Below are 113476 nucleotides of genomic sequence, written 5' to 3' on the forward strand. Positions count from 1 at the left end.
TGGTCGTTGAGGCTGTCCATGTTTTGACGCACATGGCTGAGGATTTGACTGACCCTATCCTGGAACTGTAACGAAACGATGACATCGGAGATCTCGCGATGGATCCCGCTGCTCTCGCTCTGCAACAGGGCTGCGGATTCTGCCAGGCTAGTGGTGGCCATCCGAAAGCGTTCCAGTACCTGCTCGATGGCGTGCTCGGCATCGCTGACGGCAACCTGGTCGCGCCCGGCCGCGCTCTCGGCAATCTGGAAGGCGCGCCCGATGCCGGCATTGATGGTGTCAACCTTGTCGGTCATCTTCTGGGCGGTCTCGCTGGAGAGGCGCGACAGGGTGCGCACCTCGTCAGCCACCACGGCGAAACCACGACCAGCCTCACCGGCCCGGGCCGCTTCGATGGCGGCGTTGAGGGCCAGCAGGTTGGTCTGGGAGGCTATCTTGGCCACGTCGAGCGCCATGGTGTTGAGCTCTATGGTGTAGGCGGTGAGCGTCTTGATCTCAGCCAGCATGGCATCGCGGTTGGCCTGGGTGGAGTGCATGATGGTAATGACCTGATTGAGCTGGGCCTGACTCTGGGCCAGCACAGCGGCCATGCCGGCCGATTTTTCACCACCCAGATCACCGGCGGCATGGTGGGAGGCGGCGACCGCCTCTTCCAGTTTGGTGGTCAGGCCGGCGAAGCGCTGGGTGAGGTCGATCATGGCTCCTTCGGTTTGCTGGCGAGAGTTTTCAATTTGTTGCGACCAGATAGGCACCGCTTTTTCACATACCTGCTCGAGCCCGATGATGGAGTGGTTGAGTCCGTTATCGGCAAATGGATGGGTCTGCTTCGCCTCACTCTCTTTGTCGGCGGGTTTGGCGTGGTAGTGGCGGGCGCTCCAGAGGGTGGCGGCCAGTGCAGCCGCCAGGTTGGTCAGCAGATAAGGGAGGGGGCTGCCCGCGAGCAGCAACAGCAGGGTGCTGAACAGGCCCAGGCCAAGGCCGCAAGCCCAGCTGACCGGCTCCCAGAAGGCTAAGGTGTGTGCCCGTGTGTTGTCTGTCATACGCAAACTCGCCCCTGCTCTTGAATGTGAAGAGGGTGAGCCGTCATTTCAGTCAGACCGAATGAGCCAAGCGCAACCCGCTAATTATCAATAACTCAGTAAGGTTAGCGCAAAAAAATCGCCTGGTTACAAATTGCTCTTTCTTGCTTGGTGTTACTGAGAAAAATGGAATATGGAGGGGGCATTTGGCGGCTTGCTGTCCCTTGTTGGCGGGGAATGGCGTATCTGCACAATAAGGAAGGAGGATAGAACGAAAAAGAGCCTGCATATGGCAGGCTCTTGGCGTTGTGTAGGCGGCTTTATGCCTCGTTGGCGTGGGCCTTTTGGCACCCTTCCACGGCATGGGCGATGAGTTCGAGGGCGCTCTTGTCGCACGGCGGCAGCTCGGCCTCGCACGCCTTGATGGGTGTCACGCGATCGCCCCACTTGATGATGGCGGCGCCCCAGGTCAGACCGGCACCGAAGGCGGCGGTCAGCAGATAGCTGTTCGGCTGGACGCGGCCCTGCTCCAGTGCCTCGCACAGGGCGATGGGCACGGTGGCGGCGGAGGTGTTGCCGTAGTGCTCGATGTTGACCATCACCTTCTCCATCGGCGCGTTCATGCGTTTGGCGAGGGTCTCGATGATGCGGATGTTGGCCTGGTGCGGCACGATCAGGTCGATCTGTTCCGGTGCGATGCCGGCCTGCGCCAGTACCGTGTTGGTGGCTTCGCCCATGCCGCGTACGGCCCGCTTGAAGATCTCCTGGCCTTCGAAGTTGAAGGTGAAGAGGCCGTCGATGTCGGCAAAACGCACCCGGTCGGTACCGAAGTTCGGCACGTGCAGGATCTCGCGCGCCTCGCTGTCACAGCCCAGCTTGTTGGCGATGAGACCGCTCTCCTGCTCGCTCGCCTCGATCACCACGGCGCCGGCGCCGTCGCCAAACAGCACGGCGGTATCGCGACGGGCCCAGTCCAGCAGATAGGTGAGTCGCTCGGCGCCGATCACCAGCACCTTCTTCATCATGCCGGTCTGTACCAGCGAGGTGGCGACCGAGAGGGAGTAGACGAAACCGGTGCAGGCGGCGTTGAGGTCGAACACGGCGGCATTGGTGGCGCCCAGCTTCTTCTGCACTGCGGAGGCGGCGCTCGGCAGCAGGTTGTCCGGCGTGGCGGTGGCCAGGATGATGCCGTCGAGGTCGCTGGCTTCCAGCCCGGCGCAGGCCAGCGCGCGACGGCCGGCCAGGGTGGCCAGATCGGAGGTGCTGACGTGGGAGATGCGGCGAGCCTTGATGCCGGTGCGCGGGTAGATCCACTCATCCGACGTATCCATGATGGTGCTGAGGTCGTCGTTGGTCAGTACGGAGGGAGGCAGGCATTTGCCCCAGCCTGTGATATTGGCGTATTTCATCTTGTTACCGCTTCTCAAGTGGATCGCCCGCGGGCGGAAAATCGCGCAATTATGCCGCACGGGGCAACCACTGTCATCTTGTGGTCATGGTTATCTGGCTGCAGGGTTACGCCAGGTTGCGGGGGCCGGCGGGAAATTTCGCTTAAACTACAGAGCTTGGCTGACCTAAGATAGGGCTTTCGCCACTGGATGGAACCACCCCTTTGCACAAAGCCAATCTCAACCTGCTGCCGACCCTCAAGGTGCTGCTGGAGACCCGCAACATCAGCCGGGCGGCGGAGCTGCTGCATCTGAGCCAGCCTTCCATCAGCAAGCAGCTGGGCCAGCTGCGCAGCGAGTTTGGCGACGAGCTGTTGGTGCGGGAAGGGCCGCGCTGGCTGCTGACGCCACGGGCCGAGGCGTTGGCCGCCCAGCTGGCGGATTCCCTCGGTGCGCTGGAGCGACTCTACGAGGCTCCCGGTTTTGACTCGAGCCGCTGCGAGCGAGTGTTCCGGCTCGCCTCCTCCGATTACGTGGCCCAACATATCCTGCCGGACATCTGCGCGGCGCTGGCCAGGGAGGCGCCGCTGGCGGCGCTGGAGTACAGCCTGTGGGACAAGCGCCTGCTGCCGCAGCTGTGGCAATCCGAGCTGGACATGGTCTCCACCATCACCGAACTGGTGCCGGATCAGATCCGCGGTCTGCATCAGGGGGAAGATCGGCTGGTGGTGTTGATGGGTAGCCACCATCCGTTGGCAGGGCACTCGCTGAGTCTGGATGACTACCTCGCCTGGCCCCACCTGCAGGTGAGTGGCGGGGGCGACAAGGACAGCCCGGTGGAGCAGGTGCTGGCACCGCAGGGGCTGTCCCGGCGCTGGTTTGCCAGGGTGCCCTTCTTTCAGGCGGCGGTGGAGGTGTTGCTGCGCACCGACTGCCTGCTGACCACTCCGGCCCACATCGCCTGGCAGCTTTCCTGTGAGCACGCCCTACATTTTTGCGATCTGCCGTTTGCCAGCCGCACCCAGCAGTATCATCTGCTGTGGCACCAGCGCCACCATCAGGATCCGGCCCACAAGTGGTTTCGCGAACTGGCCTATCCCTTCCTGCGCGAGCACCTGCAGTGCACGGTGGCGGCGAGCCGCAAGGTGCTGAACCCGCCCCGCTAGCAACAGACGCTTGTGTTGGCCTATAGCCATTGGCTATGGGTTCTATTCCCAACTTTCACTTCTGGCATAACCAGGGGCCCTTTACCCTGAGCGCAGACATTCATACTCCGCTTGAGACAAGGAACACCATGGAACTGACGAGTTGGCTGGCACTGGCCGCAATCTGCGTGATGGGCGCCATCAGCCCGGGGCCGAGCCTGGCACTGATCATCCGCAACACGGTGCAGGGTGGGCAGGGGCACGGCGTGGCCACCGCCCTTGGCCACGGCTTCGGAGTCGGCATCTATGCGCTGATCACGGCTTTGGGCCTCGCCATCCTGATCACCCAGACTCCGCTGCTGTTTGACGTTATTCGCTACGGCGGTGCGGCGTTTCTCGCCTGGCTCGGGGTCAAGGCGCTGCTGGCCAAATCCGCCAAGGGGGAGGCGAGCGAAGAGGTGCACCAGCTGCGCGGTCGGCAAGGCGCCTTTGAAGGCTTTATGGTGGCCTTTCTCAATCCCCAGCTCGCGGTCTTTTTCATCGCCCTGTTCAGCCAGTTTGTGCATGCCGATACCGGCTGGCGCGAAGGTGGCATCATGATGCTGACCGCCGGCGGGATCGACGCCGTCTGGTACGTGCTGGTGGCGCTGGTGCTCTCTCGTGGCCCCGTGCTTGCCTGGCTCAAGGCCAAGTCCTTCGTCATCGACAAGGTGAGCGGTCTGGTGCTGCTGGGGCTGGCCCTGAAGGTGGTGCTCTGATCCAATCCTGTATTTTGCGGTGATCTTAAGCGGGATCAAGGCGGGGAGGGGGGCAATGCCCTAGAGTGGCGCCCATTTGCTGTCCGCCCTGATCCCGAGACCATGCACCAGAACAAGCACCCGTTAAGCCACCACAACCGGTTGGAGCTGCTGGCTCCGGCCAAGAACCTCGCCTACGGCATCGAAGCCATCAACCACGGCGCCGATGCCGTCTACATGGGCGGCCCCGCCTTTGGCGCCCGCAGCGCGGCGGGCAACTCCATTGAGGATATCGAAGCGCTGGCGCGCCATGCCCATCGCTTCGGTGCCCAGGTCTTTGTCGCCTTCAACACCCTGCTGCACGATCACGAACTGGAACAGGCGCGGCGGCTGACTCACCAGATCTACGAAGCCGGTGCCGATGCGCTGATCGTGCAGGATATGGGGCTGTTGGCGCTCGACTTGCCCCCCATCGCGCTGCACGCCAGTACCCAGACCGACAACCGCACCTCGGAGAAGGTGAAATTTCTGCAGGATGTGGGCTTCTCCCAGGTGGTGCTGGCGCGTGAGCTGTCCCTTGCGCAGATCCGCGAGATCAGTGCGGCCACCAATGTGCAGCTGGAGTTTTTTATTCACGGCGCGCTCTGCGTCTCCTACAGCGGTCAGTGCAACATCAGCCATGCCCGGACCGGCCGCAGCGCCAACCGTGGCGAATGTGCCCAGCTCTGTCGCCTGCCCTGCTCGCTGCAAAAGCCGGATGGCGAGGTGCTGGTGGCTGACAGCCACCTGCTCTCCCTCAAGGACATGGATCAGACCGACAACCTGGAGGCGCTGATCGAGGCGGGGATCCGCTCCTTCAAGATTGAAGGGCGCCTCAAGGGGCTCGATTACGTCAAGAACGTCACCGCCTGGTATCGGCAGAAGCTCGACGCCATTCTGGATAGCCGCAGCGATCTGGTGGCCTCCTCGGCCGGCCGTTGCAGCTACAGCTTCGCGCCTGATCCCAAAAAGAGCTTCAACCGCGGCAGCACCGACTACTTCCTCCATGGCCGCCAGCCCGGGATCGACTCCACCAAGAGCCCGAAATACGTGGGCGAGCCGCTGGGCCGGGTCACCAGAGTCACCAAGGATGGCATCGAGATCGACGGCAAGCCCATGAGCCTCAACAACGGCGATGGCCTCGGCTTCTTCAAGCCGAACAACGAGCTGGTGGGGATGCGCCTCAATAAAGTTGAAGGTGAGCAGTTACTCCTGTCAGAACGTATGCCGGGCTTGAAGGTAGGCACCGAAATTTACCGCAACCACGATCAGGCATTCAGCAAGGTGCTGGAGAAGGCGAGCGCCGATCGCCGCATCCGGGTCGATATGGTGCTTGCAGAGTGCGATGAGGGCTTGCGCCTCACGCTTACCGACGAGCAGGGCATCAGCGCCGCCGTCACGCTCCCCTGTGACAAACAGCCTGCCGACAACCCGGAGCGGGCGCTGCAACAGGCGCGGGATCAACTTGGCAAGCTCGGCAATACCCTGTTCGTGGCGTGCAAGATTGAGTTGGTATTCACTCACCCGCTATTCGTTGCCGCATCCATGCTCAACGGTTTGCGCCGGGATGGCATCGCCGCGCTGGAGGCGGCGCGTATAGCCGGCTACCAGCGCCCCGAGCGGCGCATCGCCCTGCGGGATATCCACTATCCCCAGCACCGTCTCTCCTACCTTGGCAACGTGCTGAACAGCGCGGCCGAGCAGTTCTTCCGCGAGCACGGGGTGGAGCGCATCGCGCCCGCCTATGAGGCGAACAAGGAGGAGCGGGAAGTGGTGCTGATGATCACCAAACACTGCATCCGTTACAGCCAGAACCTCTGCCCGAACGAGGTGCCCGGCCTCAAGGCCGAGCCGCTGGAACTCAAGATGGGCAAGGAGACCTTCCGCCTGCGCTTTGACTGCAACCGCTGTGAAATGCATGTGATGGGGAGTTTGAAACGCTGAGGAGCACGATGCCGCCAGGTTCCATGGCTCGGGCAGTGTGGCCCATTTGGGATTGAGTTATCATCCTGTGCCAGGGATCCCCAGCAAGCTGCAAGGAAGGACCTATGCTCGCACTCTCCATCGTGGCGCCCCATGGCGCCAATATTGCTTCGGGCAAGAAGACGCTCGAGGTTCGCTCGTGGTTGCCTCCCTCACTGCCCATTCGCGACCTGCTGATCGTTGAAAATGGCCGATACCTCAGCGCCGATCATCCTGTGGATCCGGCCGGTCGAGCGGTCGCCCTGGTTGACGTCGAGGAGGCCCATGAGTGGCAACCCGATGAGGTGTTGGCCGCCTGCTCGGGGGGCTGGGAGCCGGGTTACTTTGCGTGGCGGCTGTCCAACGTGCGTCCTGTGGTCGATGGGCCCGTGGTGCCGGCGCAGAGGAAGCTGTATGAGGTAGACGGCTCGGGCGTTCTGGGCGCACATTGCGGCTAAAACAGGGCTGGGCAGAGGAACAGGCATCGGCTTGTGGGTTGATCCCCATGGAGAGTGTTATCGGAGGTGGTGAGGTGGCCGCACAGCCCCTTCGATACTGGGCAGTGCGAGCGGCATCTACAGGGATGGCGCCCCTGCTGGATTGCCGGTGCGGGGAGGTGCCTTCAAGATTTTCAGTTATTGGAATTTATTCAGAAACGCCTCTAATGCCTCTCCTGGGTTCTCTTTTTCAGATGAGATCATGCTGATCCCCCATTGCTCAAGGACGGCCTCTTGTACCGGATTCGACTTGGCCGAGAAAATATACGATTTCGGCTGGGCATCACCCGCCCGGTTGGCTTTCCATAATTTGGAAAGCTTGTAAAATAAAAGCCGCAGGTTGATATCGGCCAAGCTATATCCGATAAACAACACTGATTTACCCAGCACATCCGAACGCAGTTTTATATCCAGTGGTGTTTCGAATTCAAGCCGCTCAAAATAGCTGGTCTCATCAATGACAATGGATTTGTCATCATCAAAATCACCATGGAATTTTACAACTTGTACCTTGTCACTTTTGATTCTGGTAAAGTCTGATACCGATGCGATTTTGGTAAATGGCTTGCCATAATATGCGAGGGCATGCTCTATCCAGCGGTCATAGTTGGTGGTGTATATTATCGGAAAGTTAGCTTTGGCAATGTATTCATGGACTTTGGACGTTGAAATATCGATGTCAGGTGAATGCCAAACTCTGTCCATCCAGCTTCTTAAAGGGCCTATGCTGCCTTTCTGCAAACGATAATACTCTGCCAGCGCATAGTGATCGCCAAAAGATTTGTATATTTCAGGCTCATAGCCCAGATCCTTGGCTATTTTGTCGAGCAGGGTTGACCATGATGGAAGACCAAGGTTCATCGATACCCCGGCCCCTACAAAAAGAATCACGTTGCCTTGTCTAAAGGCAGATAGTAGCTGCTCCATATTTAATCTCTCCTTAATAAATATGGTTCTGCCACTATACCCGGGTTAGAAAAGTCGCTGAAATCGTAAATCTGCAGTGGATATTATTTTATGATAGATAGTGTCTATGGTTTACAGGTATTACATTATCTTTCACTGATATTCTCCAGTTGCAGCAACGCCTTTTTAATCTCCAGTCCCCCTGCATAGCCGGTCAGGCTGCCGTTCTGGCCGATCACCCGATGGCACGGAATGATGATCGAGAGCGGGTTGCGGCCGTTGGCGGCCCCCACCGCCCGCACCGCATTGGGCTTGCCGATGGCGCGGGCGATGTCGCTGTAGCTGCGGGTCTCGCCGTAGGGGATGTCGCACAGTGCCTGCCAGACCGCTTGCTGAAACGCCGTGCCTCTTGGTGCTAGCGGCAGGGTGAAGCGTTGCAGGCTGCCGGCAAAATAGGCCTCAAATTGTGCGAGAAAAGGGGCCAGCGCCACCTTGTCCTGTTGCCAGTCGCGCATCTCGGGAAGTGCGCGCAGCCCCGCTACAAAGTCCACGTGCAACAGGCCGCGCTCGTCGATGGCCACCAGCAGATCGCCGCAGCGGCTGGGCAAGATGTCATAGCGGATCATGGGGTTGTCTCCTTTGCTTGGTTGTCGCTTGCTGCGCCGCCTGGTGCCGATTCGGTGAGCAGTGCCAGCTGCTCGCTCATGGCATGCCACAGCCAACTCGCCGCGTAGCCACGCCAGGGCCGCCACCCTTTGCTCTGGGCCAATACTTCCTTCACTGGCAACTTGGTGCCGCCCCCCAGCGCTTTTTGCAATACCAGATCCGAGGCGGGAAAGGCATCCGGATCCAGCCCGCAGCGCAGCCGCCAGTAGGCGACCGTCCAGGGGCCGATGCCGGGTAGCGCCAGCAGTTGTTCATCGCTGGCGCAGGTCAAGTTCAACTCGCCGCTGGCCAGCGCCTGTGCCAGCCCCTGCAGCGTTCTGATCCGGCTGCCGGGCATGCCGATACCGTCCAGGTTCAGCTCGCACAGCTGGGTGGGGGTGGGCAACTGCGCCACCCCGAATTGCGCCTCGGTGCGTGCCACCAGCCGCCCGAGTATGGTGATGGCCCCCTTGACCGACACCTGCTGGCCGACGATGGCGCGCAGCATCACCTCGTACTCGTCCCAGCCGGCGGGCAGCCGAACCCCCGGCCAGCGTGCCTGCAGGCGTGCCAGCAGCGGATCCTGCCCGAGCCGCGCACCGATGCGCTGCATGTCGGCATCGAGATCCCACATCCGGCGCACCCGATACAGCAGATCAGGCAGCGCGGCGGGCGGCAGATCATGGACGCTGAGCTGCAGGCTGTGCCCCTTGCCCTGGCTGATGCGCACCCGTGCGAGCCGATCGCCGACCCGGTGCAGGCGTTCATACACCTCGCCATCTACCCGCTCCAGCCCCGGAATGGCGCGCAGCCGGTAGAACGCCAGCATGGCCGCCACGTCGTACGGGGGGCGGTAGGGCAGTTGCAGCGTGAGCATCGCCCCCTCCTCGGTCTGTGGCGCAGCCTGCGTCAGGGCGGCGGCGTCGCCGGTTGGCTCGCTCTGACGACGCAGCGCCCGCGGCGCCAGCCCGTATGCCTGCTGCCAGGCGTCGTTGAAGCGGCGAATGCTGGCAAAACCTGCCGCAAACGCGATGTCGGTGATGGGCAGCCGGGTTTCGGTCAGCAGCCGTTTGGCGAGCAGCAACCGGCGCGTCTGCTCCACCTGTTTTGGCGAAGCGCCGAGGTGCTGCTCGAACTGGCGGCGCAGCGTGCGCTCACTGATGCCGACCTGTTCAGCCAACGCGGTGAGCGAGCGTTCCGCCAGCTCGCCGCGATCGATCCGGGCCAGCAGGCGTGCCAGTGTCGGCGGCAGATCGCCGGGGGCGGCGGGCGCGAGCTCAGGCCGGCAGCGCAGGCAGGGGCGCAGGCCATGCTGCTCCGCTGCGGCGGCGCTTTGGAAGTAGCGCACGTTGTGCTCGTGCGGTGGCCGCGCCGGACAGACAGGGCGGCAGTAGATGCCGGTAGAGAGCACGCCGGTAAAGAAGCGGCCGTCGAAGCGCGCATCGCGGGCCAGGCGGGCGGCATGGCACTGCTCGGCGCTGAGCGGCAGGCCTGACTCATCCTCTGGGGCCGGCGGCATCGTCATGACGTGATCTGTTGGCATCGGTGGCTCCTTGCGCCGAAAACGGGGTGGGCACGGCGGCCCGGATGAGTGAGAGACTAAGCAGGAACGAAGGCGATGACTAGCCAGAAACGGACAGCAATTGAAATAAAGCCGATGCCGTGTGCACGGTATGAAAAACAGATCGGTTTGAGGGGGCAAGTGTGCGAATCTGGGCTGACAACATCCAAGGAGGAGAGAGCCATGCCAGGACCCGCACGTGCCGGCGCCCTGATCTACGCCAGGGATCCCGGCCTGCTGAGCCACTTTTATCGCACCCTGCTGCAGATGGAGATCCGCAGCCAGAGTGACGAGCTGATCGTGCAGGAAAACGCCGACATCCAGCTGTTGCTGCACGCGATCCCAGCTCCTTATGCCGAGCAGGTGGTCATCACCACGCCGCCGCAGCTGCGCGAGCAGGGCGCCATCAAGCTGTTTTTCACCGTGCCTAGCCTCGCCTGGGCGGAAGCGAAAGCGGCCGATCTCGGTGGAGGCCTGCTGCCACAGCAGTGGTCAGGCCCAGGCTTCGTGGTGCGCAATGCGTTCGACCCCGAGGGCAACATCCTGCAGCTGCGCGAGTTTATTGGCGTGCCGGACGGGCGCTGACGCGCAGTGTCGCGATGAAAAACGGGGCTGCGAGGCCCCGTTTGTTATCTGCTGGCGGGCACGTTGGCCCCTTATTTCAGATAGCGCTGCTCGAGGTGTTTGCGCAGCCAGTGCGGATTCAGCGCCTCGCCGGTGGCGCGGCTGACCAGCTCGTCGGTGCCGTAGCGGCTGCCCTGGGACCAGATGTGACGACCCAGCCAGGCGAAGATCTCCGGCAGGCGGCCCGCCGCGATCAGCTCGCCCATGTTGCCGAGCTCTCGCTCGAGCGCGAAGCGCAGCTGCGCCGCGTACATGGCGCCGAGCGTGTAGCTCGGGAAGTAGCCGAACGAGCCGTCGGTCCAGTGAATGTCCTGCATGCAGCCATTCTGGTAGTTGCCCTTTGTGGAGAGCCCCAGCCACTGCTGCATCTTGGTGTCCCACAGCGCGGGAATGTCCGCCACCTCGATGCGACCTTCCATCAGATCGCGCTCCAGCTCGTAGCGCAGGATGACGTGGGCCGGGTAGGTCACCTCGTCCGCATCGACCCGGATAAAGCCGGGCTCGACCCGATTGTAGAGCTTGACCAGGTTTGCCGGCGCCAACGCCGCCTGCTCGCCGAAGTGGGCGCGAATGTGCGGCGCCAGCAGCGTGAGGAAGGCGGGATCATGGCCGAGCTGCATCTCGCAGAACAGGCTTTGGCTTTCGTGAATGCCCATGGAGCGCGCCTCGGCCACCGGCTGGCCCAGCAACTGGCGCGGCAAGCCCTGCTCGTAACGGGCGTGACCGGTTTCGTGGACTATGCCCATCAGGCTGGAGACGAACTCCTGCTCGTTGTAGCGGGTGGTGATGCGCACGTCGGTCGGCACCCCGCCGCAGAACGGGTGGCTGCTCACATCGAGCCGGCCGTGGGCAAAATCGAAGCCGAGCAGCCCCATCACCTGTTGGCCGAGCGCCTGCTGGGCGGCGATGGGGAAGGGGCCTTGCGGGATCAGGATGGTTTCGCTCTTTTGCTGTTCGCTCACGGTTTGGATCAGGTTCGGCAGCCAGCCGGTCAGATCGCCGAAGATCTCGTCGAGCCGGGCGCTGGTCATGCCCGGCTCATAGAGCGCCAGCATGGCGTCGTAGGGGCGCACCCCGAGCGCCTCGGCACGTAAGGAGGCGACCTCCCGCGACAGTTTCACCACTTCTGCGAGGTTCGGGGCAAAGCCGGCCCAGTCGTTCTCCTTGCGCTGGCGGCGCCAGGCGTGCTCGCACTTGCTACCGGCGAGCGACAGCGCCTCCACGAGATCCCCGGGCAGCAGGCTTGCATCCTGCCAGTGGCGCTTGATTTCGCGCAGGTTGGCACGCTGGGTTTCGTCCAGCGGCTCGCTCTCGGCCTTGGCAATCCAGTCGCCTAGCTCGGGGGCGGTGCGTTTGTGGTGGATCAGCAGTCCCAGTTCGGCCATGGCCTCGGCGCGGGCTTCGTTGCCCCCCTCTGGCATCATGGCGGCCTGATCCCAGCCACAGATGGCGGAGAGGTGGGAGAGCCGGTGCAGCTGTTGCTGATGTTGTTCAAGTTTCTGATATGACATGGGATGATCCTTGTTATCGTCCCTGATGGCGTACACCCCGTACCTGGCATGCTCGGGGCCGTTCGATGCTACCACCGCTCACCGCCCGGTGCGAGCCGCCGCTTAGCCGAGCCGCTTCTGGTGGCGTTCGCGGTTCTCCGCCTTCTTGCGCTCGCTCTTGCGCAGCAGCACGTAGAGGGCACCACCGCCGCCGTGGCGACGCTCGGCGCTGTGCATGGCCATCACCGCCGGCAGTTGCGGCAACCAGGCGCTGACATAGCTTTTCAGCAGGGCGCGCGGCGTGCTGCGCTCTCCCTTGCCGTGCAGGATCAGCAGGCAGCGGATGTCGCGCAGTTCGCAATCCGCGATGAACTGCACCAGGCTCTGGCGCGCTTCGTTCAGGGTCTTCTGGTGCAGGTCCAGACTCGCCTGCAGCTCGTACTTGCCGAGCCGCAGCTTCTTGTAGACCCCCTCCTGCACCCCGTCGCGCTTGAAGCCGACGATGGCGTGGGGGTCGAGCATCTCGACCGCTTCCATGCTGAGGTGATCCAGGGCGAGTTGTTCGGCGGTGGCGGCCTGGCGCCGCGCCAGCTGGGCGTCGGTCGGGCTGCTGGCCGTCTGGAGGCGGATATGGTCGTTGCGAATGGGGCGCACATCGGCCACTTCATTGCGAAACAGTGAGAGTTCGTCGTTTTGAGACACGGCAGGCTCCCCGCAGGTGGAATGAGCGGCCATTATAGCGGGCGGGGGCGGATCTGAAAGTGGCGGGCGCGGCAGTGGCGCGGGTCTGCTCAGACCCTGAGCAAAGGGGAGGCGAGGGCGGGATCAGGCGATCGGGGATCGCCTGACGCAGGCTTATTGGCCCTCTTTCGGCGGCTTGGCGTTCATCACCTTGTAGATGAAATAGGCCGCGTAGGAACTGATCAGCAGGAAGGTACCGATAATCACCAACATGGACATCAGTCCCACGCTGTTGCCGAACATCAGGTTCATCCAAAAATCCATCTCGTGCACTCCTGTCATCCCATTGATGACAGGCATGATAGATACCTCTTTGGGAGCAAAGAGATGATCTCGATCAAGTCCCCTTGTGGTTATTTAATCGGCAGGCGGATCTGTGAGCCTCCTCCCAGTTCAAGACCCTGACGGGGCCGGTGTGGCCCCGTCGGCGCCTATTGGCGGGCAGGCTTGCGCGGGCCCGGCTCGGTGAGCGGGGTGATGCGCCAGCCCTGCTGTTCCAGCAGGGCGAGCAGCCCTTGGTCGCCGTAAAGATGCAGCGCCCCTACCACGATGAAACTCTCGTTCGGCAGGGTGGACCACTTCTTCAGCCAGTTGTGGTTGCGCTCCGCCAGCAGGGTCTGTTCCAGCCAGGCCTGCAGTTTGGGCGGCGCCATCTCCGATTTGAGCAGGTTGATGAGGGTCGCCTCGTCCCCCTCTTCCCACGCCTTCATCACCTCGCCAAAGCCGCGCTCGAGCTCGGGCAGCTCGTCCAGGGTGCTCTCCAGCATCAGGGTCTGGTTGTCACCGACGCTGGCGAGGTAGCCGAGCTGCTCGAGCAGGGTCTCGAAGCCGATGATGGGCTTGCCGCCGTCGGTGGCCTGTTTGGCGAAGTGCTGATCCACCCCGAGCGCGCTGCGAAAGTCGGTGCGCTCCAGCGCCGCCTGGGTGAGGGTGATGGCGGCGAACCAGGGGCGCAGCGGGGCCAGCATGTTCTCGGTCAGGCCGTTCTGGCCGGCGGCAATGATGGTGCGCCGGTAGAGGTCGAGCGGTATGTGCTCCTTGAGGGTCTTGCCGTCCACCAGCCGGGTGATGGCCCCCATCTCCTGCCACTGCTGCTGGCTGATGTGGGTCAGATCGACCTCCAGCACCAGGGCGCGGCTCTGCAGCCAGGTCCGCTCGATGGGGTCGGGCAGCGGATAGAGCGAGGGCTTGCCCGCGTGGATGGAGCCCAGCAGCCAGTGCTGTTGATCGCCCTTGCTGACCCGATAGAAGGCGGGGTCGGCTAAGGCGCTCAGCGGTAGCAGCAGGCAGAGCAGGAAGGGGAGCAGCAGGCGATGGAGTCTCATGGGGCACCTTATGTCAGCGGATGGCTTCTCTTCGTCACAATAACCCCTATGATAAGTCCTCATTTGTCACAGCCAAGAGGTTTTCCCATGCCCCACCTTCGTTTTCGGGCCGTCTCCGTCGACACCCTCAAGCAGATAAGCCCCCCTCTGCTGGCGGATCTCTGTGCCCTCACCGGGGGCAAACCTGAGTTCGTCACCCTGGAGTGCATCGACAGCCACTGGGTGCGCGAAGGGGAGCGCGAGGCCGGCTTTCCGTTTGTCGAGCTGGTCTGGTTCGAACGCCCGCAGGAGCTGCAGGACGCGGCCGCGGCGCTGATCACCCGCCACCTGAAAGCGGTGCTGGGGGAGCAGACCTATGTGGTGGTGCAGGTGCTGCCCATCGTCAAGAGCTGCTATTACAGCAACGGCCAGCACTACTGAGCGGGTACTGCCAGGGATGGCGGTTTGGCTGATTCAAGCCATTCTGGTGCGGGTTGGTGGAGATGAGACGAGAGGCGACGATGCGCGTCGTCGCCTCTGGTTGCCAGTAGTGTGCGGGCGTGTCGGGTGGCGAAGCGGTTGTCGTCAGGCCGACTTGGCGAGGATCCGGTCGAGCAGGCGGCTTGGCAACAGTCGGCGCAGTACTCCGAACAGCCGGGTCGGGAAGGTGACCGGGTAGCGGTGTTTTGGGCGCGGGCTGCCGAGTGCGTGCAGCAGCGGTGCGATGCAGGCTTCGCTTGGCAGGGTAAAACCGCGGGCACCCCCTTCACGCTCCAGCCGGCTCAGGGTCTGCTGGTAGGCGGCCTGATGGCGGCTGGCGGCGGGATCTATGTGGTGCAGGAAGGCGGCGCGGGCATTGGCCCGAAAGCGGGTATCGATAGGGCCCGGCTCGATCAGGCTGATCTGCACGCCGCTGCCGGCCAGCTCCAGGCGCAGGGTATCGGTATACCCTTCCAGCGCGAACTTGCTGGCGTTGTAGGCGCCGCGATACTTCATGGCCACCAGCCCCAGCACCGAGCTGTTCTGCACGATGCGCCCCTCGCCGGCCGCCAGCATGGCGGGTAGCAGCTGGCAAATGAGGTGGTGCCAGCCAAACAGGTTGGTGTCGAACTGCTCGCGCAGCGCCTGGGTGGGCAGATCCTCCAGCGCGCCGGGCTGGCCGTAGGCGCCGTTGTTGAACAGGCCATACAGGCGGCCACCGGCCAGTGCCTGTGCCTCGGCCGCGCCCCGCTCTATGCTGGCCTCGTTGGCCAGATCCAGCTCGACGGCCAGCAAACCCAGCTGGCGCAGCTGCGCCACGTCCTCGGCCTTGCGGGCGGAGGCGATGACGGTGTAGCCGTGCTGGCCGAGCGCCTTGGCGGCGGCCAGGCCGATGCCGCTGGAGCAGCCGGTGATCAGAACGAAGCGGGACATGGGCGCATCCTTGTGGTAGCAGGGCAGGCAGAAGTGCCTGCGGTTTTTCATGTTAACCCGCTGATCAGAAAAAAGAAAACCGGGCCAATCGGCCCGGTTTGCTAACTTCAACCACCTGCTTACAGGATGGTGAACGGCATGATGATGTGGAACTTGACGTCTTTCTCGGAGGCGAAGATGTTGGGGTATTCGGTCCAACCGCCGCCCTGGCTGATGTCGTTGTTGTAATCGGTGTAGTGCAGCTTGAACAGGGTGCCCTTCAGCTTGCCATCCTGCACTGTGTACATGACGTCGAAGTTGGCTGCCCATTCGGTATCTTCACCGTTGGTGGCCTTGGTGCCGTCGCCTTTCTGGATATCCCAGCCGTAGGCACCGGAGACACCGACGGACCAGCCAGGTGCACCCACCAGGTCATCCAGGGAGCGGGTCACGCCGAAGAACAGCGCTTTTTCGTTGTTGGCGTTCCAGTCGGAGCGGGAATCCCACCAGATTTCGTTCGCGCCCTGGGAGTTGCCGTAGCCACGGGTCAGACGGGGCAGGTAGTTGCCTTCGTTACCCTCGGCCTTGGTCCACAGACCTTCCAGACGGAAGCCGTACGGGCCCATGCCCCAGGCGGCGGTCAGCGCTTGCTGCCATGCCAGGCCGTCGTAAGTCTCGATGTCGGCACCGCCCTTCTGATAGGTCTCGGTGTCGGAGCCGTAGAACTGGTAGCTGGTGGAGAGGCCGCCCAGCACGTCAAACTTGTGGGCCAGCTTGAAGTGGTAGCTGTCCATGTAGTTTTCGGAGTTACCGTAAGAACCGGTAATGGAGGTGCCGTTTTCGAAGGTGTAACGCGCCGCTACGCCCTGGATGTAGTCGATGACGTTTTCATCGGCGAACGGATCCATCCATGCCTTGGCGCGGGAGAACTTCTGGGTCTCTTTGTACCAGGGGGATTTGTACTCGTCGGCGATGGCGTAGGTCAGGTAGAGGCCGCCGAAGTTGCCTTCAATCTGGCCACCACGGTAGGTACCCGGCTGATAGGACCAGTTCACGCCGATCACGCCTGGTACGTAGAGTTGGGTCAGACCGCCCTTGGCGGTGAGGGCACCGTCCAGCGCCTTGAATTTCAGCGAGGCGTTGGCCAGGCTGAAGCCGCCTTCCGGGGAACCGTCCTTGTAGTTTTCGCCCCATTTGTTGCCGGCGAAGGAGAATTCGTTCTCCTGGTTGACCGGGTGGTTCTCGGTCACGGCCAGATCATAGGCACCGAAACCGCCCACATCGATACCCACCACGTCCCAGGCGTAGCCGGAGTTGAAGTTCAGGGAGGCCTGGGTGGTGGCGTGGCTCAGGTTGGACTGGTACTTGCCTTCTTTGTTCTTGGCAGTGGGGTCGCCGTCGATACGCTGACGATCACGCTGGAAGTAGAAGAGGCCACCGTTGAGTTTGCCTTCTTCATAGAATTTGCTGGCGGCGGCTGCATAGGCGGGACCTGCTTCGTCGGCAGCCAACACCATACCGGGGGCGAGCATGGCAGCAACGACGGCTGCGCTCAATGCGGCACGTTTGAAGATCACTTTTTCCATTTTGTATTGCTCCTGATTTTATGGACTTAGCTTTTTTTGTCCGGCAGTCAGGCAGGTGCCCGCCGCTCGGTATTGGCATTGCAATCAAGACCCCGAAGGGCAAAAAGTTCGAGTATGTCGGCTGCGGCCGCGACGTCTTGGCACATCTGCGGTGGGTGCAGTTCTGTTCATCACATAGTTTGTTTTTTTGTGTTCCGATACTTGGCTATCGGACAGCTCAAGAGTACGTTCGCGGTGCGAAATATCAATGGAAAGTTCCCACCAAGTTTCAAAAATATGACCGAGTGCAAATAATCATGACGCTCGTTGTGGACACTCCCAGCCCGCTCATAACGGCGATGACAACGTTTTCAGATGAAATTGCCGGCCGATCCGGACGGATCGCACTGTGCAGAGGGATCTTTCCTCGTTAACCTGCGGATAACAGATAATTTTGTGCCACAAAAAAAGATAAGCCCCTGCGCGATGGCAGGGGCCGGGTTGGGGGCGCCGGCTGAACCGGCGCGGATCAGGCCTGGTGGCCGAGGATGCGCGGGATCTGGCTGGCTTGGTGGTGGATGTGCTCCGACACCTGCACCGAGAGGCGGCTGCCCTGGCGGGCGTGCTGGCTGATGCGGCCGATGAGATCGGCAAAACTGGCCAGCTTGTGCTCCTGGCTCTTGGCGTTGTCGGCCCCCTGCAGGGCGATGACCGCCGTGCTGCGCGCCATCTCCCGCACCGCCTGGGTGGTCTGGCGCAGCTGCTCCGCCTGTTGACGCTGGGCGGCGGCCTCTGCGGTGATCCGCGCCAGCACGGTGCCGAGCTGATCCCCCGCCTGGGTCAGTCTGGTCAGGATCTCGGTGATCTGGCCAAGGGAGCGCTGGGTATCGGCGGAGAGGTGGCGCACCTCGTCGGCCACCACCGCAAAACCGCGCCCCTGTTCCCCGGCCCGGGCCGCCTCGATGGCGGCGTTGAGCGCCAGCAGGTTGGTCTGCTGGGAGATGTGGCCGATCACGTCGACGATGGCGGTCACATCTTCCACCGAGCGCTTGAGCTGGGCCAGGGCGCCACCACTCTCGTCGATGGCAAGCCCGGTCTGGGCGGTGGCCTGCAACATGCCGCCCACCAGCTGCTCGCTCTGGCTCATGGAGTGCTCGTTGTGCTGGGCGTGCTGCGCTATCTCGGCGGCCACCTGGTGTACCTCGCCGGCCAGCTGGTTCAGCTCGCTCATCATCAGATCGCTCTCGTCCACCGCCTGCTCCGTGGTGCGGGTGCTGTGATGGATCTCCTGCACCTGGTTGACCATCCCCTGCAGGCTTTGCGACACCGCCGACAGCTGACCCTCTTTCTGCTGCTGATCCTGTTGCAGCCGCAGGATGAGGCGGTTGTAGCTGGCGACGATGTCGGCCAGCTCGTTGCGCTCGCGCCCCTCTGGCAGGGTCTCGGCCTGCCCGGTCTCGTCGAGCTGCAGGAAGGCCTCGCGCAGGCGCAGCAGCGGCCTGACCAGCCAGCGGCGCTGCACCAGCGCAAACAGCAGGGCCACCAGCACCAGACAGAGCGCCAGGCTGCCGAGGATGGCGGCCAGGCGCTGGTTCACCGCCTGGCGGGCGGCGGCCAGTTCGCTGCCCATCTGGCCGGTGGCCTGCAGCATCTGGTCAATGTCCTGCTGCACCGCCTGGCGCGCCTGCTGCTGTTGTTGCAGCGCCTTGCGGCTGTTTTCCAGCTCCTGCGGGTAGCGCTTGAGCAGGGAGATCAGCTCGGCCTTGGGGAGATCCCCCAGTTCCTTGCGCTCCGGCTCCCCCAGGGTGAACTCGTCGGCGGGAGGCGCCTCGAAAAGCGCCAGACTCGGCAGGGCCGCCAGCTGCTCGGCCTGTTTTTGCAGGGCCGCCAGCTCGAATTGCAACCCTTCCAGCAGCTTGGGGCTGGCCTGCTCCATGTAGTTCTGGCGCAGGTGAGCGAGCGCCGGCAGGGCTGCCAGCAGGTCGCCTGCCAGCTGGCGATAGCGCTCGGCGCTGGCCGGGTCGCTCCCCGTCGCCCCTTGCTGACCGTATCGCAGCAGCGCCCTGGCCTGATCGGTCAGCTCGTTCTCGGCATTTTGCAGCAGCCACTGGCTGTTGCCAGAGAGCTTGCCCGCCGCCAGATAGTCGCTGTCGATGCGCGCTCCCATCTGCTCGAGCAGGGTGCGCAGCGGGGCAGTGAGCGCCCCATTCTGTTGGGAGAGCTGGGCGAGCGCCTGCTTGCGCACCCCTTCGGCCTCGGTCAGCCGCAGCGGATCGCCGCTGGCGAGGTAGTCGCGCAGGGTGCCCTGCAGGGTACCGGTGAGCCGCTGCTGCAGCCGTTCGTGCTGGTGCTGGGCCTGCTCGGCCTGGTTCAGCTGTTGCCAGCCGTGCCAGAGGGCAGCGACCTGCACGGCGGCGACCAGCAGCAGAGCGAGAGAAGAGAGGGAGGCGTAATGGGCAATTTTCACGGCAGCATTCCTGCTTGTTGAACCACGGCGATGGGCGTCGGCGTGAGCTTAAGCAGCAGAGATGGCGCTTTTATGACAGTCAACCCGGCGGCCCGGACTGACTGTCGAGAGGGCTGGCTTACGGCCGCAGGGCAGGGGCCTCCTGCTGCTGGCGGGCAGGGGGCTTGCCCAGCATGCCGAGCAGGGCGCCACCCATGATAAGGGCGCCGGCCAGCAGGTGGCGGGGGGTCAGCTGCTCGCCGTTGAGCAGCACCAGCAGCAGGGTGCTCAGCAGCGGCGTCAGATAGGCCAGCGCTCCGATCCGGCGCGGATCCCCGTCTCGCAGCGCCAGATACCAGGTGACGAACGCCGCCCCCATGGGACCGAGTGCCAACCCTATGATGAGGCCCCAGTCACCGGCCGGAATTTGAGCCACCGGCAGCGGTCCCTCCAGCAGCCGGGCCAGCAACAGCGCCAGCAACCCGGCTGGCAGGCAGGCCGCCGCCGTCATCACCGCCGGGGCCGGCGGGAGCCGGCGCGACAGCACCGAGTAGGCACCCCAGACGATGGCGGCCCCCAGTGCCAGCAGATAGCCCGGCAGATAGGCCTGTTGCAGCTGCAGCTCGCCGTTCACCATCACCAGTACCGAGCCGGCCAGACCCAGGGCGCCGGCCAGCAGGTGACGGCCGTGCAGCGGGTGACCCGGCAGCAGCAAGGGGGTGAACAGAATGATGAACAGCGGCCAGAGGTAGTTGATGAGGTTCGCCTCCAGCACGGGGGCGTGGCGAAAGCTCATGAACAGCAGCAGGTGGTAGAGCAGCAGGGCGCTGATGGTCACCAGCCAGTTGACCGGACGAGCCCGCCACTGACGCCAGAACGGCAGGGCTCCCACCCCGCAGAAAAACAGCACCAGCCCCACCAGCACCAGCGGCGACACGCTGGTGACCCGGGAGGTGAGCGCCGCCAGCGAGGCCCACAGCACTATGGTCAGCAGCGCCAGCCCGGTGGACTTGTCGCACCACGAAGCAGCAGACATCCGACACTCCTTTGCAGATGAATGAACAAAAAGAGGGCCAGTCTAGCAGACCGGCCCTCCCTGGTGGCCATACCCCGGTGGTGTGGCAGTGCGATTATTTGCTGTCGGTCACCGCGCTGCTGATGGCGGGCAACTGCTGGCGACGCACGCCCCAGATGATGAGCGCCAGCACCAGCAGGGGCAGTAAGGGATCCAGCCAGGTGCCGCCGGAGCCGAACAGCAGGTTGAGCAGGTTCAGCAGGACCATTCTACTGGGCTGGCGGATTAGTTTGGCAGGTAGGTTCGGTGGCGACGGGATGAGGGGGCGGCTGACGCACCCGCCATCGGCGAACGGCGGCCTTGACCAAAAACGAGCAAGGGGTTGGCATCATGACGATGCCAACCCCTTGTTTTGTATGGCGTTCCCGACTGGAGTCGAACCAGTGGCCTGTCCCTTAGGAGGGGACCGCTCTATCCTGCTGAGCTACGGGAACCTTGTGGCCGGCATTATACAAGAAGCGGCTCCCTTTTAAACCCTTGATTCTTATTCCAATACTGCCAGATCGCCGATCTGGATGTTAAACGGCGAATATTTGTTCTGGCTGCTGATGATGGCGCCATCCTCGAATACCTGTACTACTTCGAACAGGCCGTCGGCCGGGTTGCGCAGCATGCGTGCCTTGCCGTAGGGGTCGATGAAATCGGCATCGTGCTGGATGCGGAACTGATCCCCGAGCCGGACGCCGTTGCGGCGGCCCAGATTGATGTAGGGGCCGCGCTCGTTCTGGCTGACCACCCGGGCGGTGACCGGGGCGCAACTGAGCTGGGCCACCAGATCCTGCACCGCCTCCTGCAACTGGTAGTTGACCTCCTGACCGTAGCTCGACTGCCAGAACTGGCCGCTGCTGCTGCCTACCTGATCCCGCTTGGCGAAGGTCCAGTTGGCCCGGCCCTGGTACTCCTTGCGACCGAGCAGGCTGCCGTTGATGCCGTCGAACAGATAGAGCTGCATGCGAAAGTTTCGGATGGGATCTTCATACCAGCTGGTCAGCTGGTTGCCCTGCGGCTCGATGGAGAGATCGTCGATGCTGCCGAGCACCAGGTACTGGCTATCGGTGCGCAGGCTGAGCGCCTTGATCTCCTCGAGGGCGCTGCGATCCCCCTGCTGCAGGTGGAGCGGGTCGATGCGCAGGTTTTCGTCCAGCCACTGGCGCACGGCTACCCCTTGCGGTGCGCTGGCTAGGGCCTCGAACATGCGTCGTGACAGGTTGGCGGGCATGTCGTCGAGGGCGCCGTAGCTCGCCTGCTCGGGGTAGCGTAGCCGCAGCCGCACCAGCGTCAAATCCTTGGCGTAGTGCTGGGTCTGGCAGATCTGGCGCTCGGCCTGGATGTCGGCCATCACTGTGATGTACATGCGGCCGTTGCGCACCTCTTCCCGCTTGAGCCGGTACTGGCGAATGTCGCCGCCGGAGCGGATCTGGATCTGCTCGGAGCGCAGGCTGCCGTTTTCCAGGCGCTGGATGCTGGAGACGGCGGCGCCGCTCGCCAGCAGCGCCTGCCGCAGGGCATCGCGGGTCGCCTGCTCGCGGGCGTAGACCTCGTCCCCGCCCAGGATGGCGGCACTGCCCTGCGCCTCGATGATCTCGGCCCGGGCCGACAGACTGGCCAGCAGCAGGGTTAACAGCAGCGGTAATTTCATGACAAACACCTTGAATATGCGGGTCGGCGCGATTCACCCCTGTCGAAGTGAGGTCGCCGGCCGATACAGATTACAGAGCCGTGCCGGTTACACAGCACACCGTGAATATTTAGCAAGATCCATGCCTCATTCCCGGCTCAAGCTTTGGCCGGTCGAACCGATAACAAATCAGGTGCAGATACAGGAAAGGTATCCATGAACAAACTCATCACGGCGTTGGCGCTCGCTCTGGCATTGGCCGGTTGCGGCACCGACCCCATCAACCGGGATCTGGGTGATCCGCGCCAGGCGGCGCAGGGGATGGAACTCAACTGGCTGGTGGCTCGCATGACCGATCAGCTGATGGAGCGCAAGTCGCTCACCACCCTGACCGAGCCCATCGCGGTCGCCTCCTTTGTCGATCTCGACACCCTGCAGGACACCAACTGGATGGGTCAGCAGATCGAGGAGAGTTTCATCTACGAGCTCAACCGGCGTGGGGAAGTGGTGGTGGATTTCAAGCTGACCGGCAGCATCAAGGTGACGCCGCAGGGGGATTTCGTGCTGAGCCGCAACTACAAGGATCTCTCTCCCCGGTTGCCCATCTCCCGCATCCTGGTCGGCACCTTCAGCCGCAACAGCAAGGGGATCCTGGTCAACGCCCGCATCATCGACCTGCGTACCAAGATGGTGGAGACCACGGCCCAGAGCATGATCCCGCAGAAATACCTGTTCGGTGCCAACAATTCGTTTGGCCGGGCCTCGATCAACCGCGGTTACCTGATGCGTGACAGCCAGGCGCGTCCCGGCGGCCATCTGGTCAACCTGACGCCCTGACAAGGAGTAGACGCAATGAGAATCCTGTTCGGATGCCTGCTGGTCCTGCTGCTGACGGCGTGCAGCGGCGGCAATCGGGTGGTCAACTACGGCGGCAACAACAAGCCGGATGACTTCCCGGTACTCAAGGCGGTCGGCTATGCGGTGATCGACATCCAGCCCGGCCCCTCCCAGTCCGAGAAGATGCTGCAGGCCATCCGCGCCTCCAAGATGGACGCCTACCGTGAACTGGCCGAGCAGCTCAACGGCCAGCAGGTGCGCGGCCAGAGCAGCTACAAGGACCTGACCCAGACCTCCAACTCGCTGGACGTGTCGGTGGCGGGCATGGTGCGCGGCGCCAGGGTGGTGGCCTCCTATCCCCGCGGCAACACCTATGCCACCGAGATGGAGCTCGATACTCGCGCCCTCTACAACATCAACCAGCTGATGGCAGGTCAGTTCTGACGGCGTGCCCGCAGCGAATGGACCACAAAAAGGCGACCCCGCAGGGTCGCCTTTTTCATGGGCGGTGTCGGCCGGCAGATACCCGGGCCGACCCAACCTTGGTGGATCAGCCGCCCATCAGCACCGGCGGCACTGTGGTCGGCTTGACGTCTTCGCTCGGGTAGCAGCCCAGCACCTTGATGTAGCGGGTGATCTTGGTCAGCTCCATCAGCGCGGCCTGCATGGACGGGGTGTTGAGGTTGGCGGAGACATCCAGGTAGAACATCTCCTCCCACGGGTTGCCCTGCACCGGCCGGGATTCCAGCTTGGTCATGTTGATCTCGTTGTTGCGCAGCACCAGCAGCGCTTCCACCAGCGAGCCCGGCTTCTGGGAGGTGGACATGATGAGGGTGGTCTTGGCCGGGATCTGCGGCGCCACGTCGATGGGCTTGCGCGCCACCACGATGAAGCGGCTGTAGTTCTCCTTCTGGTTGGCCAGCTGCTCGGCCAGCACGTCCAGACCATACAGCTCGCCGCCAGCTGCGCTGCCGATGGCGGCCGCCTCCGGGCTTGCCAGCTCTTTGACCTTCATCATGGCGCTGGAGGAGGAGTCGCAGATCTCGTGGCGCGCCCCTTCCAGCTTGCTCAGATAGTGGGAGCACTGCTGGAACACCTGCGGGTGGGCGTAGAAGGTCTTGATGCGGGACAGCTCGGTGGGCACGGCGGTGAGGATGCAGTGCTCGATGGGGTAGGTGAGCTCACCGACGATGGAGAGGCTGGTGTGCTGCATCACGTCGTACACCTCGTTGATGGAGCCCGAGCTGGTGTTCTCGATGGGCAGCACGCCGAAGGCGGCACGGCCCGACTCCACCGCATCCAGCACCTCGCGGAAATTCTGGCAGTTCACCTCGATCACCTGATCCTTGTAGCGGGCCAGGTACTTGCGGGCGGCGAGGCTGGAATAGGAACCGCGCGGCCCCAGATAGGCGACGCTGGTCATCGGCTCCTGCTGCTCCGGGTTGAGCAGGCTCTGCAGATAGGCCTGCTGGGAGAGCACCGAGTCTTCGATGATGGTGTGATAGATGCGGGTGATGTACTGGGCATCCAGCCCCAGTCCGCGCCCTTTCTGGATCAGGGCGACCAGCAGATCCTGCTCGCGCTGGGGATCGCGGATCGGGCGCGGGTTGGCCTGCTTGGCGCGGGCGACCTCGATGCTGAGGGTCTTGCGTTTGGCCAGCAGGGCGAGCAGCTCCTGATCCAACTGGGTGATGTCTTGTCTGATCTCGTCGAGCGTTGCCATGATGGTTCCCTATCCAAGTAATCGATTGTGGTGGCTGCAAAAAAAAACCTCCGCTAGGGGAGGCTCGATTCGTCTTTGCTTTCTGTTTACGCGAGTGCTTCACGTGACGACTGGCCTTCCCTCATGAGGGCCGGATAAACGAGAAAGCAAAAAAGAATGGTGCGTGCATGAGTGTGTCCTTGAGGTAACGGCATAAGCATTAAGGGATTTGACCGTGCGATGCAAGTAAAACTTGCCCGTGGGTGGCGAACGGGGCAGGGTAGGGGCGTGAGCCTGTGGAGGCAGGCGTGTGTCGAATGGGCCCGCTTGCCGTCGTAATGAAGCAGAGAGCTGGAGGTGAGAATGGCGATTATTTTCGATCTGGGACGAGTGGTGGTGAGCTGGGATCCGGTCGGTATCGTGCGCTCGGTACGGGGGCCGCACGGGGCGGAGCAGCTGGCGGAGCAACTGTTCAACCATGGCGACTGGCTGGAAGTGGACCGGGGGACCCTGTCGCTGCACACCATGGCCCGTCAGGCGCAGGCGCGAACCGGCCTGTCGACGGCGGAGAATCTGGCCATTTTGCAGGCGGTGCCGCCATCCCTTGTGCCGGATCCCGCTATGCTGAGCCTGATAGAGGCACTGCACGGGGAGGGGCACACCCTCTACGCACTCTCCAACATGGGCCACGCCAGCATCGACTGGCTGGAGCAACATCAGGATTTCTGGCGCTTCTTCAGCGGCAAGGTGGTGTCGGCAAGGGTACGGATGATGAAGCCGGAGCCGGATATCTACCGCTATCTGCTGGTGTCGTTCGATCTGCGGGCCGAGCAGTGCCTGTTCATCGATGACAGCCCGGCCAACGTGGCCGCTGCACAGACGCAGGGGATCGGCGGCCTGGTGTTTACCGATGCATACAGTTGTCGCCAGCAGCTGGTGACACAGGGTTACCTGCCGGCCTGAGCGGGCGGGAACGCGGGGTAAGTTATGGAACACGGCAGGTTTCGCAATTGGCTCAGTCACTATCCGGATGCGGGGCTGCTGATCGCCTGTCTGGATGGCAGCGGTTATCAGCTCTGTGTCGAGGTGGATGGGGAGATGCAGTGCCTTACCGACAGCGAGGGGGGCAGGCTGACGTTCGCCTCCCTCGAGCAGGCCGAGGGTTTTCTGCGCATGCACCAGGTTCATCAGGCGAAACTGCGGATTTATGACACGCAACTGGATGAATATGATGATAATTGGTATGAAATAATCATTAAATTCTAATTTATCCGCATTCTTTAAGGGTTTATTCAGGATTATTGCTGCACAATGGCGCCCAATTCATCATCCGGTGCCGTTGTTATGGATGCCAATATCGTTGTGCTGAATCGAGGATACGATCAGACCTTTCAGACCAGGGAGCAGTCGCTTATCGAGACCCTGGCTGGCTACGGCGAACTGGCGGTCTCCTTCTCCGGTCGACTGGAGTCCTGCTACAGCATGGATCTGTGCCGCGCCAGCGGTATCCGGATCCGCGCCATCACTCTGGACAGCCCGACCCGCAGCCGCAAGGAAGTGGCCCGTGCCAAACGTTACTGCCAGCGTTACGGCATCGAGCAGCGGGTCATCAAGACCGATGAGATGATCTTCTGCGATCACCTGCGCCACCTCAACGAGGTGATCGATCCGGTGCGTTACATCTGTCACCTCACCGCACTGGAAACCGACTGGAGTCACCTGCCCATGCTGCTGCCGGCGCCGGTCGAGGAGCTGCGGGAGTATCTGCGTCGCTTCGGCAGCCTGCCGGACAACACCCTCTGGCTGTTCGCCAAACAGGGCATGACCCACAGGGACTTTCGCTACGGCTTCAACAAGCGTCAGCTGGGACGCTGGGGCAAGAGTGCCCATGGCTGCCTGAGCCACCGCTTCTCCGATCCCGAGCTGGTGGATCGCCGTCATCTGCGGATGGTGGACATGGCGGAGCAGATGCTGGCCGACATGGGGTTGGAGGAGGCGCAGGTGTTTTTCCATACCCTGGGCGATCGGGCCACCACCCTGGCCCGGGTACGGCTGCCGGCCCGGTTGCGAGCCCGGGCGTTCGATCTGCAGCCGGATATCCTCACCGCCCTCAAGAGCACGGCGTTCGATCTGGTGACCCTGGACATGATGCCGGCGGAGGAGCGTCAGGAGCTGGTGGTCTAGGCAGCCGAGGGCAGGAACGTGAGTGCGGTCATAGGCAAGGTGCGGTGGACTCTTTATACTGACGCCCTTTTCCATCGACGCGAGTCATCACCCTATGAAACCCTTGTCCCGTCTGCTGGTTGCCCTCTGCTTGTCGCCCCTGCTGGCACAGGCCGCCCCGCTCACCCAGGTGACCCTGCCGGATGGTCGCCAGGTGCAGCTCAACGATGACTTCACCTGGGAATACCTGCTGCTCAAGCCCGCCGCCGACGGCAGCGCGGTGCAGGGCACGGTGGCCGTGCCGGTGCTGACCGAGCAGGCGATGAACAACCCGGATCTGCTGGCCCAGGCCGTCAAGGACGGGATCGGCGTCAAGCTCGCCAAGCTGGAGGGCTCGGATCCTCTGCAACTGCAATTCATGGTGAGCAACACCGGCACCCGCAACGTGGTGCGGGTGCGCGGCAGCATCACCCTGTTCAGCGAACAGGGGGCCCAGCTGGTCAAGCAGGAGGCCCGCTTCTGGGTTGGCGAGAACCGTCTGCCGGAGTCCTATCTGCGCAAGGGCCAGCAGCGCCCCTCCATGGTACTCGAGGTGCCGCGCCCGGCCGGTCTCACCGGCAAACCCCTGGTGCGGGTCGAGATTGAGGAAGTGGAGTTCCGCTGATCCCTCATGCAACAGGCTCCTTCGTGGAGCCTGTCTTGATTGTTAACCCGGTAACCGCCAGCAACAGTTGCTTACATCTGACATGGTTTGGCAACAGCTTGCCGCTCGGCATTTCTCCCCGTCCTCTGCACAATGACCCCATTCCAGCTAGGTCTCAACTAGCTCAACGATGGAGTCATCAAAATGAAAAAAGTTGCACTTTCTGTTCTGGTTCTGGCCGGTTTCGCTTCTACTTCCGCTCTGGCTGAGGATGCCTTCAGCTACGCCAAAGGCGGTCTGACTTGGGCGCACACCAAGTCAGACTACATTGGCGGCAAAGATAGCAACAACCGCGACTTCGGCGGTCTGAACCTGGATCTCTCCAAGAGCTTCGGCTCCAACTTCTACGGTCGTCTGGGCAGCGAGTACACCTCCCGCAACAGCGGCAACGACAGCATGGGCATCTCCAGCTTGGGTCTGGGTGTCTACACCCCACTCAGCACAGGTCTGAACCTGTATGGGGAAGCGGGCCTGATGGGCTACACCATGGAACGTCAGGTGGCTGCCAACGTCAAAGACAGCGGCTGGGACGTCATCACCCGCAAGAACAGCGGCAGCATGTACGGTGAGGCCGGCCTGCGCTACGACATCGGCGCCGTCGAGCTCTCCACCGCCTACCGCTACGCCAACATGACCGACGACATGCACGATTTCAAAGTGGGCGCTGCCTACAAGGTGAGCCAGAACCTGGCCCTCACCGCCGACTACACCTATCGTAAGTGGGATCTGCAACAGGGTTCCATCACCAGCCTGGGTGTGAAGTACAGCTTCTAATCATCCTTCCTGTAGTGTCTTCATTTTTACCCATGACTTCGGTCATGGGTTTTTTCATTTCCGGTTGATCCACCCTTCACCCTTGCGCCGTATCAGTCTGCAATAGTTATACAACTTCCGTTTTTTTGTATAACTGCTATAACTGATTCAGACTTATACAAGGAGTGATGACATGTACAAGATCAAGGTTGGTATCAGCGCCTGCCTGCTGGGGCAGGAGGTTCGGTTCGACGGGGGTCACAAGCGTTCCAGCTTCTGCGAGCGGGATCTCGGTGCCCACTTTGACTATCACCCCGTCTGTCCCGAGATGGCCATTGGTCTCGGCGCGCCCCGCGCCGCCATCCGGCTGGTGAAGCGCCACGGCGAGATCCGTGCCGAGGCGAGCAACGGCAGCTTCGATGTCACCGACCAGCTCATCGCCTTCAGCGAGCAGAAGGCGCGCCAGCTCGACTTCATCTCCGGCTACATCCTCTGCGCCAAATCCCCCAGCTGCGGCATGGAGCGGGTGCGGATCTATGGCGCCAACAACGAGGGGAGTGCCAAGGAGGGGATCGGTCTGTTTGCCAAGGCGTTGATGGAGGCCAATCCCCTGCTGCCGGTGGAGGAAGATGGCCGCCTGTGCGATCCCATCCTGCGGGAGAACTTCGTGTTGCGGGTCTTTGCCTACCACGACTGGCAGCAGCTCTGTGCGCGCGGCATCACCGCCTCTGCGCTGATCCGTTTCCACTCCCGCTACAAGTATCTGGTGCTCTCCCACGCCACCACCCACTATCGGGCGCTCGGCAAGCTGCTCGGCAACCTGGCCAGGGCCGACCTGCAGCAGGTGGCCGACAGCTACATCAAGGGGTTGATGGCGGCGCTGACCCTGCGGGCCAACCGACGCAGCCACACCAATGTGCTGATGCACCTGCAAGGCTACTTCAAGCGGGTGCTGACCCCGGCCCAGAAGCAGGAACTGTGCGACACCATCGACAAATACCGTACCGGTGTCTTCCCCTTGCTGGTGCCGCTCACCCTGATCCGCCACTACCTGCGCGAATACCCCAACCCCTATCTCGCCGAGCAGGTGTACCTCAATCCCCATCCCGACACGCTGAAACTGCGCTACGGGCTCTGAATATGCTGTGCAGGCCCCGGCGGATGGCCGGGGCCTCTCCCTCAACCTTTGTTGGATGCCGTTATGTCTGATTTACCGCACGCCGCTTCTCCTTCGCCGGAGGAGGGGATCTACCCCATTCGCGAGGTCTCCCGCCTCACCGGCGTCAACGCCGTGACCCTGCGCGCCTGGCAGCGCCGCTACGGGCTGGTGCAACCGGCCCGCACCGAGAAGGGCCACCGCCTCTACAGCGAGCAGGATATTTGCCAGATAGGCGAGATCCTGAGCTGGCTGGAGCGGGGGGTGAGCATCGGGCAGGTGAAGGGGCTCCTGAGCGAACCCCAAGCCCAGCCGGTGAGCGATCACTGGCAGCAGACCCTGGAGCAGTTCAGTCAGGCGCTGCTCGCCTTCAACCAGCGCAAGGCGGAAGCTGAGCTCAACGACCTGCTGGCGAGCTACCCGTTCGAACTGGTGCGCAGCCGGGTGCTGCAGCCGCTACTGGAGCGGCTGCTGGGGTTGTGGCGCGAGCGTCCCGATGGCGAACTGCTGCAACAGGTGTGGCTGGGCTGGCTGCACACCCGCTTCGCCCGCCACCTGATCGAGCAGGAGAAGGGCGTGCCGGTCACCCTGGCGAGCTGGGGACAGGTCGGCCCGCTCGACCTGGTCTGGGCCGCCTACGAGCTGATCGGTCAGGGCCATGAGGTGCAACTGCTGGGGGCGGTGGAGCCGCGCCATGCCAGCCTGCTGGAGGGGCGTGCCGTGACCCCCTGGCTGGTGCTGCTGGGGGCCGGCCTTGGCAAGCCGGATCTGGCTGCCGGCTGGCCCGCCGCTACCCGTTTCTTTGGCGAGCTGGGACGCCTCTACGATGGTGAGTGGCTGCAAGTCCACGGCTGGCAGGCGAGCCTTGCCGAGGCGATGGCAGACATGCCTGTGGCGGCAGGTGCCAGCGGACGCGGGAGGAAAAAATCATGAAGCTGGTCTGGTTTCGCAATGATCTGCGCCTGGCCGACAACCCGGCCTTGCGTCACGGTTGCGCCAATGATGAACCGGTCGCCGCGCTCTTTATCCTCTCCCCCACCCAGTGGCGGCAGCACAAGCTGGCCCCCGTCCGTCAGCGTTTTCTGCTGGCCCAGGTCGATGCGCTGGGCCGCGAGCTGGCGGCGCTCGGCATCCCGCTGCATCTGCTGCGAGTGGAGACTTTTGCCGAGGTGCCGGCGGAGCTGGCAGATCTTGGCCGCGAGCTGGGGGTAACCCAGCTCTACGCCAATCAGGCCATCGAGATCGACGAGCTGCGCCGGGATCAGGTCGTCACTACCGCGCTGGCGGAACAGCAGATTGGTTGTCACTGGTTCAACGGCTGCTGCGTATTGCCGCCCGGGCGGGTGCTGACCGGCTCTGGCGAGATGTTCAAGGTCTTCACTCCCTTCAGTCGCGCCTGGCTCAAGGCCCTCGACGAGGATGGTTTCGTCATTCATCGGGTGCCTGCACCCCGTGGGGAGCCGTTGCCGTGGCAGCCGCTGGCCGAGCGGGACTTCGTGGATGCCGCCCTTGGCGAACTGACGACGGACCCCCGCTGGCCGGTGGGGGAGGCCGAGGCCAGCCGCCGTCTGAATGACTTTCTGGAGCAGGCGGTGCTCGACTATGGCGAGACCCGGGATTTCCCTGCCATCGCGGGCACCTCGGTGCTCTCCCCTTACCTGGCGGCCGGCATCATCAGCCCGCGCCAGTGCGTGGCGGCGCTCCAGCAGCGGCTTGGCTACCGGCCCCAGTCCAAGGCACAGCCCGGTTTTGTCTGGCTCAATGAGCTCATCTGGCGCGAGTTCTATCGCCACCTGCTGGTGCTGATCCCGACCCTTTCCATGAATCGGCCCTTCAAGCCGGAAACATCGGCCCTGCCGTGGAGCTGGGATCCGGATGCCTTCGCCGCCTGGTGCGAGGGGCGTACCGGCTACCCCATCGTCGATGCGGCGATGCGCTGCCTCAACGCCACCGGCTGGATGCACAACCGGCTGCGGATGATAGTGGCGAGCTTTCTCACCAAGGATCTCCATATCCACTGGCGGCTCGGGGAGGATTACTTCATGAGCCGGCTCATCGACGGCGACCTGGCGGCCAACAACGGCGGCTGGCAGTGGGCGGCGGGGACCGGGGCCGATGCGGCGCCCTATTTTCGGGTGTTCAACCCCACCACCCAGGGGCAACGATTTGATCCGCAAGGGGAGTTCATTCGTACCTGGGTCTCTGAGCTGGCTGATCTGCCTGCCGCCTATCTGCACCAGCCCCACGACTGGTTGCGGCTCAAGGGGCGGCACGATTATCCGGCCCCCATGGTGGATCACGCCGTTGCCCGAGTGAGAGCCATCGAGATGTTTCGCGCCCTGGAGAAATAGCATGGATGAGTCGCTGGCCCGCTTTGTGGCCCTCTATCAGCAGCTAAACCTAGATGAGTTGCACCGTTTGCCGGAGGTCTACGCAAACGAGGTGGTCTTTACCGATCCTGCTCATCGCATCGAGGGGCTGGCGGCGCTTACCGACTATTTTGCCGTCCTCTACCAGCGTCTGGCCTACTGCCGCTTCGTCATCACCAGCCAGCTGCTGCAGGGGCGCCAGGCCTGGCTCGGCTGGACCATGACTTTCTCCCATCCCAGATTGCGTGGCGGTGCGCCGGTGACGGTGGAGGGGGCAACCCGCCTCGAGTTCGACGAGACGGGCAAGGTGTGCCTGCATCGGGATTATTTTGACCTTGGCGCCATGCTCTACGAGCAGTTGCCGCTGCTTGGGTCCGTGGTGCGCACCATCAAGGGGAGGCTGGGCGCATGAGCGGCCGGGTGCTGATCACCGGCGCCACCTCCGGTATCGGCTATCAGCTGGCGCTCGATTATCGGCGCGCCGGCTGGCAGGTGTGGGGTTGCGGGCGCGATGGCGAGCGGCTGCTGGCTCTGGGGCGCCACGGTATCACGCCGCTGCAGTTTGACGGGCGCGATGCAAACGCCGTGAGCGAGGCGGCCGCCGGCTTGCCATGGATCGATCTGCTGATCCTCAATGCCGGCAACTGCGAGTACATGACGGTGGACGAGGGGTTTGACGGCGCCCTGTTTGCTAGGGTCATCGAGACCAACCTCGTTGCCACCGGCCATGCCCTGGCTGCCTTCTTGCCGCTGCTGGGGGCGGGCGGGCGCCTTGCCATCGTCAGCTCGTCGGTGAGCTGGCTGCCGCTGCCCAGAGCCGAGGCCTATGGCGCCTCCAAGGCGGCCCTCGACTATCTGGCGGATACCTTGCGTCTGGATTTGGCCGGCAAAGGGATTGGGGTGACCCTGATCCGCCCCGGCTTTGTCCAGACCCCGCTCACCGCCAAAAATGATTTTCCCATGCCCTGCCTGGTGACGGTGGAAGAGGCTTCCCGCGCCATCATGGCGGGGCTCGCCGCCGGTCGCCACCAGATCCACTTTCCCCGCCGTTTCATCTGGTTGCTGCGCCTGCTCGGTGCGCTGCCGACGGGGCTCTGGCTGCGCCTTGGCCGCGCACTCGTATCGAAAGGACGCCCTTCATGAAGAAAAAGATCGCCATCGTCGGCTCCGGTATTTCAGGTCTGACCGCCGGTTTCCTGCTCCACAAGCTGCACGACATCACCCTGTTCGAGGCGGCGCCGACCCTGGGTGGCCACACCGCCACGGTCGATGTGGAGCAGGCGGGGCGCCACTATGCCATCGACACCGGCTTCATCGTCTTCAACGACCGCACCTACCCCAACTTCCTCAAGTTGCTGGAACGGATCGGGGTGGCGCGCCAGCCGGCCGAGATGAGCTTCTCGGTGAAAAGCCCGCAGGGGCTGGAGTACAACGGCCACAACCTGGATACCCTGTTCGCCCAGCGCAGCAACCTGCTGAGCTCACGCTTCTACGGCTTCGTCGCCGAGATCCTGCGCTTCAATCGGGAGGCGCGGGCCTGGTTGGCCGATGGGCAACATCAGGGGGCCGGCCTCGAGCTGACCCTGGGGGATTTTCTGCAGGTGGGGGAGTTCAGCGACTACTTTGCCCGCCACTACATCTTGCCGATGGGGGCTGCCATCTGGTCGTCGACGCTGGCCGATATGCGTGCCTTTCCGCTGGGCTTCTTCCTGCGCTTTTTTGCCAACCACGGCTTGCTCGAGGTGGCCAACCGGCCCCAGTGGTATGTGATCCCGGGTGGCTCGCGGGAATACATAGGCCCGCTGACGGCGGGTTGGCAGGCACACATACGCCTGGCCTGCCCGGTGCAGGGGATCCGGCGTCAGGCGGACGGGGTACTGATCCAGAGCCGCCATGGCGAGGAGCGGTTTGACGAGGTGATCCTCGCTTGTCACAGTGATCAGGCGCTGGTCCTGCTGACGGACCCGGGCGAGCGGGAGCAGGCCATTCTCGGCGCCATGCCCTATCAGGCCAACGATGTCTGGCTGCACACCGATGCGCGCTGCTTGCCTACCCGTCGCAAGGCATGGGCCAGCTGGAACTATCTGCTCGATGGCAACGACGGGGCGCGGCCGCTGGTGAGTTACAACATGAATATCCTGCAGGGGGTGAGCTCGCCAGAGCCCTTCTGCGTCAGCCTCAATCCGCAAGGCAAGGTGGACGAGTGCAAGGTGCTGCGCCGCTTCGTCTATCATCATCCGGTGTTCAATCAGGCCTCCATCGCCGCCCAGCAGCGGCGGGCCGAGATCTGCGGCCAGCAGCACACCCACTTCTGCGGCGCCTACTGGTACAACGGCTTTCACGAAGACGGGGTGCGCAGCGCCCTGGACGTGGCCAAGCGCTTTGGAGCCGAGCTATGAACGATGCAGCCCTGATACAGGAGGCGAGTGTCGAGGCCATGACCGGCACCCTCAGCGCCATCTGGCAGGGGTCGGTGCGCCATCGTCGCTTCACACCGCGCGCCCATGCCTTCTCCTACAACCTCTTCATGCTGGGGCTGGATCTCGACGAGCTGCCACAACTCGATCGCGGGCGCTGGTTCGGGGTGGAGCGAGCAGGGCTGCTCTCGTTTCGCCGTGACGACTACCTGCGCGGCAGCGATGGGCCTCTCAAGCAGGCGGTGTGGCAGAAGGTGAGTGAACTGGGTGGCGATGCCGAACCCGAGGGGCGGGTGCTGCTGCTTGGCAACGTGCGTTGCCTCGGTTTCTACTTCAGCCCGGTCAACTTCTACTTCTGCTACCGGCAGGGGGATGCACGCTATCTGCTGGCGGAGGTGTCGAATACCCCCTGGAACGAGCGTCACTACTACCTGCTGGATCTGGCGGCGCTGGCCCCCCACGACAAGGATTTTCACGTTTCCCCCTTCATGGGGCTGGCGATGCGCTACCACTGGCGCATTCGCCCGCCCGCGCAGGAGACACTGATCCACATCGAGAGCCACCCCGTATCCGGTGAAGCCAAGCTGTTTGACGCCACCCTGGCGCTGCGCCGGGCGCCGCTGTCGTGCAAGGGGTTGGCGGCCCTGCTGGTCCGCTGGCCCTGGATGACCATGAAGGTGCTGCTCGGGATCTACTGGCAGGCCCTGCGTCTTTTTATCAAACGAACTCCCATTTTCACCCATCCGGAGAGCCGCTAATGGAACTTGTGCAATCAACCCTCTCTGCCTCTTTCATCGACAAGGGGGCCAGGCAACTGCTGCTCAATCTGCTGGGGCGCCTCGAACACGGCCAGCTGCTGCTGTGGGATGGCGGCGAGCGTCACAGTTTTGGCGTGGCGGGCACCGACCTGCACGCCGAGCTGGTGGTGCAGGATCCGGCCTTCTATCGCCGCCTGCTGCTGGGGGGCAGCATCGCCGCCGGGGAAACCTGGGTGGAGGGGCTCTGGACCAGCCCGGATCCGGTGGCGCTGGTGCGGCTGCTGGCCCGCAACTTGGCGCTGCTCGACTCCCTTGAGCGGCGCCTCGGCTGGCTCAGCTTCCCGTTCAACAAGGTGCGTCACTGGCTTAACCGCAATACCCTGACCGGGTCGCGCTCCAACATCGCCGCCCACTATGATCTTGGCAACAGCCTCTATCAGGGCTTTCTCGATAGCCATATGCAGTACTCGAGCGCCATCTATCCCCATGCCGATGCCAGCCTGGAGGAGGGGCAGCAGGCCAAGCTGCGCACTATCTGCGAGCGACTGGCACTGGGGCCAGACGATCATCTGCTGGAGATCGGCACCGGCTGGGGCGGCCTCGCCGTCTATGCGGCCCGCCACTACGGCTGCCGGGTGACCACCACTACCATCTCCCGGGCCCAGCACGACTATGCCAAGGAGTGGATCGCGCGGGAGAGGCTGGGGGATCGCATCACCTTGCTGCTGGAGGATTACCGCAAGCTGGAGGGCCGCTATGACAAGCTGGTCTCCATCGAGATGATCGAAGCGGTGGGCCACGCCTTCCTGCCCGATTATTTCCGCCAGCTGTCGCGGCTGCTCAAACCCGGTGGCCGCCTGCTCATTCAGGCCATCACCATTGCCGATCAACGCCATGCCCAGTACCTGCGCGGGGTTGATTTCATCCAGCGTTACATCTTCCCCGGCGGCTGCCTGCCGAGCGTCTCCCAGATGGCGGGGCTGCTGGCGCGCGAGACCGACATGCAGTTGGTGCGGCTGCACGATCACGGCCACCACTACGCCCGCACGCTGGCTGATTGGTGCGAGCGCTTCCTGGCGCTGGCGCCCGAGCTGCCAGCTCTTGGCTACAGCCAGGACTTCATTCGGTTATGGCACTTCTATTTCGCCTACTGCGAGGGGGGCTTCTGGGAGCGCACCATCAGCCTGGTGCAGCTGGAAGCGGCCAAACCGGGCCCACTCGGCTGGAGTGGGGATCTGCCCGTCGGCGGTCGCTGATCATGTGGCAGTGGGCCCATCTGCTGGGGTTCAACCTCTACTGGTTGCTGGCGGTGAAGTGGCAGCAGCCGGGCCCGCTGCTGGTAATGCTGCTGCTCCACTTTCTCTGCTCTCCCCGCCGCTGGCACGACTGGCGGCTCATCCCGGTTGCCCTGGCCGGCAGCCTGCTCGATGCCCTGCTCTGGCAGCTCGGGCTGTTTGATTTCAACGCCGGTTTTCCGCTCTGGCTGGTGCTGCTCTGGTGCGGCTTTGCCCTGACGCTCTGCCACGGCCTGCGTTGGCTGCGGCCCTTGCCGCGCTGGCAGCAGGGGCTGTTTGGCATGGTCGGCGGCAGCTCCTCCTATGTGGCGGGTGCCGCCATGGGGGCAGTACACTTACCTTGGGGCATCGGGATCAGTGCGGCACTGCTGGCGGTGATCTGGATGTGGTGGTTACCCGTACTCCTGTGGGTAACGGTCAAGCTGGAGGGTGAAGCGAGATGAACACCTTTTCGACCGACACCTTGTTGTTTTCCAAGTGGACCAAAGAGAGCCAGCACGAGCTGACCGAGCGTTTCTATCTGGTGGTGGCCTGTCAGCGCGATGCGCAGGGGCAGCTGCAGCAGGTGGTGATGCAGGACATCAACACGCTGCTGGAACAGGAGATGGACTGGCATGAACTCGAAGATCCCGCCCATTGGCACATGGGGTGGAATTAGCCTGCTGCTGGCAGGCTTGAGCCTACCGCTGACCCCTTTCGCCCAGACCGGGCAAGCCCTGATCACCCCCTGGCAGCAGCTGCACCCGGTCGGGCGCGGCGAGATGAGCTGGCTCTGGTTCAAGCTCTATGACGCCACCCTCTACAGCGAGAACGGCCGCTATCGGCCGGGCCACTATCCTCAGGCGCTCAGCCTCACCTACGCCAGAGCCATCGAACGGGAAGATCTGTTGAGCGCCACCGCCGCCGAGTGGCAGCGACTGGGGCTTGGCAGCGAGCAGCAGCGCCAGGAGTGGCTTGGCCGGCTCGCCGCACTCTGGCCCGATGTTCGGGCGGGCGATCGGCTCACCTTCTATGTCGACAAGGGCGGCGCGGGCCATTTCTGGTGGCGGGACAAGCCGCTCGGCACCCTCGCCGATCCGCAATTTTCGGCGGCCTTTCTTGCCATCTGGCTGGCAGAAGGGAGCCGCGATCCGGCGCTTACCCGCAGCCTGCGAGGAGAGTTCTGATGCAAAAGGGATTCATGAAATACATCCGCACCTGGCGCTACCTGCTGTTGTTGCCGCTACTGCTGTTGGCTGGTTGCGGCAGCAGTCTGGAGGAGTATCGCGGTCAGGGCCCCGAGTGGGATCTCGCTCGCTTCTTCAATGGCAAGCTGACGGCGCACGGTCTGGTGACCGATCGCAGCGGCGAGGTGACCAGCCGTTTTCGGGTAGAGATGCGCGGGCACTGGCAGGGGGACAAGGGGGAGCTGTTCGAGCAGTTCTATTTTGACGACGGGCGCCAGCAGACCCGCACCTGGTTTTTGAGCAAGGGGGCGGATGGTCACTGGCGCGGCACGGCTGCCGACGTGGTGGGGGAGGCGGTAGGCAAGACGGCAGGCTTTGCCCTCAACTGGCGCTATCAGCTCGATCTGGCGCTGCCTGACGGCAGCGTGGTGCGGGTGAGTTTCGATGACTGGATGTATCTGCTGGATGAAAATCGCCTGCTCAACCGGGCCGCCATCAGCAAGTTCGGCATCCAGCTGGGGGAGGTGCTCCTCTACATCGAGCGGCAGCCTGAATGAGCCGCCTAGCCCGGCGACTGCTGGGATGATAGCCGCACGCTATCAATCAGTTAGATCTTAACTATTACCTTTTGAGTCTGATGAGTTCTAAGATGACCAGGTCGTCAAATCTGGAGGTGAAACATGAAGAGTCCGATTGGTCTTGATACCGTTCAATCACAAGCGTTGGCCGCCGAGCTGAACAAGTTGCTGGCCAGCTACCAGATCCTTTACATGAACGTTCGCGGCTTCCACTGGAACATCCGCGGCAACCAGTTTTTCGAGCTGCACCTGAAGTTCGAAGAGATTTACAACGACCTGCTGCTGAAGGTCGATGCGCTGGCCGAGCGCATCCTGACCCTGGATGGCGTGCCGCTGCACAGTTTCAGCGACTACCTGAACGTTTCCGCCATTGCCGAGCAGAAGGGGTTGCACGACGGTCGTGCCTGCGTCGAATCCCTGCTGGAGAGTTTCCGCGAGTTGCTGGTGGTCCAGCGCCGCATCCTGGGGCAGGCCGCCGATGCCGGTGATGAAGGGACTGCGTCCATTCTCTCCGACTATGTGCAGCAGCAGGAGAAACTGGTCTGGATGCTGCGCGCTTACCTGGCCTGATAGCCAACCAGGCCGGATACTGCGAAGTATGCCGGCTTGATGAAGTGAAGGGCTGGATCTGCCAGACCAGACGCCAGCCCAACCCGTTCCCTTACCGTGTTCTGTTGCAAACCTGAGTTGTCTCTCCTTTTATCCACCCGCTTGCCGCCCTGTTTGGGCGGCTTTTTTTGTTTTTGATCTGCATCAATGAAAATTGAATTGGCAAATTGAATGCCTATTAAGTTTTCCACGAGGGGAATAGAATCGCCACAAAACAAACAACTGAAATGTCCAATTAGGAGAGGCATGATGTTTTGTGTGCAATGTGAACAGACAATTCGTACCCCGGCAGGCAACGGCTGCGCCTATGCACAAGGTATGTGTGGCAAGACGGCAGAAACCTCGGATCTGCAGGATGTGCTGATCTATACCCTGCAAGGGCTCAGCGCCTGGGCGCTGGCCGCCCGCGAGCACGGCATCGTCGACAGCGAGATCGATGCCTTCGTGCCCAAGGCCTTCTTCGCCACCCTCACCAACGTCAACTTCGATTCCGCCCGCATCGTGGCCTATGTCAATCAGGCGCTGGCCTATCGCCAGCAGCTGGCTGCCAAGCTGGCACCGCTGGCGGTGCAGGCCGACACACTGCCTGCTGCCGCCCGTTTCGAGCCGGGTAGCGAGCTGCTGGAACAGCTGGCCCAGGCACCGCAGACAGCGGTCAACCGCGGCAAGAACGAGGTCAACGAAGACATCATGGGGCTGCGCCTGCTCTGCCTCTACGGCCTCAAGGGCGCCGCCGCCTACATGGAGCACGCCCGGGTGCTGGATCAGCAAGACAGCGAGGTAGCCGCCGAATTCCACCGCATCATGAGCTGGCTCGGTACGGATCCGAGCGATCTGGATCCGCTGTTCAAGTGCGCCATGGACATTGGCCTGCTCAACTTCAAGATCATGGAGATGCTGGATCTCGGTGAAACCACCGCCTTCGGCCACCCCGAGCCGACTCAGGTACGCGTCACTCCGGTACCGGGCAAGTGCATCCTGGTCTCCGGTCACGACATGGTGGATCTCAAGCTCATCCTGGAGCAGACCAAGGGGACCGACATCAAGGTCTACACCCATGGCGAGATGCTGCCGGCGCTGGCCTACCCCTTCTTCAAGCAGTACCCGCACCTGGTGGGCAACTACGGCTCCGCCTGGCAGAACCAGCAGAAGGAGTTTGCCAACTTCCCGGGCGCGGTGGTGATGACTTCCAACTGCATCATCGACCCGAACGTGGGCAACTACTCGGATCGCATCTTCACCCGCTCCATCGTCGGCTGGCCGGGCGTGACCCATCTGGAAGGGGAGGATTTCTCCGCCGTGATCGCCAAGGCGCAAGCGCTGGAAGGCTTCAAGCACGTTGAGCTGGAGCACTTCATCACCATCGGCTTTGCCCGCAACGCCCTGATGCAGGCTGCCCCGGCGGTGATCGACAAGGTCAAGGCCGGCGAAATCAGCCACTTCTTCTTGGTCGGTGGCTGTGACGGTGACCGTGCCGAGCGCGCCTACTACACCGAGTTTGCCAAGGCGATCCCGCAGGACAGCCTGCTGCTCACCCTGGGCTGCGGCAAGTACAAGTTCAACAAGCTCGATTTCGGCGACATCGGCGGCATTCCCCGTCTGCTGGATGTGGGTCAGTGCAATGATGCCTACTCTGCCATCCAGCTGGCGCTGGCGCTCTCCGAAGCGTTCGAGTGCGGCGTCAACGATCTGCCGCTGACCCTGGTGCTCTCCTGGTTCGAGCAAAAGGCCATCGTCATTCTGCTCACCCTGCTGGCGCTGGGTGTGAAGGACATCCGCACCGGCCCGACTGCCCCAGCCTTCCTCACCCCGGCCCTGCTCAAGGTGCTGGAGGAGCAGTTTGGTCTGAAAGGTACCACCACCGCAGAAGCCGATCTGGCCGAGATCCTGGCGGCCTGAGCAAAGAGACAGCCTTACACGCTCAGCATGTTGTAAGCCTTTGGCGAGCCTGATGGCTCGCCTTTTTTTAGCGACCCCTTTCCTACATTTTTCAACAAGAGGAGCCTTGCGATGACCTCCCTCACCCTCACCCTCAGGTGCATCGGCCGCCGGGCGGATACCCACGACGTGGCGAGCTGGCAGTTCGTGCCTCAGACGGGCAGCCTGCCTGCCGTGCTGGCCGGCCAATGTGTGACCCTGCACACCGAGATTGACGGCAAGCCCCACTGCCGTGCCTATACCCTCTCCTCCAGCCCGCGGGATCCTTTCTGGCAGGTCACCATCAAGGATGTAGGACTGGTCTCCCACCATCTGCACCAGACCCTGCAGGTGGGGGATGAGATCCGGGTTGATGGCCCGTTCGGCGACTTCAATCTGATGGCCTTGCCCTGCGAGCGGCCGCTGCTCTTGAGCGCCGGTTCCGGCATCACCCCCATGTGGGCCATGCTGCGGGACGAGCTGACCAAACGGCCGGATGCCGATATTCGCTTCATTCACAGTGCCCGCTCGCCAGAGGATGTGATCTTCGCAGACGACTTGGCTGCGCTGGCCGCGGCCCATGCCGGCGTGCGCCACGCGTTAGTGCTGGAGAAAGTAGGGGACGAGGCGCCGGCGGTTTATCCCTGGGTTGGCCGGCTCAGCCCAGAGATGCTCAAGGAATTGGCACCGGATCTATTGAGTCGCCACGTCTATCTGTGCGGCCCAACCCCTTACATGGAGGCAGTGAGCGAAATGCTGGCCGGGCTCGGCCTGCCGGCAGCGCAGTTGCACCAGGAGTCGTTCGGCCTGCCTGCTGGAACATCGAGTGCGGCGCCAGTTGCGGCCGGCAGCGACCACTTCTGGCTGACCCTCAAAAAGAGCGGCAAGAAGGTGAAGATACTGCCGGGGCAGACCCTGCTGGCGGCGCTGGAGGGGGCGGGGGAGACCATGATGGCAGCCTGCCGCGCCGGGGTGTGCGGCGCCTGTCGCTGCACCACGGAGGGCGAGATCGAGCGCCAGAGCGTGATGACTCTCAGCCCGCAGGATCTGGAGAGTGGGGTGGTATTGGCCTGCTCCTGCACCGTCAGGGGGGATGTTTGCGTCGACTATTGAGGGAAGGTAATGGGCACCCTGCTCTTTTCGCTAAGAAGCAAGGCGGGTAGACTCAACCTCAGTTTCAGTCGAACGCGGGATAAAAAATGACAATTCTGGTCACAGGGGGCGCCGGCTATATCGGCTCCCACACCCTGGTTGAGTTATTGAACGCCGGGCAACAGGTTGTGGTGCTGGACAACCTCTCCAACTCCTCCCCCGAGTCGCTCAAGCGGGTCGAGCGTATCACCGGCAAGCCGGTTATCTTCGTCGAAGGGGATGTGCTGGATCGGACTTGCCTGCAACAGCTGTTTGCCGCCCATAAGATCGAGTCGGTGATCCATTTCGCCGGGCTCAAGGCGGTTGGCGAGTCGAGCCAGATCCCGCTCACCTATTACCAGAACAACATCACCGGCACCCTGGTGTTGTGCGAAGAGATGGCAAAAGCCGGCGTGTTCCGGCTGGTATTCAGCTCCTCGGCCACCGTCTACGGCGATCCGGCCTCGGTACCGCTGCGAGAAGATTTTCCCACCAGCGCGACCAACCCTTATGGCCGCTCCAAGCTGATGGTGGAGGAGATCCTGCGGGATCTCTCCAAATCCGATCCCCGCTGGGCCATCGTGCTGTTGCGCTACTTCAACCCGGTCGGCGCCCACGAGAGCGGCCTTATCGGGGAAGATCCCAACGGTATTCCCAACAACCTGCTGCCCTATATCAGTCAGGTGGGGGTGGGCAAGCTCAAGGAGCTGGGGGTGTTTGGCAACGATTACCCGACGCCGGACGGTACCGGGGTGCGCGATTACATCCATGTGGTGGATCTCGCCATTGGTCACCTCAAAGCGCTGGCGCGCATCGCGTCGGATACCGGCGTCTTTACCTACAACCTGGGGACCGGTCAGGGCTATTCGGTGCTGGAGATGATCAAGGCATTTGAAGCGGCCAGCGGCCGTACCATTCCCTACCAGATCAAGCCCCGTCGCCCCGGCGACATCGCCGAGTGCTGGGCCGAGCCGCACAAGGCTCGTGCCGAGCTGGGCTGGCAGGCCGAGCGCGGTCTGGAGCGGATGATGGTGGATACCTGGCGCTGGCAAAGCCAGAACCCGAACGGTTATGGCCCTGCTGCGAAGCCGTGATCAAGGGTCATGCGTTGCTCGGGAACCTCATTTATTCATATAAACTCGGGTCCCTGCGCTGCTCTTCGCCTTGCTGACAGCTTCTCGCGACGGCCCATCAGGCCTGATGGTTTGCAGCATGAATAGCAAAACGCCCCGGCATGCCGGGGCGTTTTTTATATGCCTGAGCGGGATTACTGAATGCTCTTGCCGGCGCGCACATCCTTGATGAGGCCTTTCAGGCTGGCCAGATCACGCGGTGCGCCGCGTAGGATCTGATCGCCGATGATGAAGGCCGGGGTGCCCGAGATGCTCATTGCTTCGGCCAGCGCCCGGTTGGTACCGAGATTCTGATCGATGCTGCCATCCTTGATCTTGGCTTCAACCTTGCTCCAGTTGACGCCAGCTGCTTCCGCCAGCTGCTTCACCTGTGCCTCGTCGGCCAGCGGGCCCTGATGGGCGTACAGCTTCTCGTGGAAGGCCTGGTACTTGTCGGGCTGACCCAGCTGTACCGCCAGGGCGGCACGAGCGGCGAAGTAGGAGGTCTCGCTCAGGATCGGGAACTGTTTGTAGATGTAGCGAATGTCCTTGTCTTCCGCCAGCAGCTGCTTGATCAGCGGGTGGGCGCGTTTGCAGTAGCCGCAGTTGTAGTCGAAGAATTCGACCACGGTCAGACTGCCCTTGGGATTACCGGTTTCCGGGTCCTGGTTGCTATAGAGCTGCTTGGCGTGTGCCTTGATCAAGGTCTTGTCGCTCTCGGCCTGCTGGCTCTCCTGCTTGGCGCGCAGGGTGTTGGACATCTCGACCAGGATCTCCGGGTTCTTGACCAGATAGTCGCGCACTATCTGTTCCACGTCGCTCTTGGTCAGTTCGCTCGCCTGAACCGGCGCCGCAAGCAGGGTGGCACCCGTCAGGGCACAAAGCAGGGCATGTTTGATTTTCATAAGTCCATCTTGCTGGGGATTTCGTGATGCTGACTATAGTGGGTGAGTCTGTTTTCAAGTCAAGTTATCTGGTTGAAAAAGCGCTGGTTATGCCCAAATTGTCGACTTTGTGCGTCATTTAGCCCAATAAATCGGCAAACGAGCGGCGAGGGGATTTACAAGGGCGATCGCCATGGGTAATATTCGCCGCACTGTCGCGGAGGGGTGGCAGAGCGGCTGAATGCACCGGTCTTGAAAACCGGCGATGGGCGACCATCCGTGGGTTCAAATCCCACCTCCTCCGCCATTTATTCAGCCAAAAAGGCCATCCGAAAGGATGGCCTTTTTGCTATCTACACTCCAATCTCTTACTTTTCTCTGTATTGCTCGCTGCTTTTATCTTTCATTTAGCCCTCTTGCTAACCGTCATCAAGCGCTTCTGGCCTTTCACGAGCTAATTAATGACATCTTGAAAGTCTGATAAGGCGCTTCATCGAAGAGCTAACCTCATCATTAATATGGAGATACTCCTATTCTCTACGGCACAACGCACATTTTTGTGACAGATTGTGTCGCATGCGAGGCCTTTACTGTATAATCCGCGACCGTTCAGGTCCTGTCACCGCTGTTTAGCTGCCTTGTAGGATGCAGTTCTTGGTCGGCAAGGTAGTAGTAAAAATAACTAAAAGATTCAATAACAATGGGTTGTTGCCTTCGTCTGCGTTGGTGCTTGCGCACTGCCGTCTCTTTTTTGCTATGCATCCAGTGCGCTAATGCCGCTGGAGCACAGTCCTCACCGCTGGATCAGAATGATGTCGAGCAGCGTCAGCGTAGCTTGCTGGAAGAGGCTGCGCGCCAGCGCGACGACGTCGCCCGGCAAACCCAGCTACCCGCCGCGCCAGCAACCCCCACTCCCGAAGCCGCAGGCCCCTGCTTTGTGGTGACTGACATCCGCTTCGAGGGCGCAGGCCAGCTTGATGCGGATGCACGCACCACGCTGACCCATCCGTTTTTACACACCTGTATGGGGTTGCCCCATATCAATGCCTTGATCCGCGATGTCAGCCAGTGGTACCTGGCACAGGGATTTATCACCAGCCGCGCGTTCCTGCCCGAGCAAGATCTGGCCAGCGGTACGCTGATGATTGCCGTGCTGGAAGGGCGAGTGGAGCGCATCGTTGTCGACGGTCAGCCTGACCGGATCACCCGTACCCTTTTTCCGGGTCTGGTGGGGGAGGTGCTCAATCTGCGGGATCTGGAGCAAGGGGTGGATCAGCTCTCCCGCCTGCGCACCCTCTCTTATCAACTGGACATTCAGCCGGGCACGGCGGCGGGCCAATCCATCGTCAACCTGAAAGGGTCGCGCAGACTTCCCTTGCAGGGCAGCCTCGAGTTTGACAACAGCGGACAGCAGAGCACGGGAGAAGAGCAGGGACGGATGTCGCTGAGTGCTGACAACCTGTGGTCACTGGCCGAGCAGTGGAACCTGGGAGGTTCACGCAGCACGGATGGGCGGGCTGCCCATGATGCGACCAGCTGGCAGGCCGGTTTGAGCCTGCCGTATGGCTATTGGCTGTTTGATGCCGGCTATCAGTACAGCGACTATCGCAACGATCTGCTGTCGCGTGGCTATGTGTATGACAGTCGCGGCAACACACGCACCAGCACCGGTACGCTGTCACGCACCCTCTATCGCGATGGTCAGAGCAAGGTGTCCGCCGTGCTGGGGATCACCCACCGGCAAAGCCGCAACTTCATCATGGAGCAGTTGCTGGAGAGCAGCAGCTACCGCCTCTCTTCACTGCGCAGCGGGCTCAACCTGGCGACCCGGGTCGATCATCATTTCTTCACGCTCAATCCGACGCTCACTCTGGGAACGGACTGGTTTGGTGCCGACAGTGACCGCGGCCGGCCGGTTGCTGCTCCCCGGGCCCAGTTTGAGAAGTGGGGGCTGTTTGGCAGTTACAGCACGGCCTGGCAGCAACTGGGCTGGCTCTCGACCTTCTATGGCCAATGGAGCCCTGACACGCTTTACAGCGTGGAGCGGGTCTCGTTGGGGGGGGATGCCTCGGTGCGGGGCTTTAAAGAGCAGAGCCTCAGTGGCGATGTCGGCGGCTACCTGCGCAACGAACTGAGCTGGCAGGCCCAGGTGCCAGCCTGGCTCGGCCAGTGGCGAGGGTGGCTGGCCCTCGACATGGGGCAAGCTGACCTTGGCAACCAAGGTGACCGCTGGCGCGGGATGGTGGGCACGGCCTTTGGCTGGGAGCAGCGCTATCGCCATGTGGCCGGCAACCTCAGCGTGGGGTTCCCGATCAGCGCCCCGGCCTGGCTCAATGCCGATCCCTATGTTGTGAACTACCGCCTGAGCATCAATTTTTAACGGAAACACAGTGATGTCGACACCCAAGTTGCCCCTGACCCTTCGCCTGCTTGCTTACCACCTGAGTGCATTGCTGGCCTTGCAGCCTGCACACCCTGCCTTCGCCGAGGGGATTGCGGTGGCAACGGGCAATACCACGCTCAATCAGGCGGGCAATGGCGTACCGGTTGTCGACATCGCAACGCCCAACGGGGCTGGGGTATCACACAACCTCTACCAGGATTTCAATGTGGCGCAACCTGGCGTCATCCTCAACAACGCCACAGGTCAGCTGACCCAGACCCAGCTCGGCGGGCTTATCCAGAACAACCCTCATCTCACCGGTACGCCGGCCAACGTCATCATCAACGAAGTGATCGGTGCCAATCCCTCTCATTTACAAGGCTATCTGGAGGTGGCGGGTCAACAGGCTGGCGTGGTAGTGGCCAACCCCAACGGCCTGACCTGTGATGGTTGTGGCTTTATCAATACCCCCAATGTCACGTTGTCCACTGGCAAGCCGGTGCTGGATGCCCATGGCCAGCTGCAACTGCTGGATGTGAAACAAGGGGCGTTGACGGTGGGGGGCAAGGGGTTGGATGGCAGCCGTCAGGCGTCGGTCGACCTGATTGCCCGCGCGGTGCAGCTCAACGGTGCCTTGCATGGCAAGGAAGTCAACGTGATCGCCGGGGCCAACACGGTCAACCGGCAGACGGGGGAGATCCGTGCTCAGCAAGGTGAGGGTGTGGTGCCGGAAGTAGCCATCGACACGGCTGCCATGGGGGGCATGTATGCCGGCAAGATCCGGCTGGTGTCGACCGAGCAAGGGGTAGGGGTCAACCTGGCCAATGCGGTGGCAACGCAGGGGGAGCTGACCCTGGATGCCAACGGCAAGATCCGGCTGCGTGACAGCAGCAGTGCCGGCAACCTGCAAGTCAGCAGCCAGGGTGAGTTGGCGGTGGCGGGGGCTATCCACAGCGGTGGTACAGCGAAGCTGGCCGCTGGCGGTGAGTTGACGGCGCAAGATGCCGATATCGCGGCAAAAGGCGATGCCACGTTGCAGGCACGCACACAGCAATTGCAGCGGAGCAAGGTCAGCAGCGGTGGCACCTTGGCGCTGCAGGCGAGCGATGCGTTGGTGGTGCGAGAAGGCGAGTTGCAGGGTGAGAGGCTCCATGCCACGGCGCAACAGTTGGACACCCAGTCGGCACTGACGGCAAAGGACGTGACACTGCAGGCCGAACAGTTGCGTCAGGCGGGCCATGTGCAGGGCACCTCGGTGCGATTGGCGGCGGGTGCGCTACGCCATGAGGGCACGACTCAGGCAGCACAGAACCTGGCTATCGATGCGACGACGCTGGATAACCAGGGAACGTTGAAGAGCGGGCAAGTGATGAGCATCGCGCTCGGAGAGCGAGGCCATAACGCCGGTGAGCTAAGTGCAGGCGACAACCTGGCGATACGGGCTGGTACACGCTGGGAGCAGGGAGAGCAGGGCAAGAGCAACGCAGGTCAGCGCCTGCAACTGCAGGCGCAGCAGGTGAGCCTGGCGGGTGACGTAGGTGCCCCGACGCTAGATATCAACGGCAATGAGCTGACCGTAGCGGGCAAGGTGAAAGGTAACACGGTGCAGTTGCAGGCGGGTGTGCTGACCAACCGGGGCGAGGTGCAGGCGGGGCAGACCCTGAACTGGCAGGGTAGCCGACTGGCCAACAGCGGCACCCTGCAAGGGGACAAACAACTGGTGCTCAAGGGGGATGCCTTGCAGAACCAAGGCACCCTGGCGGGAGGCGACAGCCTGACGTTGCAGGCCGACACCCTCGACAACGAGGGGCGTATCGCCAGTCAGCTGGCGACGCTGACCGGTCGTCAGCTGCGCAGCAGCGGCACCTTGCTTGGGGTCTCCCGGCTGACTCTCAAAGGGGATGAGCTGGCCCTGACGGGGCAGCAGCTGACCGACGGTGAACTGGAGCTGGGCAGCCGATTGCTGCAGTTGAGCGGCCAAAGTCTGGTCGGTGGCCAGGCCAGGGTGACGGCCGAGACAGGCAACTTCGATGGCGCGCTGAAGGCACAGTCGCTGGTGCTGGCGGTCAAGGAGGCAACGAGCGAGGGCAAGCTGCACAGTCGGGAAGGTATTGCGTGGGAAGGGCAACGGCTTGCGACGGGGAGTGCGAGCGAGCTGCTGGCCAACCAGGGCGTGAGCCTGAGCGGCGACCAGCTGGCACTGGGTGGTACGGTTGGTGCGGGCCAGGATATGGCTATCAAGGGCAAGCAGGTGACGCAACATGGCCGGCTGATCAGCGGGCAGATCTTGAATATCGATACCGATGAGTTTCTGCTGGAGGGAGAGACAGAAGCTGCCGCGTTGAATGTTCACAGTAATGAGCTGACCGTAGCGGGCAAGGTGAAAGGCAACGCGGTGCAGTTGCAGGCGGGTGTGCTGACCAACCGGGGCGAGGTGCAGGCGGGGCAGACCCTGAACTGGCAGGGTAGCCGATTGGCCAACAGCGGTACCCTGCAAGGGGACAAACAACTGGTGCTCAAGGGGGATGCCTTGCAGAACCAGGGCACCCTGGCGGGGGGCGACAGCCTGACGTTGCAGGCCGACACCCTCGACAACGAGGGGCGCATCGCCAGTCAGTCGGCGACGCTGGTCGGTCGTCAGCTGCGCAGCAGCGGCACCTTGCTTGGGGTCTCCCGGCTGACTCTCAAAGGGGATGAGCTGGCCCTGACGGGGCAGCAGCTGACCGACGGTGAACTGGAGCTGGGCAGCCGATTGCTGCAGTTGAGCGGCAAAAGTCTGGTCGGTGGCCAGGCCAGGGTGACGGCCGAGACAGGTAACTTCGATGGCGCGCTGAAGGCGCAGTCGTTGGTGCTGGCAGTCAAGGAGGCGACGAGCGAGGGCAAGCTGCACAGCCGGGAAGGTATTGCATGGGAAGGGCAACGGCTTGCGATGGGGAGTGCGAGCGAGCTGCTGGCCAACCAGGGCGTGAGCCTGAGCGGTGACCAGCTGGTACTGGGTGGTACGGTTGGTGCGGGCCAGGATATGGTCATCAAGGGCAAGCGGGTGACACAACATGGTCAGCTTGCCAGTGGCCAGGTGATGAAGGTCGATGCCGATGAACTGGCGTTGGCCGGGCAGGTACAAGGGCGTGCAATTACCCTGACCAGTGAGCGTGCGACCCAGCAGGGGCGCATCCTGGCCAGCGATACGCTGAACTGGCACAGCAAGCAGCTGGATGGCAATGGCTGGCTGCAGGCCGGCCAGGCCCTGAATTTGAACGGAGAGCGGCTGACCCACAGCGGTACGGCTGTGACGGCAGGTAAGCTGGCGCTCACTTTTGCAGAGCTGAACAGCACGGGGGGCCTGTTTGCCAATGAGATGGCGGTGACGGGGTCCCGCCTGCTGTTGAAGGGGGCGCTGGAAAGCAAGTCATCCGCGCAGATAACGGCCGACGAGTTGCAACTGGGGGGGGAGCTGCGCACCGGGGCTGACCTGGCACTTGGAGCGACCTTGTTGACGCTGTCCGGAACTCAGCATGTTGGCGGCGACCTGCAACTGCAGGCCGAGCAGGCCGATGTGAGCGGAGAGCTGGAAGTCGGCAAGCTGCTCAAGCTGGATGCCAAGATGCTTGCCAGCAGTGGCAAGCTGCTGGCAAACCAGGCTGATATTGCGGCGGCCAACTGGCAACAGCGTGGCGAATTGACCACCGATAATGCGCTGGTCTGGCGTGGTGACAAGCTGACTCAAGAGGCTGGCGGCGCCCTGCGCGCCGGTGGCGTGCTGAACCTGAGCGGTGATGACATCACCCTGGCCGGGGATGTGGCAGCCAAAGGGGATGTGGCAGTGGTGGCCAATGCGTACCAGCAACAGGGGACCATGAATGCGGCCCAGGGGCTGCGTATCGATGCGACTAGGCTACAACTGGATGGCACTACCCAGGCGAAGACGGCGCAGCTGCATAGTCAAGTGGGAAGTAGCCGTGGCCAACATTTGATAGGCCAGCAGCTCAACTGGCAGAGCGACACCCTGACCAACCTGGGGTGGCTGCAAGCGGGAGAGAGTCTCGCGCTGACAGGGCGTGCGCTTGATAACGAAGGCACGGTCATCGCCGGTGGCGACCACCAGCTCAACGCCACGGAGCGCCTCACCAATCAGGGCAACCTGGCAGGCAAGACACTTTCTCTGACAACCAAAGCGTTGCAAAACGGCGGGCTGTTGCAGGGTAAGCAGGGTATTACGCTGCAGGCGGAAGAGGCCACCTTGACCGGGCGCTTGGTCAGTCAGGGGGCGGTCCAGCTGGGCGCAAAACTGCTGGCGCTGGGCGGCAATGCAAACATCGGTGGCGCCCTCACCCTGCAGGGGGATACGCAGCAGCTGGCCGGCGTCTGGCGGGTTGGCGGGTTGCTGCAAAGCACCGGTAAACAACTGACGTTGGCTGGTGACTGGCAGGCGGGTCAGTGGCAATTGCAGGCTGATGCGCTCACCAACAAGGGGCGACTGGCCAGCGAACAGGCGGCCAATTTTGAGGTGACGGAGTGGCACAACGAGCAGGGCGCGACCCTGGTTGCCGCGGGACCGTTGAACCTGACCGGCCAGCGCCTGCTGCAACAAGGGAGCTGGCTGGGTAATGGCAGCCAAACCCTGACGGTCGACGAGATAACCCAGCAAGGTCAGTGGCTGGGTGACGGTGCCTTGCAGGTGAAAGGGAGCAAGTTGGTCAACAGCGGCACCTTGCGGGCTGCCGGTCTTGACCTGACCGTGAATGAGCTTGAAAACCGAAGCCGGATGGAGAGCGGTGGTGAGCTTAACTGGCAGGGTGGACAGTGGCGCAATCTGGGCGCGCTGTTGGCAGGGCATGCCACGTTGACGGGCGATACCTTGCTCAACAGCGGGGATGTGGGTACCCGTCAACTGACCATGAAGGCGGCCACCCGTCTGGACAACCGCGGTGTATTGGTTGGCAAGGAGGGGATAAACCTGACGGCGGCGACCCTGGACTCGCAGGGTGACATGCTGAGCAATGGTTCCATGCAGTTGGGGGCCTCACTACTAAACCTGAATGGGTTGACCCAGGCCGACGGTGAGCTGGTTGTGACGGCGGAGCAGGCAACGTTGGCTGGCAACCTGGTAGCCGACCAACTGCAGTGGCGCGGCAAGACGCTGGTGATGTCTGGCACGGCGGCCGCGCGCGATACCACCTTGAATGGTGAACAAGTGATGTTGGATGGCACCCTCAAAGGGGACCATCAGCAGGTGACTGCGACCACTCTCACTACCGGTCAGCAGAGTCAATTGTTGGCCAAAGCAGGGCAACAGCTGACGGCTGGCCAGATGACGCTACAGGGCAGTGCGGTAGCGGGAGGGGCTCAGCGCATCGAAGCTACCCAGTTGTCACAACAGGGGGTATTGGCCAGCGGTGGCTCACTGTCACTGCAGGTCGCCGATACCCTGCGCAATGATGGCAAGGTGTCGGCGCAAGCGATAACGCTGACGGCGGCACACATCGACAACGGTGGTGCGCTGGTCAGCAAGGACGCACTGAACCTGAAGACTGGTACCCTGACTAACCGGGGCCACTGGCAATCGGACCAGGGCATCACTTTGACGGCCAACCGGCTGCTCAACAGCGGTCAGTGGGTTAGCGGCCTGGGTCAGACATTGACACTGGATGCACTGGATAACAGCGGAACGTTGCTTGCCGGCGCGGACCTCACCATCAACGTGCCCCAGCTGAGCAGCAGCGGCAAGCTGCTGGCCAATAAAGACCTTGTTCTGAACACCAACGAAGCCACGCTGGGCAGTGGCAGCACCACGGCCAGCAATGGCCAGTTGCAACTCCATGCGGGCACATTGACCAGCCAAGGGACGCTGTCATCGGCGGGGGATCTGAGCTGGCAAGGCGCGAATTTGGTACACAGCGGCAGTGCCGTGACCAATGGCGCGCTGACGCTTCGGGGTGAGTCCGTCACCCTGGACGGTGACCTGCAAGGGGAGCGGGTGTTGCTGGATACCGGCACACTCACCAGTCGCGGCAAGCTGACCAGCCGTGGCGACCTGGTGGTCAATGCCCGTGGTGCGGTGCAGCACCATGGCCAATTGCAAGGCAATCAGGTTGTGCTGCGCAGTGCCAGCTGGCAGGGAAGCGGTGGCGTCGGCAGTGGCGGCGCGCTTGAGCTGCGTACCGGCCAACTGCAACTGGCCGGCCCGTGGCGTATTCGTGGCGAGACAGACATTCAGGCCGACAGCATGACGCTGGGGGGCTCGCTGGTGAGTGGCGGCAACCTGACGCTTACCAGTCGGGGGGCATTGACCAGTCAGGCGGGCAGCCAACTGGTGTCGGGAGGAGCACTGTCGCTTGATGGCGCTACCCTGACGCAACAAGGGCTGTGGCAGTCGGCGCGTGGCATGAGCCTCAAGGGCTCGCGGTTCGAGCAGCAGGGTGACTTGCTGGCTGGCGGTGACCTGCTCTTGCGCAGCGGCTATTGGCAACAAGGTGGCAAGGCCCGGGCAAACGGGGGACTGAACGCCGAGCTGACCGAGGGGGCGACCCTGGCAGGGACTGTGCAGTCCGATGGCAATGCAACCCTCTCGGCGCCCGCGCTCACCCTCAAGGGGACCCTGGTCGCCAAAGGCAGCGTCGCGCTTAGTGCCAATACCCTGATAAGCCAGCTCGGCAACTTGCTGAGCGGCGGCGAACTGGCCATGAATGCCGCTCGCATTGAGCAGCAGGGCCGCGTTGAAACGACTCGCCTGCAAAGCGGCGGTGCGCTGCAAAATGATGGGGTGATGTTGGTTACGGGCCAGGGCAGCATCAGTGGTGCGCGGCTGGATAACCGGGGTACCCTGCAGGGGGATGGCCTCACCATCAGCAGTCGCCAGCTCGACAATCGTGGTGCCTTGCTGGGCAATACCCTGACACTGACCCATGACACCCTGGTCAACCGGGGGCGGGTACAGGGGGGGACGCTGAACCTGACGACCCAGCAGCTGGACAACGGCCAGGGGGCCGTTCTGCGCGGCCAGCATGTGGGGGACATCACTGCCACAACGCTGACCAACGCCGGTGAACTCTCCTCTGCCGGTCAACTTTTACTCAAGGGCAACCAGCTCGACAACCGTGGTCTCATCAGTGCCAATTTACTGGAGGCCTCGCCACTGGCGCGGCTGGCCAACAGCGGCACCCTGTTTGGGCAACAGCTGACCCTGCGCAGCAGCGAGCTGTATGCACCGGGCAAGATACTGGCGGGGCAGAAGGCGACGCTGGATGCGGGCCGGGTAACGGGTATCGGTGAATGGCTGTCGGGTGGTGACCTGGCACTCAAGACGGGGTCATCGCTGACCAGCCAGGGCACCCTCAGCGCCAAGGGTACGTTGGACCTGCAGGTGCAGGGGGACTGGCAACATCAGGGACAGTGGGGAGCAGGCCAGCGTTTCAATGCGGGCGTCACCGGTCAGCTTAATAACCGCGGTGCGTTGGTGAGCAATGGTGTCATGCAGTTGGGTGCTCAGCGGCTGGAGAACAGCGGTAGTGTGCAGAGTGGGCAAGGGCTGACGCTCAATACGCAGGGTGAGCTGCGCAACACCGGTACGCTAGCGAGCCAGGGTGACCTGGGGTGGCAAGGTGAGTCGCTGTTTAATGGCGGGACAGTATATAGCGGTGGCAGCCAAATGCTCACCGCAAATAGCAACCTGACCAACGAATATGGCACGCTGCTGGCGGAGCGGGGCGCGACTATCAAGGTGAATAATGGTCAGCTGGTGAATGCGTCTGGGACGATTGATGGAGGGAGTGGAGATATAAAAATATCTGCATTGGAACTAACTAATAAAAAAGCAGTATTTGAATATATCTCTGGAGAGAATGAGCGGATAGTTTTTAAACCGCATCCATACACTCAGGATGGTGTGCCTGGAGCGTTGGTACTTGTTCCTGACACTCCTCCTGATGGATATTTTGGTCGTACTGTTATGGCCAGTGAGGCCGAATACTATCAACTTAAAACGACATTAAGAAATAAAGATAAAATTGCAATATCCTTTGGCGATATTAATGAGCTTTATGTAGTCAATGAGGATGAAAATACAGGTGCGCTAAGGCTTTATATTACGAGGTCTCAATCTACTATAGTAAAAGACAGTTTAGCATCATCAATTAATTCTTCAGGGAAAATTGCGATTTATGCTGATATAGTAAACAATTTAAGTAGCTCCATATCTGCAGGTGGTGATTTAAACGTGTCCTCCAGTGCGTTAAATAATCATGGGTTTAGCTCTGGGGGACGATATGAATATGCTGAGTATGACAAGGAATCCCTTTCTGGGGGGGTGCTTGGTTCAATGGATTTATATATGTATATTCGGCATGGGAATGTCATAAACTCAGCTGAAATTAAAGGGGAAGATCGCAGTTCATATATTTCGGCCGGCGGCAACCTAACTGGTTCCGTTGTCGGTATGATCGATAATGTCACCATTAAAGCTCATGCCGGGCCGGTCAGTAGTACTACCCAACGCCCTTCCCTCTCTCTGCCGCAGGCTCAGGGTACGGGGGCTGCTCCCGGTTTACAGGGGGATGCCCAATACCTGGCCCAGCAGTTAAAACCGGTCGGTCCCGACAACGGGGTGCCCTTGCCGGACTTCCAGTTGCCCAGCGGCAATAAGGGGCTCTTTACCGTCAACGGCAATAGCGACAGTCCCTATCTGATCGAAGTAAACCCCTTGCTGGCCAATCTGGGTCAGGCCGGCAGCGGCATGCTGGATCGTATCGATGCTGCGCTCCAGCAGCAGTTGCAGGGCGCGGGACAACTCTCCTTTGATGCGGTCTCGGGCAATGGGGGCGTTGCCCAGGTGGCAGGTCAATATGCTGACTGGGCACTGCCGGGACGAGCAAGCAGCGGGGGCAACACCCCTGAGTTGCGGTCGTTAAGCGGTATGGCACTGTCAAACAGTAGCCATGTCGCCACATCAGGTCAGTGGCAACAGAGCCTGCAGCCTGATTTTCATGCAAATGGCTCCGGTCCGCACATAGTTGGCGGTACAACCAGTGCGGCAGGTCAGTGGCAACAGAGCCTGCAGCCGGGTTGGCAAGCCTCCGTGGTCACGGCCGTGGCGGTAACGGCGCCGGGCTCGGTGCAGACCGGCTTGCAAGCCGTGCCGGCGCTGGCGACCCAGCCGCAACTTGAAACCAGTCCGACCCTGACCCAGGTCAACCAGTTCCTCGGCTCTAGCTACTTCTTCTCGCAGATGAACTATGCGCCGGAGAAAGACATCAAGCTGCTGGGTGATGCCGCCTTCGATACCCGGGTCATCCGGGATGCGGTGTTGGCCCAGACCGGCCGCCGCTTTATCAATAACGAGATGGGATCGGATCTGGCGCAGATGCGCACGCTCATCGACAGCGCGGTGCAAAACCAGCGCGAGCTGGGACTGACCGCCGGGGTGGCGCTGAGCGCCGATCAGGTAGCGCAGCTGGGCCGCAGCATGGTGTGGTGGGAGCCGGTCTGGTATCAGGGCAAGATCGTGCTAGCGCCCAAGCTCTACCTGACCGAGGCCGACAAGCGCCACCTCTCTGGCAGCGTGATCACCGCCACCAACATCGATCTCACGGCCGGCGGCATCAATAACAGCGGCACCTTGCTGGCCGACGGCACCCTGTCGCTCAAGAGCGGCAGTACGTTGGTCAACCAGGGGCAGATCCAGGCGGGTGGGCGTCTTGAGCTGCTTGCCAAGGGGGATATTCTCAACCAGAACCTCATCAAAGGGGGTGACGTTGTCATTGCCTCGCGGGATGGCTCGGTACGCAATGAAACCCAGACGGCGCAGCGTCACGTAGATGTCAACGGCGTGCTGTCAAATGAGCTGACCGAGCAGACCCGTTTCAGCCGTACCGACGTGGGTGAGATTGCCCGTATCGAGTCGGCGGGCAACCTGCTGCTGCAGGCAGGGCAGGATATCTCGTTGTCGGCCAGCAATCTGCTGGCGGGGCTCGACATGTCGTTGTCGGCGGGGCGGGACATCAACATCGGCAGTGTCGAAGATCGCCGTAAATGGGAGGAAGGCAACAGCCGCTTCGCCCGGGTTGAGCAACTGATGAGCGGTCTTGAGGCGGGTCACTCCCTGAGTCTGTCAGCCGAGCGTGATATCACCATCTCAGCGTCTTCCCTGGCTGCCAAAGGGGACGCTTCCTTGACTGCCGGCAATGAGCTCATGCTCAAGACTGCCACTAATGATGCCAACCAATACACCACTCGTCGCAATGGGTATGACATCGTTCAGCAGCGTGAAGAGGTGGGGGCAAATCTGAGCGCCGATAACATTGCATTGCGTGCTGGCAGTGATCTGGCGATGCGTGCAGCCCATGTGCAGGCAGAAGGCGAGCTTGCCGTCACTGCCGGTCGAGACCTGCTGCTGGAAGCGGGTGATGCAATGGACTATCGCGAATCCTACACCAAGGAGAGCAAGAAGAAGGCACTCAGCAAGAAGACCACCACAAGCCACGACATTAGCGAACAGCACATGGCTCAGGCTACCGAGCTGGGTGGTCAGTATGTATTGCTCAAGGCTCAGCAGGATATGGCGGTCAAAGGCAGCAATGTGGTTGGGGATCTTGGCGCGACCCTGCTGGCTGGGCGCGACCTGAACATTGATACCGTCGATCTGCTCAATCGTGAGCTCCATTTCCGTGAAACCAAGCGCTCCGGCCTGATGGGCAGTGGTGGGATCGGCTTTACCATCGGCAAGCAGCAGCAAAGCAGTGACATGGCGGGCACTACGCAGATCAGAGAAGGATCCAGTGTTGGCAGTGTTCAGGGGGATGTCACTCTGCAGGCCGGCAACCGGCTGCAGATAAGCGCCAGCGATGTCATTGCAGGTAAGGATCTGCTGCTGGTAGGCAAAGATGTCGCCATCACCTCGGCTGAGCAGCAGATCACCCGTAAGGAGGAGTTCAAGAGCAAGAGTGGTGGGCTTACGGTAGCGTTGACCGGTGGCGCCGTCACTGCCTTGCAGAGCGCCTATGACACCGTCAAGACCAGCAAGGAGAGCAGCAACGATCGTCTGGTGGCGTTGCAGGGGGCCAAGGCGGCCATGAATGGTTATCAGGCCTGGCAGGGGATGCAGGCGATGGCGAATTCTGGTGGTGTGCCCGATCCCTCCTTTGTCGGGATCGCCATCTCGGTGGGCAATCAGCGCAGCCAATCCAACAGCCAGAGCAGCGAAACCAATGCACTGACCTCGGAGCTCAATGCCGGTGGTGATATCACCGTGCTGGCCAAGGGGGATGAGGCCAATGGCAGCGGCGACCTGATCGTCAGTGGCAGCAGCATCAAGGGGCAGAATGTGACGCTGGGCGCTGCACGTGACCTGGTGCTGCAATCGGCAGTCAACAGCAGTGACAGTAGCGGCAGCAATCACAGCAGTGGCTGGAATGCTGGTGTGAGCTTTGGATTTAGTCAGGGGAGTGCGGGGATCAGCATCTTCGCCAACATGAACGCCGCCAAAGGTAAAGAGAACGGGGATTCGGATCGCTATACCGAAACCAATATCACGGCCGGCGATATCCTGACCCTCAAGTCGGGACGGGATGCGACTTTGCTTGGTGCACAGGTGAGTGGAGACAAGGTAACGGCGGATATTGGCCGCAACCTGACCCTGACCAGCCAGCAAGATAACGATCACTACCAGAGCCAGCAGAGCAGCATTTCGGCGGGCGGCAGCTTTACCTTTGGTACCATGACTGCCTCTGGTTACGTCAATGCCAGCCGTCAGAAGATCAACAGTGACTTTGAGAGCGTGGTAGAGCAGACCGGCGTCTTTGCCGGCAAACAGGGTTTTGATATCCGGGTGGGCGAGCATACCCAGCTCAATGGCGCCGTGCTGGCGGGTAGCGAGGATGCCGGCAAGAACCATCTATCCACCGGTACGCTGGGGTGGAACGATCTGGTCAACCGTGCCGAGTACAAGGTTGAAAGCCAGAGTGTGGGGATCAGTGGCAGTGGTGATAGCACCAAGGGCTTCTCCAGCATTGCGGGTATGACTTCACTTGGTGGCAGCAACAGCAGCGGCAGCGCCAGCTCGACTACCTTCGCCTCAATCGGGGCAGGTGATATCGAGATCCGTAATACAGCCGGCCAGCAACAGGATCTGGTGAGTTTGCATCGTGATCCCACCCTGGCGGTCAACGGGCTTTCTCCCATTTTTGACAAGCAAAAAGAGCTGGAAAGGATGCAGGAGGCCCAGCTGATTGGTGAGGTCGGGCAGCAGGCGACCCAGATGGTGGTCAGCCACCATCTGGCTGAAGCCAATGAAAAGGCCAAGAATGATCCCGAGTACGCCAACAGCAAGGCGTATAAGGAGCTGCAGGAAAAATGGGGCGTGGGCAGCGACTTCCAGCGCGGGATGCAGGCAGCGACGGCGGCACTGCAAGGCTTGGCGGGGGGCGACCTGACCCAGGCTGCAGCCGGGGCCGCGGCCCCCTACCTGGCCCAGATGGTCAAGCAACAAACCGATGATGGTCCGTCCCGCGTGATGGCACACGCGTTGGTACAGGGGGCGCTGGCCGCTGCTCAGAACAAGAATGCCATGATCAGTGCCACCGGCGCCGCGACTGGTGAGTTGGCCGGCATGATGGCGACCGAGCTTTACCACAAAGACGCCAGCCAGCTGACAGAGGGGGAAAAGGAGACCGTCTCCACCTTGGCGACTTTGGCAGCTGGGTTGGCGGGTGGCCTGACCGGGGATAGCTCCACCGAGGTACTGGCTGGTGCCCAGACGGGCAAGACGGTGGTGGAGAACAATCTGTTGGCAATTCCGGCTCCTGTGCCCGCACCAGGCGTCCCCGTAGGTCCTGGCAATGAGGTAAAAGAGGATGCGGATAAGAAGATAGCCTCTGGGCTTCAAGGACTGCTGGATGATGCGTTAGATACTTTGGACAAAGCCACTCAATGCGCCTTTGGGCGTGCCTGTTCTTCTGATAGTAAATATATCCTTTCATCACAAGATGAATATGGGCCATCACACACCGGTAGCGATCACAACATTGAATCAGAGCCAACACACACTGGTGGAGATCTGCTGCCTGATCAAAAACCTATCCATACAGGTAATAATGATGGGAATGTTAAGCTCGGGGAAGGACACACGGGTAATACCAGTGATAGACCTGATGTAGGTAGTGGCACGACAATTACACCTGTACCTGATGAACCAAATAAAAATGATATTATTTATTTGGCTCTTAAAGGAAAAGAGGCCCAGGAGGCAGCTAAAGATCTAGGCTTTGATCGTAGAATCCCACCACAGAAAGCGCCATTTAACTCGCATGGCCAGCCTGTTTTTTTTGATGGGAAAAAGTATATTACACCTGATGTAGATAGCCACAACGTATCTAATGGCTGGAAGGTTTTCAATAGCAAAGGTAAGCGGATTGGAACCTACGATAGTGAACTTAATTGGGTTAAGGACTAAGTTATGTTTGGTATTTTCATAGAGAGTAAAGCAATAATTAATAATGGTGAGCAAGTTTTGCCCGCATCAATAATAATTGATGACTTCAAAGAATCCATGCACATTCCATTATCTTATTGGAATGTATCGGATTATAAAAAAAATTGGATTCTATCTCTTGAACAGGGGATATGTGATGGGAAACATGCTGCTTTGGTTGTATCAATGTACAGGCCAGAAGTAACAAACTTTGTTTTTGCATGGGTGTTGTATTTCGAGGGCAGTCAGGTTTTTGTACAGAATAACGTGATTTTCTTAGATAAATGCAATGAATTCTCGCCAGATAAAATTAATGATTTTATTGATGCTCGCACTACCTATGATGAAGATGGTATTAAAATATCTGAATGGAACACAGATATAGAGAATGTTATTTCATTTTTTGAGTGTCTGAAAGATGAAATGGACCAGTAGACTTGACTAGCAAAGGGTAATCGGGAATTTGTGAAAAAGGGGTTGGTTTGAGCATGCTTGCCAATCCCAATGTCGCCAAGGGTAAGAATCTGGGCAACATGGGGCGTTATACCAAATCACTATTACTACCGGGAATCCCCTGACCAGCCAGCAGGATAACGATCACTACCACTACCACTACCACTACCACTACCAGAGCCAGTAGAGCAATATCTCTGCTAGCATTGCTGCCTCTGGTTACGTCAATGCCAGCCGTCAGAAGATCAACAGTGACTGTGAACGTGTAGTTCAACAGACCGGCGTCTTGCCAGCCAGCAGAGTCTTGATATCTGGGGTAGCACACCCAACTGGCCGGTAGCGAGGGGGCAAGAACGGCCTTTCCACCGGTGCCTTAGGCTGGGACGCCACGATACTTCTGACTTTCTTGTAGTGTTTTATTACAAATTTTTCTCTTCGGTAGCATAAAGTGTGGGACAGTTCTGATTTTCCTATGTGCCGGGGTGTGTCATCTATTGACGCTTGTTAACATTCAGTATGTTTCCATGTTTGGCTAGCCTACCTTGTGCACAATCCCCATACCCCAGAAATGAATACCCTACACGCGCTGGAACTTATCGCCCAGTTCGAGACGGCGGCTGACGAGCGCACCATCGTGACCCTGCTGCGCGAACTGAGCGGCCGCATGGGATTCGACTATTTTCGCCTTGCCCTGATCTTCCCCAGCACCATCCAGCGTCCGGATGTCATCATCTTCAACGGCTGTCCGCAGGCCTGGGTGGATACCTACACCAGCAGCGGCTTCTTTGCCATCGATCCCATCGTCAAATGCGCCATGACCAGGAGCACCCCCATTCTGTGGGCCGATGTGGTGAACGATGAGGAGCATTGTGATGAGCAGGGCCGGGAGGTGATGCAGCTGGCCAGCGAGTACGGCATTGGCGACGGCATCACCCTGCCCTGGCACGGTGCCAACGGTCATGTCGGCCTGCTCTCTTTTATCACCAGTACGCCTCGTACCAGCCAGCAATGGCTCTCTGCGGTGCCCTTTATCAGCTGGCTCTCCATGCATATTTTCGAGGCGGTGGCCCGGGTCTGTCTGGCGGGGCAGTCACCGCACGATGCGTTGAGTTTGCGGGAGCTGGAGGTGTGTCGCTGGGCGGCGGAGGGCAAGCAGGTGAGCGATATTGCCCAGATCCTCGGGATCACGCCCCGTACCGTGACGTTTCATCTGAACAATGTGGTCAACAAGCTGGGGGCCAGCAGCAAGAGCCAGGCCATCTCATGGGCATTGAAACAGGGGATGGTCAGGTTGAACGTGGAGATGGCGCTGGTGGCCAATGTGGATGAGGAGCAGTGATTCTGTTTGTGGCAAGCAACTCGTTGCGTAGATGGCAAGATGTTCCACTGCATGTGCAAGAATTTATGGTGCAATAACCTGCTGGTTGCAACTTTTTGCGCCACGCATCAGGCCGGCTTGCTTGATTGTTAGTTAATGCTTTGAAAAATATGGATAAAAAAGAGTGGCATGGTCGCTGCTAACTGGTTAGGTCGAGTGTCATTACCGTTCAACCAATCAGGAGCAAACTCATGCCAACTCCATGTTATATCAGCATCGAAGGTAAAACCCAGGGCAATATCACCGCAGGTGCCTTCACTTCCGATTCCGTCGGCAACATCTTCGTGCAGGGCCACGAAGACGAGATGCTGGTACAAGAGTTCCAGCACGTCGTCACCGTACCGACCGATCCGCAATCCGGTCAGCCTGCTGGCCAGCGCGTCCACAAGCCGTTCAAGTTCACCGTTGCCCTGAACAAGGCCGTGCCGTTGATGTACAACTCCCTGGCCTCCGGCGAAATGCTGCCGAAAGTGACCCTGAAGTGGTACCGCACCTCCGTCGAGGGCAAGCAGGAGCACTTCTTCTCTACTGTGCTGACCGATGCCACCATCGTTGACATCGACTGCCAGATGCCGCACTGCCAGGATCCGGCGAAGTCTGACTTCACCCAGCTGATCCAGGTCTCTCTGGCCTATCGCAAGATTGACTGGGAGCACACCGTTGCCGGTACTTCCGGTGCTGATGACTGGCGCGCACCGATCGAGGCCTAATTCTCGATCTCTGATTGCCGTTATTCCTTGTAGTGCACCCCATGGCCTGGTGATGGCAGTGTCAGCCGTCATCAGGCCAGTGCAAGCTTTCTCCGACCCGTTCAGCTGGATGCGGTCGGAGCTTTTGTGTTTTGCCATATGGCTGCGAGCCGACCTTATTGCAAAGCACAACAGAGGCCAGTCGTCATGTGTTCCACCATTGCATCGTCCGGTGACATGCTCACCGATCAGGATGGGATTCCCCCATCGACAGTTGCCAGAATCGATGGCAAGCCGCTGGCCCCGTACGATAAATCGGACAATGCCCTCCATCCGCGCAGCAGCTCTGGTCGCCTGCGTACTTTACGGTGTGGCGGCCAACCCATCGCAGTGACCGGCACCGCCGTCGGCTGCGGCGGCGTGGTGATTGGCTCGGGCAGTGGACAGGCAGGTTAAGGAGCGCTTCATGGCAGACAGCACAGGATTACAATTTACCGTCAAGGTGGGGGCCCTGCCCGAGAGCACCTTCGTGGTGGCCGAGTTTGCGCTGGATGAAGCGCTGAACCAGCCGTTCAACCTGCGCCTTGAGCTGGCAAGCAGCCAGCCCGACATCGACTTTGGCACCGTGCTGGACCAGCCGTGCGAGCTGCTGGTGTGGTACCACGGCGAGCTGCAGCGGCGGGTGTGCGGGGTGGTCAGTGACTTTGCGCAAGGGGACAGCGGCTTTCGCCGCACCCGCTATCAGCTGCTGGTGCAGCCGGCGCTGTGGCGACTCTCTTTGCGCCAGAACTCCCGCATTTTTCAGGCGCAGAAGCCCGATGAAATCCTCTCTATCCTGTTGCAAGAGCACGGCATCACCGACTATGCCTTTGCGCTGAAAAACGAGCACGCCAAGCGCGAATATTGCGTGCAGTATCGGGAAACCGACCTCGACTTCGTGAACCGGCTCGCAGCCGAAGAGGGGATGTTCTACTTCCACGAGTTTGAAGCGGGCAAACACAGCATTGTGTTTGCCGATGACGCGGCGGCCCTGACCGCCGGCCCCGAGCTCTTCTTCAACCTCGGTAACCGTTCCCTCGAGCAAGGCCCCTATGTGCGACAGTTCCACTACCGTGAGGCGGTGCGCCCGTCGGATGTGGAGCTCAAAGACTACAGCTTCAAGACCCCGGCCTACGGTCTCTCCCACAAGAAGCAGGGCGCAGAGCTCGAACACCAGCGCGACACCTACCAGCACTTCGATTTCCCGGGCCGCTACAAAGCGGACCCGAGCGGCAAGGCCTTTGCCCAGCACCGGCTCGATGCGCTGCGCAACGATGCGGTAGCGGGCCAGGCTAAGTCCAACTGCGCGGCCTTGCAGCCGGGGCAGACGTTTTCACTCACCGAACACCCCAACGGCAGCCTTAACACCGATTGGCAAATCGTGCGCATCCAGCACACCGGCTTGCAACCGCAGGCACTGGAAGAGGAGGGGGGCAGCGGCCCCACCGTCTACCACAACGAGTTCGGGGTGGTGAAGGCGAGCACCACCTGGCGGGCGCGCATCGGCAGCCCAGAGGCCCCCCACAAGCCCATGGTGGATGGCCCGCAAATCGCCATGGTGGTGGGCCCCGACGGGGAAGAGATTTACTGCGACGAGCACGGCCGGGTCAAGCTGCAATTCCCGTGGGACCGCTACGGTTCGAGTAACGATCAGAGTTCCTGCTGGGTGCGAGTCTCCCAGGGCTGGGCCGGTGGTCAGTACGGCATGATGGCCATCCCGCGCATCGGCCACGAGGTCATTGTCTCGTTCCTGGAAGGGGACCCAGACCAGCCCATCGTGACCGGCCGAACCTTCCATGCCACCAACCGGCCGCCCTACGAGTTGCCGGCCAACAAGACCCGCACCGTGCTGCGCACCGAGACCCATCAGGGTGAGGGCTTCAACGAGCTACGTTTTGAAGACCAGGCTGGGCAGGAAGAGATTTACATCCACGGCCAGAAAGACCTGAACGTGTTGATAGAGAACGATGCGGCCTGGCATATCAAACACGACCAGCACACCGATATCGACAATGAACGGGTGACCCGCATCAAGGCCAATGACCACCTGACGGTGGAGGGCGAGAAGCGTGACCAGATAAAAGCCGACTACTCGCTGACGGTGGATGCCAGTTTGCACCAGAAGTTGGGGCAGTCCCTGCTGGTGGAGGCGGGGTCCGAGGTACATCACAAGGCGGGTATGAAGATCGTGATGGAAGCGGGGGCTGAGCTTACCCTCAAGGTGGGGGGGAGTTTTGTCAAAATCGATCCGAGTGGCGTCACTCTCTCAGGCGGCTCCATCAAGATGAACTCTGGCGGCAGCCCGGGCTCTGGCTCCGGTTGGGCCGGGCAGATGCCGATCCAGCCCGGTGCGGTTGAAGTGGTGGCGCCACCGCCTCCCATGGACCCCGCACGTCAGATTGCGACGCTCAAGTCTGCCGAACCTGTGTGCGAGATCTGTGAGCAACTGGCCAGACAGGAGGGTGGTGGCTGATGGCCATGGCTTTAGTCGCAGAGCGTCCCGACATCGAACTGAACAGAGGTGAGCAACTCTATCTGTTGCTAGATGGGGCGCGCATTCCCGCGCTTGAGCGAGTGTTGTTCGAGCAGGACGCATCTCCTTCCTATCAACCCGTTTACCTTCACGCCCCCTGGGACAGCTTGCGAGAAGTGAGCCCCTGTCTGATATGTGTAACGCCCAATCTGCTGGATTGGTTTATGCAAAACCGCGATGCATCATGGGGTTACCTGTTATCGTCCCCTCTTGCTCTGTTGCCGTTGGCCGAGCGACTGCGTGAGCTAATCGAGGTGGAGAGTCCCTATGGCAGCAGGATTCTGCTCAAGCTGGCCATGCCGGAGACCATGTGGCGGCTGTTTATGGATGATGAACCCTGGCTCTGGCAGGGGGTGGCTCAAGTCTGGATCCCGACCCGGCAGGGGGAGGGGCAGGTGTGGCAGCACAAGGTTGCCGAGCCTGGAATGGGGTCCCCCATGGGGGAGCGCCTGCGACTTTCCGACGTGCAGTGGCGCCGTCTGGGAGAGGTGAGCTGGTTGAACACCCTCGATGGGATAAGAGCACACATGCACACCTGGTTTGGGGCTCGCATGCTGAAGCTGCCAGAACCCATGGCGTGGATTGCCCATTGGGCTGATTACGCCTATGCCCAGGGATTCGAGAGCGAGCGGGATCTGCTGCTGTTTTTCAATGTGATGGGGTATCTCGGCAGTGACTGGTTTGATGAAGATGAGCATCCCCGGATCAAGGCGTTGATTACCCAGCGTTCGCCCCAGACCCCTTCGCAACGTATCGAGCAGGCCGCCGAGCTTGCTGCCGCATTGAGCAACAAGGATCAAGACGCATGAGTACGCCCAATCAAGCCGCCCAGTGTGCAAACACGACCGACAGCAAGAGCCCGGCAGGAGTCTGTCCGCTCAAGAACAAGAAGATTGCCATCATCCCGGTGCGTTATGCCCTGGATGAGCCGTTCTCCCTGCCACAAAAGCAGCCTCACCCAGTCCCCGCCGGAGCAGGCTTTGTGGTGCCTCTCAAGTTGAAAGAGAGCGGTTATGCCTTGCGCCAACTGCGTGATGGCTGGCTCTATGTGTATGACGAAAAGACCAAGACATTTGATGAGTACGAGATAAAAGGATCGACCTTCATCAGCCAGAGCAAGGGAAGCAAGGGGCATCTGCTCTACCCGGCGAGCCATACCCTCTCCCTCGCTTATTCTCCCCTGCGCTGGACGGGGCGCATCAAGCATGAGATGGAAAAGAGCGGCGGTTTGCGCACCACCTGGATGCGGCAGGTGAAACTGGGCAGTTTTGCCAGCACCATGAAGGCCCCTCATTGCGGTCTGCCCGATGTGCTCGACAAGGTTGCGGACCTGGGGATGTCCAACAAGGGATTTGTGCTCTCTTCTACCCCCCTTGCCAAGCCTGCCGAAGAGGACAAGCAGGGGATCAAGTTGCTGGCTCACAAACCGGCGAGTTCACCGACTGCCTACAAGGCGGGCATACCGGATCCCAAGAGCGCCATGGTGGTCGCTCTGGAGGACCCGCTGGCCGACCTTGCCGACCTTTCCATGAAGGTCAATCAACTGCTCGCCAAGCGCGAAGCACTGCTGGGGAAAGATGATGCCACCATCAAGGTCAACAGCCACAAGCTGATGATGGCGGAGGTCACGCGCAACCTGGCCAGGGTGCGGCTCGACGAGAAGGAGTTGCCCGCCTCCGTCAGGGGCAATGTCGCCAGGACCCAGGCCTTTGAAGAGGCGCTGGATGATTATCTTGGGGATCGCTACCTCGCCGACATGGAGAGCATGACGGCAGAGCCCGGGATGGTGCGGTTCAACTCCCCCATGGAGAAACGGGCTGATGAGAAGCTGAAAATCTTGCGGGAACAATATGGTTTCAATCCATCTCAAAAACAGGTTTCCCAATGGAAAGAGCGCGCAGCCTTCCAGGATGAGGTCAACTGGAGCGGGCTCAATGCCTTTATCAAGCAGTATCAGGTGCCACTCAATGAGCTGGATCTGGCCCTGACGCGGGCTCATGAAGACCTGTTCAACGGTGTGACCCGCCTCAAGGCCGATCCGCTGCCCTTTGGTCTGGACAACAGAACACCCAAGGGACAAGCCTATCTGCAGACCCTGTTTGCCGAGGCCGGGCCGGTTCTCTCTCTTAGCTGCCGCACGGAGGAGAGGAAGAAAGCGCTGGAGAAACTGCTGGGCGAAAAGAGCCGCGACAACTTGCTGGCGCTGGCCCCTTATGGCTTTGATGCCGCGTTGCACAAGGGACTGAGCGAGCTGACGGTAGACAATGCCTGGCTCAGCACCTCCTCTGGGGATATGACAGCCCTCTATGGCAGAACGGCTGATCTGGAGACGCTATTGGGGGACGAGAGATTCAAGCAAAAGTCCTGGTTCCAGACGATCGAAGCCGTCATTGAAGCCATGAAAATGGCTGGAAAGTCCATGGCCAAGGGGGCTCACGCCCAGATCATGGCGGCCATCTTGCCCCATGCCTGGAAGAACAGCCTGGCGGGCAACCTCAGACTGGTACTGCTGGAATCCCTGCTCGGCGACCAGCCGCTGCAGGTCAACCGAGACTATCGGATGCTCCACAACCGCTTCCAGCAGAAGGTCTGGATCATAGTCAAGGAGATGTCGGCCATCAGCTCCCCCCCTCCCGGGCGCAGCACCACGGTGAAGGCCATCAACGGTCAGCTAAAAACCTTGCAGCAACAGCTTGATACCCTGATTGCCAGCGAAATGCCCCTGCTGGTGAAACTGAAAGGCGATCTCTACCAGCAACAAGCCAGACAATATGTTGGTGACTATCTGGCGAGCGTACGTAGCGGCGTGAATCAACGCATCACGGCCATGAACGAGAGAATTCCCAATCTGGCGACCTTTGGCGGGCTGGTTGCCCTGCTCAACCTCTGGAATCTGACAGTGGTCATCTCAGGGACGGCGCAAAACGCCCAGTCCATCGGCCGGGAACGGGCCAATTTGCAGCTGGGCTCTGCCTTTGCCTGGACGGGTAATGCCATCGCCGCGCTCTATCAGGGGGCGGCGTGGGAGAAGTTAAAGCCGCTCACTACTGATGGAGGTAAACGAGCCCTGACAGCAATCTCGATAAAAGCAGCAATAAAAGAAGGTGAGCATGCGGTCTGGGTTAGAAGCTTTGCCTGGCGTATGGTGGCTTTTTCTAGCCTAGGGATGGCGGCGGCCGGGGCAGAAATGTGGGATACCTTTCAGGCCAGCAAGGATCCCTTGATAAGCAGCATGGAAAAAACACTCTTGCAGATGAAAGCAGGGGTATTGCTGGGGCAAGGAATCATCTTTGGCGCACAACTCTTCTATCTGTTGGGGAATGGATTGGGTTTCTCATCAGTCGCTGCGATTTTTGCGCCTTGGATGCTGGTTGGGCTCTTTGTGCTAGGTGCCGCCTATCTGGTGCTGACAGTGCTGCTCAATATCTTTAAACGCTCGGATCTGGAGAAATGGTTGCTGCAATCAACCTGGGGCAAGCAGCCTGCCAACTGGTCTACTGAAGATGAGCTGGCTCGCTTTGAAATGTTGGTCAATAAGCCTGGGGCCAGTTTGACTGTGGTACGCACCGCACCTCAGGGGTGGATGGATACCGGTCGTTCCCAGTGGCAGTTGCAACTTTCACTCCCTGCCCATTTGCGAGGACAAACCATAGGGTTAAATGTCACTTCTCAACCACTTGCCAGTGCTGGTCAGATGATCCCCGCGCGCTCCAAACAGGAGCTGGACCGTTATCTGGCGGCAATGAAACCCAAGATGATAGAGACACTACGAGGGCGTTGGGATGACATGGTCTATTCCTTGCCGCTGGGTGTAGATACCAATTCGGCTATCAAACTGGAACTAGGCTATCTCGGGGGCATGATTCAGCGGGAGTTTATTTTCAAGGGCAGCAGTAATAGTAGCGGTCCTGTTACATTGAATGGCAGTAGCGGTGATCTGGGTACCATGCCCGCGTTGGTGGTCGGCAAGCAAGGGAATAAATAATGGAAAAGACAGACGAAGTTATTGAGGGCAATGAGCAGGAGACTCCTTTCCATCTGCTACCTCAAGAAGAGCAACAGTGTATTCTCGATGCCAATCAGAAAAAGGTGCGAGAGGCACCAACTCTTCATGAATGGGACATCCGAGTTCCAGCTGCATTTGCCTGGCTGGGGATACTCTTTTTAATCGGAATACCTACCTTGATTGGTAGTGCCATGATATGGAATGAGTCATCCAATGGTTGGGTATTTATTATAGTGGGGGCAATTATGCTCCCCTATCTTCGATATTTAGTGATGGCGGATAAAGATTACCATTATCGGTTAACTACGGAGGGTGTAGTCGTCACTTATCAAGATGCTATTCCCGAGGTGGCCTACACCATAGTGCGTGGTTTGGCTTGGCTTGGTGTGGTGGTATGTGTCGTAGCGGTTGCCATATTGGGGCCACTAGCCTTGGTTGGCGCTGGTGGCATGGCACTCTTTGCTGTATTTTTCACTGACTTTAAAAGTGAAGTTTCAGAGCATGAAACAATGTTTAGAAAAGACTGGCCCTACACGCTTTCTATTTCTAATAGAAAAAAGGCACTGAGATTTGAATCCACCCCCTTTAAAGTCGCATATAGCGACAATTTATATTGTAAGTCTGAGGATTTTGAACGTGTTATTGAAATGATTAAAAACCAAATCAGGTGTGTCGATATAAAAAATATAAAAGGTCATCCAATGATTTGATTCTAATGTCTCGACTGTCATTGAGAAATAACTGTTATTGCTATTCACTAGGAGGCCAGTTTGTTCGGTGGACAAGCTGGCTTACTATCCGGTGATCTTCTTGAGCCTCAATACGGAAGTTTAGGTGGCATGGTCTATACCCTGCCGCTGGGGATTGATACCAATTCGGCTATCAAACTGGAGTTAGTTTATTTCGAGGGGATGATTCAGCGGGAGTGCATTTTCAAGGGCAGCAGTAGCAGTGGCGGCCCTGTCACATTGAATAGCAGCAGCGGCGATCTGGGGACCATGCCCGCGTTGGTGGTCGGCAAGTTGGGGAATAATTGATGGACAAGGTGAACGAGGCAATCGAGGTTAGCGAGCAGGAAACCCCATTTTATCTGTTACCGCAGGAAGAGCAACAACGCATAATAGATGCCAATCAGAAAAGGGTGCGTGAGGCACAAACTCTTCATGAATGGGATATCCGGGTGTCTACAGCATTTGCATGGCCAATGATATTAATAGTCGTTGGTTCAATGATGCTATTTGGAGGTGCGGCGGTATGGTTTGCTGGAGATAATGATTGGACTTTTGTTTATATGATGATCGGAATGTCGATAGTAATGATGCTCTATTTACGTTACTTGGTGATGGCGGATAAACACTACCATTATCGGCTAACGACAGAAGGTTTAATCACCACTTATCAAGATACCATTCCCGAAATGGCCTATACCATAGTCCGTGGGTTGGCTTGGCTTGGGGTGGTGGTTTGCGTGATGGCTGTGGCTGTATTGGGTCCGTTAGCACTGGTTGGTGCAGGTGGCATGGCTCTCTTTGCTGTATTTTTCACTGACTTTAAGAGTGAAGTCTGTGAGGAATTCACTCTATTTAACAAAAAATGGCCACACGTCTTTACCATCTCGAAGAGACATAGAGCATTGCGGTTTGAATCTGTACCGTTTAAGTCTGCGTTCAGTCGTACACTTTATTGTAGAGTCGAGGATATAGACGTTATTCTCAACTTAATAAAGTCTCATATCTTTATTGAAAGTGTAAAATATATCAAAGGTCACCCTGGGATTTAACGAAACAAATTAAATTCTTTATTCGACCAGCTATGTTAAATAGAGCTGGTCGTCAATTTTTACGTAGTGAAATTTCTACCGTTGTAATCCATCAGGGGCAAGCCATCTTCCTGGTTGATCAAATTTCAACACTTGGTGGCTAACGTCTTACGGGGGTTGACCATTGGGCTAAGCGTTATCGGCCAACCTCTGGCTCTGGTCGGTCAAATGGTGCCGGTACACACGAAAGAGGACTTGGCCAGCTATCAGACCGCCATGCAACCCAGAACGCTGGAGACATATCGCGGGAGCTGGGAGGACATGGACTATTCCCTGCCGCTGGGTGTGGATGCCAATTCGGCCATCAAGCTGGAACTGGGATATATGGGCGGTATGGTCCAGCGGAAAATTATCTTCAAGGGGAGCGGAAATAGCAACGGCCCAATCACATTGGATACAAGTAGTGGTGAACTGGTAAAAATACCGGATTTGGTAGTTGGCAACCAAGGAAATAAATAATGAATAAGGTGAATGCAATGGCTGAGGTAAGTGAGCAGGAAACCCCTCTTCATCAACTATCGCAGGAAGAGCAGCATGAAATCAACACTAACAATCAGAAAAGAGTACGCGAGGCACCGACGATACATGAATGGGAAATAAGGGTTAGAGAGTCTTTTGTTCCTGTTTTTATATTTTTGTTGATCGGTACACCTATACTTATCGGTGCGGGAATGTTATGGAATAGTTCATCCAATGGCTGGGTTTTTATTATAGTGGGGGTGATTATGTTCCCCTATTTGCGCTATTTGGTTATGGCTGATAAGCATTACCATTATCGGCTAACGACAGAAGGTTTAATCACCACTTATCAAGATGCCATTCCCGAAATGGCCTACACCATAGTGCGTGGCTTGGCTTGGCTTGGGGTGGTGGTTTGCGTGATGGCTATGGCTGTATTGGGACCGTTAGCACTGGTTGGTGCAGGTGGAATGGCACTTTTTGCTGTTTTTTTTACTAACTTCGAAAAGAAAGTCTCAGTTGAATACACGGTTTTTAATAAAGATAAAAAATATGTTGTGAAAGTTGTAAAAAATAGAAGCCTTATTCGCTTTGATATCATTCCATTCAGTTGGTTTGAGTTCTCTTATTTATATTGCAATAAAGGTGAGCTATATAGGATTTTATCAAGTTTAATGAAGGAGCTTGGGTGCGATGAATATAGAGAGTTTAAAAGTGAATTATCTCTTCGCAGAGCTCCCGTTGGTGTATTGGATGTTGGCACGCCAAGAAGGCTGGATGAGATCAATAAGTAAATCCTTCGAGTAATACTTTTGTCAGATATGACAGTTATAGAGAAATTATTGGTGTCAAAAAAGTGGTGATTTCAATCAACTCTGGTGCAATCAGTCTATCGTAGATGATCTGGTTTCTTTTGAAATGCTGGTCAATAAGTCAGGGGGCAGTTTGACTGTGGTACGCACCGCACCTTAGGGCTGGATGGACACAGGTCGTTCCCAGTGACAGTTGGAACTCTCACTCCCTGCCCATTTACGAGGACAACCCATAGGGTTAAATGTCACTTTGCAATCACTTGCCAGTGCTGGCCAAATGATCCCCGCGCGCTCCAAACAGGAGCTGGACCGTTATCTGGCTGCAATGAAACCCAAGGTGATAGAGACGCTACGTGGGCGCTGGGATGACATGGTCTATTCCCTGCCGCTGGGGGTTGATACCAATTCGGCCATCAAACTGGATCTGGGTTATCTCGGGGGCATGATTCAGCGGAAGTTTCTTTTCAAGGGCAGCAGTAGCAGTGGTGGCCCAGTCACATTGAATAGCAGCAGCGGCGATCTGGGTACCATGCTCGAGTTGGTGGTCGGTAAGCAAGGGGATAAATAATGGACAAGGTAAGCGAGGTAGTTGAAGCGTGCGAGCAGGAGACCCCTTTTCATCTATTATCGCAGGAAGACCAACAGCGCATTCTCGATGCTAATCAGAAGAAAGTGCGTGAAGCCCCTACGCTACATGAGTGGAATATTAGGGTAGAAACACCTTTTGTTTGGCTAGTTATTTCAATCCCAGTTGGTATTATGATGTCTATTGGTATATGGCTAGTGTATAGCGATGATGATGCTGGTTGGGCCCCTATTATCATGGGGGCAATAGTTGCGGCCTTTACTCGTTACTTATGGTTGGCAGATAAAAACTATCATTACCGGCTCACAACAGAAGGTGTTATCGTCACCTATCAGGATGCTATTCCAGAGGCTGCCTACACTATAGTGCGTGGTTTGGCTTGGCTTGGTGTGGTGGTTTGCGTGATGGCCGTGGCCGTATTGGGGCCGTTAGCCCTGGTTGGTGCAGGTGGCATGGCGCTCTTTGCGGTGTTTTTCACTGACTTTAAGAGTGAAGTGACAGAGCATGAAACCATGTTTAAAAAAGACTGGCCCTACACGCTTTCTATTTCTAATAGAAAAAAGGCACTGAGATTTGAATCCACCCCCTTTAAAGTCGCATATAGCGACAATTTATATTGCAAGCCTGAGGATTTTGAACGTGTTATTGAAATAATTAAAAATCAAATCAGGTGTGTCGATATGAAAAATATAAAAGGTCATCCAATGATTTGATTCTATTGTCTCGACTGCCATTGAGAAATAACTGTTATTGCTATTCACTAGGAGGCCAGTTTGTTCGGTGGACAAGCTGGCTTACTATCCGGCGATCTTCTTGAGCACCAATACGGAAGTTTGGGTGGTATGGTCTATACCCTGCCGCTGGGGATTGATACCAATTCGGCTATCAAATTGGAGTTAGTTTATTTCGAGGGTATGATTCTGCGGGAGCGTCATATTGAATAGTAGCAGCGGCGATCTGGGTAAAATGCCCGCGTTGGTGGTCGGCAAGTTGGGGAATAACTGATGGACAAGGTGAATGAGGTAATCGAGGTGAGCGAGCAGGAAACCCCTTTTCATGTGCTACCGCATGGGGAGCAACAACGCATTATCGATACCAATCAAAAAAGAGTGCGTGAGGCTCCTACGTTACATGAGTGGAACATTAGAGTGAGAAGCCCTCACACTTGGCTGATCATATCAATACCAATAGGGATTTTGATCTTGATTGGGGCTTGGTTAGCGTCAGGCGATAATATGATATCTCTAGGTTGGGGATTTATTGTGATGGGCGGTGGGGTAGCCCTTTATTTTCGTTATTTGGTAATGGCGGATAAAGATTATCATTACCGACTTACCTCTGAAGGGCTTATTGCTATTTATCAGGATGCTATTCCTGATGTCGCTTATAAAATGGTTCGAGGATTGGCTTGGTTAGGTGTACTTGTATGTGTTATGGCCGTAGCCGTATTAGGCCCGTTATCCTTGGTCGGTGCTGGTGGCATGGCTATTTTTGCAATTTTCTTCACTGATTTCAAAAAGGAGGAAAGTGTAGAATATACATTGTTCAACAAAAATAAAGTTAATGTAATTAAAGTGGTCAGTAATATGGCCTTCGTTCAATTCGAAACTATTCCATTTGGTTACTCAGGGTTTGCAAGTTTTTACTGCTATAAAAATGAATTAAATAAAATATTGGTGTCTTTGCTTTCAATATTAAATTGCCAAGAATATAGAGAATTCAAGACTATTCTTTCATTAAATAGAGCACCTCACAGTTCTCTGGATGTAGGCGTACCAAGAAGGCTAGATGAGCTTATCAAGTAATTTTAAAGAGGCTCTCGCTTGTTGATGTTTACTTAGGTTTGCTGTGCTGTTCAATATTTTAAAATACTCGTGGCTAGATAAATGGTTGCTGCAATCGACTTTGGGCAAGAAAAGGGAAAATTGACCAGTCAATGAAGGACTCTCGCGTTTGAGCAACTGGTGAATAAGCCTGGAGCAAGTCAAGCCTGACAGTTATATACCCAGTACCTCAGGGCTGGATGGACGCTAGGCCATGCCTAGTGGCTATCACTGCTATATTTTCCTACTCACTTTAAAGGGCACACAATAGGTTTGATTGCCATAGAGCAACCTTTGGTGCGAGTTGGTCAGGTGGAGCCGTATCGTTATCCTACCAAAAATATATGCTGACAGAGACTCTGCACAGCCTTGTAACCAGCCCCTGTCTCTAAAGTCCCCCTCTTTATCATCAAGCTCTGCATGATGTTGATTCAAGATTGGCGCGGGATCAGCCCAATCAGATGCTGCAGGCTTTTTTGACGGGGATGGCGGCGGGTGGCGAGGCTGATGCGGGTGGTGAGCTGTTCGGCGGCGATGGGGTGATAGCTGACGCCGTGGGGGTGCAGCTCGCTGACCGAGCGCGGGATGATGGCGACCCCGAAACCGGCCTGCACCATGCCGACGGTAGAGATCACCTGCGGACTCTGGCTGCCGAGGCGGGGGCTGAAGCCGGCCCGCTGACAGCGCTGGGTGATGGCGTCGTGCAGCCCGGGTCCGAGCTCGCGAGGGAACAGGATGAAGGGATCCTGCGCCAGCGCCTCAATGGGAATGGCACCACTGCCGGCCAGCGGATGGTGCGGGGGCAGGGCGATCAGCATCTCCTCCTCGTCGATCAGGTGGTGGGCCAGCGCCGAGCTGCTGCTGCAGGGCAGACGCAAGATGGCGGCATCCAGCTCCTCGCTCACCAGATCGCGCACCAGATTGGGCATGCTGTTCTCGATGGGGTGCAGGCTGACCTCCGGCCAGGCCTGGCGAAAGTCGTGGATGAGTTGCAGCACGCTCGGGTGCAGCACGGTAGAGCCGGCAAAGCCGAGGCGCAGCGAACCCAGCTGGCCGCGGGCGATGCGCCTGGCCTTCTGCATGGCCTGCTCGGTCTGCGCCAATATCCCCTTGGCATCCTGATAGAGGCTCAGCCCCGCCTCGGTCAGCTCCACACTGCGGGTCAGCCGGTGAAACAGCGGCGTGCCCACCTCCTGTTCGAATTTGCGGATCTGCTGGCTGAGCGGCGGCTGGGCCATGCCCAGCGCCTCGGCGGCGCGGGTAAAGCTCTGTTTGTCTGCCACGGCCACCAGGTAGCGCAGGTAACGGAATTCCATATCTGGTACGTCTCGAAGCTGATGGGTTTGGATATTGGTATCAAACTGTGATCTTGGTCACTATTGAATCCTGATTTGCCAACCTAACAGGATTGGAGGTGAAATCCAAATGGAAACCAATTCATCATGTGACTGCGCCATCGAGATCAGCCAGCAGTTTGCTCGCTGGCAGGCTCGCCAGGGGGGCGGCGAGGTCTACCAGAGCTCCCTGATGAGCGCCCTGCTGGCGGGGGTTTACGAGGGGGAGACCACCATGGCCGACCTGCTGCGCCACGGTGACTTCGGCCTCGGGACCTTCAACCGGCTCGACGGCGAGCTGATTGCGTTCGAGCGCCAGATCCACCAGCTCAAGGCTGACGGCTCGGCCCGTCCGGCCAGGGCCGAGCAGAAGACCCCGTTCGCGGTGATGACCCACTTTCGCCCCTGCCTGCAGCGCCGCTTCGATCACCCCTTGAGCCGCGAGGAGATCCACCAGTGGGTGGACAGGTTGGTGGGTACCGACAACGTCTTCGTCGCCTTTCGACTCGACGGCCTGTTCGAGCAGGCGCAGGTGCGCACCGTCCCCTGTCAGAGTCCCCCCTACAAGCCCATGCTGGAGGCCATCGAGGCTCAGCCGCTGTTCTCGTTCAGCCAGCGGCGCGGCACCCTGGTCGGCTTTCGTTGCCCGCCCTTCGTGCAGGGGATCAACGTGGCCGGCTATCACGAGCACTTCATCACCGAGGATCGCCGGGGCGGCGGCCATATCCTCGACTACGCCATGGGCCACGGCCAGCTGCAGCTGTCGGTGGTGCAACACCTCAACATCGAGCTGCCCCGCAATCCGGCCTTTCAGCAGGCCGACCTCAATCCCGCCGATCTGGACCGCGCCATCCGCGCCGCCGAAGGCTGAGCCCTTCGCTTAACAAGGAGTGACATCATGGAAAATCAACACTGGGCCTGTGGGGCCGAACTGGTGGTGCGCCATCTGGAGGCGCAGGGGGTCAAGCAGGTGTTCGGCATTCCCGGGGCCAAGATAGACAGGGTATTCGATGCGCTGGAGGACTCCCCCATCGAGACCATAGTGGTGCGTCACGAGGCGAATGCCGCCTTTATGGCTGCCGCCGTCGGCCGGCTGACCGGCAAGGCCGGAGTGGCGCTGGTGACTTCGGGGCCGGGTTGCGCCAACCTCATCACGGGGCTTGCCACCGCCACCTCGGAAGGGGATGCCATGGTGGCGCTGGGCGGTGCCGTGCGGCGGGCCGACGGCCTCAAGCTGACCCACCAGAGCCTGGATACCGTCAGCCTGTGCCGGCCGGTTACCAAGTTCAGCGCCCAGGTGGGCACCGGCTCCGCCCTCTCCGAAGTGATGGCCAACGCCTTTCGCAGCGCCGAGCTGGGGAGGCCCGGAGCGGCCTTCGTCAGCCTGCCGATGGACATCATCAACGAGCCGGCCGACGGCGCCATTCTGGTGCCGAGCGCCATCCCCGAGCCGGGAGCGGCCGACGAGAGCGGTATCGATCGGGCGCTGAGCCTGCTGGCGCGGGCTCGCAAACCGGTGGTATTGCTCGGCCTGCTGGCCAGCCGGCCGGAGAACTCTCTCGCGGTGCGCGCCTTCCTCGACAAGAGCCGGTTGCCGGTGACCGGCACCTATCAGGCGGCCGGGGTGGTGGATACCCACCATTTCGATGACTTCGCCGGACGGGTGGGGCTGTTCAACAACCAGCCGGGGGACAAGCTGCTGCAGGATGCGGATCTGGTGATCTGCATCGGCTACAGCCCCATCGAATACGATCCCGTGTTGTGGAACGGCACCGGTGAGCGCCAGCTGCTGCACATCGATGCGCTGCCGGCGGAGATCGACAGCAGCTACTGCCCGGCGGTGGAGCTGGTGGGCTCCATCAGCGCCAACCTGGCGCGGCTGACCCGGATGCTGCATCAGCCGCTGGCGCGAGATCCAGCCATTACTGCCCTGCTCGGCGAGATCCGCGCCCAGCGCCATCAACTCGCCGAACATGCCGGCCGGCTGGGGGGTACCCCCATCCATCCGCTGCGCATCGTCAAGGAGCTGCAGGACATCATCGGGCAGGACATGACATTGTGCGTGGACATGGGCAGCTTCCACATCTGGATTGCCCGCTACCTCTATAGCTTCCGGGCCCGCCAGGTGCTTATCTCCAACGGTCAGCAGACCATGGGGGTGGCGCTGCCCTGGGCCATCGGGGCGGCCATGGTACGCCCGGGGGAGAAGATCATCTCGGTGTCTGGCGATGGCAGCTTCATGCAATCGAGCATGGAGCTGGAGACCGCGGTGCGGCTCAAGTCCAACATAGTACACATCATCTGGGTCGATAACGGCTACAACATGGTGGCTATGCAGGAGGAGAAAAAGTACAGCCGCAGCTCAGGGGTGAGTTTTGGTCCCATCAACTTCAAGGCCTATGCCGAGTCGTTCGGGGCGGCCGGGTTTGCCGTCACCTGTGCCGAGGATCTGCGGGCGACCCTGCGCGCCGCCATGGCGGTGAGCGGGCCGGCGGTGGTGGCCATCCCGGTGGATTACAGCGACAACCACCTGCTGATGGAGCAGCTCAGGCCCGAAATGCTCAGTTGAGCCGGAGCTGAACCGGCTGACTGCTTGCAGTTCGCCTCAAAGCAGAGCGTCCCTTGCCAATCGGCAAGGGACGCTCTGTCATTGCGAGAGGGCTATTTACTCAGGGCATGGGTGAGGAGGGGGGCAACACCATGGGGCCGGCCACCGCACCGGCAGCCTCGTCACCGCGCAGCACCCGCACCAGCTCGAGGGCGAACTCGATGGCGGTGCCCGGCCCCTGGCTGGTGATGAGGTGATGAGCCTCATCGGTCACCACCCGCGCGTGACTGAGCTGCGCCGCGGGCAAGCGGGCCTGAAAACCGGGATGGCAGGTGGCGCGGGCTTCCCCCAGCAGATCGTGGTGCAGCAGCACCACGGCGGGGGCGGCGCAGATGGCTGCCCGCCAGCGCTGCGCTGCCGCCTGCGCCTTGAGCAGGGTGATGGCGCGCGGCGTATCGCGGATAACCTCGCTGCCGGGCAGGCCACCCGGCACCACTATGGCCTCGAACTCCTGATCCGCCAGCTCGTCGAGGTGACAATCCGCCACCAGCTGTACCCCGCGGGAGGTCCTGATCTGGCGCTGCCCTGCCGGGCAGCAGGAGGCCAGCACCACCTCGATGGCCCCGCGTACCAGGGTATCGACGATGGCGACCGTCTCTATCTCTTCCGACCCGGGGGCCACCAGTACCAGTACGCTCATCCGTTGCTCCTTGCATTGGCGAGCCCGATGGGCTCACTGCTTCTCTTTGATGGCCTGATAGAGACCCTGATTGACCGGTACCGCAATGCCGTGGCAAGCGGCCTGGGCCAGCAGGAAGCCGGTGATGGCCTCGATCTCGGTCTCGCGCCCCTGCTCCATGTCCTGATACATGGAAGAGTAATTGTCGGCGGTGAGCTCCACCACCGTCATGACCCGGCGCAGCAGCTCGTCGCTGCCGGTGGGCTGGCCTTCGGCCTGCATCACGTCCGCCACTTCCACGCAGATCTGCTGCAGGGCATCGGCAAAGCGCGGACCGGCTAGCTCGCCATTCTTGAGCTTGTAGAGCGCGGTGAGCGGGTTGATGGCGCAGTTGACCGCCAGCTTCTGCCACTGGCGCGCCTGGATCTGCTCATCCCAGCCGGCCTGGCCGAGGGCGGCCGCCAGCTCGTCCGCCAGGGCGGCATGGGCTCTGGCCGCCTCGTTGACCGGGCCGAGCCAGGTTTCGCCCTTGCCGGTGTGGCGGAACACAAAGTGACCGCTCTGCATGGCGCCGTGGCTGGTGACGCCGGCGATGACCGGATTGTGGGGGAACAGCGCGACCACCTGCTCGGCGATCCCCATGCCGTTGTGCAGCAGCACGATGGGCACGTCGGTCGCCAGCTGGCCCACCAGCGGGGTCAGCGCCTCGATGACCTGGCCGGCCTTGGTCATCACCAGCAACCGCTGGATCTGACCCGGCTGGTCGACGAAGCCGCGCTCGATGTTGATGAGCTGGGTGTTGCCCTCCAGCGAGGTGAAGTCGATGCCGGGGTGCAGGGTGGCGCGGTGGCGCTCGCGCAGCAAGACGCGGGTGGACTGGCCGCTTTGAGTCAACAGGGAGGCAAACACACCGCCCAGGGCGCCGCAGCCCAGCAGGGTCCATTGGGGGGAAGGGGTGTGTCGACTGTGTGTCAGGTTGTAATCGCGTGATCCGCTTGGCATGGAGAGACTCAATCAAGGTAGGGGCTGCATTCCAGTCAACCACCTGCCGGGGATAAGTGAAGATGTCGCCTGGCGGACACCTGGAACGGGTTCATGATCTTGCTGCTAGGTCGTGATCAAGGCTTGTACGAGGCTTGCGTATGTGAAACCGGAAGCCCATGTATTCAGATACAAGCGGGCTCCTGCGCAGCGATTTACCTTGCGGACGACCTCTCGCGACAGATACTGAACAGGTTCTAACGGGTCTCGCCATTCCTGTGCGCAGGGGATTCTAGCAGAGCAGTCCCATCGAAATCAGCAAATTTGCCGTAATTCTGGTAGATTTGCCCCCTTATAGCGCAACATGAGGAGCCCACTATGCCGTCATTCGATATTGTCTCTGAAGTCAAAATGAACGAGGTGTTGAACGCCGTCGACAACGCCAATCGTGAACTGGCGACCCGTTTCGATTTTCGTGGTGTTGAAGCCAGCTTCGAGTTGAACAAGGAAGAGGTCAAACTGGAGGCCGATGCCGATTTCCAGCTCAAGCAGATGGTCGAGATCCTGCGCGGTGCCCTGCTCAAGCGCAACATCGAGAACAGCTCCATGGACGTGGGTGACAGCGTTCACTCCGGCAAGCGCTTCCACCTGACCGTGAAGTTCAAGCAGGGGATCGACAAGGAAGTTGCCAAGAAGCTGGTGAAGCTGATCAAGGATTCCAAGATCAAGGTGCAGGCCGCCATTCAGGGCGACGAGGTGCGGGTCACCGGCAAGAAACGCGATGACCTGCAGGAGACCATGGCCCTGGTGCGTGGCGCCGAGCTGGGCCAGCCGATGCAGTTCCAGAATTTCCGCGACTGATGGATGGCCGGGGAGGGCGCGGCTCTCCCTGTTCGCTACCATCTGGCCATAAAAAAACCGGAGCAGCTGCTCCGGTTTTTTGTATCCCTGATACCCGTTCGATTAGAACTTGTAGGTAACGGCAAAATAATGGCCAATACCAGAAGTATCAGTCATTTGGTTATTAGATTCGTTATCACGAATCAAAGCCATATTGTTGAATACTTTCAACCCATATCCAACAGAATAACGGTCAGAGTGCCAATAGATACCATTGAACCACTCAAGAGAATTGGATGCATTGAAGCCGTTATCTGCAATCTTGTCAGCACCAAACTTGTAGTCGAGATAACCTTGATAGGTGATAAAAGAACCGTTACTAAATGTATAGAATGGCTTAAACCAGTTAGTGGAGACCATGTAGCCATCCCACTCACGCTCGTTTTCAGCACCATAGTTCTCGCGCACATATCGTGCATAAGTGTTGAAACCTACTTTGCCAAACCAAGGCATTTCAACATCAGAGCCCAAACCAATGTAGTGCTCAAACAGACCTTTGTCACCTACGTTAGTCACTGTGGCAATATACAGTTCTTTAACTGGGCCAAAAGAAAGATCTGCACCAGTAAGGGCGTCCAAAGACATACGAGGAGCAAACTTGATGAACATATTGTCACCATTGTGACGGTCATCATGAGTACGATCCAGTAAGTCAAATACGTCAACGTAACCATACAAATCAAACAGACCTGAACGACCACCAAACTCCATTTCAAAATAAGTAGTGTTCTGATTGTTGAAAGGAATGCGAGCATCAACACTTTGCATTACGTTGAACTGCATCCACTTGTAGTCATTCTTGTGGATGTCACCGCTGTAGTCAGCAGCGAAAGCCGGGGTAGCGGCGGCAGCCAGCAGACCGGCACCGATCAGAGTCTTGGTAAATTTGGCCATTTTATTGGTCTCTTGTGCGTTAGTTGAGGTTTTCCGTAGCCTGCCCACAAGGAGCGGAAGGGATTCTAGCCAAATAAATTCACCGGATAAACCAGCACCAGGGAACTTTATTCGGAAGTGTGAATCTAATCACCCCCAATTTTACGCAAACGCTTGCTATTTGTCCGATTGCGGTAACAAGGCACTTCCTCGTTTGGCAACCAACACGATCAGGATCAGCACCGGAATGCCGAGCAGGCTGGTGCTGATGAAGAAGCTGCTGTAGCCGAACTGCTCGACGAAGCGGCCGGAAAAGCCCGCCAGCAGCTTGGGCAGCAGCAGCATCACCGAGCTGAACAGGGCGTACTGGGTGGCGGAGAAGGCCACGTTGGTCAGGCTCGACAGATAGGTGACGAAGGCGGCCGTGGCGATGCCTGCGCTGAGGTTGTCCAGCGAGATGATCAGGGTCAGCAGCTCGAGGTTGTGGCCCACTTCATTGAGCAGGGCAAACAGCAGGTTGGTGCTGGCGGTGAGCAGGGCGCCGAGGAACAGGATGCGCAGGGTGCCAAAACGCATCACCAGCACGCCGCCGAGGGCGGCCCCCACCAGCGTCATGATAACCCCATACACCTTGGTGATGGTGGCCACCTCGGTCTTGCTGAACTGCATGTCCACATAGAAGCTGTTGGACATCACTCCCATCACCACGTCCGAGATGCGATAGCAGGCGATGAGCCCGAGGATCAGCAGGGCGGAGCCGCCGTAACGGCGAAAGAAATCGGCGAACGGACACCAGATGGCCTCGTAGCTCCAGGCACCGAGACCGGCCAGCCCAGCCGGCCAGCCGCGGGCGAGCAGCAGGGTCTTGCGGGTCGCCTGCTGCTGATTCTGGGCGGCGAGATCGATGACGGGCTCGTGACAGAACAGGGTGGTGATGACGCCGAGGGACATCAGCCCCGCCATCAGCAGATAGGTGAGCTGCCAGCCGCGATAGTCGTAGCCGTCGTTGCTGCCGAGCCAGGCGGCCAGCGCCAGCGCGCCGGCCCCGGCCATGATCATTGCCAGCCGGTAACCAGTCATGTAGGAGGCCGCCATGGCCGCCTGCAGCCGCTCGGGGGCCGACTCGATGCGATAGGCATCGATGACGATGTCCTGGGTGGCGGAGGCGAAGGCCACCAGCAGGGCAAACAGGGCCAGCTGGGCGAGCTGGGTCTTGGGGTCGCAGAAGGCCATGCCCACCAGCGAGGCGGCGATCAGCAGCTGGGAGAAGAGCATCCAGCTGCGGCGCCGGCCCAGCCAGCGGGAGAGCAGTGGCAGCGGGAGCCGATCCACCAGCGGTGACCACAGCCACTTGAAGCCATAGGCCAGTGCCACCCAGCTCATGTAGCCGATGTCGGTCAGGCTGACATCCGCTTCGCGCAGCCAGAACGAGAGGGTGCCGAACACCAGCAGCAGCGGCAGGCCGGAAGAGAACCCCATGGCAAACAGGATGAGAACCCGAGTCTCAAGGTAGACGGCGAGCGAGTCTCGCCAGCTCGGTGTACGGACAGTGTTCAAATACCTGACTCCTCTGGGAAAATTGCGCCATTTTGTCAGGTTCGGGTTGGATAGCCAAGGCAAGCCGGGCAGGGGAGGGCACTATATTCAGGGGCGCAGGCCGATGCAGTGGCGCGGCAGCGGCCCGTCCGTGGTCAGGAAATTGGCGCACTCCATCAGCTGCAGGCGCAGCCAGACGTCGGCGATGATCTGCTGTTCATCCCACTGATGCAGGCTGTGCAGCAGGTGCCAGAACACCCCCTCCTGCTCGGAGGCCGGGGTCTTGTCGGTGGGGACATGGGGCAGATCCTGCCAGTGGGACAACAGCTGCCAGCTCAGATCTTCCAGCTGCTGATAGGGGATCTCTCGTGCCAGAAAGTGACGAACCGTCTGGGCCAGCGGGATGGCGTGCTGGGCGATGTAGTCGTTGCAAGTCACCGGAACCTCCTTCTCCTCTCGTGGGCCTGGCCCCGGATATCGGGGCAAGGCCAGAGTATAGAAAGGGGCGCCGGCGACCCGGACCGCGGGGATGGCGGATTGTGATCCGCTCCGCGTTATTTGTCCGCCAGCAGGACCACCTTCTTCAGGATGATGGGGCTGGTGGGCACGTCGTTGGCACGCAGGATGGGGCTGTAACCGGTCTGCACCTGGGCCAGCTTGTCCAGTACCTCCATGCCCTGCACCACCTGGCCGAACACGGTGTAACCGGCGCCGGCATTGGCGTTGAGGTTGTTGTTGTCGACCAGGTTGAAGTAGAACTGGCGAGTGGCGCTGTCGACCGCCTGGGTGCGGGCCATGGCGATGCTGCCGCGCTTGTTGGGCAGGCCGCCCTTGGACTCGTTGACCACGGGGTCAAAGGTGGGCAGTTGCTGGAACTGCTGGTTGTAGCCGCCCCCCTGCACCACGAAGTCCTGGATCACCCGGTGGAAGATGCTGCCGTCATAGCTGCCATCGGCCACGTAGCGCAGGAAGTTCTTCACCGTCTGCGGCGCCTGCTTGGAGGCCAGCTCCACCACTATGTTGCCGTGGTTGGTCTCCATCCTGACCTTGGGGCCGGCGAACGCCAGCGGGGCGATCAGCATGGCCAGTAACCAGAGTTTTTTCATTTATTCGCTCCTTGCTCAGCTCGGCTGACCTTTGAGATAACCGCGCAGGGCGGTGTCAGCCATGATCTGCTGCAGTACGCTGCCCAGCTGCTGGTTCAGGGTGGACTCCAGTTCGGCCATGCTCGGCTCGCCCGGGCCTTCCTTGCTGGAGGACATGTTGAACTGTTTGGTCAGCTTGCTGCCCTGGAAGTCGGCGATCACCTGCAGGCTGACGCGGGACTTGGTGACATAGGTGAAGGTCTTCTCTTCTACCGTGACCGCGGCAGTGGAGATGGCCAGGGTCAGGTTGGTGGTGCCGCTGTTGCCTACTTCCAGACCCTGGCTGCGCAGCCCTTCGGCGAGCTTCTCCGCCAGCAGGCTGTTGAGGGGCTGGCTGCTGTTGACCAGTACCGCAGCCTTCTCTTTTTTCTTGATGGAGAAGACGTAGGCGGCTTCACGCTTGTCCACCCCTTCCAGGGTGATGCGGTTGCCCGAGTAGTACTGCTGGTTGGAAGGGATCACCTGCGGATTGAGCAGGGCGCTCTCCGGCCAGTGAGTCGCACAACCACCCAGCATCAGGGCGGCCAGCAGCAAGAGTGACTTTTTCATCATGGGTTTCCTTTCGCGTTTGATGGCGTTTAACGTTTGATGGCTTTCAAAATAACGAATTTGCTGTTCGACGCAACGACTTGTGCGTTGGCGAACAGGCGCTTGAGCTTGTTGTGATAGTCCAGATGGCGGTTGCCCACTATCCAGAGTTCCCCCCCTTTGGGCAACACCCGGTGGGCGTCGCTGAACATCTGCCAGGCGATGTGGTCTGTGATGGCCTGCAACTGATGGAACGGCGGGTTGCAGAGGATTCGATCCGCTGAACCGGCAGGCACGCCGTCGAGACAGTTGTTGACCATAAAGTGGGCGCGGGGCTGGGCCGCCGGCAGATTGTGCTCGACGTTGAGCCGGGCCGAGGCGACCGCCATGCGGGACTCGTCTACGAAGGTGACCTCCACCTCGCTGTCGCGCGCCAGCAGGGAGAGCCCCAGCACGCCGTTGCCGCAGCCCAGATCGATCACTTTGCGGGCACTGTGGATGGGCAGATTGTCCAGCATGAAGCGGGCGCCGATATCCAGACTGGTGCGCGAGAACACGTTGGCATGGTTATGGATGAGCATGTCGGTGCCCTCCAGTGGCCAGACCGTGGGGAAGGGGTTGGCCAGCGCGGGACGCTCGGCGGGCGCAGCGGCTGGAGTGCAGTGAATGAGGCGCGCCTTCTTCCAGGCCAGCGAGGTGCGGGTCGGCCCCAGGTATTTCTCAAACAGCGCCAGGGTGGAGGTGTGGATATCCTTGGCCTTGCCGGCGGCGATGACGCGGGTAGCGGGGGTAACGACCCCGCGCAGGGCCAGCAGTTGCTGCTCCAGCAGCGCCTGATACTTGGAGACCTTGATCACCACCAGCGCGGGGGCATCGGGCAGGGGAGCCAGCGCATCCTGCAGGCGGATGGCCGCGGGATCCAGGCCATTCTCTGCCAGGTTGGCCAGGGTAGCCCGCTCGCTGATGTGGGAGTCGGTGACGCAGACAGGGGCATGAGGGTGCAGACTGGCGGCCAGCGCGCCAAAACCGTCGTTCATGATGATGACGGGGCCATCCTGCTCGAGGGGCTCCTCGGCCAGGGTGTTGATCAGATACTCGTCGGCGGCATCCCAGGCCTGCAAGGGATCCTGCTGCTGACGTGGATAGCGATACAGGGTCAGGCGACAGTGGGCCGTGTCGAGAAGGGTTTGCATAGGCGAATTGTCCAGCTGAGTCATGTAACGGGCCCCGGTGGGGCGCAAAGTGGCGCTATTCTAGCGGGGGCTGAGAATTTCACCAGCCCGGCAGGGCTGCAAGCGGGATTTTCCCACACCGCCCGATTTCGTCATCCGACCAACCCTGGCTACAATGGCCGGACATCCATTTTGGGAGTTTTGCTCGTGACCATGCAACAACAGATCGAGGCCAAGCTGGCCGCCGCCTTGTCCCCCAGCCACCTGGAAGTGATCAACGAGAGCTACATGCACAGGGTGGCGCCGGGCTCGGAGAGCCACTTCAAGGTGGTGGTGGTGAGCCAGGCGTTTGAAGGGCAGCGCCTGCTGGGGCGCCATCGTCAGGTCAATGCGGTGCTGGCCGACGAGCTGGCGGGGGCCATTCATGCATTGGCGCTGCATACCTATACCGAGCAGGAGTGGCAACAACGGGAGCAGGCACCGAGCACCCCCAGCTGCGTCAGCAAAAACGGACTCTCTTAAGGCTATTGACGAATTGATTACTCAATCTTCGACCAGTTAACAATTTCAAAACCTGTTTCGGCGACGTTTCGTACTCATGAGGGGAGCGTTGCCCTCCCACCGCGCCATCAAGATTTCTAATCCTTTTTCGAACATAAAAATTATTACCCATTTTGAGGTAATGGTGGCTAACTCGAGGCCGCGCCTGAGGTTTCACGAGAAAAAGCGACGCGATTAAATTGCGATGATTTTGTGATAGAGCGGGGATTTTCCCCATTTTGCATGGCAGGAAACTTGCCATAGGTGGTAAACTCAGGCGCTTTTGAATGACTCTGTATGTTGCTGATTTGTTTATTTCTTCGACATCTTGCCGCAACATCAACGGGCTCATTCAACAACTCGTCGTGATGTATTTCTCGGCGCTAACCAACCTGTCTTCCCTTAACGGTAGTGCAAGTGAGTATGATTACAATTAAAAGAGGACTGGACATCCCCGTGCTGGGTGCTCCGGAGCAAGTAATCTACGATGGCCCGGCCATCACCCGTGTTGCTACACTCGGCGAAGAGTTCGTGGGGATGCGTCCTACTATGTTTGTCAAAGTAGGTGATCGCGTCATTAAAGGTCAGGAGCTCTTCGAAGATAAGAAGAATCCCGGCGTTAAATTCACGGCCCCCGCCACCGGTGTGGTTTCAGAGATCAACCGTGGTGCCAAGCGCATTCTGCAATCCGTTGTCATCGATATCGATGGGTCCGACGAGCAGGTGACCTTCGAGCATTTTGCTTCCGTCGAGCTGCCTAAGCTCGAACGCAGCAAGGTGCAGGAGATCCTGGTCGCGTCCGGCCAATGGACTGCGTTGCGTACCCGCCCGTTCAGCAAGGTGCCAGCCGTGGGTTCCACCCCGCGTGCGATCTTCGTCACCGCCATGGACACCAACCCGCTGGCCGCCGACGCGGAGCTGATCATCAAGGAACAGTCCCAGGCGTTCCTCGACGGTCTGGCCGTGCTGACCCGCCTGACCGATGGTTCCGTCTATGTCTGCAAGGGCGAAGGCAGCCTGCCGCACGCTTCCCTGGCGCAAGTCAAGGAAGAGGTGTTCGTCGGTCCGCACCCTGCCGGCCTGCCCGGTACCCACATCCACTTCCTGGACCCTGTCGGTGCCAAGAAAGTGCAGTGGCATATCAACTATCAGGACGTGATCGCCTACGGCAAGCTGTTCACCACCGGTCAGATCCATACTGACAAGGTGATCGCCCTGGCCGGCCCGAACGTCATCAAGCCGCGTCTGCTGCGTACTCGCATGGGTGCCTGCATCAGCCAGCTCACCAACAACGAACTGCGTGCGGACGAGAATCGCGTCATTTCCGGTTCCCTGCTGAGCGGTGCCAAGGCTGAAGGGGTCCATGACTACCTGGGTCGCTACCACAATCAGGTCAGCGTACTGGGTGAAGGTCGAGAGAAAGAGTTCCTGGGTTGGGTCAATCCCAGCGCCAGCAAGTTCTCCATCACCCGTACCACCCTCTCTCACCTGGTGAAGGGCAAGCTCATCAACTTCACTACCACCACCAACGGTAGTGACCGCTCCATGGTGCCTATCGGCAACTATGAGCGCGTGATGCCGCTCGACATCCTGCCGACCCTGCTGCTGCGGGATCTGGTCTCCGGCGATACCGACAATGCGCAAGCGCTCGGCTGCCTGGAGCTGGATGAGGAAGATCTGGCGCTCTGTACCTTCGTCTGCCCCGGCAAGACCGAGTACGGCCCGATCTTGCGTGAGTGCCTGACCAAGATTGAACTGGAAGGTTAAGCGATGAGTTTCAAGCAACTTCTTGAAAATATGGAACATCACTTCGAGCCGGGTGGCAAGTACGCCAAGTACTATGCCCTGTTCGAAGCGGCGTACACCCTGTTTTATACCCCGGGTTCCGTGACCCGCAATGCCGCCCACGTCCGTGATGCGATCGATCTGAAGCGGATGATGATCATGGTGTGGCTGGCCGTGTTCCCGGCCATGTTCTGGGGCATGTACAACGTCGGCAACCAGTCCATCGCCGCCATCGCCCATCTGGGCACGGCCGCCGGTGCTGGCAGCTGGCAATATGCCCTGGCTACCCTGCTGGGTGCCTCCCTGGATCCGGCGGTGGCCGGCGTCGGCAGCAAGATGCTGATCGGTGCAGCCCACTTCTTCCCGATCTACATCACCGTCTTCATCGTCGGTGGTTTCTGGGAAGTGCTGTTCGCCATGGTGCGCAAGCACGAGATCAACGAAGGCTTCTTCGTGACCTCCATCCTGTTCGCGCTGATCGTGCCGCCCGAGCTGCCCCTGTGGCAAGCTGCCCTGGGTATAACCTTCGGCGTGGTGCTGGCCAAGGAAGTGTTCGGTGGTACCGGCAAGAACTTCCTGAACCCGGCGCTGGCGGGTCGTGCTTTCCTGTTCTTCGCCTACCCGGGTCAAATCTCCGGTGATGCGGTCTGGGTTGCCGTCGACGGCTACTCGGGCGCAACCGCGCTGAGCCAGTGGGCCCAGGGCGGCCAGATGGCGCTGATCAACGGTGCCACCGGCCAGAGCATCAGCTGGATGGACGCTTTCCTTGGCAACCTGCCCGGTTCCATCGGTGAAGTTTCCACCCTGATGATCCTGCTGGGTGCGGCCATGATCGTCTACATGCGCATCGCCTCCTGGCGCATCATCGCCGGCGTGATGATCGGTATGGTAGCTACCTCCCTGCTGTTCAACGTCATCGGTTCCGACACCAACCCCATGTTCAACATGCCGTGGCACTGGCACCTGGTGCTGGGTGGTTTCGCCTTCGGTATGGCCTTCATGGCGACCGACCCCGTCTCCGCTGCCTTCACCAACAAGGGCAAGTGGTGGTACGGCGCCCTGATCGGCGTGATGGTGGTGCTGATCCGGGTCGTGAACCCCGCCTTCCCGGAAGGCATGATGCTGGCCATTCTGTTTGCCAACCTGTTTGCCCCCTTGTTTGACCATTTCGTGGCACAGGCGAACATCAAGCGGAGGATCGCTCGTGGCGTTTAATAAAGACTCTACTACCGGCACTCTCGCCGTAGTGACCGGTCTGTGTCTGGTCTGCTCCATCGTGGTCTCCGTGGCCGCAGTTGGTCTGCGTCCGGCCCAGCTGGAAAACAAGGCGCTGGACAAGCAAAGCAACATCCTGTCCGTCGCCGGCGTCGACATCAGCGCCGTGGCCAAGCGTGACCTGGCCAAGCTGTATGGCGACAAGATTGAAGCGCGTCTGGTGGATCTGGCCACCGGTGAGTTCGTTGACGGCGATGCCGACAACTTCGACACCAAGGTCGCCGCCAAGGATCCTGCCCAGAACATTCGCCTGGCTCCGGCCGACGACAAGGCCGGTCTGCGTCAGATCTCCAAGCTGGTCCCGGTGTTCTTCGCCAAAGATGCCGAAGGCAAGGTCGACAACATCATCCTGCCGATCTACGGCCAGGGTCTGTGGTCTACCATGTATGCGTTCGTAGCGGTCGCGGCCGATGGCCAGACCATCAAGGGCATCACCTACTACGACCACGGTGAAACCCCGGGTCTGGGTGGCGAAGTCGAGAACCCGGCCTGGCGCGAGCTGTTCGTCGGCAAGAAGCTGTTCGACCAGAACGGTCAGCCTGCGCTGCGGGTGATCAAGGGTCATGCTCCGGCTGGTTCAGAGCATGAGATCGACGGCCTGTCCGGCGCAACCCTGACCGGTAACGGCGTACAGCATACCTTCGACTTCTGGATGGGTCCCAAGGGCTTCGGTCCTTTCCTGGCCAAGGTTCGTGCAGGAGAAATCAACAATGGCTGACAAGAGCGAAATGAAAAAGTTGCTGTTGACGCCTGTGCTCGGCAACAACCCCATCGCACTGCAGGTGCTGGGTGTCTGTTCCGCGCTGGCCGTTACCAGCCAGATGAAGACTGCGTTCGTGATGACGCTGGCCGTTACCGCGGTCACCGCCTTCTCCAACCTGTTCATCTCCCTGATCCGCAACCAGATCCCGAACAGCGTGCGGATCATCGCCCAGATGGCGGTGATTGCCTCGCTGGTTATCGTGGTTGACCAGGTGCTCAAGGCGTATGCCTACGACATCTCCAAACAGCTGTCGGTGTTCGTCGGCCTCATCATCACCAACTGTATCGTGATGGGCCGTGCCGAAGCCTACGCCATGAAGAGTGCCCCGCTGCCCTCTTTCCTGGACGGTATCGGCAACGGTCTGGGTTATGGCGCCGTGCTGCTGACCGTGGCCACCGTGCGTGAAATCCTGGGCTCCGGCACCTGGTTCGGCATCGAACTGCTGCCGCTGGTGAACAATGGTGGCTGGTATGTGCCGAACGGCCTGCTGCTGCTGCCGCCGAGTGCGTTCTTCATCATTGGTCTGATCATCTGGGGCGTACGCACCAAGGATCCCAAGCAGGTGGAGGCGAAGGATTAAGGTATGGAACACTATATCAGTCTGTTGATTCGCTCGATCTTCATCGAGAACCTGGCACTCTCCTTCTTCCTGGGGATGTGTACCTTCCTGGCGGTGTCCAAGAAGGTCAAGACCGCCATGGGCCTGGGTGTCGCCGTTATCGTGGTTCAGACCGTGGCCGTGCCGGCCAACAACCTGATCTACAACTACGTGCTCAAAGACGGTGCCCTGGTGTCCGGTCTGGATCTCAGCTTTCTGAGCTTCATCACCTTCATCGGGGTGATCGCGGCCCTGGTGCAGATCCTGGAGATGGCGCTGGACAAGTACTTCCCGGCCCTCTACAACGCGCTCGGTATCTTCCTGCCACTCATTACAGTGAACTGCGCCATCTTCGGTGGCGTCTCCTTCATGGTGCAGCGTGACTACAACTTCGTTGAGTCCGTGGTGTATGGCGTGGGTTCTGGAGCCGGCTGGATGCTCGCCATCGTGGCGATGGCGGGGATCCGCGAGAAGATGAAGTACTCCGATGTTCCGGAAGGCCTGCGTGGCCTCGGCATCACCTTCATCACCGCGGGTCTGATGGCGCTGGGCTTCATGTCCTTCTCTGGTATTTCCCTGTAATCGGAAAGGAAATATAGATGGAAATTATTCTGGGTGTGGTCATGTTCACCGTGATCCTGCTGGCCTTGGTGGCAGTCATTCTGTTCGCCAAGTCCAAGCTGGTGACCGCCGGTGACGTGACAATCAGCATCAACGGCGACCCGGCCAAGGCTGTGACCAGCCCGGCGGGTGGCAAGCTGCTCGGCGTGCTGGCCGGCAGCGGTATCTTCGTCTCCTCCGCCTGCGGCGGCGGTGGCTCCTGTGGTCAGTGCAAGGTACGGGTGAAATCCGGCGGCGGCGACATCCTGCCGACCGAGCTGGATCACATCAGCAAGGGCGAAGCCCGTCATGGCGAGCGTTTGGCCTGTCAGGTCACCGTCCGTTCCGACATGGACATCGAGCTGCCGGAAGAGATCTTCGGCGTGAAGAAGTGGGAATGTACCGTCATCTCCAATGACAACAAGGCCACCTTCATCAAGGAGCTCAAGCTGCAGATCCCGGATGGCGAGAGCGTGCCGTTCCGCGCCGGTGGTTATATCCAGATCGAAGCGCCTGCCCACCACGTGCAGTACAAGAACTTCGATATTCCTACCGAATATCGCGGTGACTGGGATCGCTTCAAGATCTTCGAACTGGAGTCCAAGGTCAACGAGCCGATCATCCGTGCTTATTCCATGGCCAACTATCCGGAAGAGTTCGGCATCATCATGCTGAACGTGCGGATTGCGACCCCGCCGCCCAGCAACTGGACTGCCCCTCCCGGCCAGATGTCCTCCTACATCTTCAGCCTGAAGGCGGGCGACAAGGTGACCATCTCCGGTCCGTTCGGCGAGTTCTTCGCCAAGGACACCGACGCGGAAATGGTGTTCATCGGTGGTGGTGCCGGTATGGCGCCGATGCGTTCCCACATCTTCGATCAGCTGCGCCGTCTGAAGACCAAGCGCAAGATGAGCTTCTGGTACGGTGCCCGTTCCAAGCGCGAGATGTTCTATGTCGAAGACTTCGACATGCTGCAAGCCGAGAACGACAACTTCCAGTGGCACGTGGCCCTGTCCGATCCGCAACCGGAAGACAACTGGGACGGCTACACCGGCTTCATCCACAACGTGCTGTTCGAGAACTATCTCAAGAACCACGAGGCGCCGGAAGATTGCGAGTTCTACATGTGCGGTCCTCCCGTGATGAACGCTGCCGTCATCAACATGCTGAAAAACCTCGGCGTTGAAGACGAGAACATCCTGCTGGATGACTTTGGTGGTTAATCAATGCACAGTGTTGTAAAGACCTGGCTAGCCTTCGGGCTAGCCTTTTTCTTGACTGGGTGCGGTCAGGAACAAACGGTCCAATCGAAGCCGGAAATTCACATCACCGGCAGCACCATGGGTACCTACTACTCCATCAAGGTGGCGGACAACGTCATCACCGATCCCGCCAAGTTCCAGGCCGAAGTCGATGTACTGCTGGAGCGGGTGAACGATCAGATGTCGACCTACCGGCCGGACTCCGAGCTGTCGCGCTTCAACCAGCACCGCAGCTCGACGCCCGTTGTGGTCTCCCGCGATACCGCGCGGGTGGTGACCGAGGCCATTCACATTGGCCGTGAGAGCCGCGGGGCGCTGGACGTCACTGTCGGCCCCTTGGTCAATCTGTGGGGCTTCGGACCCGATGCGCGCCCGACCAAGACGCCGTCTGACGAACTGATCACCCAGACCCGCCAGAAGACCGGGCTCGGCAATCTGCACGTGATCACTTCCGCCGATGCCGATACCCTGCAAAAGGACATCCCGGATCTCTACGTGGATCTCTCTGCCATCGCCAAGGGGTTTGGCGTCGACAAGGTGGCCGAGTATCTGGAGTCCCTGGGTTCGCGCAACTATCTGGTTGAGATCGGCGGCGAATTGCGGATCAATGGCGTCAACGGCAAGGGTCACCCCTGGCGCGTCGCCATCGAGAAACCGACCGCCAACGCCGGCTCGGTGCAGGAGGTGATAGTTGCGGGCGACAACGGGGTGGCGACCTCGGGCGAGTACCGCAACTATTACGAGCTGGACGGCAAGCGCTTCTCCCACACCATCGATCCCATGACCGGCAAGCCTATCCAGCACCGGATGGTGTCGGTGACCGTGATCCACCCCTCCTGCATGACTGCAGACGGGTTGGCGACCGTGTTCATGGTGCTCGGACCCGAGAAGAGCCTGGCCTACGCCAAGGAGCGGGGGCTGGCCATTTTCGTGATCACCAAGACGGATGAGGGTTTCGAGGAGTCTTACTCCGATGCCTTCAAACAGTATCTGGTTAGAAAATAAGGGGCGGTAACATGCAGATTTTTTTGATCACCTTCGGGGTGTTTCTGGTGGTGGTGGTGGCCATGGCCATCGGCTACATCTTCCAGAAGAAGACCATCTCCGGCTCCTGTGGCGGACTTGGCAGCATAGGTATCGAAAAAGAGTGTGATTGCCCGGAACCCTGCGACAACCGCAAGAAGAAGATGGCCAAGGAAGAGGCCCGTCGCAAGATGCTGGCCGAGAACCGGATCATCTGAGCGGGCAGGGGGCTCTCGCACCCATGTCGAAAGCAAAACGGGCTGACCCTTGGGGCAGCCCGTTTTTTATGGCGAGCGCTCAGTAGTCGTAGCGCTGGCACTCCTTCTTGTTGAATTCGGCCCGCCAGCGTGCCAGCTCCTCCTGCGTACCCAGCTCGTCCCCCTGTTTGATGGCCTTCTCCAGCGCCTTGATGCGCTCGTGCAACCAGCTGCACTCGGCGGTCGGATTGTCCTTGCCATTGCTCTGCTGCGGCAGCAGCAGGCAGAACCCCAGAGCCAACCCCGGCCAGACTCCCTTCATCTCATTCTCCTTGTGCGATGGATTATAAATGGTGCCTTAAGAGTCTATGTCGGCCCGTCATTTCATGCCGATGGCAGAAATGGCAGGGCTGGGTTAGCATAGGCAGGTTACCTGTTTATTCGTACAGTAGTATGCGCAAGATCATTCACATCGACATGGACTGCTTCTATGCCGCGGTAGAGATGCGGGACAACCCGGCCCTGCGCGAGGTACCGCTGGCCATCGGCGGCTCGGCGGACAGGCGCGGTGTCATCTCGACCTGCAACTATGTGGCGCGCCGCTTCGGGGTGCGCTCCGCCATGCCGAGCGCCCTGGCACGCAAGCTCTGCCCGCCGCTGGTGCTCATTCCCGGCCGGATGGCGGTCTACAAGGAGGTCTCCCGCCAGCTGCGGGCCATTTTTCTGCGCTACACCGAGCAGGTGGAGCCGCTCTCCCTCGATGAGGCCTATCTCGACGTGACGATGAGCCCCTGCTGTGGCGGCAGTGCCACCCTGATTGCCCGCGAGATCCGTGCCGCGATCAAGGCCGAGCTGGGGCTGACCGCCTCGGCCGGGGTGGCGCCGAACAAGTTTCTGGCCAAGCTCGCCTCCGAGCAGCGCAAGCCGGACGGCCTGTTCGTGATCCGCCCGCAGGAGGTGGATGAGTTCGTGCGCCAGCTGCCCCTCGGCAAGTTGCCCGGCATCGGTCGCAAGACCGCGGATCGGCTGGAGTCGCTCGGCCTTTACTCCTGCGAAGATGCACGTCAGCTCGGCAACGAGGAGCTGATCGCCCGGTTCGGCAAGCTCGGGGAGATGCTGGCCGGGCGGATCTGGGGCCACGACGAGCAGCCGGTGCAGGCCCAGCGGGTGCGCAAGACCATAGGGGTGGAGACCACCCTGGCCAGCGACGTGCTGGATGAGGCCGCCTGTTGGCAGGTGCTGAGCCGGCTCATTCCCGAGCTGGAGCAGCGATTCTCGGCCAGCCACGGCAAGGAGCAGTTGATGGGGCAGGGGATCAAGCTCAAGTTTGCCGATTTTCAGCAGACCACCGTCTACCGGCGTGGGGGTTACCAGCCGGAGCGGTTTCACGATCTGTTGCACGAAGGTTTGTTGCGGGCACAGGGCAAACCCATTCGGCTACTGGGATTGGTGGTCGGCCTGCCCGCGGCCGGCGAAGTGAACCAACTTGCCCTGGATTTAGCGTGATAAGGTTAAGTTTTTGTTTCTAAAACCGATACACTGATCACATCAGTATGAAGCTAGGAAATGGTGGCATGAGTTCTCTTTCTGTTCAGGGGCGGATCACCCTGATCGCCGGTTGTTGTTTGTTGGCCAGTGCCGGTGCCCTGGTGGCCTCTTCTCTCTTCAGTGCTGCCAACATGCAGGATCAGGTGCTGACTTCTACCACGGCGGAAGCCCAGAGTGCGGCCGAAAACTGGATGAAGGCGATGGGCTCGGAGCAGGCGGCCAAGGTGACCAGTTATCTGGACGAGGCCTACTTCCGGGCGACCCTGCTGGGCCAGGGGATCCTGTTCCAGCGCAAGAATGCGGCCGACAATTTCGGCTCCTCCGAATCACTGCGTACCGCCGTCAACCAGCAACTGCATGACGCGGCAGCCTCCTCCGATCACCTGCTCGGCGTCTATGCGGTGTTCGAGCCGGACCAGCTCGACGGCGAAGACAGCAACTACCACGGCTCCAGCGCGCTGGGCTCCAACGATCAGGGGCGTTTCTCCACCTACTGGGCGCGGGTCGACGGCAAGATTGAACCCGAGGTGCAGGATGAATCCGTGCTGGCGGACGAGAGCCCGACCGCGGCCGGCGGGGTGGAGAACGAGTGGTATCGCTGCAGCATTCGCAGCAAGGCCCTCTGTCTGCTGGAGCCTTATCTGGACGATGTGGGGTCGCAAAAGGTATTGATGACCTCGGTGACCGTGCCTCTGCTGGAGCAAGACAAGCTGCTCGGCATGGTCGGGGTCGATATCTCGCTGACCGCGCTGCAGAGCCTGGTCAAGGAGATGGATCAGGAGCTCTATGAGGGGCAGGGCAAGGTGCTGCTGGTGAGCAGTCAGGGCCGTGTTGCCGGGGTGGACGGCTTCGACGTCACCCTGGGCAGTCCGCTCGGTCAGCAGTATCAGACCCTGACGGCCGCCCTGCAAGGCTGGCTGGGCCAGGGGCAGGTGGCCAGTCGCTGGAGTCCGGACGGCAACCTGCTGCAGACCTTCGTGCCGGTCAAGATGCGCGGTACCGAACAGAAATGGGGCATCTACATCGAGCTGCCGCGCAGCGTGGTGCTCGCCTCGGCCCTCCAGCTGCAGGACGATCTCTCCGGCCAGGCCAGCCGCAGCGTGATGACCCAGCTGCTCATCGGCGGCCTCATCTCGGCGGTGGCGCTGATCTGCATCTGGCTGATGGCCCACCAGATAGTGGCCCCCATCCGCGCCGTGGTGGCCCGCCTCAAGGACATTGCCAGCGGCGAGGGGGATCTCACCCAGCGCATCGAGCTACGCCGTGACGACGAGATAGGCGAGCTGGCCAAGTGGTTCAACAGCTTCTTGAACAAGCTGCAGAGTACCATCAGCCAGGTCATCGATACCGTTGCCGGCACTCGTGCAAGCGCCGAACAGGCGGCCAGTGTCGCCGAACGCACCAGTGCCGGCATGCAGGCCCAGTATCAGGAGGTAGACCTGGTGGCGACCGCGTTCGAGGAGCTGAGCGCCACCGCCCTGCAGGTGGCCAGCAACGCCAACTCGGCGGTGGCCGCTGCCAACCAGGCCGACACGGCGGCGCAGGAGGGCAAGTACGTGGTAGCCGACACCCAGGAGGCGATGCGCAAGCTGATGGCGGTCATCAGCGATGCCAAGCCGGTGGTGGAGCACCTGTCAGCCAACAGCGAGAACATCAACGACATCCTGGTGGTGATCCAGGGGATTGCCGAGCAGACCAACCTGCTGGCGCTCAACGCCGCCATCGAGGCGGCGCGGGCCGGCGAGCAGGGGCGCGGTTTTGCGGTGGTGGCGGACGAGGTGCGCAATCTGGCGGGCCGCACCCAGAACGCCATCGTCGAGATCCAGACCCTCATCGGCCAGCTGCAATCCGGCACCGATGCGGTGGTGAAGGCGATCATGACCGGCCACGGTCAGGCGGATCTGACGTTGACCAAGGTGGACCTGTCGGTCAGCGTGCTGGAGCAGATCATCCACGCGGTCGGCACCATTCATCAGATGAACGAGCAGATCGCGAGGGCCGCGCAGGAGCAGAGCGGGGTGGCGGACGAGATCAATCGCAACGTCAGCAACATTCGCGATGTGAGCCACACCATCCGGGCCGAGGCGGCCAGCTCCGCCGAAAATGGTCGCGAGCTGTCGGCGCTGGCCGACAAGCAACAGCAACTGGTGGGGCAGTTCAAGGTATAGGGATAAGAAAAAAGGCGCCTTCCAACCGGAGGCGCCAAACACATTCAGATGACAGACTGGGTTAAATCGGTCCGATTTAAGCCCCTCTTCCCGCAGAGGAAGAAACACAACACCACAATCGCACTCCAGAGACTCACAAAAATCACATGTAAACCAACATGGAAGAGAAAAAGTGAGCCATATGGCAACGGATTGCGAAGCGAATTATGTTTATTCACTGGTCGACCCGCAACCGACAAATTATAATGCGGCCCATTAGAAAAACTCATCGTCGGCTGGTCTCATGTCTCGTCGTTTACCCCCGCTCAACGCACTGAAAGCGTTTGAAGCCGCGGCTCGTCATTTAAGCTTCACCCGCGCTGCGGAGGAGCTGTTCGTGACCCAGGCCGCCATCAGTCACCAGATCAAGGCGCTGGAAGAGTACCTCGGTATCAAGCTGTTTCGCCGCAAGAACCGCTCTCTGTTGCTGACCGAGGAGGGGCAGGGCTACTTCCTCGACATTAAGGACATCTTCACCTCCATTTCGGAGGCGACCGACAAGTTGCTGGCCCGCAGCGCCAAGGGCGCGCTCACCGTCTCTCTGCAGCCGAGCTTCGCCATCCAGTGGCTGGTGCCTCGGCTGGTCAAGTTCAGCGAACGTCATCCCGACATCGACGTGCGGATCAAGGCGGTGGACATGGACGAGGGCTCTCTCACCGACGACGTGGACGTGGCCATCTACTACGGACGCGGCAACTGGCCCGGGCTGCGGGCCGACAAGCTGCACACCGAGTATCTGATCCCGGTCTGTTCACCGCTGCTGCTGACCGGTCCCAAGCCGCTGCGCACCCCGGACGATCTGACCCGCCACACCCTGCTGCACGATACCTCGCGTCGCGACTGGAAGGCCTGGTTTCGCCAGCTCGACATCGATGCCCCCAACGTCAACCAGGGGCCCATCTTCAGCCACTCCACCATGGTGATCCAGGCTGCCATTCACGGCCAGGGGGTGGCCCTTGGTCACAGCGTGCTGGCCCAGCCAGAGATAGAGGCAGGCCGCCTCATCTGTCCGTTCGAGCAGGTGCTGGTGAGCAAGAACGCCTTCTATCTGGTGTGCCAGGAGCAGCAGTCCGATCAGGGCAAGATAGTCGCCTTCCGCGACTGGATGCTGGAACTGGTGGAGCAGGAGGAGGCCCGTCGCCGGGCCCGGCTGGCCGATGCATGAGGTGATCCGGGAGGGGGCTGTTGATGCCCCCGTTCGCATTCTGTTGGCCCACGGTGCCGGGGCGGGCATGGAGCACGCCTTTCTGGCCGAGCTGTCGCGGCTGCTGGCCGGGCCCGACATCGAGGTGGTGCGTTTCAACTTTCCCTACATGAGCAAGCGGGCCCTGGATGGCAAGCGTCGTCCGCCGGACCGGCAGCCCGTCCTGCTCGACCACTGGCGCCAGATGATCAAGGCGTTTGCCCATCCCAGACTGTTTCTGGCGGGCAAATCCATGGGGGGGCGGATGGCGGCCGAACTCTATCAGGATAGTGAGGACGAGATGAATGCTGCAGGATTGCTCATTCTCGGGTATCCTTTCCACCCCCCGGCCAACCCCGACCGCTGGCGGGGCGAGGTGCTCAAGCAGATCAAGACGCCAACCCTGCTGTTGCAAGGGGAGCGCGATACCTTCGGCACCCGTGCCGAACTGGCTGATTTCCCCTTCTCATCCGCCGTATCGGTCCATTGGCTGACCGATGGTGATCATGGCTTCAAACCGCGCAAGAGCAGCGGTGCGAGCGAGCAGGGCAACCTGCGCCTGGCGGCCGAACGGATCAAGGATTTCATTGCGACCATCCCGGCGCGGGGTTGAGGCTGGCGCGGGACAACAAGGAGGCAAGGGATGCAATTTCATCGACATTGGCTGGTGCTGGCGGGCTTTTTCGGCCTGACGGCGACCATGCTGGGCGCCTATGGTGCCCACGGTCTGGCGGCCACCGGCATCGACCCTTCGCGTCTGGCGGCCTTCAATACCGCCGTGCAGTATCAGTTTTTTCACGCCCTGGCCCTGCTGGTGCTGGGGTGGTGCGGTGTGCGCAGCAAGGTGATCAACCTGGCTGGCACCGCCTTTGTGCTGGGGATCCTGGGATTCTCCGGCAGTATTTACGCCATGGTGCTGCTTGGCAGCAAGGGCTTGGGGCTCATCACCCCGGCCGGTGGCCTCTGTTTTATGTTGGGATGGGCGGCCCTGATGTGGGCTGGCTGTCGTCTTGGAGGAAAGAATGAATAATCTGCTGCTTTATTGCCGCCCCGGTTTTGAGAAAGAGGCGGCGGCAGAGATCACCGAACGAGCCACTAACATGCAGTGTTATGGCTTTGCCCGGGTCAAGGACGACAGCGGCTACATCATCTTCGAATGCTACGGCGAGGAAGAGGCCGACCTGCTGGCGCGCAAGCTGCCGTTCAAGGAGCTCATCTTCATCCGTCAGATGCTGGTGGTGACCTGCGAGCTCAAGGAGCTGGATCTGGCGGATCGGATCACCCCGATCATCGAGGCGACCCGCGACTACGCCATCTGCGGCGATCTGCGGGTGGAAACCGCCGATACCAACGAGGCGAAGGAGCTCTCCGCCTTCTGCCGCAAATTCACCGTGCCGCTGCGCCAGGCGCTGCGCAGCAACGAGATCCTGACCAAGAAGGAGACCCCGAACCGCCCGGTGTTCCACGCCTTCTTCCTGGCCAACGACCATGTGTTGCTGGGTTACTCCTACTCCTTCAACAACTCCGCCTTCCACATGGGGATCCCGCGTCTGCGCTTCCCGGCCGATGCGCCGAGCCGCTCCAGCCTCAAGCTGGAAGAGGCCTTCTACGTGTTCGTACCGCGGGAAGAGTGGGACGTGCGGCTGCGCTCCGGCATGAAGGCGGTGGATCTCGGTGCTTGCCCGGGCGGCTGGACCTATCAGCTGGTGCGTCGCGACATGATGGTGACCGCGGTGGACAACGGCATGATGGCGCAATCCCTGATGGATACCGGCCAGGTCAAGCATATCCGCGATGACGGCTTTGTCTGGCGTCCCAGCAAGAAGAACATCTACTGGCTGGTGTGTGACATGGTCGACAAGCCGGCGCGGGTGACCCACATGATCGCCGACTGGTTCCGCGAGGGCGATTGCCAGGAAGCCATGTTCAACCTCAAGCTGCCGATGAAGAAACGCTACGCCGAGGCGGTGCACAACATCCAGGTGTTGCGTGAACTGCTGGCGGAGATCGACGGCGGCTTCATCATTCAGGCCAAGCAGCTCTATCACGATCGCGAAGAGATCACGGTGCACGTCTTCAACAAGTACTGGGTCTCCAAGCTCTCCCCCCAGGAGTGAAGGCTGGCTGACATGGGCTGACAAAAAGGCCGACAACCTCGAGGTTGTCGGCCTTTTTATTCGGCTTGCGTTCAGAAGCGATAGTCAAAACGCAGCGAGGATTCGCCATCGGTAAGCTTGAGCTCGATGTCGAGCGGTATGGTGCGATCGGTCGGGCTGAACTCCAGCTTGACGCCGTTGCTGCGCAGCTTGAGAGAGGTGTTCATGCCGGCGGTCTTGAACTTGATCCTGGGCTTGTGCTGCTCAAAGGAGAGGCTGACGCTCTTCTCGGCGGTCAGGTTGAGCTTCTGATAGGGAGTGACCTGACTGTTGCCGTTGCTGTCGGTGACGACATCCATCCCGAAGGAGAGGGGTTTGGGGGCCTTGAGCAGGTCATTGGTATCCAGGGTGGATTGCCAGACCTGGCTGGCCGGCTGGGTGGATGGCGGCAGCTGGGGCCAGGCATTCTCGACCGGTCTGTCTATTGCCATGACATTGCTGCTGATGAGCAACAGGGTAACGATAGCGCGCATAATGGATCTCCTTATCCCTTATCTATTGAACATAGTAGCCAATCGACAAAGGGGGGAACGCGCCGTGAGATAAAACAAAGGGAGCCGAAGCTCCCTTTTTAAATCAACAAGTTGGCACCAATTACAAACGTTCGATGATGGATTGGGTGAACTCGCTGGTGGAGGCGCTGCCCCCAAGATCCCGGGTCACCCGGTCGCCGGATTCGATGGTGGCGCGCACCGCTTCGCGAATGCGCTCGGCCTTCTCCTGCATGCCCAGATACTCCAGCATCTGGATGGAGGCGAGGATCACCGAGGTGGGGTTGGCGATGTTCTTGCCGGCGATGTCCGGGGCAGAGCCGTGCACCGCTTCGAAGATGGCGGCGCCATCACCGATGTTGGCACCCGGTGCCATGCCGAGGCCACCGACCAGACCGGCGCACAGATCCGACAGAATGTCGCCGAACAGGTTGGTAGTGACCATGACGTCGAAGCGCTCCGGGTACATCACCAGGTTCATGCAGGCGGCATCGACGATCATCTCTTCGCTCTGGATGTCCGGGTAGCGGCTGGCCACCTCACGGGCCACTTCCAGGAACAGACCGGAGGTGGACTTGAGGATGTTGGCCTTGTGGATGATGGTGACCTTTCTGCGCCCTTCCTGACGGGCCAGCTCGAAGGCGAACTTGACGATGCGCTCGGCCCCTTCGCGGGTGATGATGCTCATCGCCTCCGCGCTCTGGTTGTCATCGCTGCGCTTCTGACCGGCACCCGAGTACATGCCTTCGGTGTTTTCACGCACTGTGATGATGTCGATGTTGTCGTAACGGCTGCGGGTGCCCTTGAAGGAGAGCACGGGACGCACGTTGGCGTAGAGGTTGAACTTCTTGCGCAGGGAGACGTTGATGGAGGTGAAACCGCCACCGACCGGGGTGGTGAGGGGGCCCTTCAGGGTGACCTTGTTCTTCTCAATCAGGTCGAGTGTGGCCTGGGGCAGCAGCTCGCCGTGTTTCTCCAGCGCCACCAGACCGGCGTCGGCGTATTCGTATTCGAAGTCACAACCGGCGTGGGTCAGGATCTGGATGGCGGATTCGATGATGCTGGGGCCGATGCCGTCGCCCGGGATGACGGTAATTTTTCTTTTTGACATGAGACGTATCCACTTCTAGGGAACAGAGGGGGAGGATTCGGCGGTTTTATACCATTTCTCCACCTAACCCTCCATGTTTCTTTACATTCTATCTGTTTTTGTCAACAGCGAGAGTGAGTCCGGTCATGCTTGGCGAGATAGCGTCATCAGACATCCGGGGCGGGCGGATAACGGATCTCCCGCAGGTTGAAGCCAAGGGGGATGTCCCGCTGCAGCCGTACCAGTCGCTGGGCCAGCAGGGCCTCATCCTGGTGCTGGCGCAGCTTGAGCAAAGGCTTGGCGGCGTCCTCCTGCTGGCAGGCGGTCAGCATGGCCGCGAGATCGCCGTATTGTTGCAGCAGCTGGGTGGCGGTCTTGGGGCCGATGCCGGGCACCCCCTTGATGTTGGAGCCACCGATGCCGGTCAGGGCCCAGAAGTCCACCAGCTGGGCCGGGGTCACCCCGTATTGCTGCTCGACGAAGGCGGCATCCAGCCAGCGCTTGTTGAAGTAGTCGCGGATCCGGATCTGCGGGCAGATGAGCTGGCAGAACCCCTTGTCGGTGGAGATGATGGTGGCGCTGGCACCGTGCTGGGCAATGCCGTTGGCCAGGGTGGCGATGAGATCGTCCGCCTCGTCGGTCTGGGAGAGCAGGGCATCGACGCCGCACTCCCAGAAGGCATCCTGCAGCTCGTTCAAGCCTTCGCGCAGCTCGGCCGGCATGGGGGTTCGTCCCTCCTTGTAGGCGGGATAGACCTCCTTGCGCCAGCTGTGCACCTCGCCATCGAACACCGCAATGACGTGGGTCGGCTCGCTGCCGGCCAGCAGCTTGCGGCAGGTATTGATGAGGTTGGCACGGGTGGCGATCAACGCCTGGGCCGGAGTCAGCGCCTGCTGAGCCTGCACCGCGTGCAGCCGGCGGATGAGGTTGAGGGCATCGATGATGAGCAGGTGTGGCCTTGGGTTTGACATGGGGCACTCTTGGCAGTCGGAACGCCCCATTGTAACAAACCAGCGGGCTCAATGGGGGATTGATGGCCTAAGGGCAGGCAGCAACAAAAAAGGGGCGCCATGCGCCCCTCGTTTCATCTGTGCTGCCCGTCAGCGCACGATTTCGTAGCAGGGCACATACTGGCTGCCCGGCAGCTTCATGCGCTGCTGTTTGACGAAGCTCTCCAGCAGCTTGTCCATCAGGTGCATCAGCTCCTTGTCGCCATGGATCTTGAAAGGACCCTTCTTCTCGATGGCGCGGATGCCCCCTTCCTTGACGTTGCCAGCGACGATGCCGGAGAAGGCACGGCGCAGGTTGGCCGCCAGCAGCTGGGGCGGCTGGTTGCGGTGCAGATCCAGGCTGGCCATGTTGGCGTGATCCGGCTCGAACGGCAGCTGGAACTCCGGCTCGATCTTGAGGGACCAGTTGAAGGAGTAGGCATCCCCTACCGATTTGCGGTATTCGCGGATCTTCGGCATCGCCTCCTTCATTACCCGGGCCACCTCGGGGGCATCGCCGATGATGATTCGGTAGAGGCTGGTGGCCGCCTCGCCCAGGGTCGCCTTGACGAAGTCATCGATGGCGCGGAAGTAGTCGGCACTCTCTTTCGGGCCGGTCAGCACGATGGGCATGGGTTGCCGCTCGTTGGCCGGGTGCATCATGATGCCGAGCAGGTAGAGCAGCTCCTCGGCGGTGCCGACCCCGCCCGGGAAGATGATGATGCCGTGGCCGAGACGCACGAAGGCCTCCAGCCGCTTCTCGATGTCCGGCAGGATCACCAGCTCGTTGACGATGGGGTTGGGCGGCTCGGCGGCGATGATGGAAGGCTCGGTGAGGCCGATGTAACGGCCATTGCGCACCCGCTGCTTGGCGTGGCCGACGGCGGCCCCCTTCATCGGGCCCTCCATGGCGCCCGGGCCACAGCCGGTACAGATGTTGAGCTCGCGCAGCCCCAGCTCGCTGCCCACCGCACGGGTGTACTGGTACTCGATCTCGTTGATGGAGTGGCCGCCCCAGCAGACCACCAGGTTGGGGTCGGCGCCGGGCAGGATCGCCTTGGCGTTGCGCAGGATGGCGAACACCACGTTGGAGATGTGGGTGGAGCTGGTGAGGTTGACCAGCCGGTTCGACTCCAGCTGGGTCGACACATAGAGGATGTCGCGCAGCACGGAGAAGAGGTGTTCCTGAATGCCGCGGATGATCTCGCCATCGACGAAGGCGTGTTCGGGGGCGTTGAACAGCTCGAGCTTGACCCCGCGCTCACGCCGGATCACATGAATATCAAAGGATTTGAAGCGCTCCAGTATCTCTTTGGAGCTGTCGGTATGGCTGCCGGAGTTGAGTACCGCCAGCGAGCAGTTGCGAAACAGTTGATAGATATCGCTGGAGGCGGTTTGCTTGAGGCGGTCCACCTCGAGCTGGGACAGCAAGTCCATGCTGCCGACTGGATTGATGTGCGTAATCATATGTTCCCCTTTCACTCGCTTGTTATCGTTGTGCTTTTCCCTGGGGAGAAAACGGGATGCCCTGTGGCATCCCTTGAATTTGATAGTAGTTGCAAGCGGTGGGGCAGGGGAATAGGGGGAAAGTGCGTTTGCTGCTTTTTTAGGCGCTCGTCAGGCCAGATTCACCTGATCCCGCCCCGAGTGCTTGGAGCTGTAAAGCGCCTTGTCGGCCCGCTCGAACGCATCCGTGGTGTGGTCCCCCTCCCTGAACAGGGTGGCGCCGATGGAGATGGTGATCTCGACCCTGGCATCCCGAAAGCGGAACGGAATGCTCTTGATGGTCTGGCGCAAGGTTTCCAGCGGTTTCTGATACTTGTCCGGGTTGATGTTCGGCAGCAACACCACGAACTCCTCGCCGCCGAAGCGGGCGATGAAGTCGGTGTCGCGCAGGGCCCCCTGCAGCGCCTTGGCCACTACCTTCAACGCCTTGTCGCCGGCCATGTGGCCGTAGTTGTCGTTGATGTTCTTGAAGTGGTCGATGTCGATGATGGCCAGGCACAGCGGGGTGCCGTAGCGCAGCCAGCGCTTGTATTCGAGCTCGAGCCGCTCGTCGAGGGCCGCCCGGTTGTGCACCTGGGTCAGGCTGTCGAGGAACAGCTTGTGTTTCTGGATGGTGAGCCGCTTCTTGTACTCGGCGGTCTCCTCCTTCATCAGTCGCAGTTTAGCCTCCATGGTGGAGAGCCGGGTCAGCAGGTGGCGTTCGCGGGCGGCCATGGCTTCCCTGTCCTGCAGCAGCAGGCTGATGGCGCCCATGTGGCCGGAGATGGCCTCCTTGAGGTCGCCCAGGGTGTCATGGCTGGCCAGGGTATGGTCGATGGCTTTCAGCTCCTGGTCGATGGCCTTGCGGGTATCCAGAGTGGCACTTTGCAGGGCCCGCCCCTCGTCGAGGGATTCGGTGAAGCTGAAGTGGACGGCCGAGAGGCTCTCGTTGAGGGTGCTGAGAAACGCCTGGGAGGCTTTGCGTTCCTCGCGGGTGCCCTCGATGATGAGCTCGATCACCTGCAGGCAGATCTCGGCCAGCAGGGGAGGGGTGATGCCATTGAGCAACTGGCGGCGAATGTCCGCCAGGCTCTCGCCCACCGCACCGGCAAAGTCGAGCTCGGTGATGAGCCGCTGCAGCTCGTCGGCGATGTGGGCGTGGATCTTGACGTCAAAGGGGGCATCCGGCTCGGGGGCTGCCAGATCGGTGACCACCTCAGGCTGACTGTTCTGGGCCAGCAGGGGCTGGCTGGGCAACAGCTGGATCTTGATGGCCTGCTGGTAGAACTCCAGCAGCCGGATCACCTTCTTCTGGTGATCGCCGATGCCATAGCCATCCGGGCTCGCCAGAAACTCCTTGAGGGATTTGCGGGTATCTTCCGGGAAGCCCTTGATCGCCTTGAGTTGTTTGGAACCGAGTTCGATGGCGGACTTGGTCAGGGAGATGGACTCTTCCAGCGCGTTGCCGTGCTGCTGCAGCAGCTTCTCGATGATGGCGAGATCGGCGTCGAGGGAGGAGAGCGGCGGGTTGCCGTCGAGTTTCTGCTTGAGCTTGGCTAGCTTGTTGTCCAGCTCCCGGTCATGACCGCGGCAGGCCTGCATCAGCTTGGCGATGAACTGGATGCTGCGGGCGCGCTCGGTATCGGAGAAGGAGACAATGCCGTCCAGCTCCAGCTGTTTTTGCTGAAGGGATTCCCTGAGTCTGGCCAGTTGTCCGGCTACGGCAGCGATATCATTCATTATTCAGGTCGCCCTGTTGTCATTATCGTTGTTGTGTTGGATAGCAACAGCGGTCGAACCCAGTTCCAGACCCAGTTGATTATCTATTCGTCACTGATCAACCGGCACTCTCTTCCGTGAAAGTTGAAGCCAATTAACCCATTGCTTTTCATGAGAAGAATTTACTTTTACCAGTCCCTTGTCAATTGCCATCAAGCAGCATTGCCACACATCCCCATTAAAAAATGCGGCCTGCTGGCAATCGATGGCAGCCAGCTCCAACCAGACGCTTTGCTGGGATTTTTCACTGAGCTGAATGGCTCCTGCCAGCGCCAGATAGCAGAGGTCGAACAGCCCGTGATGATCGAGGGCGGTGGCCGCCTTGGGCAGGAAGGGGTGGCTGACGATGCCGAGGCTGATGTGGCGATCGAGCGGATGCTGGCAAGGGAACTCGGCCAGTGCGGCGAGCAGCTCGCGGGCCAGCCGGTGCAGATCCTCCACATGACGCTGGGGCACCACATAGAGCAGATGACCCTCGCGCAGGTCGTAGATGCGACCATCCTGCGGGGTGAGGCCGTTGACGTAGGCACCGAAGGCCTGTTCTATCTCGCGGCTCACCTGATAGCCGTGCTGCTCCAGGCTGTTGACCAGGAAGGGGACCCGAAACAGCAGGTAGTGCAGCTTGTCGTCAAATTCGCTGCTGGGCAGCTCGCTCAGATACCAGCGCTCGGAGCGCTGCTGGCGCTTGGCCATCTCCCGCGGCCAGCGGCTCATCAGTCGCTGCCAGTTGGCCAGCCCGGTGCGTGGCTCGAGCAGCAGCGCCTCGCCCAGCTGCTTGCCCTGCAGGCGGGCGACCCGCAACTTGAGCCAGAGGGTGAAGAAGAGGTAGATGAACAGGGTCAGCAGCAGGCCGGTTATCACGCTCGACCAGAGGTAGCGATCCTGTTGATGCTTGCTGGTGCTGAGTTGCTGCTCCAGCTCCTTGATCTGCTGTTCACGCTCCACCTGGGCGTAGTTGTCGCGGATCGCCTCTTGCTCCAGATCGACCTGCTGCTGGCGGACCTGCTCGCTGCGCTGGTGGAAGTTTTTGTAGCTCTCCAGCGCCTGTTGCAGATAGCCCTTCTGCTCGTAGGCGGCCGAGAGCAGACGGAAGATCTCGAACTGGCGCTGGGTGTCGCCGATCTGGTTGGCCAGCGCCAGCGCGTTCTCCAACTGCAGGATGGCGATGCCCGCCTCCTTCTGCTTGAGGTGCAGCTCGCCCAGCAGCAGCAGGGTGTCGATCAGCGGCTCCTTGTCATCCCCCAGCTCGTGGGACTGGCGGGCCGCGGTGAGGTAGTTGCGGGCCAGGGTCAGGTTGCCGGTTTCCAGATAGGTTTTGCCGATTTCGTACTTGAGGTTGGCGATGCGGGTGCGGTTGTTGCCCTCGTCCAGCAGGTCCAGGGCGTTGAAGAAGTAGACCAGCGCCATGTTCATCTCGCCCTGCTCCCGGTTGAGGCGGGCCAGCACGATGAGGGCGTCGCTCAGCAGGGAGGGATTGCCGAGGGCGTGGAAGTAGTTGGCTGCCTCATTGGCATATTGCAGCGCCTTCTGCGGCTCCTGCTCCTCTTCATAGAGGTTCACTATCTGGTTCGACAGCAGGCCGAGGAAGAGGGGATCCTGCAGGCCCCTGGCCTGCTGCTGGGCGTCGATGTAGTCGCCCAGCGAGAGCTGCGGCTGCTTGAGGGCGTGGTAGAGATCGCCGCTCACCGCGCTGACCCAGGCGCTGGCCAGCGGGTTCTTGGTCTGATCCGCCCAGCGGCGGGCTTCGGCCAGCTGGCGTTTGGCCTCGTCGAACTGGTGCGCCTCTATGCTGGCATTGGTGCGCAACAGCCGGCTGTAAACCTGCAGCTGGCTCTCTTTCAGGCTGGGGGTGCTGAGCAGGGTCTCCAGCTGACCGAGCAGGCCGCTGCTGGCACCGTGGGAGCGTTCCAGCAGGTTCTGGCTGCGGATCTTGAGGTAGAGGCCGTGGGCCTGCAACTCCAGCTGCTGCTCCTTGGCCGCCATGGCGATGCCCTGATCGAGGGACTTCTGGGCGGCCTGGAACTGGCCCAGTTGCAGCAGGCACTCCCCCTTGAGCAGGTGGGCGCCGGTGGCCTGGGCGGCGGTGCCATAGCTCAACAGCGGCTCACGGTAGCCGTACTCCTGGCGATTGCTGATGATTTGCTTGGGATTATTGGCCGTGCGCGCAAGGAAGGCGGAGGTGATCTGCACGCATCTGGCAGGATCGGTCAGCACCAGGGTCTGGGCCTGTTGCAGATCGATGGACAACTGCTCCTTGGCCAGATCCAGATCAGGAGCGGACAGGGAGGACATCATCATTGCCAGAAAAAACAGTTGATTCATTGGATTAAGGGCAGCACGGGAGTGAGGGCATGTTATCCAAGCCCGCCCCCGTGCGTCCAGAGTTTACTGACAGATTGCGCGCCAGCCCCGTTATCCGGGCGCTGGCGGCGCAGAGCGGCGGGGGCTGGGCCTGCGGATTATTGCCGGATCAGGCGCAGGTTGGCCGGCACCACTTCCCAGTCGCTGCGAAACGGGTTGATGTCCAGGCCGCCGCGGCGGGTGTAGCGGGCGTAGACGGTCAGCTGGCTCGGTGCGCAGAAGTGCTTGAGATCGGTGAAGATCCGTTCGATGCACTGCTCGTGGAACTCGTTGTGCTGGCGAAACGAGATGAGGTAGCGCAGCAGTTTTTCCCGGTCCAGCTGCGGGCCGCGATAGTGGATCACCACGGAGCCCCAGTCCGGCTGGCTGGTCACCAGGCAGTTGGACTTGAGCAGGTGGCTGTGCAGGGTCTCCTCCACCTCCAGGCTGCCGGCCGCGCCTTGCAGCAGGTCGGCATCGAACTCGTAGCGGTCCACCTCGATATCCTGCTCGTCGATGCACTCGCCCGGCAGGGCGGCAATGTGGTGCGGAGCCTGGGCCAGCGGGAACAGGGTGACGCTCACATCGCTGCCGGCACAGGCGCTCAAATCCTTGACCAGCATGGCCTGCACCGCGTCCAGCGAGTCGCAGCGGGTCTGGTTGAAGGAGTTGAGATAGAGCTTGAACGACTTGGATTCGATGAGGTTCGCGCTGGTGGCAGGCACCGAGACCTCGCCGACGGCGACCATGGGCTTGCCTTTGGCATTGAGCCAGGAGAGCTCGTACAGGGTCCAGACGTCGCAGCCCTGGAACGGCAGCTCGCCGCCAAGACCAAGGTCGTCGCGGTTCAGACTGCGGGGCACCGGCTGCAGCAGGGCCGGGGTGTACTGGCTGATGTAGGCCGATTGCTGGCCCAGGCTCAGCCCCTGCAGGGCGCTGGCGCCGGCGTATCTATCTTGTTTGCTCATCTGTGTGACTCGAACGTTGAATGGGCGATGGCAGAGGCATGGGCCCCGCTTGGGGTGGCAAGGCGGGGAGTGCCGGCTGGCGATCCGCGCTTCACCTTGTCTGCTCATGGCTTTGATGGTGCAATAGTGGACTTTGGCAGCAATTGTGGGGAATTTCGATGTCGGATCAAGTCTTGTCTGCCCTGGAACACTTTTTTTTGCGCTGGCAGCGCGACGGCGAGGTGAGGCGAGGGCTGCCCCTGTGCGAGTGGGAGGCGGACTGGCGCTCCCCCTGCGAGCTGGATGAGCCCAAGGAGGGCCGGGTCGCCTGGCGCCCGCATCGGCGCGCCGAGCCCGCCGATTTCACGGCGATGAACGAGGCGCTCGAGCTGACCCTGCACCCGGCCGCGCAGGCCCTGTTTGGTGGCTGGTTCAGCCGCCCTGTGCCCTGTCTCTACAAGGGGCTGCGGCTCGAGTTTGTGCTGCCCTGGAACGAGGCGGATCTCGACCTGCTCAAGGAGAACCTCATCGGCCACCTGCTGATGCTGCGCAAGTTGAAGCGCTCACCCTCTTTGTTCATCGCCACCACCCGCAACGAGATGACGCTGGTATCGCTCGACAACGAGAGTGGTCAGGTGTGGCTGGAGTGGCTCGACTCGGGCCGCCGATTGGTGCTGGCGCCTTCTCTGCCCGCGTTCCTGGAGCGGCTGGAGACCCTGCCGCAATAAGCGGCGTCAGCCACAATGAAAAACGCCTTGCCGACCGGCAAGGCGTTTTTGTCTGGTTCACCGCCGGGCTCAGTCCTTGAAATCCCAGGAGAGGTTGGCGACCAGCCGGCAGGGATCGCACTTGAAGTCGAAGATCTCGTGCAAGGGCTCGGCCAGCGCCCACTCGCCACCGCAGCCCGGGCAGAGGCGGGCCTTCTCCTCGGCCGCACTGCGGCCGCCCACCCGGTAGAGGTAGTAGTAGGTGGGGATGCCGGTGAGGGCTTCCAGCCGCTTGCCGAGATCGCTGCCACGGCGCTGGAGGCGGCTGCCCACCTCACCGATTTCGTGCAGCGCCGCATGTTCGGCGATGGAGCCGTTCATCTGCAGCTGATCGCACGCCTCCCAATCCTCCTGCCACTTGATGATCTGCTTGTGGTCGCCGTTGGCAACGGCCGGCAGCCGATAGAGTGGGATGGGGGCGAAGTGATCGCCGCAGCGCAGCGGCGAGCAGGTGTGCAGGAAGCTGGTATAGAGCAGCATCCAGCTGGGGCGCTCGCCATCATGGCCGCAAGGGTCGGTGCTGTCGGAGAGCAGGTCCGCCCCCTGCAGGTGGAGTTTGGGGGCGAGCAGCCCGGCCTGGTGCAGGCCTTGCTCCGCCAGCTTGACCTGCTCGCTCTGATTGTCGGGGTGCAGGCTGTCCTGCTCCGGGCAGACCACCCGGCTGACGAAGTAGCCCTCGTGCATGCTGGTGGGAAACTCCCGGCCGAGGATCTGGCCCTGGTAGCGCAGCATGTCGAGGTAGTTGACGATGGCCCGCTCGGCCTCGCCCAGCGAGGTGTCACGGTAGCACTCAAAGCAGAGTTCGAGGATGTACATGGCTCACGACTTCCCCTGCTGGAGCAGCAGCTCGGTCAACCGATCCACTTTGCGTTCGAGACGCTCGAGCCGTTCGGCAAGCTGCAGCAGGGTGGGCTCGGCGGCGGGAGCGGGGGCTTCCTGCGCCGGGCTTGCGACTTCCGGGGCGGCTGCGGGTTGCTGCTTCCACTGACTCAGCACTTTGAGCAGCTCGGCCATGGGAACGGGCTGGCCGAGGCGGGCCTTGACCATGGCGGTGGTGGGGGCGATGCCCTTGGCCGCCAGTTCATTGGCGATGCGGATGATCTCTTGGGCTGACATGAGTGCTCCTGCACGGCATGGGGATATTGGGGCTGGACGGGGCACAGAGCTTAACCAAAGCGCGGGAGACTGAAAAGCGGGAAGCGGGTCAATCGTGCCGGCGCAGCAGTACGTCCAGCTCGTCGATGGTTTCCGACCAGTCCGAATCGTTCCACAGGGCATCGCGCAGAAAATTGGCCTGGGCGCTGGTCCAGAAGGGGGCTTCCGGCAGCAGGGTCTGGTTGTCGAGGCGGTGCTCGTGAATGAAGCGGTGCAGGCTCAGCTCGTCGTTGGCCAGCCCCAGCTGGGCAAACAGGGCGGCCAGATCGTGGGTCAGGAACTCCATCTCATCTCTCCGAAAAGACATTCCAGAACAGTATAGGCTCGCCCCGAGGCGGGAGATTTACAGGCTGGGTACCCGATGTGGCGGGAGGTCAACGCCGACCACCTGCAGCCCCTGCATGCGCAGTTGCCCCAGGTAGTGGCTCTCGCCATCGCTGGAAAATTCGAACTCGTAATAGGTGAGCAGGCGCAGCGGCTGGTGGGCCAGCGCCCGGTGGCTGCGTGCCAGCGACAGCAGTTGCAGTTCGTGATGCTGGCAGTAGCGGCGCATGTATTGCCAGGCGAGTTCGGCCTGGCGCCGCTGGTGCCAGAAGGCACCTGCACCCAGGGTCAGCAGCAAGATGGCGAGCACTTCACCCATCGCGGGCTCCTTTTGCGGTGTGTCCGTGTCGGGTGGCGCCCCGCCAGGGGGCGGGGCGCCGCTATCATCAGGCCGAGGCGAACAGGCGGCCGATGGCCTGGCCCAGGGCGTCGCTGCGCTCGGGGTCGCGTAGTCTGGCCAGCATATCATTGCGCAGGGCCGTCAGGGTCACCAGTTCGGCAAATACCTGATTGAAGAACTGGGTCGGCTGCAGGGCCAGCTGCTCCAGGAACAGGCTGAGCAGGGCGGCATCCTTCAGATCGGGCCAGAGCCGGCCGGCGATGGCCAGCAGCAGGGCCGGGCTCGGCTGGGTTTGCAGCAGGGTCAGCAGCTTGTTGGTGCGCATGCTGCTGCCGTTGCTGGAGGCCAGCGCCCGACACAGGTAGGCCAGGGTCTCGGCGTTGGGCTCGGCGCACTCCTGCTCCTTGCCGATGCGCTCGAACAGGGCGCCCTGTACGGCCGGCGGCAGCGGGGCGTTCTCCAGGCTCTGGCAGAGGGCATAGAGCGGCTCTTGCGGCAGCTTCGGCAGCGCCTTGCACACCAGCGCCAGGTTGCGCTCATCCTGCAGCCGCTCCGCCAGATCGGCAAAGCCCTGTACGCCGAGGGTCTGCCACCCCTCGGGAGAGGGAGCGGACAGGTAGTGGCAGAGCCCGTCGTAATAGGCGGACGGGGCCTGCTCCAGCTGGCGGGCAAGCTTGGCGTGCAGGCTGGCCATCTTGGCTTCGGCCGGGCGGAAGGTGTAGGGATTCTCGGCCAGCCGCTGGGCCTTCTCCTCATCGAGCTCGCCGGTCAGCTTGTAGCCCAGGGTCTC

Annotated in this window: 106 protein-coding genes, 2 tRNA genes and 1 other annotated feature (2 of these 109 only partly in view); of the genes, 67 read left to right on the forward strand and 41 right to left on the reverse strand. The window is 60.5% G+C overall.

Annotated elements, in window-relative coordinates; translation table 11 throughout:
• Together AB5Y95_RS20095 and AB5Y95_RS20100 are read right to left on the reverse strand one after the other, a co-directional pair.
• Positions 1 to 1040, reverse strand: the 5' portion of a protein-coding gene (locus AB5Y95_RS20095; protein WP_368161896.1) for a methyl-accepting chemotaxis protein. 175 nt of this gene lie to the left of the window's left edge; only the first 1040 of its 1215 coding nucleotides appear in the window; its start codon is at positions 1038 to 1040; its stop codon lies beyond the left edge, outside the window.
• A 299-nt stretch (positions 1041 to 1339) separates the two neighbouring features.
• Positions 1340 to 2428 carry a ketoacyl-ACP synthase III gene (locus tag AB5Y95_RS20100; protein ID WP_017763914.1) on the reverse strand — a complete coding sequence of 363 codons (1089 nt, stop codon included), beginning with the start codon at positions 2426 to 2428 and terminating at the stop codon, positions 1340 to 1342.
• Between the two features lie 203 nt (positions 2429 to 2631).
• Here AB5Y95_RS20100 and AB5Y95_RS20105 point away from each other — a divergent pair, with 203 nt between their 5' ends.
• The 4 genes from AB5Y95_RS20105 (at position 2632) to AB5Y95_RS20120 (ending at position 6748) form a co-directional block, all read left to right on the forward strand.
• The gene (locus tag AB5Y95_RS20105; RefSeq protein WP_368161897.1) at positions 2632 to 3573 is read left to right on the forward strand and encodes a LysR family transcriptional regulator; all 942 of its coding nucleotides are present in this window, start codon (positions 2632 to 2634) and stop codon (positions 3571 to 3573) included.
• 128 nt (positions 3574 to 3701) lie between these two features.
• Positions 3702 to 4310 carry a LysE family translocator gene (locus tag AB5Y95_RS20110; protein ID WP_368161898.1) on the forward strand — a complete coding sequence of 203 codons (609 nt, stop codon included), beginning with the start codon at positions 3702 to 3704 and terminating at the stop codon, positions 4308 to 4310.
• Positions 4311 to 4412: 102 nt separating this feature from the next.
• On the forward strand, positions 4413 to 6272 hold the full coding sequence (locus tag AB5Y95_RS20115; RefSeq protein ID WP_042009175.1) for a U32 family peptidase: 1860 nt from the start codon (positions 4413 to 4415) through the stop codon (positions 6270 to 6272).
• A 104-nt stretch (positions 6273 to 6376) separates the two neighbouring features.
• On the forward strand, positions 6377 to 6748 hold the full coding sequence (locus tag AB5Y95_RS20120) for an ASCH domain-containing protein (RefSeq protein WP_208200445.1): 372 nt from the start codon (positions 6377 to 6379) through the stop codon (positions 6746 to 6748).
• Between the two features lie 177 nt (positions 6749 to 6925).
• Here AB5Y95_RS20120 and AB5Y95_RS20125 read toward each other — a convergent pair whose 3' ends face one another.
• From AB5Y95_RS20125 to AB5Y95_RS20135, 3 genes are all read right to left on the reverse strand, one after another.
• Positions 6926 to 7714: an SIR2 family protein gene (locus AB5Y95_RS20125; RefSeq protein WP_042009179.1), complete on the reverse strand. Its 789-nt coding sequence runs from the start codon at positions 7712 to 7714 to the stop codon at positions 6926 to 6928.
• Positions 7715 to 7839: 125 nt separating this feature from the next.
• Positions 7840 to 8319, reverse strand: coding sequence for a methylated-DNA--[protein]-cysteine S-methyltransferase (locus AB5Y95_RS20130; RefSeq protein ID WP_042009181.1), 480 nt, complete (start codon positions 8317 to 8319; stop codon positions 7840 to 7842).
• Positions 8316 to 9881 carry an AlkA N-terminal domain-containing protein gene (locus AB5Y95_RS20135; RefSeq protein ID WP_368161899.1) on the reverse strand — a complete coding sequence of 522 codons (1566 nt, stop codon included), beginning with the start codon at positions 9879 to 9881 and terminating at the stop codon, positions 8316 to 8318. Before AB5Y95_RS20135 ends, AB5Y95_RS20130 begins: the two co-directional genes overlap by 4 nt.
• A 201-nt stretch (positions 9882 to 10082) precedes the next feature.
• Between AB5Y95_RS20135 and AB5Y95_RS20140 the strand changes: the two genes are divergently transcribed.
• Positions 10083 to 10484, forward strand: a complete 402-nt coding sequence (locus AB5Y95_RS20140) for a VOC family protein (protein WP_005303759.1) — start codon at positions 10083 to 10085, stop codon at positions 10482 to 10484.
• A 71-nt stretch (positions 10485 to 10555) separates the two neighbouring features.
• On the opposite strand, the gene AB5Y95_RS20145 is transcribed toward AB5Y95_RS20140, so the two are convergent.
• The 4 genes from AB5Y95_RS20145 to AB5Y95_RS20160 form a co-directional block, all read right to left on the reverse strand.
• On the reverse strand, positions 10556 to 12034 hold the full coding sequence (locus tag AB5Y95_RS20145; RefSeq protein WP_368161900.1) for a carboxypeptidase M32: 1479 nt from the start codon (positions 12032 to 12034) through the stop codon (positions 10556 to 10558).
• A 102-nt stretch (positions 12035 to 12136) separates the two neighbouring features.
• Positions 12137 to 12715 carry a DNA endonuclease SmrA gene (gene smrA / locus AB5Y95_RS20150; protein ID WP_017782055.1) on the reverse strand — a complete coding sequence of 193 codons (579 nt, stop codon included), beginning with the start codon at positions 12713 to 12715 and terminating at the stop codon, positions 12137 to 12139.
• Between the two features lie 153 nt (positions 12716 to 12868).
• Positions 12869 to 13018 carry a DUF3149 domain-containing protein gene (locus AB5Y95_RS20155; protein WP_010634864.1) on the reverse strand — a complete coding sequence of 50 codons (150 nt, stop codon included), beginning with the start codon at positions 13016 to 13018 and terminating at the stop codon, positions 12869 to 12871.
• Positions 13019 to 13185: 167 nt separating this feature from the next.
• Complete coding sequence (locus tag AB5Y95_RS20160) at positions 13186 to 14079, reverse strand: TraB/GumN family protein (protein WP_368161901.1); 894 nt, start codon at positions 14077 to 14079, stop codon at positions 13186 to 13188.
• Positions 14080 to 14166: 87 nt separating this feature from the next.
• Between AB5Y95_RS20160 and AB5Y95_RS20165 the strand changes: the two genes are divergently transcribed.
• Positions 14167 to 14499, forward strand: a complete 333-nt coding sequence (locus tag AB5Y95_RS20165; RefSeq protein WP_201988744.1) for a DUF1904 family protein — start codon at positions 14167 to 14169, stop codon at positions 14497 to 14499.
• A gap of 144 nt (positions 14500 to 14643) precedes the next feature.
• Here the strand turns inward: AB5Y95_RS20165 and AB5Y95_RS20170 are convergent, their stop codons facing one another.
• The 7 genes from AB5Y95_RS20170 to AB5Y95_RS20200 all read right to left on the reverse strand — a co-directional run bounded on the left by AB5Y95_RS20170 (position 14644) and on the right by AB5Y95_RS20200 (position 22175).
• Positions 14644 to 15471, reverse strand: a complete 828-nt coding sequence (locus AB5Y95_RS20170) for an SDR family oxidoreductase (RefSeq protein WP_368161902.1) — start codon at positions 15469 to 15471, stop codon at positions 14644 to 14646.
• Between the two features lie 119 nt (positions 15472 to 15590).
• Positions 15591 to 17036 (reverse strand): OprD family outer membrane porin, encoded by a 1446-nt coding sequence (locus AB5Y95_RS20175; protein WP_017763925.1) that lies wholly within the window; start codon positions 17034 to 17036, stop codon positions 15591 to 15593.
• 508 nt (positions 17037 to 17544) lie between these two features.
• The gene (locus AB5Y95_RS20180) at positions 17545 to 19482 is read right to left on the reverse strand and encodes a methyl-accepting chemotaxis protein (protein ID WP_368161903.1); all 1938 of its coding nucleotides are present in this window, start codon (positions 19480 to 19482) and stop codon (positions 17545 to 17547) included.
• Positions 19483 to 19600: 118 nt separating this feature from the next.
• Positions 19601 to 20497 (reverse strand): DMT family transporter, encoded by an 897-nt coding sequence (locus AB5Y95_RS20185; protein WP_368161904.1) that lies wholly within the window; start codon positions 20495 to 20497, stop codon positions 19601 to 19603.
• A 94-nt stretch (positions 20498 to 20591) separates the two neighbouring features.
• Positions 20592 to 20744 (reverse strand): hypothetical protein, encoded by a 153-nt coding sequence (locus tag AB5Y95_RS20190; RefSeq protein ID WP_268010309.1) that lies wholly within the window; start codon positions 20742 to 20744, stop codon positions 20592 to 20594.
• A gap of 149 nt (positions 20745 to 20893) precedes the next feature.
• Positions 20894 to 20970: transfer RNA gene (locus AB5Y95_RS20195), tRNA-Arg, on the reverse strand.
• 50 nt (positions 20971 to 21020) lie between these two features.
• A complete protein-coding gene (locus tag AB5Y95_RS20200; protein WP_010634842.1) occupies positions 21021 to 22175 on the reverse strand; it encodes a flagellar assembly protein FlgT in 1155 nt (384 codons plus the stop codon).
• Between the two features lie 195 nt (positions 22176 to 22370).
• On the opposite strand from AB5Y95_RS20200, the gene AB5Y95_RS20205 reads away from it, so the two are divergent.
• Together AB5Y95_RS20205 and AB5Y95_RS20210 are read left to right on the forward strand one after the other, a co-directional pair.
• On the forward strand, positions 22371 to 22991 hold the full coding sequence (locus AB5Y95_RS20205; protein WP_005303721.1) for a FlgO family outer membrane protein: 621 nt from the start codon (positions 22371 to 22373) through the stop codon (positions 22989 to 22991).
• Positions 22992 to 23006: 15 nt separating this feature from the next.
• Entirely contained in the window at positions 23007 to 23435 is a 429-nt protein-coding gene (locus tag AB5Y95_RS20210) for an LPP20 family lipoprotein (protein ID WP_368161905.1), read from the forward strand.
• 106 nt (positions 23436 to 23541) lie between these two features.
• On the opposite strand, the gene pheA is transcribed toward AB5Y95_RS20210, so the two are convergent.
• A complete protein-coding gene (gene pheA / locus AB5Y95_RS20215; RefSeq protein ID WP_017763932.1) occupies positions 23542 to 24714 on the reverse strand; it encodes a prephenate dehydratase in 1173 nt (390 codons plus the stop codon).
• 38 nt (positions 24715 to 24752) lie between these two features.
• Positions 24753 to 24887 (reverse strand) — a sequence feature (Phe leader region).
• Between the two features lie 169 nt (positions 24888 to 25056).
• Between pheA and AB5Y95_RS20220 the strand changes: the two genes are divergently transcribed.
• The 18 genes from AB5Y95_RS20220 (at position 25057) to AB5Y95_RS20305 (ending at position 38621) form a co-directional block, all read left to right on the forward strand.
• On the forward strand, positions 25057 to 25656 hold the full coding sequence (locus AB5Y95_RS20220) for an HAD family phosphatase (protein ID WP_017779208.1): 600 nt from the start codon (positions 25057 to 25059) through the stop codon (positions 25654 to 25656).
• Between the two features lie 24 nt (positions 25657 to 25680).
• Positions 25681 to 25959 carry a DUF6482 family protein gene (locus tag AB5Y95_RS20225; protein WP_005303707.1) on the forward strand — a complete coding sequence of 93 codons (279 nt, stop codon included), beginning with the start codon at positions 25681 to 25683 and terminating at the stop codon, positions 25957 to 25959.
• A gap of 45 nt (positions 25960 to 26004) precedes the next feature.
• Complete coding sequence (locus tag AB5Y95_RS20230) at positions 26005 to 26877, forward strand: hypothetical protein (protein WP_017784403.1); 873 nt, start codon at positions 26005 to 26007, stop codon at positions 26875 to 26877.
• A 94-nt stretch (positions 26878 to 26971) separates the two neighbouring features.
• Positions 26972 to 27520, forward strand: a complete 549-nt coding sequence (locus tag AB5Y95_RS20235; RefSeq protein ID WP_010634841.1) for a DUF3157 family protein — start codon at positions 26972 to 26974, stop codon at positions 27518 to 27520.
• A gap of 183 nt (positions 27521 to 27703) precedes the next feature.
• A complete protein-coding gene (locus AB5Y95_RS20240) occupies positions 27704 to 28333 on the forward strand; it encodes an outer membrane beta-barrel protein (protein WP_010634840.1) in 630 nt (209 codons plus the stop codon).
• A gap of 172 nt (positions 28334 to 28505) precedes the next feature.
• The gene (locus AB5Y95_RS20245) at positions 28506 to 29450 is read left to right on the forward strand and encodes a YbgA family protein (RefSeq protein ID WP_368161906.1); all 945 of its coding nucleotides are present in this window, start codon (positions 28506 to 28508) and stop codon (positions 29448 to 29450) included.
• A gap of 63 nt (positions 29451 to 29513) precedes the next feature.
• Positions 29514 to 30401 (forward strand): MerR family transcriptional regulator, encoded by an 888-nt coding sequence (locus AB5Y95_RS20250; RefSeq protein ID WP_368161907.1) that lies wholly within the window; start codon positions 29514 to 29516, stop codon positions 30399 to 30401.
• Complete coding sequence (phrB, locus tag AB5Y95_RS20255; RefSeq protein WP_368161908.1) at positions 30398 to 31819, forward strand: deoxyribodipyrimidine photo-lyase; 1422 nt, start codon at positions 30398 to 30400, stop codon at positions 31817 to 31819. The genes AB5Y95_RS20250 and phrB overlap by 4 nt, the downstream gene beginning before the upstream one ends.
• 1 nt (position 31820) lies before the next feature.
• Complete coding sequence (locus tag AB5Y95_RS20260; RefSeq protein ID WP_368161909.1) at positions 31821 to 32249, forward strand: nuclear transport factor 2 family protein; 429 nt, start codon at positions 31821 to 31823, stop codon at positions 32247 to 32249.
• On the forward strand, positions 32246 to 32980 hold the full coding sequence (locus AB5Y95_RS20265) for an SDR family NAD(P)-dependent oxidoreductase (RefSeq protein ID WP_368161910.1): 735 nt from the start codon (positions 32246 to 32248) through the stop codon (positions 32978 to 32980). The genes AB5Y95_RS20260 and AB5Y95_RS20265 overlap by 4 nt, the downstream gene beginning before the upstream one ends.
• Positions 32977 to 34236, forward strand: a complete 1260-nt coding sequence (locus tag AB5Y95_RS20270) for an NAD(P)/FAD-dependent oxidoreductase (protein WP_368161911.1) — start codon at positions 32977 to 32979, stop codon at positions 34234 to 34236. The genes AB5Y95_RS20265 and AB5Y95_RS20270 overlap by 4 nt, the downstream gene beginning before the upstream one ends.
• On the forward strand, positions 34233 to 35012 hold the full coding sequence (locus AB5Y95_RS20275) for a DUF1365 domain-containing protein (protein ID WP_368161912.1): 780 nt from the start codon (positions 34233 to 34235) through the stop codon (positions 35010 to 35012). The genes AB5Y95_RS20270 and AB5Y95_RS20275 overlap by 4 nt, the downstream gene beginning before the upstream one ends.
• The gene (locus AB5Y95_RS20280; RefSeq protein ID WP_368161913.1) at positions 35012 to 36268 is read left to right on the forward strand and encodes a class I SAM-dependent methyltransferase; all 1257 of its coding nucleotides are present in this window, start codon (positions 35012 to 35014) and stop codon (positions 36266 to 36268) included. The genes AB5Y95_RS20275 and AB5Y95_RS20280 overlap by 1 nt, the downstream gene beginning before the upstream one ends.
• A gap of 2 nt (positions 36269 to 36270) precedes the next feature.
• A complete protein-coding gene (locus tag AB5Y95_RS20285; RefSeq protein WP_368161914.1) occupies positions 36271 to 36750 on the forward strand; it encodes a DUF2878 domain-containing protein in 480 nt (159 codons plus the stop codon).
• Positions 36747 to 36965 (forward strand): TIGR02450 family Trp-rich protein, encoded by a 219-nt coding sequence (locus tag AB5Y95_RS20290; RefSeq protein WP_005303669.1) that lies wholly within the window; start codon positions 36747 to 36749, stop codon positions 36963 to 36965. Before AB5Y95_RS20285 ends, AB5Y95_RS20290 begins: the two co-directional genes overlap by 4 nt.
• A complete protein-coding gene (locus AB5Y95_RS20295) occupies positions 36922 to 37473 on the forward strand; it encodes a chalcone isomerase family protein (protein ID WP_236665077.1) in 552 nt (183 codons plus the stop codon). The genes AB5Y95_RS20290 and AB5Y95_RS20295 overlap by 44 nt, the downstream gene beginning before the upstream one ends.
• A complete protein-coding gene (locus AB5Y95_RS20300) occupies positions 37473 to 38030 on the forward strand; it encodes a DUF3833 domain-containing protein (protein WP_323879635.1) in 558 nt (185 codons plus the stop codon). The genes AB5Y95_RS20295 and AB5Y95_RS20300 overlap by 1 nt, the downstream gene beginning before the upstream one ends.
• Positions 38031 to 38153: 123 nt before the next feature.
• Positions 38154 to 38621, forward strand: a complete 468-nt coding sequence (locus AB5Y95_RS20305; protein ID WP_368161915.1) for a Dps family protein — start codon at positions 38154 to 38156, stop codon at positions 38619 to 38621.
• Here AB5Y95_RS20305 and AB5Y95_RS20310 read toward each other — a convergent pair.
• The gene (locus AB5Y95_RS20310) at positions 38609 to 38851 is read right to left on the reverse strand and encodes a hypothetical protein (RefSeq protein WP_368161916.1); all 243 of its coding nucleotides are present in this window, start codon (positions 38849 to 38851) and stop codon (positions 38609 to 38611) included. The two genes, AB5Y95_RS20305 and AB5Y95_RS20310, sit on opposite strands and share 13 nt — an antisense overlap.
• Positions 38852 to 38909: 58 nt before the next feature.
• On the opposite strand from AB5Y95_RS20310, the gene hcp reads away from it, so the two are divergent.
• From hcp to galE, 3 genes are all read left to right on the forward strand, one after another.
• The gene (gene hcp, locus AB5Y95_RS20315; protein WP_368161917.1) at positions 38910 to 40559 is read left to right on the forward strand and encodes a hydroxylamine reductase; all 1650 of its coding nucleotides are present in this window, start codon (positions 38910 to 38912) and stop codon (positions 40557 to 40559) included.
• Between the two features lie 111 nt (positions 40560 to 40670).
• Positions 40671 to 41690 (forward strand): hybrid-cluster NAD(P)-dependent oxidoreductase, encoded by a 1020-nt coding sequence (locus AB5Y95_RS20320; protein WP_216973978.1) that lies wholly within the window; start codon positions 40671 to 40673, stop codon positions 41688 to 41690.
• Between the two features lie 86 nt (positions 41691 to 41776).
• Positions 41777 to 42802, forward strand: coding sequence for a UDP-glucose 4-epimerase GalE (galE, locus tag AB5Y95_RS20325; RefSeq protein WP_368161918.1), 1026 nt, complete (start codon positions 41777 to 41779; stop codon positions 42800 to 42802).
• A 173-nt stretch (positions 42803 to 42975) separates the two neighbouring features.
• On the opposite strand, the gene AB5Y95_RS20330 is transcribed toward galE, so the two are convergent.
• A complete protein-coding gene (locus tag AB5Y95_RS20330) occupies positions 42976 to 43725 on the reverse strand; it encodes a DsbA family protein (RefSeq protein WP_368161919.1) in 750 nt (249 codons plus the stop codon).
• 198 nt (positions 43726 to 43923) lie between these two features.
• On the opposite strand from AB5Y95_RS20330, the gene AB5Y95_RS20335 reads away from it, so the two are divergent.
• From AB5Y95_RS20335 to AB5Y95_RS20425, 19 genes are all read left to right on the forward strand, one after another.
• Positions 43924 to 44011 (forward strand) — tRNA-Ser (locus AB5Y95_RS20335).
• 528 nt (positions 44012 to 44539) lie between these two features.
• Positions 44540 to 46084 carry a ShlB/FhaC/HecB family hemolysin secretion/activation protein gene (locus AB5Y95_RS20340; RefSeq protein WP_368161920.1) on the forward strand — a complete coding sequence of 515 codons (1545 nt, stop codon included), beginning with the start codon at positions 44540 to 44542 and terminating at the stop codon, positions 46082 to 46084.
• 13 nt (positions 46085 to 46097) lie between these two features.
• Complete coding sequence (locus AB5Y95_RS20345; RefSeq protein ID WP_368161921.1) at positions 46098 to 59531, forward strand: hemagglutinin repeat-containing protein; 13434 nt, start codon at positions 46098 to 46100, stop codon at positions 59529 to 59531.
• A gap of 3 nt (positions 59532 to 59534) precedes the next feature.
• Positions 59535 to 59984 (forward strand): hypothetical protein, encoded by a 450-nt coding sequence (locus AB5Y95_RS20350; RefSeq protein WP_368161922.1) that lies wholly within the window; start codon positions 59535 to 59537, stop codon positions 59982 to 59984.
• Positions 59985 to 60570: 586 nt separating this feature from the next.
• Positions 60571 to 61341, forward strand: a complete 771-nt coding sequence (locus tag AB5Y95_RS20355; protein ID WP_368161923.1) for a LuxR family transcriptional regulator — start codon at positions 60571 to 60573, stop codon at positions 61339 to 61341.
• 230 nt (positions 61342 to 61571) lie between these two features.
• Positions 61572 to 62090, forward strand: a complete 519-nt coding sequence (gene hcp1 / locus AB5Y95_RS20360; RefSeq protein ID WP_010634822.1) for a type VI secretion system effector Hcp1 — start codon at positions 61572 to 61574, stop codon at positions 62088 to 62090.
• A gap of 186 nt (positions 62091 to 62276) precedes the next feature.
• Entirely contained in the window at positions 62277 to 62525 is a 249-nt protein-coding gene (locus AB5Y95_RS20365) for a hypothetical protein (RefSeq protein ID WP_126882392.1), read from the forward strand.
• 10 nt (positions 62526 to 62535) lie between these two features.
• Entirely contained in the window at positions 62536 to 64581 is a 2046-nt protein-coding gene (locus tag AB5Y95_RS20370) for a type VI secretion system tip protein VgrG (RefSeq protein WP_368161924.1), read from the forward strand.
• A 5-nt stretch (positions 64582 to 64586) separates the two neighbouring features.
• Positions 64587 to 65450, forward strand: coding sequence for a DUF4123 domain-containing protein (locus AB5Y95_RS20375; protein WP_368162113.1), 864 nt, complete (start codon positions 64587 to 64589; stop codon positions 65448 to 65450).
• Entirely contained in the window at positions 65447 to 68626 is a 3180-nt protein-coding gene (locus AB5Y95_RS20380; RefSeq protein WP_368161925.1) for a T6SS effector BTH_I2691 family protein, read from the forward strand. The genes AB5Y95_RS20375 and AB5Y95_RS20380 overlap by 4 nt, the downstream gene beginning before the upstream one ends.
• The gene (locus AB5Y95_RS20385; protein ID WP_054544271.1) at positions 68626 to 69357 is read left to right on the forward strand and encodes a hypothetical protein; all 732 of its coding nucleotides are present in this window, start codon (positions 68626 to 68628) and stop codon (positions 69355 to 69357) included. The genes AB5Y95_RS20380 and AB5Y95_RS20385 overlap by 1 nt, the downstream gene beginning before the upstream one ends.
• A gap of 60 nt (positions 69358 to 69417) precedes the next feature.
• The gene (locus tag AB5Y95_RS20390) at positions 69418 to 69684 is read left to right on the forward strand and encodes a hypothetical protein (protein WP_126882622.1); all 267 of its coding nucleotides are present in this window, start codon (positions 69418 to 69420) and stop codon (positions 69682 to 69684) included.
• Entirely contained in the window at positions 69684 to 70427 is a 744-nt protein-coding gene (locus AB5Y95_RS20395) for a hypothetical protein (RefSeq protein WP_054544272.1), read from the forward strand. Before AB5Y95_RS20390 ends, AB5Y95_RS20395 begins: the two co-directional genes overlap by 1 nt.
• Positions 70428 to 70727: 300 nt before the next feature.
• On the forward strand, positions 70728 to 70925 hold the full coding sequence (locus AB5Y95_RS20400; protein WP_157850312.1) for a hypothetical protein: 198 nt from the start codon (positions 70728 to 70730) through the stop codon (positions 70923 to 70925).
• Positions 70925 to 71719: a hypothetical protein gene (locus tag AB5Y95_RS20405; RefSeq protein WP_054544274.1), complete on the forward strand. Its 795-nt coding sequence runs from the start codon at positions 70925 to 70927 to the stop codon at positions 71717 to 71719. Before AB5Y95_RS20400 ends, AB5Y95_RS20405 begins: the two co-directional genes overlap by 1 nt.
• A 268-nt stretch (positions 71720 to 71987) precedes the next feature.
• Positions 71988 to 72305, forward strand: a complete 318-nt coding sequence (locus AB5Y95_RS20410) for a hypothetical protein (RefSeq protein ID WP_157850313.1) — start codon at positions 71988 to 71990, stop codon at positions 72303 to 72305.
• Positions 72305 to 73036 carry a hypothetical protein gene (locus AB5Y95_RS20415; RefSeq protein WP_368161926.1) on the forward strand — a complete coding sequence of 244 codons (732 nt, stop codon included), beginning with the start codon at positions 72305 to 72307 and terminating at the stop codon, positions 73034 to 73036. The genes AB5Y95_RS20410 and AB5Y95_RS20415 overlap by 1 nt, the downstream gene beginning before the upstream one ends.
• Before the next feature lie 60 nt (positions 73037 to 73096).
• Positions 73097 to 73267, forward strand: a complete 171-nt coding sequence (locus AB5Y95_RS20420) for a hypothetical protein (protein WP_368161927.1) — start codon at positions 73097 to 73099, stop codon at positions 73265 to 73267.
• Positions 73268 to 73327: 60 nt separating this feature from the next.
• A complete protein-coding gene (locus AB5Y95_RS20425; protein WP_368161929.1) occupies positions 73328 to 74128 on the forward strand; it encodes a hypothetical protein in 801 nt (266 codons plus the stop codon).
• 449 nt (positions 74129 to 74577) lie between these two features.
• Here the strand turns inward: AB5Y95_RS20425 and AB5Y95_RS20430 are convergent, their stop codons facing one another.
• Complete coding sequence (locus AB5Y95_RS20430) at positions 74578 to 75462, reverse strand: LysR family transcriptional regulator (RefSeq protein WP_368161930.1); 885 nt, start codon at positions 75460 to 75462, stop codon at positions 74578 to 74580.
• Positions 75463 to 75571: 109 nt separating this feature from the next.
• On the opposite strand from AB5Y95_RS20430, the gene budA reads away from it, so the two are divergent.
• The gene (gene budA / locus AB5Y95_RS20435) at positions 75572 to 76351 is read left to right on the forward strand and encodes an acetolactate decarboxylase (protein WP_017787776.1); all 780 of its coding nucleotides are present in this window, start codon (positions 75572 to 75574) and stop codon (positions 76349 to 76351) included.
• Between the two features lie 27 nt (positions 76352 to 76378).
• Positions 76379 to 78049: an acetolactate synthase AlsS gene (gene alsS / locus AB5Y95_RS20440; protein WP_005303598.1), complete on the forward strand. Its 1671-nt coding sequence runs from the start codon at positions 76379 to 76381 to the stop codon at positions 78047 to 78049.
• Positions 78050 to 78149: 100 nt separating this feature from the next.
• On the opposite strand, the gene AB5Y95_RS20445 is transcribed toward alsS, so the two are convergent.
• Positions 78150 to 78728 carry a DJ-1 family glyoxalase III gene (locus AB5Y95_RS20445; RefSeq protein ID WP_368161933.1) on the reverse strand — a complete coding sequence of 193 codons (579 nt, stop codon included), beginning with the start codon at positions 78726 to 78728 and terminating at the stop codon, positions 78150 to 78152.
• A 33-nt stretch (positions 78729 to 78761) separates the two neighbouring features.
• Positions 78762 to 79709, reverse strand: a complete 948-nt coding sequence (locus tag AB5Y95_RS20450; RefSeq protein WP_368161935.1) for a ketopantoate reductase family protein — start codon at positions 79707 to 79709, stop codon at positions 78762 to 78764.
• Between the two features lie 357 nt (positions 79710 to 80066).
• Here AB5Y95_RS20450 and AB5Y95_RS20455 point away from each other — a divergent pair, with 357 nt between their 5' ends.
• On the forward strand, positions 80067 to 80549 hold the full coding sequence (locus AB5Y95_RS20455) for a YajQ family cyclic di-GMP-binding protein (protein ID WP_005303589.1): 483 nt from the start codon (positions 80067 to 80069) through the stop codon (positions 80547 to 80549).
• A 102-nt stretch (positions 80550 to 80651) separates the two neighbouring features.
• Here the strand turns inward: AB5Y95_RS20455 and AB5Y95_RS20460 are convergent, their stop codons facing one another.
• The 6 genes from AB5Y95_RS20460 to AB5Y95_RS20485 form a co-directional block, all read right to left on the reverse strand.
• The gene (locus AB5Y95_RS20460) at positions 80652 to 81482 is read right to left on the reverse strand and encodes an outer membrane protein OmpK (protein WP_368161936.1); all 831 of its coding nucleotides are present in this window, start codon (positions 81480 to 81482) and stop codon (positions 80652 to 80654) included.
• 156 nt (positions 81483 to 81638) lie between these two features.
• The gene (locus tag AB5Y95_RS20465) at positions 81639 to 83018 is read right to left on the reverse strand and encodes an MFS transporter (protein ID WP_211051661.1); all 1380 of its coding nucleotides are present in this window, start codon (positions 83016 to 83018) and stop codon (positions 81639 to 81641) included.
• An 87-nt stretch (positions 83019 to 83105) separates the two neighbouring features.
• Entirely contained in the window at positions 83106 to 83435 is a 330-nt protein-coding gene (locus AB5Y95_RS20470; protein ID WP_054544283.1) for a hypothetical protein, read from the reverse strand.
• A gap of 116 nt (positions 83436 to 83551) precedes the next feature.
• Positions 83552 to 84103, reverse strand: coding sequence for a peptidylprolyl isomerase (locus AB5Y95_RS20475; protein WP_005303575.1), 552 nt, complete (start codon positions 84101 to 84103; stop codon positions 83552 to 83554).
• A 15-nt stretch (positions 84104 to 84118) separates the two neighbouring features.
• The gene (locus AB5Y95_RS20480) at positions 84119 to 84691 is read right to left on the reverse strand and encodes a YajG family lipoprotein (RefSeq protein WP_010634807.1); all 573 of its coding nucleotides are present in this window, start codon (positions 84689 to 84691) and stop codon (positions 84119 to 84121) included.
• A gap of 29 nt (positions 84692 to 84720) precedes the next feature.
• A complete protein-coding gene (locus AB5Y95_RS20485; RefSeq protein ID WP_368161938.1) occupies positions 84721 to 85863 on the reverse strand; it encodes a methyltransferase in 1143 nt (380 codons plus the stop codon).
• 192 nt (positions 85864 to 86055) lie between these two features.
• Here AB5Y95_RS20485 and AB5Y95_RS20490 point away from each other — a divergent pair, with 192 nt between their 5' ends.
• From AB5Y95_RS20490 to nqrM, 9 genes are all read left to right on the forward strand, one after another.
• Complete coding sequence (locus tag AB5Y95_RS20490; protein ID WP_005303561.1) at positions 86056 to 86364, forward strand: BolA family transcriptional regulator; 309 nt, start codon at positions 86056 to 86058, stop codon at positions 86362 to 86364.
• A 441-nt stretch (positions 86365 to 86805) separates the two neighbouring features.
• Positions 86806 to 88149, forward strand: coding sequence for a Na(+)-translocating NADH-quinone reductase subunit A (locus AB5Y95_RS20495; RefSeq protein ID WP_017764093.1), 1344 nt, complete (start codon positions 86806 to 86808; stop codon positions 88147 to 88149).
• Between the two features lie 3 nt (positions 88150 to 88152).
• Positions 88153 to 89382 (forward strand): NADH:ubiquinone reductase (Na(+)-transporting) subunit B, encoded by a 1230-nt coding sequence (locus AB5Y95_RS20500; RefSeq protein WP_005303550.1) that lies wholly within the window; start codon positions 88153 to 88155, stop codon positions 89380 to 89382.
• A complete protein-coding gene (locus AB5Y95_RS20505) occupies positions 89372 to 90160 on the forward strand; it encodes a Na(+)-translocating NADH-quinone reductase subunit C (protein WP_005303548.1) in 789 nt (262 codons plus the stop codon). Before AB5Y95_RS20500 ends, AB5Y95_RS20505 begins: the two co-directional genes overlap by 11 nt.
• The gene (locus tag AB5Y95_RS20510; protein ID WP_005303545.1) at positions 90153 to 90785 is read left to right on the forward strand and encodes an NADH:ubiquinone reductase (Na(+)-transporting) subunit D; all 633 of its coding nucleotides are present in this window, start codon (positions 90153 to 90155) and stop codon (positions 90783 to 90785) included. The genes AB5Y95_RS20505 and AB5Y95_RS20510 overlap by 8 nt, the downstream gene beginning before the upstream one ends.
• 3 nt (positions 90786 to 90788) lie before the next feature.
• Positions 90789 to 91385, forward strand: coding sequence for an NADH:ubiquinone reductase (Na(+)-transporting) subunit E (gene nqrE, locus AB5Y95_RS20515; protein ID WP_017764094.1), 597 nt, complete (start codon positions 90789 to 90791; stop codon positions 91383 to 91385).
• A gap of 17 nt (positions 91386 to 91402) precedes the next feature.
• Positions 91403 to 92626 carry an NADH:ubiquinone reductase (Na(+)-transporting) subunit F gene (gene nqrF, locus AB5Y95_RS20520; RefSeq protein ID WP_005303535.1) on the forward strand — a complete coding sequence of 408 codons (1224 nt, stop codon included), beginning with the start codon at positions 91403 to 91405 and terminating at the stop codon, positions 92624 to 92626.
• A gap of 3 nt (positions 92627 to 92629) precedes the next feature.
• Positions 92630 to 93670 (forward strand): FAD:protein FMN transferase, encoded by a 1041-nt coding sequence (locus tag AB5Y95_RS20525; RefSeq protein WP_065018147.1) that lies wholly within the window; start codon positions 92630 to 92632, stop codon positions 93668 to 93670.
• Positions 93671 to 93681: 11 nt separating this feature from the next.
• Entirely contained in the window at positions 93682 to 93906 is a 225-nt protein-coding gene (gene nqrM / locus AB5Y95_RS20530) for a (Na+)-NQR maturation NqrM (RefSeq protein WP_005303529.1), read from the forward strand.
• A 79-nt stretch (positions 93907 to 93985) separates the two neighbouring features.
• Here nqrM and AB5Y95_RS20535 read toward each other — a convergent pair whose 3' ends face one another.
• Positions 93986 to 94207: a hypothetical protein gene (locus AB5Y95_RS20535; RefSeq protein WP_368161939.1), complete on the reverse strand. Its 222-nt coding sequence runs from the start codon at positions 94205 to 94207 to the stop codon at positions 93986 to 93988.
• A gap of 131 nt (positions 94208 to 94338) precedes the next feature.
• Here AB5Y95_RS20535 and dinB point away from each other — a divergent pair, with 131 nt between their 5' ends.
• The 6 genes from dinB (at position 94339) to rlmM (ending at position 100940) form a co-directional block, all read left to right on the forward strand.
• Complete coding sequence (dinB, locus tag AB5Y95_RS20540; RefSeq protein WP_206865676.1) at positions 94339 to 95391, forward strand: DNA polymerase IV; 1053 nt, start codon at positions 94339 to 94341, stop codon at positions 95389 to 95391.
• Between the two features lie 68 nt (positions 95392 to 95459).
• Positions 95460 to 97601: a methyl-accepting chemotaxis protein gene (locus AB5Y95_RS20545; RefSeq protein WP_368161940.1), complete on the forward strand. Its 2142-nt coding sequence runs from the start codon at positions 95460 to 95462 to the stop codon at positions 97599 to 97601.
• Between the two features lie 283 nt (positions 97602 to 97884).
• Entirely contained in the window at positions 97885 to 98805 is a 921-nt protein-coding gene (locus AB5Y95_RS20550; RefSeq protein ID WP_005303519.1) for a transcriptional regulator GcvA, read from the forward strand.
• The gene (locus AB5Y95_RS20555; RefSeq protein WP_368161941.1) at positions 98798 to 99436 is read left to right on the forward strand and encodes an alpha/beta fold hydrolase; all 639 of its coding nucleotides are present in this window, start codon (positions 98798 to 98800) and stop codon (positions 99434 to 99436) included. The genes AB5Y95_RS20550 and AB5Y95_RS20555 overlap by 8 nt, the downstream gene beginning before the upstream one ends.
• A 30-nt stretch (positions 99437 to 99466) precedes the next feature.
• Positions 99467 to 99853, forward strand: coding sequence for a DUF423 domain-containing protein (locus AB5Y95_RS20560; RefSeq protein ID WP_010634798.1), 387 nt, complete (start codon positions 99467 to 99469; stop codon positions 99851 to 99853).
• A complete protein-coding gene (gene rlmM / locus AB5Y95_RS20565; RefSeq protein WP_005303513.1) occupies positions 99846 to 100940 on the forward strand; it encodes a 23S rRNA (cytidine(2498)-2'-O)-methyltransferase RlmM in 1095 nt (364 codons plus the stop codon). Before AB5Y95_RS20560 ends, rlmM begins: the two co-directional genes overlap by 8 nt.
• A 71-nt stretch (positions 100941 to 101011) precedes the next feature.
• Here rlmM and AB5Y95_RS20570 read toward each other — a convergent pair whose 3' ends face one another.
• The 7 genes from AB5Y95_RS20570 to queF all read right to left on the reverse strand — a co-directional run bounded on the left by AB5Y95_RS20570 (position 101012) and on the right by queF (position 110121).
• Entirely contained in the window at positions 101012 to 101452 is a 441-nt protein-coding gene (locus AB5Y95_RS20570; protein ID WP_005303511.1) for a hypothetical protein, read from the reverse strand.
• Positions 101453 to 101573: 121 nt separating this feature from the next.
• Positions 101574 to 102581, reverse strand: coding sequence for an isocitrate dehydrogenase (locus tag AB5Y95_RS20575; protein WP_211051652.1), 1008 nt, complete (start codon positions 102579 to 102581; stop codon positions 101574 to 101576).
• A gap of 146 nt (positions 102582 to 102727) precedes the next feature.
• Entirely contained in the window at positions 102728 to 103531 is an 804-nt protein-coding gene (gene xni, locus AB5Y95_RS20580; RefSeq protein WP_368161942.1) for a flap endonuclease Xni, read from the reverse strand.
• A gap of 129 nt (positions 103532 to 103660) precedes the next feature.
• Positions 103661 to 105016: a nucleotide 5'-monophosphate nucleosidase PpnN gene (ppnN, locus tag AB5Y95_RS20585; RefSeq protein ID WP_005303505.1), complete on the reverse strand. Its 1356-nt coding sequence runs from the start codon at positions 105014 to 105016 to the stop codon at positions 103661 to 103663.
• 150 nt (positions 105017 to 105166) lie between these two features.
• Positions 105167 to 106774, reverse strand: coding sequence for a diguanylate cyclase (locus tag AB5Y95_RS20590; protein WP_010634795.1), 1608 nt, complete (start codon positions 106772 to 106774; stop codon positions 105167 to 105169).
• 90 nt (positions 106775 to 106864) lie between these two features.
• On the reverse strand, positions 106865 to 109135 hold the full coding sequence (locus tag AB5Y95_RS20595) for a hypothetical protein (protein ID WP_017781874.1): 2271 nt from the start codon (positions 109133 to 109135) through the stop codon (positions 106865 to 106867).
• A gap of 137 nt (positions 109136 to 109272) precedes the next feature.
• Entirely contained in the window at positions 109273 to 110121 is an 849-nt protein-coding gene (gene queF, locus AB5Y95_RS20600) for an NADPH-dependent 7-cyano-7-deazaguanine reductase QueF (protein WP_368161943.1), read from the reverse strand.
• A 158-nt stretch (positions 110122 to 110279) separates the two neighbouring features.
• Here queF and syd point away from each other — a divergent pair, with 158 nt between their 5' ends.
• On the forward strand, positions 110280 to 110828 hold the full coding sequence (syd, locus tag AB5Y95_RS20605) for a SecY-interacting protein (protein WP_005303496.1): 549 nt from the start codon (positions 110280 to 110282) through the stop codon (positions 110826 to 110828).
• Positions 110829 to 110897: 69 nt separating this feature from the next.
• On the opposite strand, the gene AB5Y95_RS20610 is transcribed toward syd, so the two are convergent.
• The 5 genes from AB5Y95_RS20610 to AB5Y95_RS20630 form a co-directional block, all read right to left on the reverse strand.
• Positions 110898 to 111683, reverse strand: coding sequence for a Zn-ribbon-containing protein (locus AB5Y95_RS20610; protein WP_043171955.1), 786 nt, complete (start codon positions 111681 to 111683; stop codon positions 110898 to 110900).
• A 3-nt stretch (positions 111684 to 111686) separates the two neighbouring features.
• Positions 111687 to 111983: a DNA-binding protein gene (locus AB5Y95_RS20615; RefSeq protein ID WP_005303492.1), complete on the reverse strand. Its 297-nt coding sequence runs from the start codon at positions 111981 to 111983 to the stop codon at positions 111687 to 111689.
• An 88-nt stretch (positions 111984 to 112071) separates the two neighbouring features.
• Complete coding sequence (locus tag AB5Y95_RS20620; RefSeq protein ID WP_005303490.1) at positions 112072 to 112308, reverse strand: DUF2789 domain-containing protein; 237 nt, start codon at positions 112306 to 112308, stop codon at positions 112072 to 112074.
• Positions 112309 to 112365: 57 nt separating this feature from the next.
• Positions 112366 to 112665: a DUF3301 domain-containing protein gene (locus AB5Y95_RS20625; protein ID WP_201988772.1), complete on the reverse strand. Its 300-nt coding sequence runs from the start codon at positions 112663 to 112665 to the stop codon at positions 112366 to 112368.
• A 67-nt stretch (positions 112666 to 112732) separates the two neighbouring features.
• Positions 112733 to 113476, reverse strand: partial view of a DUF3549 family protein gene (locus AB5Y95_RS20630; RefSeq protein WP_368161944.1) — the 3' portion only. The gene runs 285 nt beyond the window's last position; the window shows 744 of its 1029 coding nt (coding positions 286-1029); its start codon lies beyond the right edge, outside the window; it ends in the stop codon at positions 112733 to 112735.

The sequence above is a fragment of the Aeromonas sp. R5-3 genome (assembly GCF_040908225.1).
GTDB lineage: Bacteria > Pseudomonadota > Gammaproteobacteria > Enterobacterales > Aeromonadaceae > Aeromonas > Aeromonas dhakensis.

Coding starts and splice junctions, on each gene's coding strand:
- AB5Y95_RS20100 (WP_017763914.1), bottom strand. CDS start 2,428: ATGAAATACGCCAATATCACAGGCTGGGGCAAATGCCTGCCTCCCTCC.
- AB5Y95_RS20110 (WP_368161898.1), top strand. CDS start 3,702: ATGGAACTGACGAGTTGGCTGGCACTGGCCGCAATCTGCGTGATGGGC.
- AB5Y95_RS20115 (WP_042009175.1), top strand. CDS start 4,413: ATGCACCAGAACAAGCACCCGTTAAGCCACCACAACCGGTTGGAGCTG.
- AB5Y95_RS20120 (WP_208200445.1), top strand. CDS start 6,377: ATGCTCGCACTCTCCATCGTGGCGCCCCATGGCGCCAATATTGCTTCG.
- AB5Y95_RS20125 (WP_042009179.1), bottom strand. CDS start 7,714: ATGGAGCAGCTACTATCTGCCTTTAGACAAGGCAACGTGATTCTTTTT.
- AB5Y95_RS20130 (WP_042009181.1), bottom strand. CDS start 8,319: ATGATCCGCTATGACATCTTGCCCAGCCGCTGCGGCGATCTGCTGGTG.
- AB5Y95_RS20135 (WP_368161899.1), bottom strand. CDS start 9,881: ATGCCAACAGATCACGTCATGACGATGCCGCCGGCCCCAGAGGATGAG.
- AB5Y95_RS20140 (WP_005303759.1), top strand. CDS start 10,083: ATGCCAGGACCCGCACGTGCCGGCGCCCTGATCTACGCCAGGGATCCC.
- AB5Y95_RS20145 (WP_368161900.1), bottom strand. CDS start 12,034: ATGTCATATCAGAAACTTGAACAACATCAGCAACAGCTGCACCGGCTC.
- AB5Y95_RS20155 (WP_010634864.1), bottom strand. CDS start 13,018: ATGGATTTTTGGATGAACCTGATGTTCGGCAACAGCGTGGGACTGATG.
- AB5Y95_RS20160 (WP_368161901.1), bottom strand. CDS start 14,079: ATGAGACTCCATCGCCTGCTGCTCCCCTTCCTGCTCTGCCTGCTGCTA.
- AB5Y95_RS20165 (WP_201988744.1), top strand. CDS start 14,167: ATGCCCCACCTTCGTTTTCGGGCCGTCTCCGTCGACACCCTCAAGCAG.
- AB5Y95_RS20170 (WP_368161902.1), bottom strand. CDS start 15,471: ATGTCCCGCTTCGTTCTGATCACCGGCTGCTCCAGCGGCATCGGCCTG.
- AB5Y95_RS20175 (WP_017763925.1), bottom strand. CDS start 17,036: ATGGAAAAAGTGATCTTCAAACGTGCCGCATTGAGCGCAGCCGTCGTT.
- AB5Y95_RS20185 (WP_368161904.1), bottom strand. CDS start 20,497: ATGTCTGCTGCTTCGTGGTGCGACAAGTCCACCGGGCTGGCGCTGCTG.
- AB5Y95_RS20190 (WP_268010309.1), bottom strand. CDS start 20,744: ATGGTCCTGCTGAACCTGCTCAACCTGCTGTTCGGCTCCGGCGGCACC.
- AB5Y95_RS20200 (WP_010634842.1), bottom strand. CDS start 22,175: ATGAAATTACCGCTGCTGTTAACCCTGCTGCTGGCCAGTCTGTCGGCC.
- AB5Y95_RS20205 (WP_005303721.1), top strand. CDS start 22,371: ATGAACAAACTCATCACGGCGTTGGCGCTCGCTCTGGCATTGGCCGGT.
- AB5Y95_RS20210 (WP_368161905.1), top strand. CDS start 23,007: ATGAGAATCCTGTTCGGATGCCTGCTGGTCCTGCTGCTGACGGCGTGC.
- pheA (WP_017763932.1), bottom strand. CDS start 24,714: ATGGCAACGCTCGACGAGATCAGACAAGACATCACCCAGTTGGATCAG.
- AB5Y95_RS20220 (WP_017779208.1), top strand. CDS start 25,057: ATGGCGATTATTTTCGATCTGGGACGAGTGGTGGTGAGCTGGGATCCG.
- AB5Y95_RS20225 (WP_005303707.1), top strand. CDS start 25,681: ATGGAACACGGCAGGTTTCGCAATTGGCTCAGTCACTATCCGGATGCG.
- AB5Y95_RS20230 (WP_017784403.1), top strand. CDS start 26,005: ATGGCGCCCAATTCATCATCCGGTGCCGTTGTTATGGATGCCAATATC.
- AB5Y95_RS20235 (WP_010634841.1), top strand. CDS start 26,972: ATGAAACCCTTGTCCCGTCTGCTGGTTGCCCTCTGCTTGTCGCCCCTG.
- AB5Y95_RS20240 (WP_010634840.1), top strand. CDS start 27,704: ATGAAAAAAGTTGCACTTTCTGTTCTGGTTCTGGCCGGTTTCGCTTCT.
- AB5Y95_RS20245 (WP_368161906.1), top strand. CDS start 28,506: ATGTACAAGATCAAGGTTGGTATCAGCGCCTGCCTGCTGGGGCAGGAG.
- AB5Y95_RS20250 (WP_368161907.1), top strand. CDS start 29,514: ATGTCTGATTTACCGCACGCCGCTTCTCCTTCGCCGGAGGAGGGGATC.
- phrB (WP_368161908.1), top strand. CDS start 30,398: ATGAAGCTGGTCTGGTTTCGCAATGATCTGCGCCTGGCCGACAACCCG.
- AB5Y95_RS20260 (WP_368161909.1), top strand. CDS start 31,821: ATGGATGAGTCGCTGGCCCGCTTTGTGGCCCTCTATCAGCAGCTAAAC.
- AB5Y95_RS20265 (WP_368161910.1), top strand. CDS start 32,246: ATGAGCGGCCGGGTGCTGATCACCGGCGCCACCTCCGGTATCGGCTAT.
- AB5Y95_RS20270 (WP_368161911.1), top strand. CDS start 32,977: ATGAAGAAAAAGATCGCCATCGTCGGCTCCGGTATTTCAGGTCTGACC.
- AB5Y95_RS20275 (WP_368161912.1), top strand. CDS start 34,233: ATGAACGATGCAGCCCTGATACAGGAGGCGAGTGTCGAGGCCATGACC.
- AB5Y95_RS20280 (WP_368161913.1), top strand. CDS start 35,012: ATGGAACTTGTGCAATCAACCCTCTCTGCCTCTTTCATCGACAAGGGG.
- AB5Y95_RS20285 (WP_368161914.1), top strand. CDS start 36,271: ATGTGGCAGTGGGCCCATCTGCTGGGGTTCAACCTCTACTGGTTGCTG.
- AB5Y95_RS20290 (WP_005303669.1), top strand. CDS start 36,747: ATGAACACCTTTTCGACCGACACCTTGTTGTTTTCCAAGTGGACCAAA.
- AB5Y95_RS20295 (WP_236665077.1), top strand. CDS start 36,922: ATGAACTCGAAGATCCCGCCCATTGGCACATGGGGTGGAATTAGCCTG.
- AB5Y95_RS20300 (WP_323879635.1), top strand. CDS start 37,473: ATGCAAAAGGGATTCATGAAATACATCCGCACCTGGCGCTACCTGCTG.
- AB5Y95_RS20305 (WP_368161915.1), top strand. CDS start 38,154: ATGAAGAGTCCGATTGGTCTTGATACCGTTCAATCACAAGCGTTGGCC.
- hcp (WP_368161917.1), top strand. CDS start 38,910: ATGTTTTGTGTGCAATGTGAACAGACAATTCGTACCCCGGCAGGCAAC.
- AB5Y95_RS20320 (WP_216973978.1), top strand. CDS start 40,671: ATGACCTCCCTCACCCTCACCCTCAGGTGCATCGGCCGCCGGGCGGAT.
- galE (WP_368161918.1), top strand. CDS start 41,777: ATGACAATTCTGGTCACAGGGGGCGCCGGCTATATCGGCTCCCACACC.
- AB5Y95_RS20330 (WP_368161919.1), bottom strand. CDS start 43,725: ATGAAAATCAAACATGCCCTGCTTTGTGCCCTGACGGGTGCCACCCTG.
- AB5Y95_RS20345 (WP_368161921.1), top strand. CDS start 46,098: ATGTCGACACCCAAGTTGCCCCTGACCCTTCGCCTGCTTGCTTACCAC.
- AB5Y95_RS20350 (WP_368161922.1), top strand. CDS start 59,535: ATGTTTGGTATTTTCATAGAGAGTAAAGCAATAATTAATAATGGTGAG.
- AB5Y95_RS20355 (WP_368161923.1), top strand. CDS start 60,571: ATGAATACCCTACACGCGCTGGAACTTATCGCCCAGTTCGAGACGGCG.
- hcp1 (WP_010634822.1), top strand. CDS start 61,572: ATGCCAACTCCATGTTATATCAGCATCGAAGGTAAAACCCAGGGCAAT.
- AB5Y95_RS20365 (WP_126882392.1), top strand. CDS start 62,277: ATGTGTTCCACCATTGCATCGTCCGGTGACATGCTCACCGATCAGGAT.
- AB5Y95_RS20370 (WP_368161924.1), top strand. CDS start 62,536: ATGGCAGACAGCACAGGATTACAATTTACCGTCAAGGTGGGGGCCCTG.
- AB5Y95_RS20375 (WP_368162113.1), top strand. CDS start 64,587: ATGGCTTTAGTCGCAGAGCGTCCCGACATCGAACTGAACAGAGGTGAG.
- AB5Y95_RS20380 (WP_368161925.1), top strand. CDS start 65,447: ATGAGTACGCCCAATCAAGCCGCCCAGTGTGCAAACACGACCGACAGC.
- AB5Y95_RS20385 (WP_054544271.1), top strand. CDS start 68,626: ATGGAAAAGACAGACGAAGTTATTGAGGGCAATGAGCAGGAGACTCCT.
- AB5Y95_RS20395 (WP_054544272.1), top strand. CDS start 69,684: ATGGACAAGGTGAACGAGGCAATCGAGGTTAGCGAGCAGGAAACCCCA.
- AB5Y95_RS20400 (WP_157850312.1), top strand. CDS start 70,728: ATGGACTATTCCCTGCCGCTGGGTGTGGATGCCAATTCGGCCATCAAG.
- AB5Y95_RS20405 (WP_054544274.1), top strand. CDS start 70,925: ATGAATAAGGTGAATGCAATGGCTGAGGTAAGTGAGCAGGAAACCCCT.
- AB5Y95_RS20415 (WP_368161926.1), top strand. CDS start 72,305: ATGGACAAGGTAAGCGAGGTAGTTGAAGCGTGCGAGCAGGAGACCCCT.
- AB5Y95_RS20425 (WP_368161929.1), top strand. CDS start 73,328: ATGGACAAGGTGAATGAGGTAATCGAGGTGAGCGAGCAGGAAACCCCT.
- AB5Y95_RS20430 (WP_368161930.1), bottom strand. CDS start 75,462: ATGGAATTCCGTTACCTGCGCTACCTGGTGGCCGTGGCAGACAAACAG.
- budA (WP_017787776.1), top strand. CDS start 75,572: ATGGAAACCAATTCATCATGTGACTGCGCCATCGAGATCAGCCAGCAG.
- alsS (WP_005303598.1), top strand. CDS start 76,379: ATGGAAAATCAACACTGGGCCTGTGGGGCCGAACTGGTGGTGCGCCAT.
- AB5Y95_RS20445 (WP_368161933.1), bottom strand. CDS start 78,728: ATGAGCGTACTGGTACTGGTGGCCCCCGGGTCGGAAGAGATAGAGACG.
- AB5Y95_RS20450 (WP_368161935.1), bottom strand. CDS start 79,709: ATGCCAAGCGGATCACGCGATTACAACCTGACACACAGTCGACACACC.
- AB5Y95_RS20455 (WP_005303589.1), top strand. CDS start 80,067: ATGCCGTCATTCGATATTGTCTCTGAAGTCAAAATGAACGAGGTGTTG.
- AB5Y95_RS20460 (WP_368161936.1), bottom strand. CDS start 81,482: ATGGCCAAATTTACCAAGACTCTGATCGGTGCCGGTCTGCTGGCTGCC.
- AB5Y95_RS20475 (WP_005303575.1), bottom strand. CDS start 84,103: ATGAAAAAACTCTGGTTACTGGCCATGCTGATCGCCCCGCTGGCGTTC.
- AB5Y95_RS20480 (WP_010634807.1), bottom strand. CDS start 84,691: ATGAAAAAGTCACTCTTGCTGCTGGCCGCCCTGATGCTGGGTGGTTGT.
- AB5Y95_RS20485 (WP_368161938.1), bottom strand. CDS start 85,863: ATGCAAACCCTTCTCGACACGGCCCACTGTCGCCTGACCCTGTATCGC.
- AB5Y95_RS20490 (WP_005303561.1), top strand. CDS start 86,056: ATGCAACAACAGATCGAGGCCAAGCTGGCCGCCGCCTTGTCCCCCAGC.
- AB5Y95_RS20495 (WP_017764093.1), top strand. CDS start 86,806: ATGATTACAATTAAAAGAGGACTGGACATCCCCGTGCTGGGTGCTCCG.
- AB5Y95_RS20500 (WP_005303550.1), top strand. CDS start 88,153: ATGAGTTTCAAGCAACTTCTTGAAAATATGGAACATCACTTCGAGCCG.
- AB5Y95_RS20510 (WP_005303545.1), top strand. CDS start 90,153: ATGGCTGACAAGAGCGAAATGAAAAAGTTGCTGTTGACGCCTGTGCTC.
- nqrE (WP_017764094.1), top strand. CDS start 90,789: ATGGAACACTATATCAGTCTGTTGATTCGCTCGATCTTCATCGAGAAC.
- nqrF (WP_005303535.1), top strand. CDS start 91,403: ATGGAAATTATTCTGGGTGTGGTCATGTTCACCGTGATCCTGCTGGCC.
- AB5Y95_RS20525 (WP_065018147.1), top strand. CDS start 92,630: ATGCACAGTGTTGTAAAGACCTGGCTAGCCTTCGGGCTAGCCTTTTTC.
- nqrM (WP_005303529.1), top strand. CDS start 93,682: ATGCAGATTTTTTTGATCACCTTCGGGGTGTTTCTGGTGGTGGTGGTG.
- AB5Y95_RS20535 (WP_368161939.1), bottom strand. CDS start 94,207: ATGAAGGGAGTCTGGCCGGGGTTGGCTCTGGGGTTCTGCCTGCTGCTG.
- dinB (WP_206865676.1), top strand. CDS start 94,339: ATGCGCAAGATCATTCACATCGACATGGACTGCTTCTATGCCGCGGTA.
- AB5Y95_RS20545 (WP_368161940.1), top strand. CDS start 95,460: ATGAGTTCTCTTTCTGTTCAGGGGCGGATCACCCTGATCGCCGGTTGT.
- AB5Y95_RS20550 (WP_005303519.1), top strand. CDS start 97,885: ATGTCTCGTCGTTTACCCCCGCTCAACGCACTGAAAGCGTTTGAAGCC.
- AB5Y95_RS20555 (WP_368161941.1), top strand. CDS start 98,798: ATGCATGAGGTGATCCGGGAGGGGGCTGTTGATGCCCCCGTTCGCATT.
- AB5Y95_RS20560 (WP_010634798.1), top strand. CDS start 99,467: ATGCAATTTCATCGACATTGGCTGGTGCTGGCGGGCTTTTTCGGCCTG.
- rlmM (WP_005303513.1), top strand. CDS start 99,846: ATGAATAATCTGCTGCTTTATTGCCGCCCCGGTTTTGAGAAAGAGGCG.
- AB5Y95_RS20570 (WP_005303511.1), bottom strand. CDS start 101,452: ATGCGCGCTATCGTTACCCTGTTGCTCATCAGCAGCAATGTCATGGCA.
- AB5Y95_RS20575 (WP_211051652.1), bottom strand. CDS start 102,581: ATGTCAAAAAGAAAAATTACCGTCATCCCGGGCGACGGCATCGGCCCC.
- xni (WP_368161942.1), bottom strand. CDS start 103,531: ATGTCAAACCCAAGGCCACACCTGCTCATCATCGATGCCCTCAACCTC.
- ppnN (WP_005303505.1), bottom strand. CDS start 105,016: ATGATTACGCACATCAATCCAGTCGGCAGCATGGACTTGCTGTCCCAG.
- AB5Y95_RS20590 (WP_010634795.1), bottom strand. CDS start 106,774: ATGAATGATATCGCTGCCGTAGCCGGACAACTGGCCAGACTCAGGGAA.
- AB5Y95_RS20595 (WP_017781874.1), bottom strand. CDS start 109,135: ATGAATCAACTGTTTTTTCTGGCAATGATGATGTCCTCCCTGTCCGCT.
- queF (WP_368161943.1), bottom strand. CDS start 110,121: ATGAGCAAACAAGATAGATACGCCGGCGCCAGCGCCCTGCAGGGGCTG.
- syd (WP_005303496.1), top strand. CDS start 110,280: ATGTCGGATCAAGTCTTGTCTGCCCTGGAACACTTTTTTTTGCGCTGG.
- AB5Y95_RS20610 (WP_043171955.1), bottom strand. CDS start 111,683: ATGTACATCCTCGAACTCTGCTTTGAGTGCTACCGTGACACCTCGCTG.
- AB5Y95_RS20615 (WP_005303492.1), bottom strand. CDS start 111,983: ATGTCAGCCCAAGAGATCATCCGCATCGCCAATGAACTGGCGGCCAAG.
- AB5Y95_RS20620 (WP_005303490.1), bottom strand. CDS start 112,308: ATGGAGTTCCTGACCCACGATCTGGCCGCCCTGTTTGCCCAGCTGGGG.
- AB5Y95_RS20625 (WP_201988772.1), bottom strand. CDS start 112,665: ATGGGTGAAGTGCTCGCCATCTTGCTGCTGACCCTGGGTGCAGGTGCC.